We start from the raw sequence: 115,343 nt of genomic DNA, 5'->3' as shown, positions 1-115,343 counted from the left end.
TCCCGATAGAGCGGAACAAACAGTCTGCTCCGATCCATGTCGAGGATATAGCGTAAATACTGACTGAGCATAGACAACAGATGCGCCGCCTTTTCGCCATCCGTGTAGCAGAACGATACGACACTGCTCAGTGCATTGTACAGAAAATGCGGCTTGATTTGCGCTTGCAGAAAAGCCTGCTCATTGCGAATCGCCTCGCGAATCGAAGTCTTCATGGCGAGCAAGGTTTGGATCCTGGCGATCAATGTCTCGCTATCAAACGGCTTGGTTACATAGTCATTGGCTCCCGCCCTGTAACCAAGAGCAATATCATGTGGCGTGTCTTTAACCGTCGCAAACAGAATCGGCAACTCGATAATGGAATAGTGAGTGCGCAGCATGCGGCACAGCTCAATTCCGGAAACTCCCGGCATCATCACATCCAAAATCACCAAATCGACTTTGGAACCATGATTCATTTTGGTCATGGCTTCTTTGGCCGAGAATGCCGTAATCACATTATATTTATGTTTTTTTAACATCTGCAGCAGGGTGTGTATATTGGAAGCCTCATCGTCAACGATCATAATCGTTTGATCGTACTCGTGCAGCAGGTCCAGTGATGAATCTGAAGAAACAACCCGCTGTTGATGCGCATCAGCCGCTGCTAGCTCACGACTAGCCTGTGTCATGCTGGCTTTCGGCAAGCCAAACATCATCCGCGTTCCTTGTCCGATCACCGACCAATCTACACGAATGTCACCACCCATTTGCTCGACAAGCTTACGGCTGATAAACAAGCCTACCCCCATGCCTGTATAGCCATCTTGTGGCAATGGGGCATCTACTTGCTCGAAATACTCAAAAATGGTCTGGTGCTGATGACTCGCTATCCCTGTTCCCGTGTCCTCTACATAGATGACTACACCCGCGTCCGTAACGCTCGACTTTACTTGAATATAGCCCTCTTCTGTATGCTTGATGGCATTTTGCACGAGATTGTACATGATTTGACGCAAGCGGTTCTCATCCGCATAGACGCATACGTCTGCTTCTACGAGATTATCCAGACGCACATCTTTTCCCAATAGCTCGAATTGCAAAACATCAAAAACGAATTGCGTCACCACGCGTACATCTACAACCGTCAGATTCAGCCGCAGCTCCCCATGCTTGAGCCTGGTCACGTCAATCAAGTCGTGTATCAGCATCGACAGCTTGATCGACGTGTCCTTGACCAGCCACAGATTTTGCTTTTGCTTGGCAGAAAGCGTATTTTCCTCGTCATCCAGCAAATGTGAGGTGATGTTCAAAATACCATGCAGCGGCGTCTTCATTTCATGCGAGGTATTCGTCAAAAACTCATCCTTGAGCTGATTCGATATAGCGAGCTGATGCGAGAGTGTTTCCGTTTTCTCATAGGCTGTAGTGAAACGTACGGCTAACAGAATGTTGTACAAGGTAATAAACGCAATAAAGCACATTTTTCCGATCAAATCGGTAGGAACGATATTTTCCGAATACAAGATTCCGTCCGTTAAAAAGATAAGCAAGGCTCCACTGGCACTAACAAATAGCATGACTTCTTTTCGTTTGGACGGATCTTTTTGACGGTCTTGATTCAGGAGATAGATCATTCGCCCAATAATATACAAAAAGAGAATCTCTAAATAAATCAGAAACAAATATTCATACTCGCTATGAACCGGATACGGCAATACGATGATTCCGAGTAGATAGATGGCCAAGGGAGCCATGACTTGCTTTATTCTTTTGACGCTCATGACCCTGCGATCCATGAAGTAGAACATACCCGTCATCACAATAGCACTCAAATAAACGCTGAAGTCCTGCATCTTGTATGCAATCTCAAACGGAATCATCGGCAAAAAACGGAGCAGCACCTTTTCCCCGTAAATAAGCTGCCCGACCATGATGATGAGCAGATAGAGGCCGCTTAGCAAATACGCTTTTTCCTTCATGCGCAGGAAGTAAAAATTGAGATGGTAAATCCCCAAAATAAGGAGCACGATCACCGCACCAATATCCGTACCGAGCTGTATTCCGCTCAGCATGGAGATATCACTATGCAATCCAAACTGAATCGAATTGATGATTCCACCCGTGATATACATATAGTTGGCTACTTGAATAATGATCTCCACTTCACGCGTATCGGTATGAAAATAGGTACTGTACGGGGTGTTTCCTGGCTGATGCAGCTGGGGGCTGGCAGCAGGGCTCCCACTCGCTCCCTCTAATCGACCATTGATGTATAACAAATGCGACATGCGAACATTCCGCATTTTGATGCCGTATATGGCATCCGTGTTCTCCACCATTACTTTTAGCCGATACGTTCCAAAACCCTTTCTGGACATCCCACCTGCTTCCTGCTTTCCTTTCCACGTCCCAGGCACGGTCAAATAGGTGACATCCGCACGTCTTCCCTGTTGAAAATCAGCGGGGGTAAGCAGCTGTCCCTCATAAAACTCCCACTGTCCATCAAGACTAACCAATCCTTTTTTGTGGAAATCCCAATCCGATAGGTCCAGTACCCCCCGCTCCGCTGGTGGCGTGTCCTTCACAGGTATGGTTTGATTATAGATGCCGTAAAAGGTCAAGATCGAGACCAAAAAGAGCAAGCAGATTCCGAGAATTTTTAGGTATTTCCACGTTTTAATAGAGAATCACCATCCCACCAAACACGAGTCCATTCATGCTATCATTTCACACTCACAAAAAACTCACAAGATGCCTTCTATCCGTCTTATTTGCAAGACTTCCAAGCATCACAAACAATCCTACTTGATGCCCTTTTATGAGTGACATTTTGTGTTACCATATATCAGGTGTAACGTTCTTTTGACATTTTCCGTCATCTATTACGGTATCAGATTCTTTTTGAATGGAGAGACATATGGGGGCAACATCTAATTCGGTGAAAGTAGACGTCAACGCCAAATCTAAAGCGGCACAACCGATCGTCCTACTGTTAATTCGCCAACTCCGTCCACATCAATGGACCAAAAATCTGCTTGTTTTTGCCGCATTGCTATTTTCTCTTCACAAGGTCAGCCCTGGCTTGATCGTTGAATCGACGGTGGCCTTCCTGCTCTTTTGCTTTGTGTCAGGCTGTGTCTACATCTTGAATGATTTTGTCGATATCAAAAACGATCGCAATCATCCCGAAAAGCGTCTTCGCCCGATGGCATCAGGAGCCTTACCTCCTTTGTTGGCCCTCGGCTTTGGTGCGGTGCTTTTAACCGGATCGCTCTTTTCGGCCTTTTACTTCGATCATCTATTTGGTATCGTTCTCACCATTTACTTTCTGATTAACATCGCCTATTCACTGAAGCTCAAGCACGTAGTCATTCTCGATGTCATGATCATCTCTGCCGGATTTGTGTTGCGTGCCATTGGTGGCAGCTTGATGATCCAAACGCCCTTTACCCCGTGGTTTCTGCTCTGCACTATGCTTCTCGCGCTCTTTCTCGCGATCAGCAAAAGACGTCATGAGCTTCACCTGCTGCAAACGGAAAAAGGAACGCATCGTAAGGTCTTGGACAGCTATTCGTCCGAATTGTTGAATCAACTCAATACCATTGTCACCTCAGCAACCATCATTAGCTATTCGTTGTTTACCTTTACCTCGGGCCGTACCATTCAGCTGATGTGGACTATCCCCTTTGTGATCTTCGGGATTTTCCGCTATCTCTATTTAATTACGATTACCGACAAAGGGGGCAGCCCTGAAAAAGTATTGATTCAGGACAAGCCGATTCTCATTACCGTACTGCTTTATGTCATCACGGTGGCCGGGATTATTTACGCTTTTGAAACATAATTGCACAGATAGGTTGTGGATCCAGCTATGCCATCACTCGTCCTTATCATCATCTCCGTGATCCTCAGTGCATGCGGACAAATCGCCATGAAGATGGGCGCATCCTCACTGGGTGGAAAAAATGAGATGCTGTTGATGAAATTCCTGCATTACTTTACGAACCTGCCGATTATGGCGGGCCTCGCGCTTTACGGACTTTCTGCGTTTATCTGGATCGCGGCGCTGGAAAAAGTGCAGCTATCCTACGCGTATCCAATGGCGGCGTTAGGGTATGTCCTCGTAGCTGGGCTCTCGTTTCTCATTTTTCATGAGCCGATCTCCCTCATGCGAATGGCTGGTCTGGCGATTATCGTAGTTGGTGTCGTCGTCATTGCACAGTCGTAATACCCTCTAAAGGAGTTTTTCCATGTTATATGCATTAGCGCCGTTTATTGGCTGGTTCGTGTCAGGCGTCATCAAGTTTTTGATTCATTATCTGCGCTTTGGAAAAGAAGCCAGGAAAATGGTCGGCAATGGCGGCTTTCCCAGCACACATACAACCGTTATGGTCACGACCGTTTTTCTGATTGGATTGCAGGAAGGATTTACTCACCCGATTTTCGGGCTTGGAGTAGCCGTCACGTTTATTATTATCATCGATGCAACTGGTTTGCGCAGGGCAGTGGGCAAGCATGCTGCGGTGCTGAATCAGCTTGCGGAAAAACGCTCGGATGGGGCAGCAGCAAAGCCGCTTCGCGAAAGCATGGGACATACACGGTGGGAAATTGCAGGAGGACTGGTTCTCGGCATCCTGCTCGCAACACTACTGCATCTTGCTTCTCAGCTTGTCCCCGGAATACTTGGCTCGTAGACAGGAGATCAGGCAAATGAATAGCCGTACAGGTACGTACTCGTTTTTGATCGGGATGACCTTGCTATTGTTTACGGCAGGCATCGTGCTTAGCACGTCGATCTTGTTTTTACTTGGCATCTGGGTATCCGTCATTAGCTTTTGGCTGTCCGCAGTCGCTGCACTTTCTTGCCTGGCTGGCGGATTGCTGTTTTTCGTTTCTTCTCATCGGTTGAAGTGGTTTGGTTTACTTCTGGTCGGCTTGGCTGTGATTGTCGGGAGCAGTTGGTATATAAGCGCCAATACGTTTGATCTCTCCTTTGATGGACAGACGTATCATCAGGAAGCCATAATTCTGTTAAAGGAAGGCTGGAATCCCGTTCATGACAGCCCACTTGCTTCGCGCAGCTCCAAGCCTGTTGAACAGATGGATCACAAGGAGGTTTTGACTGCCTTTCATCTCTGGATCAATCATTACGCCAAAGGTCCGTGGATGCTCGATGCGGTCATGTACAAAGTAACCAATCAGATTGAAACAGGGAAAATGTTTAATTCTCTGTTGCTTGCAGCTTCTTTTTTTCTGAGCCTGGCAGCCATGCTGACTGCCTTTCCGGTAAAAAAGGGGAGAGCTTGTCTCCTTTCTTTCCTGGCCGCTTTCAACCCGGTTGTAGTCACGCAAGCAACCTCCTATTATATTGACGGTCAGCTCGGATCGCTTATCCTCATCATTTGTGCGCTTGGCTATTTGTTATTCAGGGAGTATCGGGGCTGGGTTTTGCTGACGTTTTGTGCATCGCTCATGCTGCTTGCCCAAATCAAGTTCACAGCCCTGGTGTACGCCGTTTTGCTCGGATGCGGGCTGCTGGTTCTCTTCTTTTTCTACGATTCTCAAAGAAAATGGAAGAGTCTGCTCGGGTGGCTCTCTGTTAGCTTGTTCATTACAGTCTTGATCGTCGGGTTTAATCCATACGTCACCAATACGCTTTCAAAAGGGCATCCTTTTTATCCGTTGTCGGGGAAAGGTGCGGTCGATATTATGACCTCAAACAGCCCTCATAACTTCAAGGAAATCAATGCACTGCAAAAGCTGGGGACGTCGCTGCTTAGCAAGTCCGAGAACATCGCAACACCAAACGACACGAGCTTCAAATGGCCGTTTACCGTTACCCTTGATGAGCTACAGGTGTTTTCCGCACCAGATGTACGCATTGCCGGGATGGGTCCGCTTTTTGGTGGAGCATTAATAATCGGCTGCTTGATTCTATTGCTGTTGCTCGCCTCTGATAGAGTGAAAGCAAAGCCCTTCTTGATCGTCAGTGCGCTTTTGCTGCTTACTGTACTCATCAATCCGGAAAGCTGGTGGGCACGCTATGTTCCGCAGCTGTGGCTCATCCCACTCCTGCTCGCGACTGCCGGATGGGAAGCGGACAAGCGGGTAACCCGCTATGCAAGTACAGCGATGGTTGTGATCCTGACGGTGAATATGCTGCTAGTAGGCATCACGCATAATGCTGGGCAAGTCTCCACCAACAACTATGCGAAGCAGCAGCTTCAGGAGATCAAGAATAGCAATAAGACGCTGATCATTGATTTTCATCACTTCAGTGCGATCCGCATCAGGCTGCAGGAGGCCGGAATTCCGTATGTGGAGCAAAAGATTGAGGACAAGAATGCAAAGGGGATTGTGGCTTCACGAGCTGTCTATCTCTTGAAATAATCATGCAAAACGCCCCTTCCGAGCATTCAGAAGGGGCGTTGCTTATTGTCGACTATTCGTGTGGAAACAGTGGAAGCTCCTGCAAATACAGGATGTCGGTACGCTGGGCTGCATCGCCCTCAGCCAGGATAGCCGCTCTCGCAACTACATTGCCGCCCGCCTGCACGACCAGATCCTCGATTGCTTGCAGCGATTTTCCTGTACTGATTACGTCATCGATGATCGCAACTCGCTTGCCTGCGATCTCTCTGGCATCTGCTCCATCGAGGCAAAGAATTTGCTTCTTTTGTGTGGTAATGGACTCTACTTCATTAATCAGCGGCGTGTCCATATAGGGCTTGGTGCTTTTTCGTGCGACATAATACTTTTTCATCTGAAGGACGCGAGAAACTTCGAAAATGAGCGGAATGCCTTTTGCTTCCGCAGTAATCAGCACATCTACCTCTGGCAGCTTTTCAGCCAGCAGCGGGGCAGCAGCTGTTATCAGCTCTGTGTCTCCCAGAATGACGAAACTGGCGATGCTCAAATGGTCTGCAATCGGCATAATCGGCAGTTCACGTGTAACTCCTGCCACCTCTAGTGTATACGTCTTTTCCATGGTGCTCCCTCCTGTTTTCATCCTTACATTCCAAAGATGCTAATCAACACTCTCATCAGCAAGCCTGCCAGCATTCCGAAGAACGGATCGGAAATTGCAGTCACTACCATCGTCATACCGCCAACCAGCCCAGATGAAGGATCTCCTGAGGTCAAGGCAGCCGTAGCGTTTCCTGGAACCGTTACGATCGCTCCGAGTACAAACAAAAATCCGGAAATTGATTCACTCGGAATATAACGTCCGATCTTTGGCAGCAAGCCAGCAAACAGGATTGCTGCCATCAATACCATCATCAGTACACCTGAGGCAACCGGGTTTGGCGCACCAGATGTAGCGGAAATAATCGCCTCTACCGGGGCACCCCCGAACAGAGCTGACACCATATCCGCCACGCTGCTAATTACACTAAGCGTATCGATGTTTACATCCGATTTTGCAATCTCGCCGTTAATTTGACCAAAAGCGATATTGGCACCGATATTCAAGCAGACCATCGCCATCGCTCCACGCAAAATAGCCGGAGAAAACGTCAGCTTTTGCAACACGAGGCGATCGTTCGCTAGGGGCTTGATGGCACTGTCTTGCTTCAGCACAATCGCAACGAGACTGGAAAGCAGTACGGATACGGTAACGGTATACACCAAATCCTTGGTCATGAAATACGTAATCAAGCCTGTAGCCATCGAGGTAGCACCGACTGGCATATTGTTGCGGGCCATGTCCCAGGACACACGAGCCAGCATGATCCCTACACCCGCCATCATCCCGTTCGTAATAACAGGACCAATGAAGTCTACGATTTTTTCCAAAAAGCCGAACAGACCGATAATGGTCATAATAATGCCGCCAACAAAAATCATCGAAAGTCTTTCTCTCATGCTTTTGCCAATCGTTCCCGCCAAGGCAATCGTCTCAGCCTGATACGAAACGACAGCCACGGAGCCAGTGATCGCATTACCTGCCGCACCAATGAGGAAAGCCAAGGCAGTAGGTACAGATGCAAAACCCAAAGATAGCGCGAGCAGACCTTGCGGCAGGCCGTTTAATACGACGCTGAGTGCCGCAATGATGTCTTTCCATTCCATGTTTGTCTTCTCCTTTTGTTCAAAAACTCGAATATAAACGATCATTTTTCACAAGTGTTAAATTAACACAAAACACGATCTTTTTCAAATGGTAATTTAATATTGTTCGTGTTTTATTGAGTGTGCATTATTCTTTTATACCTGCGCCTAATTTACTTCACCATAATTCGAACATTACTATGTACAACCAACACAAAAAAAGAGGACGACGCTTTTTCTGCGTGTCCTCTGATTCTTTTTCTGAGACTTATTCGTTGACATAATCCAGGACACCTTGTCCCAGATCCCCGAGTCTCCATAAAGCGATCTTATCGTATCCAGACTTTCTCGCAACACCAATCCATTGTGACAAGGTGACCTCATCTGCATACCAGACAGTGTGCGTGACCCCGTCCTTGTCCACATATTGAAAAGAGAGACTGCCACTTGCTTCATCACGCTTTGGAGGCTCCAGACCGCTTTGAGCGAGCTGTATGGCCTGCTTTTCTGTAACCGAAGTCACTTTACCCGATTCTGACCAGTCAAACCCGCCAAGCGCCAATGCAATCATGTTTTTGCCCGGGACCTTTTTTAAGCGATTCGCCAGCTTTTCGATAAAGGCATGATCAGCTTTTGGTCCTGGTCCCGTTTTGGTGCCGTACAAATTATAAGCCATCATGACATATGTTGGGCCCTCTGGCAGCGAAATCTCCTCAATTGGCGTACGCGGCTCCAGGACAACGCGCAATGTTTTGCCCGCCGCATGCAGCTTGTAGTACAGCTCCCGATAAAACACGATGACATTGTACCAGTCTTTGCGATCAATCTTTTCATAATCGATCTCGACACCATGAAAATTATTTGAAATGACCGCATCCATAATTTCTTTGATATGCTTCTCACGGCTTTCATCCGTTGCCAGCAGTCTCGAGACGATTCCAGGGTCCTTTTGTACCTCGGTTCCGTCTTTATTGATACGGTCGTTTACAATCGTCAAATCGACTTTGACAAAGCTGCCCTGCTTGGAAATATCATGGATCACCGGCAGTGCCTGTCGAAATTGATCGGTAAAAAGCAGCTTGTCCGATTCATCGAAATAGGCTGCAAACGCCTGAACGCTGGACAAGCCATCTGTCATGCTGTTGAAGTCCGCTGTCGCTTCCTGCCACTGCCAGTCCACGACCCACGCGGTCAGCTCAAGGTTTTTCTTTTGTTCCGCTGCGTCCACTTTTTTCAAGCTATTTGGGTCATCTCCATTCTGAAAATACCACGCGACCATTCCACCGAAGATCAGTAGCATTGCTGTCAGGATCACACCACGCCTACCTACCAGATTCGTTTTTGACACCTGGAACTAATCTCCTTTGCTGCTTTATTTAGAAGGTGTCGATCACCCAATCGATAGAAGCATCAATCGCATTCTCCACTCCCGCCACTACAGCCTGGAATCCAGCGTAAATATTCGTGAACAATACCGTTTCTTCAGCTTCCTTGGCTCCCGGTGAAGCTATCTTTACATCCGTAAAGACGCCATCGTAAATATCGTCTTTTTTGTTCACTTTGCTGTGTTCAGCTTCCAACGCGACGCCGCCTTCTATCGTACTGTCGATCTTCTGGTCGTCAAGCAGCACATCCTTATCAACCATTACACGCAAGGAGTCCCCTTTTACAGCGATCTCCAGCTGTCGTGTGTTTTGAATATTGATCGGATACTCTTCCATTTTTGGAGCACCAGATTCACCTTGCTCCCTCGTGTAGACCGACGCCCGATCAAAAGACAAGTCCAACGGGTTCCATTGCACGTCGCTTAATTTAGTCGTGAACAATTCCTTTACTTCACCCTTTGGCTGCTTTTGCTCTACGGTCAGCTTATTATCATGCAGAACAATCCGAATAAAGCTGTCCTTGAGCCGATCGTAACGAACATAAATGGTCTGCTTGCCAATCACATTCCCTTCCAGCTTGGCCGAAATGTTCAAATCACCGTGTCCGGCACTATTTTTTAAATATAACATGCCAGCAGCACCAGGAGGTGAGGTTAATGCAATTTTGTTTTCGATAAATTGCGCTGTTCCACTATATCGATCCCATTGTCTCGCGTACTCTTCATCACCACGTACGAACTTCATCTTTTGACCGGTATCATGCTGGATTCTCATCAATAAATGGTTCGTATACCAAAACGGAGCTGGCTGCAGCCTCGTCAGATCGTACAGATTACTTTTGCTGTCATTGTAAGCATTACCTTCCCGATTAAAATGCATGTTGAACAGCTCTTTGATGTTCACATCATTTGCATCGGAAACCAAACGATTCATCCCGTCATACAACGTATTGGCATGCATGATCATATAGACACCTGGTACGAAGCCAAGCTGATTGGAGTAGATGTCTTTGATTTGCTTGTAGTCGGTATGAATCCGCTCTTCCATCTGGTTTCTGTCTTCAATCGGAATCATGTTGTGATCCCGGATAAAATCCATCAAGTAGTGATTGTAATAACCGACCTTTGTTTTATTCGACAGCTCGCCCTCATCCTTGACCCCGATAAAACGCCCTTCGTTATCAAAGACGTTAATGTAAGTCAGACGATAACCATTCGTTCCCATTTCCCAGAAGCCGGATTTCATCATTTTCAGCATATCCTTGGGCTGGAGGAACTTATTTTCGCTGTTTCCCATCTTGTTAGCATAGGAAAGAATCGTTGCTTTGTAGTTGTATTTCTCCAGTGCAGGCTGGGCAAACAAGCTCGAATCGTTGCGTCCATCCTCAAAGGATAAGAATAAGGCCTTGTCAGGTAGCGGCTTCTTGTTCTTGTAAAAATCGATGATATCCTGTTGGGAAATCGTAACGTAGCCCTGATCGTAGAGTGCTTGAAGCTGCTCATCCAAATCCTTTTTGGCGATTAATTTTGGCGTTCCTGAACGCCCTACACCAAAGTACGAGAGGGCAATAAACCCCTTCTCATTGTTCCAGCTCGCTTGAACCGGTTCATCGTATTTCACAGCATTAAAAATAATGGTGTATAGCATGATACCCAAGGCTAGCAAGATCGCGGTTTGCGTAATCGTTCTGATGATTTTCCTGCGATCTTTCTTACGATAGTCAAGGGCAGTATTTTGTTTCTTCTTCATAACTCCTGCCACCCTCACTCCCTGTGTCTTCCATTCCCTTTGCGAAGTACGAAACTAAAAAGGTAAGCTGATCCCTTTTTTCTTTTGCTTACGCGCTTCTTTTTTCAGTCTTGCTTCGACATCCTGTGGTGTTTCGCGTGTCCCCCACGTCGATTTCCAGAAGGTTACCCAAGCGACAGGCATCTGCCAGAGCAAAACAAACTCATAGAAGACACAGAAGACGATTCCGAATAGCCATAGCTTGCTCTTGCGGAAAAACAAATGCGCCAGGCTCATCAGCAGCGCCATCAACAACAGCCCCATCAAAAAGGTGCCCGGGAAAATATGATGGACGAGTGGTACGTAGCCCAGGTTGTAAAGAACAACGATAGGTGCAGCGATCGGTACAATCAGTCCAATGTAGAAGAAAAGGGCCATGAAAGGTTCTTTACGCCAAATGAACGCGCCCGCGCGTAGTGATTCCCGTAACCAGGAGCGCTTCCAACGCATCTGCTGCTTCAAAAATACACCCATATCAGAGGGAACAATCGTGGAGCAAATAGCAGAATCCTGATAGCCTGTACGATGGGTTTTCAAAATATAGTTCGTCATGCTTCGGTCGTCCCCGAAGGTAGCTGGTTGTCCGAGAAACTTTTGGTTTAACCACGCTTCTGAGTGCTCGAGAATGAGCTCTTTCCGATAACAGGATAATGGTCCAGACAAACAGGTTACGCTATCAAACCACGATTCCGCTGCCTTCATGATCCGGAAGGCAATGTAGTAACGAACGGTTTGCAGCTTGGTAATCGTATTGGTGAATTTGTTTTCTACGTCAGTACGCCCAGCTACCCCGCCCATACGCGGGTCTTGGAACGGCTGTACCAGATTTCGGATCGCAGTCGGCTCCAAAAAGCTGTCTGAGTCAACGAATACAACGAGATCATGCTTCGCCATTTCCACACCTTTTACCAGCGCGACCCGTTTCCCACCGTTTTCAGGCAGTACATGCATTTTCACCCGTTCTTTGGTCATATAGCGTCCTGCCTCGCTGTGAATCATCGCAATGACTTTTTCGATCTGTTCTACAGACTTATCCGTAGATCGGTCATCGACCACGATAACCTCCAGCTTGTCGATCGGGTAGTTCTGGTTCACACAGCTCAAGATCGTCCGGTGAATCCACTCTTCTTCATTGAAGCAGGGGATAATAATACTCACACCGGGCGTATAATCTGGATGAACGGGCACGTCCCGGTACAAAGCTCCGAATAAGTAGCGCGTCAGCAAAAAAGCAGCCGCAATCAGACTGTATAAGTACAAATAAATATTGTATTTGAAATAAATAATGCTCTCGGCGCGCATGAGCATAACGAAAAGCGCGGCTACGAACAGCGAAGCACTCGCCATATAAATCGCGTAGCCCCACCGCTTTCTCTGAAAATAGTCAGTAAGCGGCTTGGAAAATTCAAAAGCCACCATCGTTTTTTCCTGCCCGTCCTGCTCGCGGGTGAAAATGCGTACCACCTTCGCATCGAGCTTGACGGACGATTCAAAACCCTCCGGCATTGTACCGGGCGGGATATCGCATTGAATATTGAGGATACTGTCAACTTGCAGGCCTTTTACGGGAACTACCAGCTCAACGAGCAGACCCGACGAGGAAATATCGACTGCTTTTGCCTTGATCCCGTTCTTTGCCGATTGTCTTCTTGGTACCAGAATCACCTCAAAATCGGCCATATAACGCAGACTAAGCAAGCGCAGCCGATTTATGTACTCGGGATCTTCCTGATCACCGTTCTGTACGTCCTCTTTTACGCCCCTGCGATCGACCTGGACGCGAATATTCTCCGGGTCAGGTACATTTGAGAGGATACGCCGATCTGCTCTGGAAACCGTCAGGATCTCTACAATTTTCTTTTTCTTCTTCTTCATCACTGTCGCTCTCTCCAATCGATTTATTACAAGCTCCAGTAATAAAAACCGTTGTTCTCAAACTCTTTTTTCTTGTAGATCCCTTTGATGTCGATCATCACTTTTGTTTGCTTCTCCCCGAACCATTTTTGGAAATCGGCGATCTTCATTTCGGCAAAGGGAGCATGGGGAACCGCGACGACCACGATATCCAGATTATGAAGAGATGACATGTCTGTAAGCTCGATGCCATACTCAGCGTAAGCTTCCTTCGGGTCCACCAAAGGATCGACAACAAGCGGAACAATGCCGTAATCGTTTAGCTCTTCGATAATATCCGTTACCTTTGTATTTCGTATGTCACTGCAATTTTCCTTGTAGGTTAATCCCAAAAGACCAATTCTTACTTTCGGAACATCCAGCTTCAGACGGACGAGCAGCTTGATAATTTGTTGTGCCACATAGACGCCCATCCCGTCGTTAATATGTCGTCCCGCCAAAATGATCTTGGAATGATAGCCACTGTCCTCTGCCTTATAGGTTAAGTAGTAGGGATCGATGCCAATGCAATGGCCACCTACCAGGCCCGGTGTAAAAGGAAGAAAATTCCATTTCGTCCCAGCGGCCTCAAGCACAGCTTTCGTTTCGATGCCCATTTGGTGAAACAGCATCGACAGCTCATTCATGAAGGCAATATTAATATCACGCTGGGCGTTCTCGATCACTTTTGCAGCCTCGGCAACCTTGATGCTATCGGCTTTGTACACACCGGCTATAATCGCCAGCTCGTATACTCTGGCAATCGTCTCAAGTGCCTCCTGATCAATCCCGGACACGATCTTGACGATGTTTTCCAAACGGTTGACCTTGTCACCTGGATTAATTCTCTCGGGGGAGTAGCCTACCTTAAAATCGTCCGGGCAACGCAGTCCAGACTCGGCTTCCAAAATGGGGATGCATATATCCTCCGTTACACCTGGATACACCGTTGATTCGAAAACAACGACTGCTCCTTTTTTGAGCTGTCTACCTACTATTCTTGTGGCGCTTTTCACAAAGTGGAGATCCGGTACATTCCCGCTTTTCACAGGGGTTGGAACCGCGACGATAAAAAAGCTCGCTTCGCCAAGTCGGGTTTCATCAGCAGTAAACTCTACCGTGGACCCATTTGCCAGATCGTCCTCACCCACATCCTCACTCAAAAACTTTCCGCTTTGATAAGCCTCTATCTTTTTTTGATTCACATCGAAGCCAATCACATCTGCCCGTTTCGATAATGCTGCTGCTATGGGTAGCCCCACGTATCCAAGACCTACGACCGCAATCTTCTCCTGCCTGTCCACAATGGCTTCGAATAAATCCATAAGGTTTTCCTCGCTTCGTCTTATAAAATAATTAACCAAACATATCTGTCATTCTCACAAAGGTGTAGCCTTTGCTTCTAAGCTTATCGATGACAGTCGGGAGCGCCTCCACTGTGTGGATATCGTCTAGCAGATGCAGCAGTATCACGCTTCCGTTTTTCGTCTGCTCCATGATGGCCGCCACGATATCATCCGCACTGTTGCTCTTCACGAAATCGGAAGGTGTCACATCATAGATCGCAACGGTGTGGTAACCGGTCGCTGCTACTGCCCGCAAAGTACGTTCGTCGAATTCACCTGTCGGCGGGCGGAAATACATCGTAGGCTTTTCTTGAATGGCTTCTCTAATGACTCGATGGGCTTTCACAATTTCTTCCTGAAGCTGCTCTGGCGTAATCTTTGTATTCACCTGATGGGAATATGTATGATTGCCAACATCGTGGCCGCCCTCGGCAATCGCTCGTGCCAGATTGGGATTTCGCTCTACACCATCGGCTCGCAAAAAGAACGAGGCTTTTACGCCTTTTTGCTCCAAAATATCGAGGATTTTTGTAACCGCCGCGTCCGTTCCCCAATCGTCAAAAGATAACGCCACTTCTTTTTTGTTCGTTTCTTTTCGATAGATCAACCTGTAGGCAGCGTCATCCATTTTTGCATTGATCTTGGCAGCATCGTATCCTGGAATGGCTTCCAATGGCTTACGCTCGCCGCCCTGCTCAATCAATTGATGCAAGGAAACGAATTTGTACCCGACATCAGCTGCGGCTTCAGCGATGAGTGGAATATCCCCCACCAGCTGTTTGTTTTCTTCCGTATCGATGGCAATAATCCCACCGCGATTGATGTATTTTCGCAAGTAGTGTCGCTTTTCTTCGTCTGTCTCCTTCTGCCAATTGTGCAAAAATAAACTGTACGAAATCACAGCTGCTTGTCCATTTTGAGCGGTTGCCAGACGAATATCGTCATTGTAATCACCCAGCTTGGTCCTGACATACCGTGGCACCACACCTGTTTCCTTCTTGATGACTTGATTTGCCAATTCGATTTCCGAATACAGCTTTTCATACGACAGTCTGGTCAAATCAACCCGACTCAGCGTATTGTTTTCAATTTCGTGCCCTCTGGATAAAATCGTTCTGGCAATATCAGGCTCCTCCGCTACACGCATACCCGGCAGAAAAAAAGTTGACTGAATATGATACCGATCGAGCTCATCCAGGAGTTTCAACATGGTTTCTTTGTCGCCCATGCCGTTAAAGGTGAGCGCGAGCTGCCTTTTTGTCGTATACACGAGCGATACTTCCTTGCTCATTTCCCCTTCGTAGCGAACCATTTTTTGGGCAGGGGCTGAGTTGTCATCGTTCTTCTGCGGGGTGTCACTTCTCCCAAATGGAGCGCACCCTGCCAGCAAAGCCAACATACATACCAGCCAGATTCCGTTCATAAAGAAGCCTTTTTTCCTAGCTGCTGCATTGCATTCTGTCATCTTTTTGCTCCTTCTTTCCGTAACCCTAAACCTACTTGTCTATTGATTAGCATAAGAAGAGAAAGTCGTAGAAACAACAACCAGAATAAGGGATATCCATATCTAGTCGCGTCACATAACACTCTCTATTTTACGATAAGGAAATATACCATTTCTGAACAAAGCAATCCTGTAAATAGGACGAACGTCTCAAAACATCGTTTCCTGGTTAATTGTGGGAATACAAAAAGACGAGCCCCTAGGACTCGTCAATAAATGGCTATAGCTTGATTGCGATTAATTTCAGTTCTGTTAATTCCTCTACTGCATATTTGATGCCTTCACGTCCAAAGCCGCTATCTTTTACTCCACCATATGGCATGTTATCTACGCGGAAGGTCGGAATATCATTGATCATCACGCCGCCCACTTCCAGCTCCTCAGCTGCGCGCATGGCTGCATGAATATCACTCGTATAGATCCCTGCCTGTAAGCCAAAACGGGAATCATTGACGGCTTCGATTGCCTCATCGATAGTCGCAAATGGCGTCACGACTACGATCGGACCAAATACTTCCTGGCAAGAGCAAGAAACATGCGCCCCAACATTGGTCAGGATGGTAGGTGCATAGAGACGATCCGTTACAGCTCTGCCCCCCGTGACAACATGTGCCCCGGCATCGACAGCTTCCTGTACCCAAGCACCCATCCGCTCGTGATCCTTCGAAGAGATGAGAGAGGACATATCCGTTTCCTCTTGCAGTGGATCACCCAGCACCATTTTCTCCGTTGCCGCCTTGAATTTATCGAGGAACTCCTCATACTTGCTTTGATGAATATAGACGCGTTGGAGCGAGATGCATACCTGACCGCTAAAGGAAAATGCCCCCATCACGCAGCGGTCAATCAGCGCCTGCGTAATTTCTACATTGTGATCGATGATGACAGCCGAGTTGGAGCCAAGCTCCAGAGTCACGCGCTTGAGTCCAGCCTTGTTTTTCATCGCGATGCCGACTGCAGGGCTACCTGTAAAGGTAATCGCTGCGATGCGACTGTCGCCGACGAGCTTTTCACCCACAACCGCGCCTTTTCCAGGCAAAATGTTGAGGGCGCCTGCCGGCAACCCAGCTTCGGCAAAAATGTCCGCCAATATCAGCGAGCTGAGCGGCGTCTGACTAGCTGGCTTTAAAACGACTGTATTCCCCGCCGCAATCGCAGGTCCCACTTTATGTGCAACGAGATTGAACGGGAAGTTAAACGGAGTGATTGCTCCAACGACACCGATTGGCTTGCGAACTGTAAAGGCCAGACGTCCTTCGCCACCCGGAGCTGCATCAAGTGGGACGGTTTCCCCGTGAATACGCTTGGCTTCCTCCGCAGCGAATTTGTATGTTTGGATTGTACGCGCGATTTCTCCACGCCCCGTACGCAGCGGCTTTGCAGCTTCCTGCGCGAGAATGACCGCCAGCTCCTCTTTGCGTGCTTCCATGATGGCGACTGCCTTTTCCAAGATCAGTGCCCGCTGGCTGGCTGGCATCTTCGCCATCGCTTTACTCGCTGCTTTCGCCGCCTCGATTGCTTCATCTACATCGCTTTCGTCCGCTTGAGCAATCTCCGCCAGCAGCTCACCTGAAAAGGGGGAGTAGAGAGGTGCATATTCTTTTGCTTCTTTCCATTGTCCATTGATGTAGAGATGCTTTTTCATAGTGACCTCCCGCGCAAATTAGTTCGTTACGTATTGGCTTTTCAGCACATCCGTCATAATATCGAGCGCTTCCTCCAGCTGCTCGTCAGTAATAACCAGTGGAGAGAGGAAACGAAGTACGTTGCTGTGAACGCCAGCAGAAAGTACGATAACACCGGACTCGTAGCAGCCTTTTGTCAGACCAGCCACCAGCTCTTTTGCAGGTGCTTTTGTTTCTGGATCGACAAATTCTACTGCGCACATCGCACCCAGACCACGTACATCTGCGATCACAGGGAAATCTTTTTGCAGCGCGGAAAAATGCTGTTTAATGGTGTCGCCAATGTATTGCGCTCTGGCAGCGAGGTTTTCACGCTCCATTTTTTCGATAACAGCGAGTGCCGCTACGCAGCCAAGCGGACTTCCTCCATAGGTACCACCGATTTCACCTGCATTTGGAGCATCCATGATTTCAGCGCGACCTGTAACAGCAGAGATTGGCAGACCAGCTGCAATCGATTTGGACATGGTGATGATGTCTGGTTCGATGCCAAATTGTGTCGTAGCAAACATCGTGCCCGTACGGCAGAAGCCGGTTTGAATCTCGTCTGCGATGAACAAGATGCCGTTCTTTTTGCAAATTTCATAGACAGCTTGCACAAAGGAGACAGGTGGTACGATGAATCCGCCCTCGCCCTGGATTGGCTCCATGATAACCGCAGCTACTTCTTCAGGTGCTACTTCTGTCAGCAGGAAGTCTTCGAATTGACGAATGCAGAATTGCGCGTACTCATCATCCGTCATAGAAGCTGGCTTGTTCATTGGATACGGGAACTGTGCTTTATACGTTGCCGGAGCAAATGGACCCATCTGGAATTTGTACGGCTTTACTTTGGAGGTGAGCGACATGCCGAGCAGTGTACGTCCATGGAAGCCACGGCTAAAGGAGATGATTCCTGGGCGACCTGTATATTTACGGGCAATTTTCACCGCATTTTCTACTGCTTCCGCACCGCTGTTTGCCAGCATTGTTTTCTTTTCAAAGCTGCCCGGGGTGATTTGTGCCAGCTTTTCTGCCAGTGCTACATATGGCTCATACATGCCTACGTGGAAGCATGGGTGAATATACTTGTCGAGCTGTTCTTTGAGTGCATCTACCACTTCTTTTGGACAGTGGCCTGCGTTCAGCGTACCGATCGCCCCAGCGAAATCAATGTAGGTATTGCCATCCACATCGTTCACCAGTGCACCTGAAGCGGTTTCTACAAAGATCGGCGTATTGTTGCCAACACCCTTTGGAACGTATTGCTTTCTTTTTTCAATCAGCGCCGCTCCTTTTGGACCAGGTACACCTGCAGCTACATTTACGAATTTACGCTGTTTGGACATATCGTATCTCTCCTTCTATAAATGAATGGTTTATTGTAAGAGTTATGCCTTCAGCTACGTAAATATAGCAATACCCGTGCCAACTGAAAAAGCCTGATTTTATTTGCTTTTCAGGATACTGTTTTGCCCTAAAAATTCAAAAATGAATCAAAAGCACAGGAAACCTCGATTCATTTTTGAATTAAATATTACTTTTTGAATTAAATAGACCTGACCTGATATTTTTGCAGCTTCCTCACGACCGATGGCTGACTGATCCCTAAAAGCTGTGCCATTTCGGCGGTAGTCCGACAGCGCTCTGCCGCATAACGCATCCATTTTTCCTCGACCTGCTCCAGCGCTTCCTTCAATGATATCGAAGCGATTCCCGGCTCCAGCATCGCTTGCTCTTCCCCTGCTACACTGATTTCGACCGGCAGCTGCTGTGTTGTAATGATATCCTCGTCAGCCGTTACAACCATCCGCTCCAACACATTTTCCAGCTCCCTCACATTTCCTGGCCAGGAATAGTGCATCAAAGCATGTGTTGCCGGGGGATCTAACCGTTTATCCATCCCGTACCGCTCGTTAAGTGTGCGTATGACGAGCTTGATCAGGGCAGCGGTATCCTCTGGTCTGTTGCGAAGCGCTGGCACCTGAATGGGTACGACATTCAAGCGAAAATACAGGTCCTGTCTGAACTTGCCTTCCTTCACCATCTTCTCCAGATCGCGATTGGTGGCAGCAATCAGGCGAAAATCAACATCGCGATACTGCATACTGCCCACTCGCTGCAGCCGTTTTTCCTGAATGACCTTTAAAAGCTTTGCTTGCAGCGGCAGTGGCAGCTCTCCCAGCTCGTCTAAGAGAAGTGTCCCTTGATTCGCCAGCTCGATAATGCCGGGCTTTCCGTTTTTCCCTGCTCCCGTAAAAGACCCCGCTTCATAGCCAAACAGCTCTGACTCCAGCAAGCCCTCGGGGATCGAGCCACAGTTTATCTCTACGAACTGACCGCCCGCACGTCGACTATGGCGGTGTATTTCTTTGGCGATGACGTTTTTTCCGACTCCGGACTCCCCCAGAATCAACACCGTGGAATCGACCACCGCAACCTTTTTGATCAATCTCTCAATGACTTGCATCGGCTGACTGACAGCTACGAAGCCCTCGTTGTTTTTTTCCCGCAGCTCCTCGATCTCGGTTTCAAATTGCTTTAGCTGTTCCGTCAAGCTTTCATAACGATGCTTCAGCTCCATAATCTCGGTCAAATCATGCGAATAGCTAATGACCGAATGCAGGGAGCCGTCATCGTTCCATACGGGATAGGCCGTCACCATCAGCTTTTTCCCGCCGGGGATGTCCTGCATCGTCGTTTGTGGTGTCCTCGCCTCGATTACTTTACGTGTCACAGAGGGAGAGAATATCTTTTCTTTTTCGAGCTGTATGACGTTTCTGCCCAGTAGCTGCTCTTTTTCCAAACCGTACATCTCGTAGCAGGAATCACCGACCAGCTGAATATACCCTTCTCCATCGGTAATCAATAGGTGGTCGCGAGAGGTGTCGATGATCCCTTCCAATACACGGCTCATCCATTTATCCTGGCTCTCATTGCTCTTCATCCTGCTGCCTCCCTCCTGCGTCAAGGATCGTGCTTCGGGCTACCTATCTAAAAAAGGGACACATAACTGCTTGTGTATCCCCATCGCTTCTATGAACATATTTTCTTCATTATAGGAGAATCGCCCAACACCGACAACCAGTAGACTACGTATGTGATCAAACGTCATTTCTAATGTAACGAAAACGAAAACAATTCATGTCATTTTGAAAAAATAACCAACTCATCCGAAGCGATTAGGTAAAATAGCCAATAGGATCACCATCGACACCGATGAAAGGATGGTTGAATGAGTATATCTGTCGGAGACATTTACTGCGTTTTTGTAGAACAAATGCAAAAGTATGCTGCCTGCCAGGTCACCTCCATACCGGATGCAGCTTCCAAAAAATCACAGTCATTGATCAGCATTGTCGAGCTGGACTGGGCAGGAGAGACGCTGCCGGATGAAGCCGAGCTGCGTCAGATGAAGCCCCTCTATTGCGATTTCTTTTTCTGGAACAACAAACTGGATCACATTTATGTAGAAGCGACGATCCCGAAAGGCTATATATGGATCGGAAATCTGCCCCCGCTCATTACGGAGAAGTCCAAGTCATACGGCACCTGGCACGTCGGAGGTAGCTTTTACCGCCAATGGCAGTGGAATCAAATCCCCGCAGACAAACGCCAGCAATTTAAAGAAGCTGCAAAGGACGATACACTCGTTCAGATTGGCGGCGAGACGATCCGCCGATCCACTATCGTGATCCACCAGCAGACCATGCGCCAAATCCATGATCTCTCTGAGCTTGCCAAGCTTCCATGCCTGACCAGAATTCACACCGCCGAGGCATCTGATCCTCTCATCGCGTATATCCGCAGCAACCCATTTGTGAATGAGCTGCATTTGGACAATCCATCGAGGCGGTCCCTCGACCTGCGCGATACGAATCTGAAGCGACTCCATCTCAATGCTGAAGGCGTAGAATCGATTACGCTTAATAAAGAACTGAACCAGCTTTCCTTATGGGGCGAACTATCTCCCAACCTGCACATTGGAGCAGAGGAGGCGGGACGCTGGCTCACTGTCACTTTTGTGGATTCGCCACCACTTCACTGCGGCCTGGAACAGCTCGGAGCATTGAGTCTTCATAAAGTAACACACGTAGATCTGCTGCCCATCGTTCAAAGCTACCCTGGTCTCCGGGAGCTGCGCCTATCGGGAAAACCAGGCACGATTGCCAATATGAACAGTACCTCACAGCTTGCACAGCTTCGCCTTTTTAGTACACAAGACATCTTTGGCTTCTCTCCTGATGAGTTCCCCAATCCCGACCAGCTCCCGCACCTGACTGCTCTCTGGATGGACAGCTTGCCAGTCGAAGCGGCGAAGTCAATCAAGACACGGTACAAAAAAGAAACGGTCAAAGGACTCAATATGTCCACTTACGAAGCCGCGCAAACAGGACTGGTTAGCCAGTAATCTTGAAAATCCTTTCCGGGACTGGGATGGACGCGAAAATATTTCCGCTGCGACTTACAAAAAAGCCATGGCGTTGTACAAAAAGATGCTCACAGAATTCTCCGTCATCGAACAGGAAGTCAGCGTTACGTGGACGAATGAAAAACTACATGAAGCACTCAGCCTGTTGGTCAAAGAGTTCACGGAGACCTTTAACAAGCTGGACAAGCGAACCGGTTTTATTGAAACGGTCGAACGGGAAGAAATTTATGTCGTGCTAGACGAGCTGCTGGAGCCTGTCAATGAGAAAGCGGCTGAGGTAGGTCTTGAAGTTGACGTGAAAAGACTGTTTGCAGTCTTTAATGAACTGCGAGATTTTTAAAGGAACAAAGGATACGCTAGCCCGTCCCATCCCTCTCTCAGGTGACGGGTTTTTTCAAGCACCACGTACTCATACAACGCTGCCCAGCAACATTTACCGTTTTAATCGGCTCAAACAGCGTACCTTTGAGTGCCGCCGTAGTCTCCAGCATCATTTCTTCGTCCATTAGAAAACGGGTACTTCCGTCCGGCAGCAAGTATCTTTGATTGCCTAGCGGCTTGATCCTATCTTCTATACCAATCGATGAAGCCAAACGAATAAACATCATTCCACCTGGTGCCAGAACCCGCCACAGCTCCTCGATCATTTGCAGAAAATGTGCCTTGTCCTCGGCAAAATGCAAGACCGCGTTGCTGATAACAAAGTCAAAGCTCTCCGCGGCAAAGCTCATGCGCTCAACCGCCTCTACACGCGCCTGCTCATCGGACCACCCTGGCGCAAGCGTCGCTCCAAGGTTCCGAACCGCATGTATCGCGTCCTCCGAGCGATCTACCGCGAACACCGTATAACCATTGCGCAAAAAATAGACCAGGTTGCGCCCGCTGCCACAGCCGGCATCAAGAATGCGCATATCCTGCGTAATACGTCCCTTTACCAACTGATCAAGCAAGTAGATATCGATATGGCCAAACTGCTCAGCGAGATTCATGCTTCATCCCTGCCTTTGTTTTTTTCTCATTCTAACATGCTATACTAGTGGCATTTAGCGTCTACCTGCTAGAAAGGGGGATCATCCATATGTTTGCCCTAAACAACCTAGACAGTCTCCTGGAGTTATTCTTCGATGGCGTCATTATCACCGACAAGGACGGAATGATTGTCAAAGTAAACAAGGCCTATCTGAAAATAGCAGGAAAAACAGCAGATGAGCTGATCGGCAAGGATATACGCAGTACAGTCGGAATCAGGCTTCATTCCAACGAATCCAGCACGATGCGGGTACTTGAGGAAAAGCGCCCGGTAACGATCATGCAACGCTCCACATCTGATTCAGGGTACAAAGAGTATATGACTACCGGGATGCCTATGTTTAATGAGCAAAACGAAATCGAGTTCGTCGTGAATTGCGTCCGTGACATGACAGAGCTGAATGAACTGAAGCAGCATTTGAGCCGTGCCGAGCAGATGAATCAGAATTATCTGGAAGAGATCAAAAATTTGAAGCAGCAGCAGGAGCATGAAAACGGGCTGGTCATCTACAGTAAAGCCATGCTGCATGTAAAAGAAGCTGCGACCAAGGTCGCCTCCGTAAACTCTCCTGTGATGCTGCGTGGCGAATCTGGAGTCGGCAAGGAAGTAATCGCCAAGTACATCCACCACCGAAGCAAGCGGGCAAAGGGAGCTTTTATCAAGGTGAATTGTGGAGCCATCCCTGCCTCCTTGATGGAAAGCGAGTTTTTTGGTTATGAGACGGGAGCGTTCACCGGAGCGAACAAAGAGGGGAAGCCAGGCTTTTTTGAGCTTGCCGATAAGGGCACACTTTTTCTGGACGAGATCGGGGACATGCCTCTGGATTTGCAGGTAAAATTGCTGCGTGTTTTGGAGGAGCAAGAGTTTCGCAGGGTCGGCGGCGTCAAAACAATCCGTTCCGATGTCCGCATTATCGCTGCAACCAATCAGGATTTAGAGGAAATGGTCGAGCAAAAGACTTTCCGCAAAGACTTGTACTACCGGCTCCAGGTTTATCCGATCCTGATTCCTCCGCTGCGTGAACGAAAAGAAGAGATTCCATTTTTCATCGAGCATTTTCTGCAACGCTACCAGGAAAAGAATGCGATCCAAATTCAAATCGCCCAGGAAGCCATTCATGTGCTTTGTCAGTACGACTGGCCGGGCAACATCCGGGAATTGATCAATGTCATGGAACGAATGGCGATTTCCTGTTCCAACGGTGAAATATTGCCCGATCATTTGCCCAGAGAGCTGTTTGGCAATCTCGGCAGAATCATTCCCAAGACGTTTGCTGAAGAAGTTGAGCTGTTCGAGTTTCAAGGGATGAAACGAGCTCTCGCCTTGCATAAATCAACGCGAAAAGCTGCGCGCGCCCTGCAAATGAGCCAGCCTACCTTTGTACGAAAAATGAAGCAATATGAAGTCAAATATACAAACGATCCAAAAATGGATCACAAAAACATGCAGTGATTTATATTTGGATCGTTTTTTCCCAATGCCAATGGTGAAGTCACCTCTGTGACGGTATTTTCACTGTTGGCATTCTTTTTGCTTTAAGGGCTTTGTGAGGCAAGCAAAAAAACATAAAGGAGGGCTGATGATGAATCGGATTCATGTTTTGGGACTTATTCCTTTTATCGGGATGCTTGGGGGGATGCCTTTTGCCAATAAAGCGACCCCTTATGTGCTTGGGATGCCATTTTTACTGTTTTGGATTGTACTGTGGGTCGTTCTGACATCAGTCGTGATGGCCATCATCAATGCAATTGATCCGGCGAATCAGAAGGAGGACATCTGATGAATATTTCAATGCTAATTACGTTTGCCTTTCTGGTTGTCGCCATCCTGCTGGCCGTTCGCGCTAGTCTTGGCAAGAAAATGAGTTTGGAGCAATGGGCTGTTGGCGGTCGCGGTTTTGGAACCGTTTTCGTGTTCCTTTTGCTCGCTGGGGAATTTTTTACGACGTTCACCTTTTTAGGTGGGAGCGGGATGATCTATCAGGTCGGCTCCCCTGCTTATTACGTGCTCGCGTACATGACCTTGGCCTATGTATTTTCCTACTATCTGCTGCCTCCGATCTGGCGGTATGCCAAAGAGCATTCGATTGTCTCAATCTCTGACTTTTTCCGCAGCAAATATCAGAGCTCGTCGCTCGGTATGCTGGTTTCTGTCGTTGGGATCATCGCTTCCGTTCCGGTCGTGGTTCTGCAATTGAAAGGGCTGGGAATCATCGTTTCAGAAACCTCCTACGGGATGATCTCACCGATCCTTGCTGTTTGGATTGGAACCATCGCTGTGACTGTATATGTGATGATTTCCGGGATTCATGGCGCTGTCTGGACGGCTGTAATCAAGGATATTTCGATCGTGCTTGTCGTCGTTTTCCTTGGTTTGTATTTGCCTTATCACTACTACGGTGGCTTCCAGCCGATGTTTGAAGCCGTACAAGCTGCCAAACCCGCTCACCTGACCCTCCCGGAAAAAGGACAGAGCCTTAGCTGGGTCATTTCGACAGTGCTTTTGACAGCGGTTGGCTTCTACATGCAGCCCGGTTTGTTCGCAGCGGCGCTGTCAGCCAAAAGTGAAAAAGTATTCCGTCGCAATACCATCGTGATGCCGCTCTACACCTTGCTGCTGATCTTCGTCTTTTTTGTCGGGTATACCGCGATCCTGCAGGTTCCCGGCTTGCAAGGAGCAGATGGCGACTTGGCCTTGCTGCGCCTCTCGATCCAAACCTTTGATCCATGGTTCATTGGGGTGATCGGCGGAGTTGGACTCCTGACGGCATTGGTTCCGACATCGGTCATTTTGCTCACGATCGGGACACTGTTTGCGACAAACATTTACAAGCCGCTCACCAAAACGACCAATGAGGTTCGTGTGGCCAAAGTAGCGAAACTGACTGTGCCTGTCGTGGCATTCATCGCCCTTTATTTTGTCATCAACGGCGGAAACGCGTTGTATGCTCTACTATTGATGTCGTTTAGCCTGATTACCCAGCTGTTCCCGGCTCTTCTACTCAGCCTCCTTCCGAAAAATCGGATCAACAAATACGGAGCCTCCTGGGGAATTATTGTCGGCGTTTCCACCGTCGTGTATTTGACTATCACCAAGACGACGCTCGCTACCTTGTTCCCTGATCTCCCGCAAGTCGTAAAGGATTTTAATACCGGCTTTATCGCACTCATTTTGAACATAGTAGTCGCAATGCTTGTCACGATGGCAACAAATAAAACTCTGGTTCAAAAAGAGTCGATCACCACCCAGCATGGCTAAACCATACAGTGAAACATGGAGGTTATCAGCATGTCATTTCCACACTTTCGTATCAGCGGTACTGCTTTTGAGCGCGGACAGCAATTAGGCAGGCTCGCCAAACAACAGATCATTCACAACATCGAAACGTACAAGGTTCTTTTCTGGGAAATGGCCAAAGTGAAATGGGACGCAGCACGCGCTCATTCTGCCCAGTATATCTCCTGGATTGAGCGCTACGATGCCGAAATATTGGAGGAAATCAGAGGCATCAGCCATGGAGCCGAGCTCGACCTGCTTGATCTGATCGTGCTCAATGCCCGCAGTGAAATTATTACGAATCTGGCAGGCAAGGACGTCCCTGCAGATGGCTGCACCAGTATGGCGGCTGTTCCAGAGATCACGACCGGTCAAGAGATGCTGCTCGGTCAAAACTGGGACTGGAACAATCGGATCAAGCCGGGAATGATTGTGCTCGAAATCGATCAGGCTCCCCGCCCCACGATCTTGATGGTAACAGAGGCAGGAATTGTCGGCAAAATCGGCATGAACAGTGCGGGGGTCGGTGTTTGCCTGAACTTCCTCGGGACAACCGAGCGCCAGATGGGGGTACCGATTCATATTGTGCTTCGCGGCATTCTCAACAGTCACACACTGCCACAAGCAATCGGACAAGTCGCCCGCCTCACTCGCGGTACCTCTGCCAACTATTTGATCGCCCATAAAGAAGGCGAGGTCGTAGATGTAGAGACAACCCCGAGCAACTACGACGTGCTCTATCCGGACAACGGCTGGCTCGTCCATGCGAATCATTTTATCGGACCGCGCAGTATCTTGATCGAGGATACCGCCAGAATCATGTCTCCTGACAGTCACTTGCGCCAAGGGCGTGCGAGCAAGCTGCTAGCCCGTTATGGGAATGGCGTGGATACAACGGCATTCAAGCATATCTTTTCCGATCACGGCGCATATCCGGACGGCATTTGCAGACATGGAGAAACGCAGCCTGTAGACCTCGGTCGCCCAATGATTTCCAGCACGGTGTTCTCCATCGTCATGAATTTGTCAGAGGGAACATTTGAACTCTCTGGCGGTCAGCCTTGTACGGAGGCATATGCGAAATACGGATTTTCGGCAGTAGAATAGCAGATGCTACTCGCACGCTAGTTTGATACTTTTCCCCTCAGTGAAGGTACTCCCTCAGCTGAGGGCTTTTTGTATTTTTGTAAGAACATGGTTGACAACTAACGATTACGACTGTAATCTTAAAAACATCAACGACTACAACTGTAATCGTCAATCAAAGGAGGTATATCATTTTGGACGAGCTCCCGCGCATCTCGGATTCCGAGTGGGAAATCATGAAGGTCTTTTGGGCAAAGTCACCCGCTACGGCCGCTGATGTCATCCATGCTTTGCGAGACAACAAGAGCTGGAAAGACAAAACGATCAAAACATTGATCAGCCGCTTGCTGCAAAAAGGGATTCTTACCTACGAGCAAGTCAATCGCGTCTATTTCTATACCCCCACGATCAGCGAAGAGGAATGTAAACGGACAGAACGTGAGTCCTTTTTGCAACGCGTGTACGGTGGGGCTCTTAAGCCAATGCTCGTGCACTTTTTACAGGAGGAAAAGCTTTCCTCCCAGGAGATTGCAGAGCTAAAGAAAATCCTGACAGACAAGGAGAAGTAATGTGATAGAGACACTCCATCATTTTCTCACGCATTCTTTTTCCTGGGCGCTTACCAATTCACTGCAGGCCAGTATCCTCGTCATCCTCATTTTGCTGTGTAAGCTTGCTGGCAAAAAGCATCTAACCGCGAGATGGCACTATGCAGTCTGGTCTCTACTGATCATGAAATTGGCTATTCCATGGTCGCCAGATAGCTCCATCAGCTTGTATAATTGGCTGCCTTCCTTTCGCTTGGGGGCCGATCAGGAAACAGCCTCCCCTTATCAGATGACGGGCTACACAGAAGCGACAGGAGCAGCTTTCCATAGCGAGTCAGCTCTCCCACTGGATGCTGTCCAGTCAACGGACACCATCATCTCCTGGTTCAGCGTGCTTTCTGTCATTTGGCTTGTTGGGGTGATCGCGCTCCTGACAAAAACGATTCACACCATGTACAAAGTAAGCTCCACGCTAGAGAAAGAGCCGCTCGTGTGTAATCCTCATGTTCTTCTCATTTTTGCTCGCTGCAAGGAGCAGATGGGCATTACTGAAAAGCTGCCTTTACAGAGGAGCAAGCTCGTGTCGAGTCCCACCCTGGCAGGAATCTGGCGGCCGTGCATTTTGCTGCCGGATCGACTCATCGATACATTGGACGAGCAAGAGCTACGCCATATTTTCCTCCACGAATTATCTCATTGGAAAAGACACGACATCACAGTAAACAGCCTGATGAGCTTTTTGCTTATCCTCAACTGGTTCAACCCGCTGCTCTGGTATGCGGCATCCCGTATGCGCCGGGATCAGGAAATTGCCTGTGACGCTTTGGCCCTTACCTACATGAAAGAGGCAGAGGTACAAAAATACGGGTTTACCATGATTAAGCTGCTGGAGCAATGCAGCGGGCAAAGGACTACTGCGCTCACTGCCAGCTTTTCCAGCTCACGAAACCATTTGAAAAGGAGAATCGAAATGATTAGCAACTTTAAAAAGAAAGCATACACGTGGACCGCTTCCGGGATCATCGTTGTTTTGGCGCTTGGTGTATTCACCTTGACTGATGCCAAGCAGGTCTTCGGCAAACAGCCAGCCTTTATCGCACCAGTAGAGGGAACGATCAACAGCTCCCCGAAAGCGAAAGGGATTATGATCATCAATGCCCTGAACACCCCTGTTCATGCAGCCGCGGCTGGCACCGTCATCGCTGCAGATTACGATAGAAAAGCAGGCAATCAGGTCATCGTGTCACATGACGGCGGCTATCAGAGCGTATATTCTCATTTGGAAAAACTGGAGGTCGCTCCAGGTGCCACTGTATCACAGGGACAGATTATCGGCTTGTTGGGAAGTACCGGGCAGAGCACTGGCCCCCACCTCTATTTTGAATTGCTAAAAGATGGTACGGCTGTCGATCCTCTAGCAGTGTTAGCAGACACAGCCGCAAGCAATTAGCTTTTTAAATACTCTTTTTGCAAGCAGAAAAAGGACAGCCCATGCTCCGGCTGTCCTTTTTACATACAACGATCCCGTTCCTTCTGTTCACGAAATACCTAATGCCTTTAGCTTTCGATACAAGGTTCGAATGCCTATCCCAAGCTCACTAGCCACCTCCATCTTCCCCTTCAAATCCGAACCATGTCTCTGCAAAGATGCACGAATGGCATCCGCCTGTACATCCGCTATGCGTTCCCTGATAGCTGATCCACTGGAGGCACTGACCGTTCCTGACAGTAACCGCGGTGGCAAGCTGTCTGGGGTAATCGTGGTTCCCGTCTCCATATTCATCGCGTACTCGATGACATTCTCCAGCTCCCTCACATTACCCGGCCAATGGTAAGAGGCCAATATCTCCATCGTTTTCGGAGCGATACCAGCAAAGGTTCGCCCTGTTTTTTCTCTGCATGTTTGCAAATACGACAAAGCAAGCAGCTCGATATCTTCCTTTCGCTCGGCAAGTGCTGGGACATGGATCGGAATGACATTCAATCGGTAAAACAGATCCGCCCGAAAAGCTTTCTGCTCGATCAGCTCCTCCAGATTTTGATTAGTCGCAGCGATGATCCGGACGTTGATCGGGATTGAGCGAGTACCGCCAACCCGTTCGATCACCATATCCTGCAACACCCGTAACAGCTTTGCTTGTAAGGGTAGAGGCATATCCCCCATCTCGTCCAGGAAAAGCGTACCGTTGTTGGCCATTTCAAAACGTCCCGGCTTGCCCCCCTTTTTTGCTCCCGTAAACGCGCCCTCCTCATGCCCAAACAATTCACTCTCGAACAAGCTCTCCGGAATGCTTGCACAGTTAATCGCAACAAACGGATAGTAAGCACGGGTACTGGCTTCGTGGATCGCTTTCGCCAGATGTCCCTTGCCGGTTCCCGTTGCACCCGTAATGAGTACGGTAGAGCTGCTGTTTTTTATTCGCCCGGCCTTTTCCTTTAGCTGCCTGATAGCGTGGCTCTTGCCTACAATCTGTTCCAGGCTTCCCTTTGACTGCTTCGTCTGCCGCATAGAGGTCGCTAGCCATTCACTGGTAACACGCAGCGCACCTCCAATGAACTGATCATTAACCATAATCGGTGTCGCTTCTACCGGTGCATTCAGTTTATCAATCAGACAGTTCGCGACAGGCATGGACTGCGTGGACAGAGAGGACAACGATGGCATAAACATCTGGGAGATATCTGCTGGCAGCAGGTCTTTTTGTGCTAAAAGTGAACGGGCACTTGCATTGGCGTGTACGACATTGCCGCTTCGATCAAAGGTGAGGTAGGCATCTGATACAGTATCGAGCACTCCTTCCAGCAGCTGGTCGTATGGATGGTACGGCTCGAGCTTCCCTGTCTGGGTTTGAATGATTGTCGTAATCATTCCGCTCACTTTGGTCAAAATTTGCTGATATTTTTCGGTATGCTTCGAGAGACGATGTTGCCCTTCCTTTGTAAACGATGTAAGCGAGACAACGCCAATAGCATGATTCGCTACCTTTATGGAAGAAAGCAGCTCCACTTTGGCTGGACAGCTTTCCAGGAACCTGCATCCAACGCACATCTCCATGGAGCCTGGTTTATCAACCAGAAAATCTCCCCGTGACAAGACGAACTCGATAGACGGGATATGTACGTTTTCCCCTTTCTGCTTCAGATACCGCTCCGTGCTCACCACTAATAAGCCACGCTCGTTGATCACAGCAGCATCCACGTTCAGTATATCCGAGATGCCCGTGATGACTTTTTCGATAGCTGGCTTGCATCGTTCCAACGAGACCATGGAAACCCATCCTTTCCGCATCGTTCCTTTAGAGTTTATTAAATATTTTGACATCTGACAAACATTTTGCCAATGCTGTCAATGATTTTCGAAAAAGTGGCTACTGGCTTGCCAAAACAGACAAACACTTTGACAAAATTGGCAATAACTGCGCGATTCCTTCTCCAAAAAGGGACCTATAAAACTGCGATTTAGTTGCATGATCACGTAATCCAACAGCTTCCGGGCGAGATGTGAATGCTTTGGCACAGGGCTTGCATTCATAAAAAAGCAAAGCAGCACCATCACAAAAAGATTCATTTCACGAAGGGAATGATCCTACTTGCTACATACCAATGACCTGTTCAAATTAGAAGGAAAGGTAGCTTTAATCACAGGTGGCGCTTCTGGAATCGGATTTGCGACAGCAAAGCGATTGGCCGAATTTGGCGCAAACGTCATGCTGCTTGATATTAACGAGGAGCTTGGTGAAACAGCTGCTCGCCGTATACAAGATCTAGGTGGTGCCGCACGATTTTTCAAATGTAATGTCGTATCACAGGAAGAATGCCGCCAAGTGACGGAAGCCATCGAGGAAGCCTACGGCCGTATCGATATCCTGTTTAATAACGCGGGCGTCATTCGCCGCAAAACGGTGGTAGAGCTGGAAGAGCAGGATTGGGACCTGGTGATAAACGTGTCCCTGAAAGGTGCGTACAACCTCTCCAAATATGTGATTCCCATCATGACTAAGTCGGGTGGCGGCAGCATTATCAATACAGGCTCTGGCTGGGGAATCAAAGGCGGCGACAAAGCAGCAGCTTACTGTGCAGCAAAAGCCGGTGTTGTCAATCTGACACGTGCCATGGCAATCGATCACGGCCCTGAAAATATTCGTGTTAACTGCGTCTCGCCTGGCGATACGGATACACCACTATTGCGTGAGGAAGCCCGTCAACTAAACAAAGAGGAAAGCGCGTTCCTCGTGTCATCCGCACAGGGTCGTCCCTTGGAGCGTCTTGGTACGCCGCAGGACATCGCCAATGCCGTTCTGTTCTTTGCCAGTGACCTGTCCGCTTGGGTAACCGGTTCCGTTCTAGTCGTTGATGGCGGAGGACTGGCCTAGCATTTCCCAATGATTTTTATGTCTGAATTTTTCGAATAAATAACAGGTGGAGGGTACGAAAAGATGAGTGTAAAACGTTTTGCACACCCCTATATTCCCAATTCTGCTCCCGAAGTAAAGGAACAAATGCTGCGTGAAATCGGCTTTTCCAGCATCGAGGATATTTTTGCGGATATTCCCCAAGAGCTGCGCCTGCAAGAGAAGATGAACATTCCGCCGGCACTCACCGAATATGAGCTGGATCGCCACGTAAACTCGCTCATGAACAAAAATCAAACGACCAAAGAAAATATCAGCTTCCTCGGTGCTGGCTGCTGGCCACACTTCATTCCTGTCGTATGTGATGAGATCAATTCACGAGCGGAATTTTTGACAGCCTATGCAGGGGAGCCATACGAGGATAAGGGCCGTTTCCAGGCACTGTTTGAATACCAGAGCTTGGTTGCAGAGCTCGTAGACATGGATGTGGTAAATGTTCCGACATTTGACTGGGCACAGGCAGCATCCACCGCACTACGCATGGCCGCTCGCATCAACAAGCGCACCGAGCTGCTCATTCCCAAAAACATTAACCCTGACAAGCTTTTGATTATCAAAAACTATATGTCTCCCGATCTAACCGTTACGCTGGTTGATTTTGAAAACGAAACAGGCGCTCTGGACCTTGGTGATCTGAAAGCCAAGCTCAGTGCCAACACAGCTGCCGTCTACTTTGAAAACCCGACGTTCCTCGGATCCGTGGAAGCAAATGGTCAGCGAATCGCTGATCTGGCCCATGCTGCTGGCGCCATTTGTGTTGTTGGTGTAGATCCCATCTCGCTCGGCGTCATGGAAGCACCGGCTAATTACGGAGCGGATATCGTTTGCGGCGATTTGCAGCCTCTAGGCGTGCACATGCATTATGGCGGGGGACAATCCGGCTTTATCGCTACACATGATGACCCTATCTACGTCATGGAATATCCGTCCCGTCTCTTCGGAATTGCACCGACCGTCGTCGAAGGGGAATATGGCTTCGGGGATGTGGCTTACGACCGCACCTCCTTTGCCAAACGAGAGAACGGCAAGGAATCCGTCGGCACGCAAACGGCGCTGTGGGGCATAACCGCAGGCGTTTACCTCGCTACGATGGGACCAGATGGCATGGAAGAAGTAGGGCAAGGCATTATGCAGCGCTCCCAATATGCAGCGAAACAGCTTTCAACTATTCCAGGAGTCGCTATCAAATTCTCTGCTCCATTTTTCAAAGAGTTTGTCGTCGACTTTACGCAAACAGGCAAAACGGTAAAAGAAATCAATGCAGCTCTGCTTGCCCAAGGCATCTTCGGAGGAGTCGATTTGACCGGACACTTCCCTGAGCTGGGACAATGCGCACTGTATTGCGTAACCGAAGTGCACACCCAAGAGGACATCGACAAGCTAACAGAAGCCATCCAGAGTGTCATGCAAGTTAGGAAAACCTCTATCGATGCTTCTTCAATGAGGAGCGACCGCGTTTAGCGGAAAGTTTTACCGAAGTTATGCCGGATGCGGACGCTGAGGCACCTTGTCATGCGCTCCAAAATTTATAAGCGTCTCGCTTATAAATTCTTATACGTTCAAAAAGTGTAAACACCACAAATCAGCGAAGGAGACGATCGACGAGATGAAACGGATACCAAGAGACCATAAAGTAAGACGCTTCCATCAAGCAAAATGGGATGAGCCCGTCATTTTTGAGCTAAGCCAGCCCGGCGAACGCGGTGTAGAAGTACCGCCCGTAGAACGTGAAATCACTGCTATCGTAGGCGATGGTGTATCGCAATTACCAGATGGGCTGCGTCGCAAAAAGCGCCCGAATCTCCCTCAAATCAGTCAGTTTCGTGTCATTCGCCACTACTCTCGCCTCTCGCAGGAGGTGCTGGGCGCAGATTTCAACGTGGAGATGGGGCAAGGCACCTGCACGATGAAATACTCCCCGAAAATCAACGAGCGCTTTGCCCGCTCGCCGAAAATGGCAGAGCTACATCCGCTGCAGGATGAATCCACTGTACAAGGCATGCTGGAAATGACTTACAAGCTCGATCTATTCCTGCGCGAAATATCAGGCATGGACAAATTTTCGTTTCAACCGGGCAGTGGCACACAAGCTTTGTTCACCCAAGCCTCCATCGTCCGCAAATATCATGAAGCACGTGGCGAAGGAGCGCAGCGCAACGAATTCATCACTACCCACTTTTCCCATCCGTCCCAAGCAGCGACAGCCGCGGTCAAAGGGTTCAAGATCATTTATGTACCTGTGGACGAAAACGGCTACCCTGACCTGGAAGCATTAAAAGGACTCGTATCGGAGCGAACAGCCGCCTTTGCCGTTGCGAATCCCGAGGATACCGGCATCTACAATTCCCGGATCAAGGAGTTTACGGATGTGGTGCACGCTGCGGGCGGACTTTGCTGCTACGATCAGGCGAATGCCAACGGACTTTTAGGTATTACACGTGCACTGGAAGCGGGCTTTGACATGTGCTTCTTTAACCTCCACAAAACCTTCTCCATTCCGCATGCCTGCGGAGGTCCAGCGACTGGTGCCATCGGGGTTACAAAAGCATTGGAAGAGTACCTCCCTAGTCCATTGGTCGACTTTGATGGAGACAAGTACTTCTACCGCCGCGAGCTGAAAAACTCCATCGGCAAGGTGCGGAGCTTTTACGGGGTTCCACCAGCAGTCCTGCGTGCATACGCGTGGATTCGTGCGCTGGGCGCAGAGGGCCTTACAGAAGTTGCCCAGATCGCGTGCCTCAACAACAATTATTTGTATCATAAAATCTTGCAAATTCGCGGAGCAAGCGCCCCGTATATACAAGGCCGCCGTCTCGAGCAGGTGCGCTACAGCTGGCAGCAGCTAAAAGACGAAACCGGGGTCAACACATACGATGTTCAGCGCCGCATGAGCGATTTTGCGCACCACTACTGGACCAGTCATCACCCTTATGTTATTCCCGAGCCGTTCACGCTGGAGCCGACCGAGTCGTACTCCAAAGCGGAGCTGGACGAATACATTGCGGCTCTCACGCACATTTCGGAGGAAGCATACCAAACGCCCGAAATCGTAAAAACAGCCCCACACAACAGCACAGGCCACCGCGTCGAAGAGTCGGTACTCGATGATCCCGAGCAGTGGGCTATCACCTGGAGAGCCTACCTGAAAAAAACTGCGATGAATGAGTAGCACTGGCACAAGTGATTCGAGAAGAGGGCACGCAAAAGCCCTCTCCTCTTTCATACGCAGCACAGGCAAACCAAGCAAGGCGTTTATTATTCCATATCTGTCTGGGGGATTCTCGTATGAAAAAACAAAGATTGTTTCCTGTTGCACTGCTGGTAGGCTCGCTCGTGCTCTCACTTCTAGCTGGCTGCGGGTCGAATGCAGCTCCGTCAACAAATAGCAATACACTACAAACAACGCCAGCTGATGCAAGCGCTTCCACAAATGCCGGTTCCACGCCTGCGCAGCCTGCTGCTGAAGAGAAAATGAAGCTCGTACATGAAGGAAAGCTGACGTTTGCGATGAGCGGCTTGCTAAAACCGCTCAACTACAAGGACGAAAATAATGTACTGACCGGATTCGATGTAGAAATCGGCAATGAGATAGCCAAACGCATCGGCCTTGCAGCAAACCCGGTAACAAATCCATGGGAGACCATCCTCCAAGGGCTGAAAGGAAACAAGTACGATGCCATCATCGGCAGTATGACCCATACCGAAGAACGAGCCAAGCAGGTAGACTTCACCGAGCCCTACTACATCTCCGGCGGCCAAATTTTCATCGCTGAATCAAACGACACGATCAAATCCAGAGATGACTTAAAAGGTCAAATCATCGGCGTCGTACAAGCAAGCACGCACAAAGAAGTGGCGGAAACATTGACCGACAAGGAAAAAGTAAAAGGCTACCCAACAGATATTTACGCCTTGCAGGATCTGGTTCCAGGACGTGTCGCTGCTGTCATCACGGACCGCGTCGTTGGTACTTCCGCGATTAAAAACCAAGGGCTGAAAATCAAGCCCATCGACGAGGTATTAAACAAAGAGAACATCGCTATTGCCGTGACCAAAGACAATCCTGTTTTGACCAAAAAAATCAATGAAGCCATCAAATCCATGATCGACGACGGCACGTATGAGCAAATCAGCATGAAATGGTTTGGTGCAAACCTGTTGAAGTAACACGTTTGTTATAGCTGGTGCGCCGGGATTTCTGGCGCACCTTCCATACTTGCTACGGGGGTATGTCAACGATGGATTTTTTCACGAATATCACGGACATTATCATGCATCACGGAAAAGCATTTCTTGAGGCGGCCTGGGTCACCGTTTCTCTGACGGCTGTTTCTCTCGTCATGGCATCCGTCATTGGACTTGTCTTTGCCTTTTTCAAAGTATCCGGCGTATTTATTTTACAAAAACTGGCAGATGCATATATTTTCGTCGTACGAGGCATGCCACTGATCGTGCAGCTCATGTTCCTCTATTACGGCATTTCCAGTGTCATCGTACTCTCTGACTTTACTGCGGGAGCTCTCGCGCTAGGCATCCACTCTGGAGCTTATATTGCGGAAATCTTTCGGGGAGCAATCCAGTCGATTGATCGCGGTCAGATGGAAGCGGCGCGTTCCCTCGGAATGCCTTATGGCTTGGCGATGCGGCGAATTGTCCTGCCGCAGGCGTTCAAGTGTGCAATCCCGCCTTTGGGCAACCAATTTATCATCGGCTTGAAGGATTCTTCACTCGTTGCCTACATCGCCGTGACCGAGCTGTTTAACCGGGCACTGTCCGCCCAAGCAGACAACTTCATGCCCTTTGAAACGTATTTTGTCGTCGGGCTTTACTATCTGGCGCTCGTCGCTATTTTCTCGTTTATTTTGAATCGATTGGAAAAGCGGCTCGATACAAGCAAAACTCCCCTCCCTCCTCGCAAGCATAAAGAGGTGGCAGCATGATCAAGGTACGTAATCTTGCAAAGTCATTCGGTAGTCTGCAGGTGTTAAAAAACATCTCGCTGGAGATTAAAAAATCAGAAGTAGTGGTACTGATCGGGGCAAGCGGCTCAGGAAAAAGCACGCTGCTGCGCTGCCTGAACTTCCTCGAAATGAAGGACTCAGGTGAAATCGAGATCAACAATCAAGTGATTGATGTGAAACACACGGATCTGAACAAGGTGCGCGAACACGTAGGGATGGTATTTCAGCATTTTAATCTATTTCCCCATATGACTGTTCTGGAAAATGTAATCGAAGCCCCGGTCCATGTAAAAAGAAAAACGAAGGCCGAAGCAACAGAAAAAGCCATGCAGCTGTTGGCCCGTGTAGGGCTCACGGACAAAGCGCATGTCTACCCGGAGCAGCTCTCTGGTGGACAGAAGCAACGGGTGGCGATTGCACGAGCTCTCGCACTCGAACCAGACGTCATGCTGTTTGACGAGCCTACCTCTGCTCTCGATCCTGAGCTTGTGGGAGAGGTGCTGGCGACGATGAAGGATTTGGCGCGTGAAGGTATGACGATGGTCGTCGTTACGCATGAGATGGGCTTTGCTCGCGAAGTAGCGGACCGCGTCATCATGCTCGCTGACGGAGAAATGGTAGAAGCTGCCCATCCAAGCGTTCTCTTTTCCAACCCGCAGCACGATCGGACAAGACGATTCCTCCAACAAATCCTATAAACCAAACGAGGTGGATACTATGCTACAAAGCCGTGACGCAATCATAAAACTAACCGATGACCTGGTTGAAATAGAAAGCGTGGTCAACACGAAGGGTGAAATCGTTGTCGCTACTCATCTTTACGAGCATCTGAAATCATTCCCTTACTTTCAGCAAAATCCCGACCAATTGATCATTTCGCGAACCGTAAATGACGAGATAGAACGCTACAACGTGCTTGCGTTTGTCAAAGGCACCAAGCAGCCTAGCAGTAAAACCGTCATTTTAATGGGCCACACTGATACAGTGGGCATCGACGATTACAACCACTTAAAGGACAAAGCGTGCTACCCTGCTTCTCTCATGGAAGCGCTGAAAGAAGAACCGCTGCCTGAGCTGGTCAAACAGCAGCTAGAGTCTGGTGACTGGCATTTCGGTCGCGGTGTGCTCGATATGAAAAGCGGCGTAGCCAGCCACGTCTTTTTGTTGCAATACTATTCCGAGCATCCGGAAGAGCTGGCGGGAAACTTGCTACTTCTGGCCGAGTGCGACGAGGAGGACAGCTCGCACGGCGTACTTTCTTCCCTGAAGGATCTGAAAAAATGGCGGGAGGAGCACGGCTTCGAGTACATTGCGCTCATTAACTCTGACTTCGTCGCTCCGCGTTACGATGGGGACCCGAATCGCTATATTTACAAAGGTACCGTAGGCAAGCTGCTGCCATCCTTTTATATCACCGGCTACGAAACACATGCAGGCTCTGCCTTTGAGGGTCTCGATCCCAACTTTATTGCTGCTGAGCTGACACGACAAATCAGCTACAATCCTGATCTGTGTGACGAAGCGTATGGGGAGACCCCTGTTCCGCCCGTTTCCTTGAAGCAGACCGATTTCAAACCGACCTACACAATCCAAACGGCACTGTCTGCCTACGTTTACTACAATTTTTTCATTCATACCTGGTCGCCGAAGCAGGTTCTCGGCATGTTAAAGGAACAAGCCGAGATCGCTTTTGAAAACGCCCTGACGCTGCTGCGTGACCGTCATCGCCGCTTTTGCGAAAAGAGCGGTCAAGCCTGGACTCCGCTCCCTTGGAAGACACGCGTTTTGATTTACGAGGACATGAAAAAAGAGCTGGTTGCAGAGCACGGCGATGCCTTCCTCTCACACATGAGGCAGTTCAAAGAGCAGCTTTTGCAAGACAAGAGTCTGGATGTACGGATGTTCTCAGCGCGCGTCGTTGAAGAAGAAGTCAAGTGGACGAAAGACAGAAACCCGGCCATTATACTGTTCTATTCCTCGCTTTATTCGCCTCGCATAGAGCTCGTTGGCAAGGATGAGCGGGAGCAAAACCTGATTACTGCACTGGAGGAGGCAGTGGAAGCAGTCCAGCCACACTACCCGCATCCGATCGTAACCCGCAATTTCTTCCCATATGTCTGTGACATGAGCTGTGTAGCCTTGTCTGATGATGAGGAGGGCATTCTGGCCATCGAAGAAAACAATCCGAGCTGGGGTAGCAAGCATTATGTAGACTATCGGGATATCCGTGATATCAACGTACCCTGCATCAACATCGGACCCTACGGATACGATGCGCATAACCGCTTTGAACGAATGGAGATTGCTTATTCTACAGAGGTCGTTCCCTCTGTGACCGACGAAATCATCAAGCGACTGTTGAAATAGAGCAAAAGCGCCAGTACCTTACCTTTCAGGTGCTGGCCTGCTTTTTCGTTCTTTATCAATCGAATAGGCGGTTGGCACAGGGTACATATTATAGCCGTTATCCATTACACAGGAGGTCTCTCAAATGACAAATGAACGCGCGAAAGAGATTGCCACTTCCCCTGTCATGGCAAATGTAACGTGCAACGGCTTGCCCATCTATATTCAGCATGTGGACGAAGCTACGGATATGGCGAGAATCTATCCAATCGGTGAACCCGAAAACGAACAAGATGTGCCTGTAAACAGCTTGAAGGAGCATCATTGATTGCCATAGGAATGAAAAAGGCATGGACTCGATATCCATGCCTTTTCCCGCTTATGGGCGCTCGCTACTGCAAGCGATTAAAACTGGTTTGGAAATTGCTTGATAATCCCCTCAGTCAAAACATCTGCCAGCGTAATGATATGGTCCTCGCCTTTATCAAAAGCTGCGATATCCCCATCCCAATCCTTTTTCGCCCGTGCCTGAATCATTTCTGTAAGCAATTCCAGATGCGTATGCAGCAGATCTTTCAATTCCTGTTCTGTCCAATTCGGATTTGCACTGCTCAAAAATTTAGCGATATCATCAGCATTTTTGTGCCACTCGGCATTGTATTTCTTGAGATCGGCTTGCCTGTTCTTTTTCGTAGCTTCTACAATTTTCCCTGCAATGCTAATCTGTTCCTTTAATAGGGCAGTCAGCTTATTACTCGCTTCCTCACCATAATACGGCTTGAAAATGTTTCCAATATCCTCTTGATTTTTCATTAACCTGGCGAGCACCTTGTCCTGATCCTTCAGCCCTGCCAAAGCACTTACAATATAAGCTCTTGTCCAAATCACATGATCGAGCCAAGCTCTTCGCATATCACCTTGGAGCTTGATTTCCTTTGGCTTTATGCCTTGTTGCTGCTGGGGCGGATCCCCGCTCCCTTCTTTTGCTTGCACAGAAAGTGGCGAGCCAAGCAAGGCCAGACACAATACGATCAATATGGACTTCATAAACTTTCCTGTCATTGTATCCTTCTCCTTTCATATTAGATCCCGTTGTTATTTTGGACAATTTTGCTTGTTTCATTCTTGACCGTCGTTTCGAACAAATTGACACGGAAATGGACGTTCCTTATAGTTGTCTTATCAACAGTTGCAGGAATCGACTTTAAACAAGAGAGGTCATTTCATGAAATTAAACGAGTATATTGGCGTGATTGTGAAACGAACCGATTTAAAGCTGAACAACTATTATCAAAAAGTAGTAAAGCCCTACAATATCACCATTGATCAATGGATGGTTCTCGTCGTCTTGTGGGAGGAAGAGGGGCTGTCGCAAAATGAGCTAGCAGAGCGTACCTACAAAGATAAAACAAATATCGCGCGTATGCTTTTCACCATGGAAGAAAGAGGGCTTATCCATCGCGTGACGGACCCAAATGATCGTCGTTCTTTGCATGTTTATTTGACGGAAAAAGGACGCCTTTTAAAAGATGAACTCCTTCCTCCATCCATTGAAGCCTACCAGAAGACGATTGCTGGTCTGACAGAAGAAGAAGTCATCCAGTTTCGAAAAACATTGAATATCATTTATGAGAACGTCAAAAATTTATAAAATGAAACCATTGTGCGGGAGCATTTTTTCTGTATAATTAGTTGCTATAGCAACAGTGTATTTAGCAACTATATTTTTTTGCCTTATTAGTTGCTATAGCAACTGTATAAAGTACAACTTTTTTCGCAAAGGAGTGTTATTGATGAACAAGGAATCGATTTGGGGCGCCAATTTTCGCGCTTTGACAATCGGGATCGTTCTGGTCGTAACTGCCACTGCTTTCGAAGGATTGGCCGTTACCACCATCGCCCCCGGCCTCTCTAAAGAATTACAGGGAGCGAATCTTTATGGCTGGATCTTTAGTGCCTATTTGTTAGCCCAGCTTATTGGTACTGTCATCACAGGACAACTGGTCGATAAAAAAGGGCCAGCTCAGCCTTTTATTACGATGATTCTGCTTTTTGCCGTCGGGATTGTGGTCGCCGCTATCGCACCTAACATGCCTATTTTGCTCATTGGGCGCATTTTGCAAGGATTCGGTGCTGGGGCTTTGATCAATTGTGTGTATACGATCATTACCCTGCGTTACCCCGATTCCCTACGTCCACAAATCCTTGCCGTCTTTTCCAGTGCTTATATTCTTCCAGGACTTTTCGGACCTTATATTGCTGGTTTAATTGCCGAACAATTGTCTTGGCGTTATGTTTTCTGGTTGATTCTCCCTTTCGTTATTCTCTCAGCGATTTTAACCACGCCTTCATTCAAGGGCATGAAGGCAGCAGGAGGAGCAGGGAGCAGCCGCAATCTATTTCTTCCTTTTTTTCTGGCTTTGGGAACAGGCGTCTTCCTGTTTGGGCTTGGCGAAATCCCTACTTTCTATGGAATTTTCTTATCTATTGCGGGCTTATTCATCTTGGGCTTTCCGCTTTATAAGCTGATGCCACAGGGAACGCTCGTCGCACGTGCAGGCCTGCCCGCAATCATCGCTTCTCGTGGTCTGTTCGTTGCCGCCTATTATGGTACACAAACGTACCTGGTTCTTGGTCTGACATCTGTTTTAGGGCTGTCTGCTGACAAAGCTGGTCTCGCAGTCGCCTCCGCAGCAATCAGCTGGTCGGTAGCAGCCAATGTCCAGGCAAAGCGGGATACAGCAGATCTTGGAGCAGGTCGAAAAAAGCGCGTAGTGACTGGTCTTTCCATCATGATGATCGGTGTTGCCCTCTCTGCACCGCTGGCATTCATTCCAAACACGCTTATGAGCGTGACACTTGCCATTATCAGTCAGATCATCATGGGCTTCGGGATCGGTTTGGCGCACCCGACAAGTGGCGCCATTGCATTTTCCCTTGCCAAGCCGGGTGAGGAAGGGAAGGTTTCGGCAGAAATTTCGGTTGCAGATACCTTCACCCCAGCGATTGGCATTGGACTTGGCGGTGCGATTATCACAGTCATGACTACCCTCGGCTTTTCGCAGTCGTTCAGCATTACGATTGCTTTGCTGCTTCAGGTTTTAACCGTACTTCTCGGTCTGGCAGCAGCCACGAGACTCCCTTCACAGTCACTGCTGAAAACAGAAGAAAGGACACCATAAACTGGTGTCCTTTTCATTTGCAAAATTATCGCGTCCCGCTTCGATACTGCTCGGGTGTTGCCCCGACCTGCTTCGCGAATATTCGAAAAAATTGACTCGGACTGGAAAACCCTAGCGCGAAGCTGATATCTGTTACCGTTGCGGAAGAGCGCTGTAGCAGCTCCTTCGCCTTTCCGATCCGTAGCTGAAGCACATACTGGTAAGGGGTTTGTCCTGTGGCAGACTTGAAGGAACGAATAAAGTGAAACCTGCTTTGTCGAGCCAGAGCAGCCAACAAATCGACGCTTAGCTCCTCTGTAAAGTGAGCATGGATATACTCCAAAACGCGTGACAAATGAGTATCTGTGCCAGTCTTTAGCCGCGGAGCAATTTCGCTTGCTCCACTCCCTGACAGCAGTCGTTGTAAATGAGCAAGAACCTGCAGCTCTAATTCTTCTTCCGCCAGCTTTTCCGAATGGTCCAGGGCAAGCATACCTGTGATCCAGTGGCGAAAAAGCATGGTCCATGCTACCGGATCGAATTGCTGCCGAAGTGCCGGGTCGAATCCCTTTTCGCGCTCCTGATCATACATGCAGCCATCCTTCACACGAATGATAATCACACCTGCATCAGGACCGATATGAAAGGAATGCCTGTCTCGCGGATGCAGAATCAAGCCCTCGCCTGCCGGGAGCTTCACTGCTTTGCTTTCATGGGTAAAAAAACACGTCCCTTGAACAGGAATGGTTACCTGAAACTGATCGTCATGTACATGGGGCGTATTTTCAAACGTACTCTCGATTTTGTGCAATTCCAGTTGTGGCAGGATTATTTTCATGTACATCGGCATTCACCCAGCCCCATTATAGCAAAAATTGCTCAGCATCTACGCACATTTTAAGACGACTTCTCTATGCCCCTTCCTTTAGCATGAATGAAAAATAGATAGAGAAGGAAGTGGAGAGATTGTCACAGAGTCCTGCTACAGACACCACGAAAAATACTTCGTTGGTCATCCTGCTCGGTGTGAGTGTGGCGCATTTGCTAAATGATGCCATGCAGTCCGTCGTGCCGGCCGTTTTTCCCCTATTTCAGCAAAAAATGCAGCTCAGCTTTGTGGAGATCGGCTGGGTCGCCTTTACGCTGAATATTACCGCGTCGATATTGCAGCCACTCATTGGATACTACACAGACCGCCGTCCGATGCCGTTGCTTTTGCCGATGGGCATGCTGTTCACACTTCTCGGCATGTTAGGCTTGGCCCTTTCGCCTTCACTCTTATATCTTTTGTTGTCAGCAGCCTTGATTGGGGTCGGCTCGTCCGTTCTGCATCCCGAGTCTTCACGTGTCGCCCATATGGCGATGAAGCACCGCAGAGGCCTCGCCCAGTCCGTCTTTCAAGTTGGCGGAAACACAGGTCAGGCTCTGGCTCCGCTCATGGTCGCGTTCATTATTAGTCCACAGGGACAGCTAGGCTTTCTCTGGTTTATCCTGCTCGCTGTCATCGGCATCGTTCTGCAATCGTTTATTAGTCAATGGTATCGCCGTCATGCTCGTCCAAAAAATACACCTCGTCCACAAGCGCAAACGACAGCTCTGCACGAGAATCGGTTCAGTAAAGGCTTTATTGTGTATGTCATGGGGATTCTTGTACTCATGCTATTTTCCAAATTCGTTTATTTGGCCAGCATGACCGGCTACTACTCCTTTTACTACATGGACAAATTTCAGCTTCCCCTGGAAAATGCTCAAATGTGCCTCTTTGCCCTGCAATTCGCAGGTATGCTCGGTACCTTTTTGGGCGGACCACTGGCTGACCGATTGGGTCGTCAAAAAATCATTTGGTTTTCGATTCTTGGAACAGCGCCATTCTCTCTGCTTCTGCCCTATACAGGTCCAATTGGGTCCATCCTCGTCTGCATAGCAATCGGGCTCATCCTGATGTCCGGCTTTTCGGTAATCATCGTCTATGCACAGGAGATGCTACCGGGACACGTCGGCACAGTCGCTGGTTTGTTCTTTGGTCTATCGTTTGGGCTTGCCGGACTCGGTTCAGTCGTCATGGGGCAACTAATGGATAGCTATGGCATCGAAACGATGGTTCAGGTATGCGCTTATTTACCATTACTCGGGCTTTTCGCTCTGCTGCTGCCCAAGGACTCTGTCATCATGGGCAAGCCTACACGTACAATCGGAGTAGAAGCCAAAGCATAGGAGAGAGTCCGTTTACTTTCTATTCGTTTCTTTCCCCTTGATTTTGTTTCGCGATATAATGCTCACCCAGTTCAATCATTTGCTCTAAAATCGGAGCAATCCTTTTGCCAAACTCAGTTAGCGCATACTCCACTTTTGGGGGAGAGGAGGGATATACCGTACGAGAGACGATATCACTCTCCTCCAGCTCCCTAAGCTGTGTGGTTAAAACATGCCTCGATACCTCGGGAATCAACCGATGCAGTTCTCCGAAGCGTCTCGTTTGCTGAAGCAGCTCATAAATAATCCGCGGCTTCCATTTGCCGCTAATCATCGACAGACCAACATCAACAGGACAACCGAATTTCCCATCCTGGTACGGCATCTTTTCCTCCATCATGGTCAGTTTTTTATGACTAGGTCATTTCATTGTGCGTACTTCCCACTATACACGCCCTCCGAGTAAGCTGGAACTACAATTCTTATGCAGAAAAGAGGGTATTTGCATGTCACGATCCAATCAAGCCACTCCCGTCCTGAATCCGCAAGACATGAATGCAGCCTTCGCAGCAGCATTCAATTCCGGGCAAATCGCCAACCTCCTGGCTCTCTATGAACCAGACGCGGTTCTCATGGATCACGCTGGCAACGAAATGCGTGGAACAGAAGCCATCCGCAAAGCGCTTGAACAATTACTGCAAATCAAAGGCACCATGATTTCGACAAACGTTTATTGTGTGTTGCAGGGTGATCTTGCCTTATTGCGTGCTCATTTTGTGATTGATACGACAGCTCCTGACGGCAGCACAACACAATTGGTGGGACATACGTCCGAGATCGTCAGAAAACAGCTTGATGGCAGCTGGCTCTATGTTATTGATCATCCGTTTGGAGCTGATCTGCTACATCATGCAGGGTAAGAAAAACCTCTATCGAGGCTTACCCAAGGAGGAGCGACCGCGTTTAACGGCCCCTTGTCCCTTTACTACCTCCCAGTTTCCATTCACCGTAGCCTCTACCACCTTTTTCTCCAAAATATAGGTAGCGAGCAGCTCTGATACGTCTATAGCGATTTCCTTGACCACGGGTTTATTTTGAAACATGGTGTAATTGCCTCCGCCACCTGCACGGTAGTTGTTCATCACCACGTCGTACTCCGCTTCCATATCCAAAGGCACTCCGTTTTGCGTCAATGTCACCACGCGCGCTCCAATCGGCTTGGCCACATTGATCTGATACTCGATGCCTTCCCACATGTCATAGTTGTAGTGCTGCGGCTTCGGCAAAAGAAATGCAGGACTGACAACGATCTCACCTGTCTCGTCCAGAGCGAAGTATTCTGCTCCCTGCTCCAGCGCAGCCCGAATGTCTTTTCCCTTTACCCGTATCACGACAAGTGTATTCGGATACATATAGTTGCTCACAATGTCGCGCATGGTCACGTCTTCTAGAAATCCGGCAGACGTATTGTCAAACAGCGCCGTGCTTGATATAGGAGCACCGGAGATGTCCATTTGTACACGATTGATAAATTCTATAAAGGCATGGTCTTTTAATCGTACGGCCATCGGTTCAGTGATTCGCATATCCCCTGAGAACCTGCCGATTGGCTGATCGAGCCAGCCCTGCGTACGCTCTTCATATGGTGAGGCCATTTCCAAAATAGACGTGTCTGCTTCTACTCCCTCCACAGAAAGCAATTGCGCCTCGCATGCTAAAACCTCCCAGCCTGTAGCACACTGCTGTAGCGAGAGCTCTACTTTTCCAAGCGCCCTGCCTTCATTTCCTGGCTGCACGACACAAACTCCGTTTATCGTCGATACGAGCATCCGATGCTGGTGACCGGTTAAGAGCACATCGATGCCTGGCACCTCGCTGCATAGCTCATAGCCTTGATTCTCTTTCGTCAATGCTTCGGTCGCCTTCCCTGTTTCCGGGTCTCTTTCCAGCCCTCCGTGATAGGAGACGATGACGAGATCTACCTTCTCTTCCTCTCGTAAAATGCGAACCCACTTGCGAGCCGTCTCAACCGGATCGAGGAACCGGATGCCCGCGATATTTTCTGGCTGCTCCCAATTCGGGATGTAGGGTGTTGTCAAGCCAAGCACGCCTACTGTAAGCCCACTCTCATATGTTTTCACCAGGTACGGCTGTCCGAAAAACGGTTCCCCATCCTCATTGGTCAAATTCGCGCAGAGCCACGGAAAACGACTTTCTCCGATCGCTTTATACAAAAAAGGAAGACCGTAATTAAATTCGTGATTGCCGATGATAGCAGCATCGTAGGCAAGCTCATTTAAACATAGAATCATGGGATTAAAATCCGTAGGATGCAAGCGTGCATGATGGTAGGCCAGTGGCGTTCCCTGAATCAAATCCCCGTTATCGATAACCAGCAGCTGATCTGCCTCCTCACGCTGCGCTTTGATCAATGTAGCTATCTTGGCAAACCCCACATCTTTTGGCTCGTTTGTTGCGTATGAAATAGGATAAATACTCCCATGTAAATCACTTGTTTGCAAGATCGTCAACGTACGCTTGGCAAAAGCCGTTCCCATACGATTCACTCCTACCTCATCGGATTGTTTCAAAGAGTCATCTCTATCATAGCGAATTCATACTCCAAGCGAACAATATTCACACGATATTAACAGTAGCTTGACAATGGTTTGTTATATTTTTACATGATTCATCTATTTCAAACGAATCATCTTCGGAGGGAAGAAGACTATGTTTAAAAAGGTAGCAACAATGGGTATGGCACTTGTTATGGCCGCAGGCTTGGCTGGATGTGGGACAAGCTCTAGCACTGCATCCGGAACAAGCTATGTACCTACTGAATTGAAGGTCCAATTCGTGCCGTCCCAAAACGCGGAGACACTGGAAGCAAAAGCGAAACCTTTGGAGAAACTGCTGGGAGACAAGCTCGGTATTCCTGTAAAAGTCTCGGTTTCTACCAGCTACAGCACAATCATTGAAGCAATGGCATCCAAGCAAGTAGATATCGGTTTCTTGCCTCCAAATGCGTACGTACTGGCTCATGACGTGAAGGGTGCAGCCGATCTTCTCCTGCAAGCACAGCGTTTTGGTGTAGAAGAAGGAACAGGCAAGCCAACCAAGGATCTGGTCGATTTCTACCGTGCCATGATCGTCGTTAAAAAAGATTCTCCAATCCAATCCTTGGCTGACTTGAAAGGCAAGAAAATCGCTTGGCAAGACGTTACCTCCTCAGCAGGCTTCGTATTCCCGGCGGCTGAGCTGAGTAAAGCAGGCGTAGATCCTGAGAAAGACGTACAAGCGATCACCATCAAAGGGCACGACAAAGGTATTCTCGCTGTATTGAACGGTGAAGTAGATGCAGCAGCTGTGTTTGAGGATGCGCGTAACACTGTGAAAAAAGACAAGCCAGACGTATTTGACGTAACTCGCGTCCTGCACTACACCGCGCCAATTCCAAACGACACGGTGGCTGTACGTCCTGACATGTCTCCAGAGTGGAGAAAGAAAATTCAAGATGCATTCATCGATATCGCAAAAGACCCAGAAGGCGGAAAAGTTATCGACGAAATCTATACGCATAAAGGCTATGTAGTAGGAAAAGACGAAAACTTCGCGCCAGTACGTGACTATGCAAAAGCAGTCGGACAAGAAATTAAATAACAACGTAAAAGACCGTCAGCGCCTTTTGGCAGCGACGGTCTTTTGTTTGGAATCAACTTCGTTTTGTAAGCTCACACAATTCTTTTACGAATATAGCCAGAGAGTATGTCAATCAGGGTCACTGTAACAATGATGCCAAGCAGAATGATTCCGACCCGGTCCCACGAACGTGCTTCCAGCGCAAAAATAAGCGGCGTACCGATCCCGCCCGCTCCGATCATACCCAAAATGGAGGCGGAACGTACATTGATCTCGATACGGAACAAAATCAGGGAGTAAAAATGAGGCAGCACCTGCGGAATGACCGCATACCAGATCGTTTGCAGACGGTTTGCCCCGCATGCTGTCAGCGCCTCTGAAGGTCCCATGTCCAGGTTTTCAATCGACTCCGAATATAATTTACCCAGCATCCCGATGGAATGCAAGCCCAAAGCCAGAACCCCTGCGAACGATCCCGGACCGACTGCCTTAATAAAGATGATCGCCATAACAATTTCGGGGAAAACGCGAATGAAGCTCAGAAAAATTTTACCCGATCCATGAATCGATTTATGCTTGCTCATGTTGGACGCAGCCCAAAAGGCAAATGGAACACAAAGTATTGCTGAAATGAATGTGCCCAAAATCGCAATCGCCAGCGTATCGAGAAGCCCTCTGAGCAAATCCTCACCTTCTGGCAAATACACATAACCCCAATCAGGATGAATCATCCCGCGTAAGATCGATTGTGAAATCTCACCTGCGGTTGGCTGAATTCCGTTAAACTCCAGCCCGGAAAATGCCCATACATAGACCAAGATGAGCAAAACTGTAATGAGTCCACTCCGTATCCGTACCTGTATACGATTATTCTGTTTCATAGCATTCTCTCCCGGATTCTGGAACTGACAAAATCAATAATCAGAACAATCGCCAGTGTGGCAAGAATAATGATCGAAGCTCGGTCGTAGCGCAGTTGATTCAGGGATCGGTCCAAAAACAGTCCGATTCCTCCCGCACCTACGAGCCCAAGGACGGCAGCCGCCCTGATGTTTACTTCAAACGTATACAGAAAAAACGTAATGTAATGAGCAATGATTTGCGGGGTAATCCCAAAGTGTATCCACTGAAGCTTATTCGCCCCCACCGCAGTCATCGCTTCCAGAGGCCCACGATCGATGGCTTCGATGGCTTCATACGTCAATTTGGAGATCAACGCAAAGGAAAAGAAAGTGATCGCTAGCACCCCGGCAAATGGACCGAGTCCAAAAATAGCGACAAAAATACCGGCAAACAATAGCTCAGGCACAGTCCGAATCAGGTTCATAACAAACCGTGATACCGTGTGGAGCAGCTTGGACGAAAATACGTTATTCGCCGCAAAAAACGCCAACGGAATCGCCATGATCCCACCAATCGTCGTACCGACAATCGCCATTTGAACTGTCTGCAACATCGGTTTCCAGATCACATCCAGATAGGACCAGTCAGGTGGAAACATTTCTGCAAGCAATTTGCCCATCTCGCCTGTTCCTGTCACCAGCAAAAGCAACGAAGCATCCGTCTGATAAGAGCTGCCAATGAGCAGAGCGAGCAAGAGAAGCACATTGAGGTACCATTTCATTTTCGATGGGGGCCGTAGCTCTGTTTGATTCATAGGTTACTCACCTCTAAATCGTGGTTGTCGGCAGCTCGCAGCGATCGCCCATAAATACCCATGAACGTTTCATCCGTCGCCTCCTGTACGGTACCATCAAATACAATTTCGCCTGCCCTCATTCCGATGATCCTGGTCGCGTATTCTCTCGCCAAATCAATATCATGCAGATTGACCACGGTAGTAATCCCCAGCTCCTGGTTGATTCGCTTCAAATCATCCATCACTTGCTTGGTCGTGAGCGGATCGAGTGAGGCTACAGGCTCATCGGCTAAAATGATTTTTGCTTCCTGTGCCAATGCCCGCGCGATAGACACCCGCTGCTGCTGCCCGCCAGATAGTTGGTCAGCGCGCGTGTAGGCCTTTTCTTTAATATTCACCCGCTCCAATGCTTGTAGCGCCAGCTGTACGTCCTTCTCCGGAAACATCCCCAAGAGAGTGCGCAGCGTGGAATGATAAGCAACTCTTCCAGACAACACATTGCGTAATACCGTCGATCGTTTGACCAGATTAAAGCTTTGAAAAATCATTCCGATATCTCTTCGCATCATGCGCAGCTTCTCGCCTTTTGCCGTAGTGATTGATTTACCGTCAATCAGAATTTCTCCGCTTGTAATCTCATGCAGTCTGTTAATAGAACGGAGCAGCGTGGATTTGCCGGCACCGGACAGTCCTACGATGACTAAAAATTCACCCTTGTGAATGGATAAATCAATATTTTTCAACCCTGCTACTCCATTTGGATATGTTTTGCATACTTGCTTAAATTCGATCATGGAGGTCTCACCTTCTCAATTCGAGTAATAACTGTAATTAATTTCGGGAGTATCTTACATAAACCTCCATAAAACGCTATTCTTAACATGAACCACATCTTATTCATACGACGTTTACAATCCTCACAAAAAGCCAATATTTACGCTGTGATTTCGGGACAACACAAAAAAACAAGAGCCCGGGAAAGCAGACTCTTGTTACAATTAATTCCATTTATTTCAATTGATAGTCGTATTTTTCAAGTACCCATTTGGGCAGCTCCATACGCATCGTCATTAACGGATCGACTACTTGGCAAATTCGCAAATCCCCGATCAACGAGAGCAGCATCCCCGCTTCGTCGCTTGGCATACCGACCTCTTCTACCAAAAAGCGGTGCATATGAACCGTCGCCATTTTCCCTGCCTCTTCCAATGTAAGAGCGGACGCAATCGTCATCACATGCTCGCCTTCTGCCAGCATAGGCAATGGCAAGCTCTTGCCTTTTATCACTTCAACATTTACAGTGACCTCGCCTGGAATCTCTAATCCGCAAACCACAATCTCTCCATCCGCCATGACCGCATGCAAATCTCCCATAGACAGCAGGGCGCCCGGGACATTTACTGGCAAATACAGCACGGAGCCCTTCACGATTCGTTTGCAATCCATGTTGCCACCATGATCTCCAGGGGTTCCGGTAGAGATTGCTTCCGTCGCAGGAGCAGTTCCAATAACGCCAATCATCGGCTTGACATCGATTTGTATCTTGTCATTAAACAAGGCTTTGCCGTCTCGGATCGGAATTACTTTTGTCCTTTCTTCGGCAATAAATTCCCCAAGTATGCCCTCTTTTGGTGCAACAGTCATGACCCCTTGATCGGCAATTTGGATATCGACGATTTCCACACGCAGGATATCCCCTGGCTCGGCGTCCTCGACATACAATGGACCGGTAGCCGGGTTAATCAAATCCCAGCCAATCAAACTAAACAGGTGCTCCTCGCTCGTAATCTGGTTGCTAAAGCAATCACATGTTTCAAAAACGACGCGGTTTCCAGAGTGAATTCGTGCTACTGGCGCATGATGAGGAGACATGCTGAGGACAGCTTGTTCCTTTGGAATTTTCATAGCTTCATCTCTCCTAAAGAAAGGAATTCCTCTACCTGAACCGATTATAGTAATACTTTTTAGAAAAATCAATTAACGTTGTGTTTCTTTTGTTTTCTCTTGATTGTTGATCAGCTTGCATAGCTCAGCGATCCCTTCTTCCAATTTTTCTGACGGAATCGCACCGAAGCCTATTCGCAAATAGCGAGAGCCTGATAAGTCAATGAAGCAGTTTGATCCAGGTAAAAACGAGATGCGTTCTCGTTCTGCCTCGATAACTAACGCATCTGTATCGATGGTCGTTTGCAGCCAAAAATTCGGACCTGCTTGAGGCGCTACCCACTGGACGCTGCCAGCTGCGTACTTTTGCAAAAGTCGCTGGACGCTCTCTCGCTTCCTTGTCATATGAATGCGGACGGAATCGTAATAGTCAGGAAGAGAGATTCCTCGCAAAAGGTGCAGAAAGCTTCGTTGGTTAAAGAGCGGCGTGGATAAATCAGCAATCGCTTTGACACCTGCCAGTCTGGAATAAATATCGCCTTTCGCTGCAAGACAGCCCAGCCGCAATCCGGGTGCGAGTGTTTTGCTAAAGCCTTTTAAAAATATGACGTGACCGTTCTGATCCAACCTGTACATACTCGGTGGAATCTGTCTTTCATAATGAATTTCTGACCATGGATCATCCTCGACAATCAGGCAATGAAAGCTCTCCGCTAAATCTAGCAGCCTTCTCCTCGTCTCCATGTCCATGATGCTGCCCGTAGGATTTTGTCCTGTCGGGACGACGTATACCACTTTGGGAGCTTGTTCGTCAAACAAACGCGTTAACAAATCCATCCGTATCCCCTGATGATCACTCGGGATCGGGACGATACGGGCACCTCGTGAACGAAACGAGTCAAGCGCCGCAGGATATGTAGGAGACTCTACTAAAACCACATCGCCTGCTCCGATAAAGGTGCGGGCGACTAGGTCAATCCCCTGCTGACAACCGGTAGTAATCATGATCTCGGATGCTCGAACATCACTGCCATTTGATTGAAAATACGAAGACAATGTCTCACGCAAATCCTCATCGCCAAGCGGAGAAGAATATCCTGCAAACGAACGTGGATCATGGGAAGCCCGCTCAGTGGCCTGTCGAAGGGCGTTCATCGGCAGCAGCTCCTCCGATAAGGTAGCGGCATGAAAGGGATATTTCGCGACACCTGATCGCTTTGTATGCTGTCCAAACATCGATCTGCCACTATAGTCGACGACCTCCGCTTGCCATGCGTAATCAGGAGTAGCGTTTGATGGCCCTGCCTGATTTGATGTTGTAATAAATGTGCCTTTGCCATGCTGCGTCACGGTAAACCCTTTTTGTTCCAATATCCTGTATGCCTTGATCACCGTTACGACACTCACCCCGATTTCTTTGGCTAGCTGGCGGACCGAGTGTAACGGCTCTCCTTCCTTATACATACCGGAACCGATTCTCTCCATGATCGTCTGCGCAATCTGATCAGAAATAGATTGCTTACTCGTGCGACTGATAGGAATATGCATGCTTCCCCTCCTTTTACCCAACTGTTTTAGTCGGAGGTGTACTGTTATAGCGATCGTCTGGTTTACTAATACAAAACTACAATACCGGAAGAAGGAGTGGAATCTGTATGGTGAAAAAAATGGAGACCGATCACCAGAATATAAAAGTCATTCTGGACCAGGTTGTACAGGAAGCAGAACGATTTTTTGCAAACATCGACTCTCATCCGTCGGCTGTTTCCCCAACGCCAATTATGCCTGCAGGCTTGCCCACTGAAGGGTACGGAGCCATGGGAGCACTAGAACAATTCCAAGCGAGCTACGCCAAACAAGTAAGCGGCAGTGCTGGACCTCGCTATTTAGGATTCGTGACAGGTGGTGCTACACCTGCTTCTGTAGCTGGCGATTGGCTGGTGAGTGTATACGATCAAAATCTGTCAGGGATAGAGGATTCGGCTGCCGGACAAGTGGAATTAGAAGCGATTGCCATGCTTCGCGAGCTGTTCCATCTTCCCGAGGAATTTAGCGGGGCGTTCGTTAGCGGAGCAACCATGGCCAATTTCGTCGGACTTGCACAAGCTCGGCAATGGGTAGCCCATCAGCTAGGTATCAATATTGCGCAACAAGGCTTGTATCATCTGCCGCCAATCAAAATCGTCAGCGGCGCTCCACACTCCAGTGTTTACAAATCGCTGTCCATGCTCGGGATGGGACGCGAGAGCATGCAGCTTATTCCTTGTCTCGACAACCGGGAAGCTATCGATATTGCGCTGCTTCGCGCATTTTTGGAGGAAAATAAAGCGACGCCTTGTGTGGTAGTGGCGAATGCAGGAACGGTAAATTCCGTCGATTACGATGATCTGCAAGCGATCGGGCAGTTAAAGCAGGAGTACTCATTTTGGTTCCATGTGGACGCAGCATTCGGTGGCTTTGCAGCTTGCTCTCCCACTTACAATCATCTTACTTCCGGTATCGATCAGGCAGATTCGATTACCATCGACGCGCACAAATGGTTGAATGTCCCGTACGACTCCGCCATGCAGTTTACGCGGCATAAATCATTGCAAGTAGAGGTTTTTCAGAACCATGCAGCTTATTTAGGGAATGCCATCGACCATCCTGAATTTGCGCATCTGACCCCAGAGAACTCCAGACGTTTCCGTGCTCTGCCCGCTTGGTTTACGTTAAAAGCTTATGGACATCAAGGCTATCAACAAATCGTTGAGGAAAATGTAGCGATGGCACGGCTTTTGGCTCAGAAAATCGAGCAAGAAGACAAGTTTGAGCTAGTGGCGCCGACACGCCTCAATGTGGTCTGCTTTACGCTCAAGCAGCAAGACCAGGTCATTACGTTTGATGATATCAAGCTTTATCTCGATCGCTTGAAGCAGGAAGGCCATGTATTTATGACTCCTACGATCTACAAAGGAAAACCCGCCATTCGAGCCGCGTTCAGCAATTGGCGCACGACCCGGGACGATGTGGACATCATATGGCACTCACTGTGCAAAGTACGACGTGATATGGATTGTTAAGCTGAGAAAAAAGAAAAAGCCGCTAGTAGTTGTGTGTACATGACTACTAACGGCTTGGTTTGGTTTTGCTTCGGGCTTTTGATTTTTTGAATGGTTACTTCTTGTAAACCAATTGTCCACCCATATAGGTTTCTTCGACTGTAATCTGATCGATCGTCTCAGGAGTGATCGCCAAAATATCCTGATCGAGCACGATAAAGTCTGCGTGGTAGCCAGGCTTGAGTTGTCCAACTTCCGGGATTCTGGTGATTTCCGGTTACCCCATGATTCATTTCTTGTTCTTTTCCCTATTTGTGGAATTGGTCCAAAACCGTAAAAAAGTCCTTTAAAAACTGATGGAACAGCTTCTCTGTCGGCAGCAGTTGACGCTCTGTTGGAATGATGACACCAACTGTACGCGTCACTCTAGGCTCGATCACAGGCACCTTTACTGTAGAGCGCGGTATGCTGTCTACGAGCGTAATTTCCGGAATCAGCGTCACTCCCAAACCGGCTGCTACCAACCCTTTGATCGCATCAATATCGTCTCCCTCAAAAGACACCTTGGGATAAAAACCGAGCTGCTGACAGGCATTCACGACGATTTCCCGCAAAACGTATCCTTCAGGAAACAAAATAAAGGATTCATTGCGCAGCTGCGCCAATTCCAGAGCCGGACGATCCGCAAGAGGGTGGCTATTGGGGAGTAGCGCTACGATATGCTCCAAAAATAAAATATCTCCCTTGATCCGCTTCTCATCTTTGGGCAGCGGTCCAAGCAGTGCCATATTGATATCGCCTTTTTTGACGGCATCAATCAAATAGTGGTACGAGCCTTGCTTGAGTAAAAAATTCACAGACGGATACAGATTGCGAAACGCCGAGATCGCTGTCGGCAGGGTATACGAAGCCAGACTACTCGGAAAGCCAATGCGGATCGTCCCTTTATTCGGGTCCAGACACTCCTCGATTTCCCGCTTCGCATTATCGATTACTGTCATCGCTTGTTGAATATGCTCCAGAAACATGCTGCCGATTGGCGTTAATTTTACGTTTCGTCCTTCGCGGATAAATAAATCCACGCCCAGCTCCTGTTCCAGATTCACGATTTGGCGACTCACCGCAGACTGCGCTACGTGCAAAGCGACTGCAGCCTCCGTTACGTGTTCTCGCTTGGCAACTTCAATGAAGTATTGAATTTGTCGCAATTCCACGGCTGTCACATCCTTTTTTCCATTCATCTAATTCCGGCATGATTCTGATCTAATTTTCATATTGTTTCGATTAATTTTCAATAATAAAATACATCCATGAAAGCAAAATAGTCCGACATAACGTCATTTTTGACTGTATATACAGATGTAGATGAAGGGGAGAGTGGAGAAAGTGAGCAAATTGGCTACTGTACAAGAGGTCGATCAAGACAGACTACAAGCGGCAAAGGATTATGTGCACGACGTATATGAAGCTGTAAAAAAACGCAATCCAGGTGAATATGAATTCCATCAGGCAGCCAAAGAAATTTTTGATTCTCTCGTGCCAGTGTTTGCAAAGCAGCCGAAGTACATGGAGCACGGAATTTTGGAAAGCATCTCCGAGCCGGAGCGTATGATTACGTTTCGCGTGCCATGGGTCGATGATCAAGGGAAGGTAAGAGTCAACCGCGGCTTCCGTGTACAGTTTAACAGTGCCATCGGTCCTTACAAAGGCGGCATTCGCTTTCATCCTTCTGTGAATGGCAGCATCATCAAGTTTTTAGGCTTTGAGCAAATTTTTAAAAACTCTCTCACTGGCCAGCCTATCGGCGGCGGAAAGGGCGGCTCTGATTTCGATCCAAAAGGAAAATCTGACGGCGAAATCATGCGCTTTACCCAGAGCTTCCTCACCGAGCTCTACCGATATATCGGACCTGATGCTGATGTACCTGCTGGTGATATTGGGGTAGGGGCTCGCGAGGTAGGATTCATGTTTGGGCAGTACAAACGAATTCGCGGTGGATTTGAGGCAGGAGTATTCACTGGAAAAGGGCTCGGTTACGGCGGCAGCCTGGGAAGAACAGAAGCAACGGGCTATGGTACTGTGTATTTCGTTGAAGAGATGCTCAAGGACAAAGGCCTCAGCTTCAAAGGAAGCACAGTAGTCGTATCTGGTTCAGGAAATGTATCCATCTACGCGATAGAAAAAGCAATCCAGCTGGGCGCAAGCGTGGTAGCATGCAGCGATTCCAACGGTTATATTTTCGATAAAAACGGCATTAACCTCGAAACCGTGAAGCGCATTAAAGAAGTGGAGCGCAAGCGAATTTCCGAATATGTCAAGGAGCATCCACATGCGGAATATCACACCGGATGCGCTGGAATTTGGACGGTTCCCTGTGATATCGCGCTCCCATGTGCGACGCAAAATGAAATCAATGTGGATTCGGCTAAAATCCTGATCGCCAATGGTGTCAAAGCAGTAGGAGAAGGGGCAAACATGCCGTCCACGCTGGAAGCGATTGATTTGTTCCTCGCAAACGACGTTCTGTTTGGTCCGGGAAAAGCAGCCAATGCGGGGGGCGTATCCGTATCTGCACTGGAAATGTCCCAAAACAGCATGAGACTGTCATGGTCATTTGAAGAGGTAGATGCGAAATTGCATGAAATCATGGAAAAGATTTATCGAAACAGCGTAAAGGCTGCAGCGGAATATGGTCACCCCGGAAATCTGGTAGTAGGGGCCAATATCGCAGGCTTTATCAAAGTAGCCGATGCCATGATCGCTCAAGGTGTTGTGTAAGCACATAAAAAGGATCGAAGCGGACTATCTCTAAAAAGGTAGTTCGCTTTTTTTCGTGTACAGCTTCAGCACAGGTGTGGGCATCCTACTTTCCGTAAAAGCACGCATCACCGCTAAAAATGGACACGCGAGGAAAAAAACCACCTGCAGAAGGTGGTTTTTCTTGCTAGCAAGAGGGGACATCGCTGTACTCCCACTCAGGCAATGATCTTCGTTTTCTTCGCATTCTCCGTCGACTTTTTGATCAATCCGCTTAGTGGACGCTTCAGCGCAAGTGCCACAAACAGGCTTATTCCGATAAACCCAACCAGGAAAAGGATATCGCGAAGCGCCGTTTCCCAGAAAATACCTCCTACGGCTTCACGGAGCAAGCTAATCGCATACGTAAACGGCATAAATGGATTGAGCGCTTGGAAAAAGGGCGCGGTCATACTGATCGGGAACGTACCGCCCGAGCTGGAAAACTGAAACACCATAAAAATGATCGCGATCCCTTTTCCGACATTGCCGAATACGGACAAAAGGGTATAGGTGATCGTGACGAAAACCATACTCACCAGCATGGCGAATAGGACGAAAGGTAATTTATCCGCGACATAGGCGTCCAGAATGTAAAAATCACCGAGTGTGACGCATAGTGCCTGCAAAAGTCCGATCGTCATAAAGGTACCCAAGCGGCCCAAATAAAGCTGATAAGGCTTGTAGCGTCCATCTGGATTATCTGCGTCAGGCTTCAGCAGGGAAATTAGCAACGTAGCGCCAACCCATAAGGATAAAACACCATAAAACGGTGACATCGCAGAACCGTAGTTCGGGATCGGATATTTGCGATTTTCCTTGATTTGTACTGGGCTTGCGAGAAACTCACTCTCTTTCTTAATATCACCGCGCAGCAGCTTGGCTAGATCAGCGAAGTTGTTGTTCGCTTCAACCTCTCTCAGCTTGTCTGCTGCCTGCCCAATCGCTTTTTCCAGAGTAGGCAGATCGTCGCGGACAAGTCCTGCTACCTTATGAACCCCGGTCTCCACCTCCGGGAGCTTGTTGCGCACAAAATCTGCGAGCTTGGTGAGCTCCTGTTCTGCCCCCGGCAAGTCATTCTTGATAAACGCTGCGGCTTCATCGAGCTTTTTCCCGATTCCCGGGAGGTTCTCCCGCAGGAATGGCGCTGCGACTTTGATTGCTTTTTCAAAAGCATCTGCCTTGCTTTGCAGCGATTGCGCCAGTTCATGGACATCGGAACGTATTCGCGGCAGCTCCTGCTCAATCCGCTTTAATTCCGCAAGTCCGAACTCCAGGCCACTTTTTGTATCAGCAAGAATCGCTTCGATATCCGGGAGTCGTTCGAGCAGCTTTTTTAGGTTCGCGGACGCATCACCCGTCAGCTGCTTCATTTTCTCAATTCCTTCCTCGATTCGAGGAACGATCTCACTGTCATAACGCGAGAGAATATCTTGGATTCCCGTGCTCGTTTCCTTGGAGAGCTGATTCAATGCCTCCACCAAATCCTTGGCAGGTGTCTTGCCCGCTGCCAAAGCATCTGCAATCGCGCCGAGAATATCGATTTGCCGCGTCACTTTTTGCTGGATCGCTTTCAGACGCTCCAATTGATTGGTGAGCGGCTGTCCCGGAATATAGCTGTTTAATCGGTCAAGCAGGGACGAGGTGCGCGCAAGCACCTTCTCTACGCCTACAAGTCTGTCCTTCACTGCATTTACTTCGTCCGCAGTTGGCAAATGAGACAGATTGATTTGCAGCAGTCGGTCGGTGAGCGTAGTGACGGCATCCGCTGCTTGCTGCGCCAGCACCAGATTTTGCTTGAGCACAGGAGCGATCGTCTCGAACGCCCCATCATGTGTCGTCAAAAAGTCGTTCACCTGATCCGCAACGGCTGTACCCTTTTCCGCCAGATCAGCGATTTTGGGCAAAGCATTTTGAGCAGCAGAAACAATTTCAATTGCCTGACTCGCTTTCTCCGTTCCGAGAGTGATGGCATTTGCGACCTTGTCGAAGTTTTGATCCAGCTCTTGAACGCGCGCAACCGCTTGATGAATCACGGGCAGCTTGTCCTCAAGTGAGGTAATGACAGTAGCAGCCTCACTGATGCGCGGCCAGTTTTCCTGAATGCGGAGCACATGCTCTGCCGCCCGATTTATCTCAGGAATCCTTTTCTCCACTTCAATGATGATCTGTGCCTTGTCATGAATAGCGGGGAGCTTTTTTTCCAGCTCCAAAACCTTCTGTCCTGCTGCTCGTATTTCTGGGAGTCTTTTCTCCAGTGTAAAAATGCCGTTTTCGATTTTGCGAATGGTCGGCAGCTGTTCCTCGATCTGAATCCCGATCTCTGTAAGCTTTGTCAAAAGTGCCGTGCTTACTGCTTCCGTAAAATTCTCGTTGATTTGCTTCGTAATCGCAGATACTCCCGATGAAGTGATTTTCGGGGCAACTGCGTTCACTTTTTCGTTTACGGTGTAGATGACCTCAGGTCGTTCCAGATTCCCGTTAATAATGCCTGTAATTTTTGAGGAAAAGTTTGACGGAATCAGGATGCTGGCATAATAATCGCCCCTGTCGACGCCACGCTCTGCCTGCTCCTTGGTCACGAACGTCCAGCCCAGCTTTTCGTTCGTACGCAAGCTTTTTATCAGCTCGTCACCGATATTAATTTGCTTGTCTGCGACTATCGTTCCCTGATCCTCGCTCGTAACAGCCACTTTCACGCCTTGTGTATTGGCATACGGGTCCCAAACCGATTTAATATTGACCCAGTCATATAAGCAAGGAAGAAGAATAATCGCGATGATCAAAAAGATGCCCGTCGGGACTTTGAAAATGTTAAGCCAATCTGTTTTGTAAATCTGCCATATTGAACGCATGAATGTACCACCTGATAAATAGGAATGGTTAACGCCTGACACTCACATGACAGTTTACCATATTAGGAAATTAGCTGGAAGGAAACTGCTACTAGTAGGATGAGCGGATCGAGGTTTTTTTATGATCGCAATCCACGATTAGAAGTTCGTTAATGCCCACTTGTTGCAATAGTAGTTGATTTGAACCTGAAGCCACTCCAGCGCGTCTTCCTCCTGATCGAAAACAGCTTTTGGACACCCATACGATACGGTAGTGCTTGGAGATGCTTTCGTTCGATAGGCTAGCTGCTGTTCCTTTTGATTCGAGGTGACGACCGCCAGCCCCAAGCAATACATACTCATCGCTGTTTTATTTTCCCGTAGCCAGCTCATGAGCACATCCCTGGATTCACGCATCGCGTTTTTATCTCCCCAGGAAACTTCTTTTACAAGCAAGAGTCCGAATCGCTGTTGTTTTTTCAATACATCCTCAAGCTTTCTCGTCAATACGTGGACATTTGTATAGGAAGAAGAGGAACGGACTTTGTAAATGGGTTGTCCCTCCATTGGAATAAGCTTCACCTTTCATCTTCCTTTCCCCGGCGTTTTCTTGCCTCGATAGCATAATGGAAATTACCAAACCTCTATTTTGTCACTTAGCTCAATCGGAACCGCTTTTTCCGGCTTAGGAGCAAAGAAGCCCATGGAGAGAATACCGGCAATCCGTTCATTTTCCTGAATCCCCGCCAGCTTCATAAATTCAGTCCAGCCACTGTAGTCACCCAAATTCCACGTCATACCCAATCCATGTGCCCAGCTGAGCATCTGGATATTTTGAATCAGGCAGCATACCGCAGCAAAATCCTCCGATGCGATGTGCTCGTCATTACTCGTTTTAGCGGTCACGATCAAGCAAAGCGGTGCTTGGATGATCGTATTCACAAGTCGTGGGTGCTGCTTCCAATCAATGCTGGCAACCAGCTTCTGCTTGCCGTCTCCTTCTGCGTAAATAAAGCGCCACGGCTCCCGAAATCGGTGATTCGGTGCCCATATGGCATCATCGAGGATACTCATGATGATAGGTCTTGGTACAGGCTCATCTGTAAATTCTCGGATCGCACGTGTCTCTCGGAATAAAGAAATCATCTTCATCAAGCTCCTTTCCTGCTGTTCCTTTATAAGAATGAGATTTTCTTGATTACAGGTGTACGTTGCTTGGTTTTTGGCACCCGCTCGTAGTTGCCCATGAACATGATCGTGACAATACGTTCTCCCTGCCTTAATCCCATGTCTGTGGCAAATGACTGCTTTTGCATATACGGTTCTGTATTCCAGACAAGTCCAATCCCACAGTCCCATGCGAGCAAGGCGAAGCTCTGGAGCATCGCGCATATCGACGCATAGTCTCGATCACACTTTTCCTCGCTCTCCGCCATTTCCTGCACGACAACGAGAAAAGCAGGGATGCTGATAATTCTCTCTGCCATCATCTGCCCGACCTTGCTTGGTAGCCATTTGTACAGCTTGTGTTCGGCATAAACATTCATGATGAGCGAAACTGCTTTTTCCTTCGCCTCTCGACTGGCGATGTATACGAAGCGGCATGGGAGCTCTCCCTTTTCATTAAAAACGGATTGCGCCGCCGCTTGGAGCCGCTCAATGACAATTTCTTGTGATAGCGGGTGCTCAGCGAAGCTGCGAATCGTCCTGCGTTCCCGTATCAATTGCGACATATGTGTAGGCCAGCTCTCTTTTTCGCCCATAGCGCGTTGATCTGCCATGCTGCTTACCCTCTTTCCAATAAAAATGGATGCCATATATGCTCCTGTTATCATTGATAATAATTATCACTCATGTTTTCTGCTACCTGCTAAGGGAATTCTTTTACCTGTAGAAGTAGACATTTCGTGCTTTAGCATAAAAAAAGATCCCCGAAGACCGGAGATCACTGCGAAAAGGATTTGACCCTTTTTAAATATTCACTCGGATTGCAGCCATACTGCTTCCGAAAAGCCACGGTAAAATTACTCACATTGCTGTACCCAACCAGTACAGCTGCCTCACTGACATTGACCCCTTCCCTTTCCAGGAGCCAAGCAGCCTTTTCCATCCGCCTTCTTCTGATTAACCCAAAGATCGTCGTGTCAAATAGCTGCCGGAAGCCGTTCTTTAGCTTGTATTCGTTCAATCCAACCATCTTCGCGAGCGTTTTAATCGAATAGGGCTCATCAATGTGACGTAGCACGATTTCTTTCGCCTGCTTCAATTTTTCTACGTCACCTGCTGGCAAAGAAGGGTCAACGGATGTGTATAACAGATCATTTTCTTGAAAAAAGAGGTTGATTAACTCCATAGCCTTCGCTTCGAAATAGATTTTTTTCAACGCCCCCTTATAGGGACAATGCAGAATGTCATACACGCATTTTTTAATCATAGGTGACAGCTGATAAGACTGGATCAGCCCTTTTTTCATCTGCAATATATGTTGAATCGCTTGTTTATCCACTTCCCGATCAAAATAATGAAGTAGATTTTCAGGTGACATGCGAATTTCTACAAGCTGGCAGCGTGTGTTCGCTTTTGTTTCGAGACACACTTCCATATCTCGAAAATAGCAAACATTGCTCATCGGCTCCACAATCGTTACTTTCCGGTCATGAAAGTGGCATACGGCTTCCCCACTTAAAAAATAATTCAGTTCAAAAATTCCGGAAGTCTCCTCAATACGTGCCGATAGATTTTGTGACAGCTCGACATCGGAGATGATGATCTCCATCCCTGTTCGTATTTGCATCCGCTCGATCGTGCCAGTCCCTAGCACTTTGGGAAGCTGGATGCGTTGCTCATCCTCTATGCGTTCATGAAGCGTGACATGGCTTAGAATACTGCCTATATCTTTACTGTAGCTGTGTATATCATCCAAAGTAAAATGGTTCATCTCGCTCATCCCCTTCACTGGTATGAAGAACGGTTACCTATCATTTAGCATACCTATACTCTCCCTCAAGTTACGCGCGTTTTCATTACTTTAACAGCAGGAACAATTTGGATTGAAAAACCGTTTATGCTATAATTTGGGATAAATAACACTAATGTTGCCCCCTTCCCTAAAAATATTAAAAGGAGTTAATGATAATGATTAAATCCTATAAACCAATGTTGTTACTATATTTACTGCTATTTTCCGTTAGTTTTTTAGTTATAGGTTGTAGTGATACTCAAACCCAAAAGGAACACAGTCAGATTCATGAACAGCAAGATCGGGATAAGGAACTAACACAATCCAAGGATAAACTTGCCATAGACGAAAATCCAATTCCTGATGAAAATTCAAAAGATCTAGATCAAATAGCAATAGGACAATCAGCTGCTCAAGTGCAAGATATGTTCGGGAAAAAATACGAGCTTTTAAACGATGCAGATACAAATACAGTTATTTGGAGATTCGATTTTACCCAGAATACTGATTATAAATTTCCGAGGGAGAAGACATTACAAAATATGAATGTAGATGTTGTTGATCTTGACGGTTTAAAAAAAGGAGTTATTGATTCCCAACTATTCATAAAATTTGATGATGAGGATATGGTTAGTTCATTTAGTTACTATTATAAGGGGAGCGATAATAATATTAAAGTAAGACATATGTTTGAAGATGGTACTATTAAGGAAGAAAGAATTTAAAAAATGAGGCCCTAGAGATTTATTTTCTAGGGCCTCACCCTTTCCAAGGCATTATTATGGCAATACTACTCTGGAATGAAAAATTGCGAAATTAAAGGAATATTGTATATATATGTAATATGGTATATAATGCAAAATGTTGGTATATTTTGGTGGTGTTTGATGGAATTTACAAATTTTAAAACATGCCTTTTCTTCTAACGACCTTCACTTTATGTACTTAAGCAAGATTTGTTGAGAAGTGTCGATCCAGATGTCACTTACCCTGGTGCAAGTGCTAAAGCAAAACCAGGAAATCATGAAGTTATTTCCAAGGAGGTTTTAAAATGTTAAAAAAATCATCTAGTTTGTTGATATTTTCTCTAGCACTATTTGCTATATCTTCAGCTGCCTATGCCGGCTATAGCACGGTGACTTCTACGGCATCGCTTACTTTTCAAAATAATGTTTCATATTACAAGGTTTTAGGTAAAGGTACAGCAAAGGCTAGTGGCACCGGAAAAGGTCAATATATTCACATAACAGCTACATTAGAAAAGAATGGTGACATTGAAGATATGGATATCGATGACACTACATCCTCTACTTTTTCGCTTAATGTATCTAGTGGGAAAGAAGGCGATCCCGCAACTTGGTATGTACATTCAGATTCTCTTCTTACAAGCGGTCCTAATTTAACTGGCTATGTAGATACTCACAGTGATGAAGTTACAAAAAAACATCCAGGGATATAATAAAAATAGAAAGGGTGAAATATTATGAAGAAAAAATTTACTGTAATCTTTTCATTGGCTTTAATCGGTGCGTCATGCTTTATGATATCAGATATTCATGCTGATCAAGTTGCGTTTGACGCACCTCGAACATTAGAAGAGAAAGAATGGAGTGCGTACGCTGAGAGTGAAGTAAAAGACTACCTTACAGCTTCTTATAACGATGTTTTCAAAACATTTGGACTTGAAATTGATGAATATAGTTATTATGAGAGGGCCAAGTTTATCGATTCTCTTGACGAGAAAGACCGTGGAAATTTAGGTGGGATAGTTTCTTATACACTTGCTGAGAGCAAAATTTTAAAAGTGGGTGACACTCGACCAGGATTTTTTATTAAACCAGGAAAAGAAGATGAAATACTAGTAGTGTTTAAGTCTAAGAATGGGGATAATCATCTTTGTATTTTTGGTAAAGATTTAGAAACTGGTAATTGGAAATTGACGGATAATAAGGTTGAAGAAGGTAAAGTGCAAGAAAAAGTAGAACTCAAATCATTAAAACAATTTACTGTAGAAAAGCTAAACGCAAAATAATTTAAATTTTTGTATTACCATTCCCTCTGATTTTCAGTGAAATGATGCCAAGTCATTTAGATTGGTTGTTTCATTGATGTTCGGAGGGAATTTATTTTGATAAGAAAGCATCTATTTCGTCCAAAAGCAGTGCATTCCTTTGTTGCGTGCACGATTCTAAGGCCGGTAATAGTTTCTACAAAATCACTGGATTCCGTATCATAATCAACTTCAAAATAGTATTCCAATACAGATTCGTTCACTTGAGCTACATTTTGGCAGTGGTCGCATATAAACTGCCTTAAGGGGATTAAGCTGTTTCCCGCTTTCTCTCTTTCGATCTCACCACGAATTTTATTTTGTATTTCGATTCGTTCTGATTCATCTAAAAACGAAATAAAGTCATGAAGTGCCCCTTAATGGAATTCCTCACCCATTTCCTGAGTTTTGAGATAAGTAACATTACCGTACATGTGAGATTTATTGGGCAATGTAACATGCAGGCGGACCCGATAAAGTACATTATCGGTATCCTCGAAGTTTGATTGTTCCATTAGTGGCGTTATTACTACCTCTTCATATCGCATATTTTCCCCACCTATCCTCCATGATCGTGCCTCAGTATGCGATGAAAATCGAGGTAATTCAGTACTTTTTATAAAGGAAACAAATAGCCCCCGCTTCTCTTAACGACGAACGGGGGTTTAACGTGAAAGGATGGATTTAACGTCCTCTTCTTCTTCAATACTTTTGAGAAATATGTCGACAATTTCAGGATCAAACTGTGTTCCTTTATTTTTCCTGATTTGGTTGATCGCATGAGTTAGATTTGATTTATCGCGGTATACGCGATTGGAGGTCATCGCATCGAAGGAATCGGCTATTGCCAGAATACGGGCAATCAGGGGGATTTCCTTCCCCCTGAGCCCATGTGGATATCCTTTGCCATCAAAGCGTTCATGATGGAACAAAATCGCATCCAGGACACCGTTCTTTTTAAAAAAGGTAATATGCTTCACCATCTCATATCCAATTACGGGATGCTGTTTGATGAGATCATACTCTTCTTCCGTTAATCTGGTTGGCTTCATCAGAACGGACTCTGGAATCCCGATCTTTCCGATATCATGCAGGAGGCCGCCCAAGTGAATTTGCCCACATATTCTGGTAGGCAGTCCCATCTGTATGGCAATGTGCTGCGCATACCTGGCTACATTTTCAGAATGCAAGGCAGTATACTTATCTCTGGCGTCTAACGACTTGGCCAGGGTGAGTGTCAAATTGAGCGTGTTTTCTTTCTCCCGCTTATAATATTTAATCGCACTGGAAATCGATAGAATCGCCAAAAAATGAGTTAGCCCCTGAAAGACGATGACATTGGCATGCGGAAAACGAAAGGGCGCATACATGTAATAAAACCAGGTAAGCAAGCCGACAATCACGATTTGCAAGACAATCGTTCTCCAAAAAACAATCCCGGCCACAATAATATTTATGAGATACAAGCCCAGTAAATCTTTATCTGGATACACATATCCATCAACCCACACGGTTCCTATCAAGAAAACAAAATAGAGAATCACGAGTGGGGGATCACACACGAAACATAGCTTCCTTGTTCTTTTTTTCGATAATGGAACCATCATGCACCTTGTTTTTTAGACGTTGTAAGAAAACCTCTGTCGTGGCTTTCTTGCGGTACTAAACCTTGAATTTACCCACTACATGCTGTAAATCTTCGGCCATTTTGGTTAATGACGAAGCAGAAGATGAGATTTCCTCCATAGCAGCCAGCTGCTCCTCGGCAGAAGCTGATACGTTTTGCGATTCTGTCGCTACGACCTTTGAGCCCTCGGATATTTCTTCGATGGCATGCACGATTTGTTCTGTGCTCGCAGTTATTTGCTGGGAGGCTTCTGATATTTCCTGTACCTGTCCTGAAACGGCATCAATGTCGCTCTTGATTTGCTCAAATAATTGTCCGGCAGCATGAACGACCTGAATTCCGCTATCGACCTCTTTCATCCCCATTTCCATCGACGCTACTACCTTATGTGTATGGTTTTTGATGGTGGATACCAGATTCGCAATTTTCTCCGCAGAATGCGTTGATTGCTCTGCCAGCTTCCGCACCTCATCAGCAACAACGGCAAACCCTCTGCCTTGCTCTCCTGCTCGCGCTGCTTCGATCGCTGCGTTCAAAGCCAAAAGATTCGTTTGTGCAGAGATGGCAGTGATAGCCTCTACGATTTGTTCGATTTCTTTTGAATGCTCTTCCATTTCTGTTACCGATATCGCCAAATGATTCATCGTCTCGTGGATCGAATCCATTTGCTTCACAGTTGTTTGGATCGCCTTGTTTCCTTCCAGTGCCTTTTGCGAGGTTTGGACAGATAATGCGGAGGTATACTGCGCACTTGATGCAATTTGCTCTACACCGGAGGACATTTCGTTAATTGCGATCACACTTTCGCCCACGCTGCGTGCCTGCATCTCGGTATTCGTCGTCACTTCCTGAATCGTCATCGTGATCGTCTCCGATGCCTGTGTCGACTGTCCCGCACTCGCTGTCAATTCTTCAGAGGACATCGTGACATGCTCAGAGCTGATACTAATTTGCCGAACCAAGTCCCGCAGATTATCCACCATACGGTTAAAGGAGGCAGCCAGGCTACCGATCTCATCTTGATTTTTGAAGCGTAGCTCTTCCGCTGTTAAATCTCCTTGGGCGATTCGCTCTGCCGCAAGGGATATTGCCACAATCGGTCTCGATATCATCCGTGAGCCAAAATAACCAATCAAAATCGCCAAGACAATCGCGCCAATACTGAGCATGATCACATTCGCAATCGCCGTATCAACTATCTCAGTGTTGCGGCTACTGGCTTCATTCATGGATTGAAGCTGATAGGCGGTCAGCTTTTCTGTCTGTGGGTCCAGCTTTCTTCCATAGGGCAAAACTTCCCGCATATAATAGCTCTTTATTTCTTCCGCAGGCTGATTGTTCTGCACCATCGCAATCAGTGGCTCGTACTTTTGCTTGTATTCCTGATTCATCGCCTGTAATTCATGTAAACCATCCTGGAATTCCTGGATCCGGGAGACTAATAAGGTTTCATTGATCAGAGTCATGACCGTTCCATAGGAAGTCTGCAAATCATTCAAAAACTCCTGCTCACCTGTCAATAAATAACCTCGTAGTCTGCTATTCTCCTTGGCAGCTTCTGCTTGGATCTTTTGAATATTCGACAGAATGACGACTCGTCTTTCAATCAAATCCGTTTCCGCTTCATCGATCCTTTGAAGGTAGTACGTGGAAATCCCACTCGTAATCACCATCAAAATCGCTATGAACAGAAATGCTCCGATTAATTTTTTTCCGATCGTCAATTTCACAATGACCACCTCGCTTTTTGTTAAATAAATTGTGAAAATCAGGAAAAATTGCAACAAAAAAAGAACCCCTTTCCAACTAAAAGGAGTTCTAAACAGATCAAAAAAATCTCGCGTCTGTCGTCGGCAACTGGCTGGCATCATGCATATGATCTGCATCTTAGCCCCTATAGCTTTGCGTCTCCACTTTTCAGTGGGTTTGCCCTTTCGAATGGAAAGTAAACGTATGGAATTAATGACGCAGTTAATAACGATCCCAAATAAGCAAAGAGTCCTACAAATCTGACAAAAAAATCCGGGTTCGTTGGGAATCATACCCAATATCAACCATCATTTTAGTAGGATAGACCTAAAAAGTCAACATTTGTCATACATCCAATACAAAAGTTTGAATTGAGTAATAAGATGATAAATTTCAAAACAAGGGAATAAATGTAAATTTATAGTCAGTGAGGAGCACAGTGGAGAAATAACGAGGAGGTTAAAAACGCGGGAGCACCTTCGCTACCCGCGTCTTTGATAAATTAGCTGCTAACTTGAACACACTCTTGGCTGTTTTTAATGAAGTCGACGAATAGCTGGAACAGTTTGAGCTGCTCCTGCTCCGTTTCGAACATCATTTCCGGATGCCATTGGACAGCGACTAAAAACGGATACTGTTTGTGAACAATCGCTTCGATAATGCCATCCTCTGATATCGCCGCTGCTTCCAAACCATCTCCCAGCTTATCAATCATCTGGTGGTGAAAACTGTTAACAGCCAGTTCTTCTTTTCCAAAACACGGATACAGCATGTGCTCCTCGGACAGCTTCACCTTGTGGGCGATATTCGATTTTGGCGCGAAAAACCCTGCATGATTAATTTCGGTAGGATAGCCTCGTTCAATATCTTGTACCAATGTTCCCCCAAAATAAACATTTAGCAGCTGCAAGCCACGGCATATCCCGAATAACGGCAGGTTTCTTTTCACAGCCTTGTCGAGCAGCTTCAGCTCAAACTTGTCACGGGCAGGATCAATATGCCCCAATCCTTTTTTATACGGCTGTCCATATAGACTTGGACTCACATCGCTTCCACCGATGAACATCAGACCATCCAGTCGATCCAACAAGGAATCGATGTATTCATCTTCGTCAATGAGCGGAATCGGCACTGGAATTCCACCTGCCCGATGAATACTGAGCGGATCATCAATCGCTGACGTGAAATGATCCTGAGCTACGATAAAGCGATGCTTGTTTTCTTCAAAGGCATTGATGTAGTAGGTTGTACAACCGATTAAAGGCTTTGTCACAATCCATTTCTCCTTCATCTGCTGATCTTATGTGAACGATTCTAGGGAAAAAATATAGAGGAAATATCAAAAGATTATGTGATGTATCCCTCATTTATCCTTGTACGCTGTCACTGCGCTTTTCTCTTCGTAAAACAATCTGACCTCTTCGTCAATCTGCCCGATTTTCAAATATCTCGCTTTGTCATCCTGCAACAGCTTTTTAAACGGATGGCTCAGAATCAATAAGAAAAGATATTGATAAACGTTGGCAAAGCGCAAAAAGCCTTCAAATATTTGAGTACCCATTATCAACCGATCTCTTTTATTTGTTTCAGCAGCTCGGAAACTACCTCGGCTATGTTTTGATTGTGTGCTTGTACGTTTTCAAAGACAGGCACAGCATCTCGCAGCAGCTGATAGCTGTAATAATAATAGCTGGTAAAAGGGTGCTCGGCATACCCAGGCGGCTCTTCGTCCTCCCAAAGCAGCTCGTCCTCCTCTTCATCCTCTGGCCATAAAAATTCATCATTCAGCAGTGATGTCATCTGGGCAACAGGCTCCCATTCCTCTACATCTCTGCCACTCAATGCATCGGTAACACACAAATAACAGTTGATTTCTTCCGGCATCACGTCTTCTGGCTGCTTTGTCTTTAGGTCGCGCAGCATAAACAGCAATACCCACGGCGTTACTTGCCAAAGCGTGCTTTGATGCTCAATCAGGTTGGCGATCTCCTCGAAATTCCCCTGATCCATCAATAGTGGCAGCTCGCTCCCCCTGCCATAGGCGGTCGTCAGTCTCTGCCACGGAACCTCGCTTCTTTTGATCTCTTCTAGCATAGGATTACTCACGATCCTCTCCCCTTTTTACGATTCTTCCATGCCTGTATCATAACATTTAATGGAAGGAAAATATTGCAGCATGGGACCCAAATAAATGGTCAGGCAATTATGAACTGATCAAACTTTTCAACTCGTTACCGCTCATGTAGAATAGCCCTAACGGGAAAAGGGGGCGGACAACCTGTGAATGACCAAGACTGGTCCTTACTAGAAGCAATCTACGATGAAAAGAACCTGACGCGAGCAGCTGAAAAGCTGTTCATTTCCCAACCAGCATTAACCTATCGGATTCAGCAAATTGAAATCGAATTCGGAGTCAAAGTGATTTATCGCACCAACAAGAAAATCAGCTTCACTCCAGAAGGCGAATACTTGGTGAAATACGCAAAGAAGATGCTTCTGGAAAAAAGAAAAGCAAAGGATCATGTCCTGAGCATGAGCAATGATGTGCAGGGTTCACTGCGGATCGGTTGTTCGAGCAATTTTGCCTTATATAAGCTGCCTTCTCTGATCAAGCAGTTTCTCGTTTTGTATCCAAAGGTTGAAATCAATGTAAATACGGGCTGGAGCTCCGAAGTAGTGAAATTACTGCAAAATGAAGATGTTCATGTGGGGATTGTCACTGGCGATTACAAATGGCTGGAGGAGAAATCTCTCATCACGGAGGAGCCTTTGTGCATCATCTCCAAACAAGAAATCAGGATAGACGAGCTGCCACGGCTTCCGCGGATCAATTATTTACCGGCCAAAAGTCGTTTGAATCCGACCAATCCGTTAATCACCAAGACAATTGATAATTGGTGGCTGGACCGTTTTAGTGACCCGCCTCTGATCATTATGAATGTAGATAAAGTCGAAACCTGCAAAGAAATGGTCACCAACGGACTGGGCTACTCGATCGTACCTCGTGGGTCCATAACCGATCGTGATGATTTTTACGCCATCGATTTGCACTATCAAAACGGCGAAGCACTGCTCCGAAAAACATGGATGCTTTATCGTCAATCATCGCTGGCGCTCTCTACAGTCGAGCGCTTCGTTACGTATATAAACACTCAGCACTGTCAAAAGACCGAGTAGCCTATTGATCAGGCCCACTCGGTCTTTTTTTTGGAAGCAAAAGCTAATAGAGATGGCACGCTACATAGTGCCCGTTTATATTCTTCCATTCCGGCCTTTTTGTACGGCAAATGTCCATACACTCGGCGCAGCGAGGATGGAAGGTGCAGCCCTGAGGCGGATTAGCCGGGCTCGGCACATCTCCCTGAAGGACGATACGCTCTCTTTTTGCTAACGGGTCTGGCACAGGAACTGCGGATAGAAGTGCTCTCGTATACGGATGCAAGGGAGATTCATATATCTCGTTTTTATCAGCCAGCTCCACCATCCGGCCCAAATACATGACGCCAACACGGTCACTGATATGCTTCACGACACTTAAATCGTGAGCGATAAACAGGTAGGTAAGTCCAAATTGCCCCTGTAAATCTTGCAGCAGATTGATGACCTGCGACTGAATAGACACATCGAGAGCAGAGACAGGTTCGTCTGCTACAATCAGCTTTGGTTCCAGAGCAAGTGCACGGGCAATCCCGATCCGCTGCCTCTGACCGCCGCTAAATTCGTGAGGATGCCGCTTGGCGTGATAACTATTGAGCCCCACGACATGCAGCAGCTCATGGACTCGCTTGTCTTTTTCCTTGCCGGAGTACAGTCCGTGAATCTCGATCGGCTCCGCGATAATTTGACCAACAGTCAGTCTCGGGTCCAGAGAGGCATACGGGTCCTGAAACACCATTTGCATGCTTTTGCGTAATTTGCGCAGCTGGCTATGACGCATGCCCACCAAGTTTTTCCCCTCGTAAATGACCTCTCCCTCTGTAGGCTGCAGCAGCTGCAAAATGGTCCTTCCTGTTGTCGACTTCCCGCATCCGCTCTCGCCAACAAGCCCGAGTGTCTCCCCTTTATAGATGGTAAAATCCAGTCCATCTACTGCTTTTACATGGTTCACGACTCGCTTTAAGAGCCCTTTTCTGATCGGATAGTATTTTTTCAAATTCCTGATTTCGATAAGAGGTGATTTCGCCATCACTGATCCTCCTTTGCCCCGTAGAGCCAGCACCTGCAGGAATGTCCTTCTTCGACTTTTATCAGCTCTGGAACGCCTTCCCTGCAAATGTCTGTAGCGTATTCACAGCGCGGAGCAAACGTACAGCCTTTGCGCAAGGTTCCCGGTATCGGCACACTTCCTTTGATGGAGTAAAGACGCTTCTCAGCTCCATCCAGGCGAGGAATTGATTTCATCAAGCCTTGTGTATAGGGATGCTTCGGATTGGTAAAAAGGGTAACCACATCGGCTTCCTCCACTACTTTCCCCGCATACATGACAACGACTCGATCACACATCTCCGCTACCACCCCTAAATCATGCGTGATCATCATAATCGCCGTGTTGTGTTGTTCCTTTAATTCTCTCATCAAATCCAGAATCTGTGCCTGGATCGTGACATCCAGTGCAGTGGTAGGCTCATCTGCAATCAACAGCTTTGGATTGCAAGACATCGCCATGGCGATCATCACACGCTGTCTCATTCCGCCAGACAACTGATGCGGATACTCGTCCACAATCTGCTCAGCGCGCGGAATGCCGACCAGCTTCAGCATCTCAATCGTTCTTTGTTTGGCTTGCTGCTTGTTGTATTGCATATGGATTTGTACGGCTTCACCGATCTGCTGCCCGATCGTGAAAACCGGATTCAGCGAGGTCATCGGCTCCTGAAAGATCATCGCCATCTCGTTGCCACGTACTTTGCGAATTTCTTCATCGGAGAGAGCGAGAAGATCTCGTCCCTGAAACGTAATCGAGCCGTCGACGACTTTTCCGGGAGTCAGTCTCATCGTCGTCAATGAGGTAACACTTTTGCCACAGCCCGATTCACCTACAATGCCGACCGTCTCCCCCTCATAGACAGTGATATCTACCCCGTCCACGGCTGGCACTACACCCTCATCCGTTTGGAAATACGTTTTCAATCCTTTGATCTCAAGTAATGTCGGTTTCAATGCTGTCCCTCCCCCTGTACAGATGCAAACATATTTACAGCTTCATCTTGGGGTCGAGCGCATCGCGTAATCCGTCCCCCAGCATGTTGAATCCCAAAACCAGGAACATAATCGCCAGTCCTGGCATGGTGCTTACATGGGGAGCGACCCTCAAATATTCTCTTCCTGTACTGAGCATGGCGCCCCATTCTGGCGTCGGTGGCTGTGCGCCCATTCCGAGAAAGCTCAAGCCTGCAGCCGTGATGATAGCAGTGGCGATACGCATCGTAGACAAAACGATTATCGGCGCGATACTGTTTGGAATCACGTGCTTGATAATGATGTGAAAGTGACTGCCGCCCATTGCTTTTACGGCTTCGATATACTCCTTGTCCTTGATAGCTATGACCGAGCTTCGGGACAGCCGGGCAAAGGTCGGCACTGAAAAAATACCAATTGCAATCATGACGTTGACCATGCCGGGTCCGAGCACGCTGACAATCGCCAGCGCCAGCAAGAAGCTGGGAAACGCCATAAAAATATCCATAATTCTCATAATCATCGAATCAGCAAGTCCGCCGAAATAACCGGAGATTGTACCGAGGGCAACCCCGATTACGACCGCGATCAGTACCCCGACAAATCCGGTCATCAACGATATTTGTGTTCCATGTATAATTCGCGAAAAAATATCCCGCCCAAATTCGTCCGTACCAAAAGGATGACTCCAGCTCGGCCCCTCCAGCATGATCTCCATGTTTTGCTCGATGGGATCATACGGAGCAATCCATTTTGCCAGCACCGCGACGACCAAACAGAGAATCACCATCCAAAATCCGAACAACGCACGCTTGTTTTTCTTGAACCGACCTAGCATCAGCTTCCACTGTGACCGGCTGGCATAGGTCTGTTCCGCCTTGCTCTCATCCTGCTGCAGTGCCAAATCTATCTGACTCATGATGTGCTCCCCTCTAATCGTATTTCACGCGCGGATCGACCAAGCCATAACAGAGATCCACAATCAGATTGATGATGACAAAAATGGCCGCGACGAACAAAATGCTTCCTTGGATGGAGGGATAGTCCCGAAATTGGATTGATTGAATAATGAAGCGCCCCAATCCGTTAATGGAAAACACCGTTTCGGTCAAAACGGCTCCACCCAGTAGCGTCCCAAATTCCAGTCCAATAATCGTAATGATCGGGATCATGGCATTTTTGAGGGTGTGCTTGTAAATTACGAGCTTTTCTCTTACACCCTTTGCCCTCGCTGTTCGTACAAAATCCTGATTGATGACTTCCAGCATGCTGGATCGCGTCAGCCGGGCGAGGATCGCAGAAGAAGACAACCCCAAAGCTATGGCAGGCAGAATAAAATGGCGGAAGCCGTCATTTCCCCCTGATGGGAGCAGATTCAAATAGTAGGCAAAGAGCAAAATAAGCATGAGACCGAGCCAAAATACTGGCAAGGAAATACCGAAAAGCGAGATCATCATGGTCGCATTATCAATCAGACTGTTTGGTCTTGTAGCGGAAAAGATACCGGCAAAAAGACCAATCACGACCATGACTACAATCGCCATAACGGTCAAAGTGATGGTCGAAGGAAAGCGTCCCAATATCTCATCGAGAACAGGGCGCTCAGAACGCAGTGATGTACCCAAGTCTCCCTGAAGCAGATGGGACACATATTTCCCGTACTGTACGTACAAGGGCTGGTCCAGTCCCAGGCTTTCTCTTACCACAGCCACTTCTTCGGCAGACGCTTCTGGTCCCGCGATCATACGGGCAGGGTCGCCAGGAACTGCGTGAATCATCAAAAATGTGAGAATAGAGACTCCAATCAGAGTCGGTATCATTTGCAGCAACCGCTTTACTACATAACTGAACAACTGGATGCCTCCTCATCTAAGAGGAAGAGGATGGTTATCCATCCCCCGCCTCATCCATTCGTTATTTTTTTACAGCCTCACGCAAAATCAGTCGTTCTGTATTGGAGCCATAGACGCCCTCTACATTTTTGCGAACCCCGATGAATTGGTTCATTTCCACCAGGAAAATCCACGGTGCCTCTTCTTTAATGATTTTCAGAGCCTCAGCATAGATTTTTTTGCGTTCTTCTTCATTCGTGGTTTTCATGCCTTTGTCCACTAAGCTATCCAGCTCAGCATTGGCGAACAACGTTCTGTTATTGGTTCCATCCGAAGAGAAGTTCGGCCGCAATCCCCAGTCAGCATCGTTCGTCGGAACAGCCCAGCTCAACAAGAAGAGGTCATAGCCTGATTTTGGATCGTCGATCGCATCCTGGTACGCGCCCCATTCCCATTTACGGAACTCAACTTGAAATCCAACCGCTTGCAAATTCGCCTGAACAAACTCGGACAGCTGGCGATCCATCAAATAACGACCTTCTGGTGTCCATAGCTTGATCGTTGTACCAGGCTTGACTCCTGCTTCGGCGAGTAGCTGCTTCGCTTTTTCCGGATTGTACTCATACGTTCCTACTGGTGAGAAGCCCCAGGTGAGTTCGGAAATGGCAGCTTGCGTCGGTTTGGCATTTCCCATCATGATTTTTTTGACGATGGTTTCCTTGTCCACCGCGTAGTTCAGCGCTTGGCGTACTTTCACATTGTCAAACGGAGCCTTTTGCGTATTCATCCCCATGTAAAGATTGCGATTGCTCGGGTACATGTTAACAGCTACTTGATCACTATTTTTCAACCGCTCAATATCGGTTGCAGGCACTGGAAGAATAACATCTGCCTCACCTGTTTCCAGCATGAGCGTACGTGCAGCATTTTCCACGACCGGCTTGATTGTAATCGATTTCAATTTTGGCTTTTCGCCCCAATAATCCGGGTTGGCTTCCAGCACCAGCTTTTCACCGGAAATCCACTCTTTGAACTTGTATGGACCTGAGCCGACAGGAGCTTTGCTGACTCCCTTTCCTTTTTCTGCTGCATTCTTCGGACTGTGAATACCGCCATTCGGGTGAGCCAGTGTCGCGAGAATCGGAGCATACGGAAACTTCAGGTGAAACGTCACCTTATACTCACTATCCATGGACACGTTGTCGATGAAGTCCGCGAAAAGAGAGCGTCTTTTCAGTTTATTGTTCTTATCTAAAATTCGATCGAAGCTTGCTTTGACCGCCTCTGCATTTACTGGCGTACCGTCCTGGAATTTGGCGCCCTCGACCAGCGTAAACGTCCATGCTTTGCCGTCTTCTGATGAGCTCCATTCCTTTGCAAGCTCAGGAACGATTTTCATATCCTTGTCAAAGGTAACGAGCTTGTCGAAAATCAGCTCAGTCGCATGTAGCGAAATACCATCAGATGCATCCTGCGGGTCCAAGCTGATTGGTTCTGACCCGAGAGCTACCACTAGATCCTTGGGTCCTTCCGCAGCGCCTCCCTCTCCTCCAGATGCATTGTTTCCACAAGCAGAAAGAACGACCATGAGTGAAGCAAGCATGAATGAAATCAGTTTTTTCAAACAAATCTCCCCCTGTTTGATTTCTCTAAGGCAGCCTGCTGCCTTTTGCCACCAAAAACTCTTTTTGAATTTCCTTGAGAACATCCGGCTTAGTAATCAGATCATAGCTGGTTGCGGCAATCGCTTTTGCTGCTGCAATAATCGCTGCATGACCGTCTTCGCTTTTTCCTGCCTCAACCCAGTCACGTGTATGATTGGAGACGCCGAATGGGACAAAAGAAACGCGCAAGCATGCCCCAGGCACACGATGGGTAACGGTACTAAAATCAGTGGAGCCAGTACTTTGACGCGGCGGTGTAATTTCTCTGGCCCCCGCCAAACGGGCATTCTCCAGCAGCAAATCATTCAGGCGCTGTACATTCAGTTTGTTGTCCAATGCCTTTCCTTCGTGAATCGTCAGCTTCGCTCCAACTGCCAGTGCTGCTCCCCGGGCAACGTTATACACCCGCTCTACAACGGTATCCAGATAGGCGCGATCAGCAGCTCTGATGAGAAATTTCGCTTCAGCACGCTCTGGAACAATGTTGGGGGCCGTTCCGCCATCGGTAATTATACCATGTATTTTTACGTCAGACCGAACATGCTCCCGCAAGTATTCAATCCCATTAAAAGTCAGAAGAACGGCATCCAAAGCACTTATTCCTTGCTCTGGGGCCACCGCCGCATGGGAAGCCTTTCCTTCAAAAACAAACTCCACCGAGTTGATCGCCAGCGACTTTCCATCTACTGTCGTGCGGTCTCCGCCGTGCATCATCAAGGCGACATCCAGGCAGTCAAACAACCCTGCTTCTGCCATCGGAACCTTCCCGCTCGTCGTTTCTTCCGCTGGGGTCCCGTATACGATAATCCTTGCAGGCAACTCACCCAGATTGTTGCGCAGAGCGATTGCCGCACCCGTAATAGATGAAGCTTGCAGATTATGGCCGCAGCCATGTCCCAGTCCTTCCAAGGCATCGTATTCACATAAGAGGCCAATCACAGGACCGCCTTGTTTGTTTTGATAGGTAGCCGTAAAAGCTGTCGGCAGACCCGCTACTTCTTTTTCAACCTGAAACCCATGATCCGCTAGTGTGCTGGTTAGCAGCTCGACTGCCTTAAACTCTTGATGCCCAAGCTCAGGATTATCATGAATGTAATCATTCACCTGAATAATCAGGTCCCGCAAATCCTCGACAGTGCTGTAAATACTCTCTTTTGTCTGAATCACAATGTACCTCCATCCATTTCATCACCGCTATCTAAATCGTGACAACGTTTTCAAACTCACTGGTGAACGGCTCTCTTTTGGCCATGCAGTATGGACCTCATCACTTCAGCTCGTTTTTCTTTGCGCTATGTTCAAACTACTACGATTTCTTATAGACAGTAAAATAGAACGGCTTTATGATGGTCTTCAAAAAATTCTATGATTCACGTCACTGAACGTAAAAAAGCCAGATCAACATACTCGTCGTCTGGCTTTACTCCCTGATTTAACTGGCGATCCTTTGGAAATAACGATAGATTTTCTCTAGCTTTTCCGCGTGCTTTCCGTTTGGATTCTCCATATTTCCAAACTCGAAAAACTTCACTTTTTTCATCCCCACGTATTGAAATACGGCTCTTTTCATCAGTATTTTGTGCGCGTTATTCAGGAAAAACAAAGGATAATGTGTCGGCCCCATCATGGAAGAAATGCACACGACCGATTTCCCTTTCAAAAGACCTTCTGGCAGCAGTCCGCCTTTGTCCCTGTAGGCAAAATTGGCTGCAAACATTTGGTCGATATACCCCATAAGCATCGCGGGTGGTCTGCCCCACCATATCGGGTACACAAACACAAGCTTATCCGCCCACGTGATTTGGTTCCGATACTTCTCCAGCGCGGGATCACGGTGCATATCTCTTCTTCGTTTTTCTTCATTAAATACGAGCAGAGGATTAAAGCCTTCTTCGTACAAATCTAGTACCTGTAATTCCTCGATAGCAGGATTTTCCTTACTCCCCTTGATCACCTTTTCCAAAAAGGAATAGCTGAGACTCTTGTGATTCGGATGGGTGTAAATAACCAGCAGCTTCACGATGCACACCTCTTTATTTATCATTTGATAACTAAATCATACCACCTTGCTCTTTAATTATCAAATGATAATTGTTATTTGATAATTTGTTTGTTATCTTGGCAGTAAGAGGTGTTCAATGTGAACCAAAACGATGTATTTTTTAAATTTGTCGCATTCACAGCTTCCCTGCATCGTGTTACGCACGAGTTAACCAGAGAAGCCAGGCCAGACTCGATCACTCCTGTGCAGTACAGCATCCTTGAGCATCTGGCGGTCAGTCAGCCTGTTACTCCCAGCCAGCTCAGTGACTGTCTGCATATTTCCATGCCCAATACGAGCCGTGAGCTGAGAAAACTGGCAGAAAATCAGCTTATCGAAAAGGTCGAGGATCACGTAGATCGGCGAAAGCACTACATCCGTCTTTCCAAGGAAGGGCAGCATGTGATGGATGAAGCTTTTGCCGGAATTAAAGCCCGGTTTTTCAATCTGATCGAACATGCCTCCCCCGAAGATGTCGAGGAAATGAAGTGCGCACTCGATGTTCTCCAGAAGCATCTGTTTCAGTAGCTCCTTACATTTCCCCCAATCATTAGAGCAAACCCCAACCTTTTGATAAATCTTGTAAAATTTTCACAACCCTATCCAATTAAATGGTAAAATACAGAGCGTATGAACTTTATAATACTTTATTAAAAGGTTGGAGGTTTCTTCATGTCGTCACTCATTCAAAAGCAAGGCCTTACATCAGAAGAATTACAGATGCTTAATTCAGAAATGATGAAAAAGCACAAATCAACAGGTATCACCTGGCTCCTATGGTTCTTCACGGGCGGAGTTGGTGGTCACCGCTTTTATCTGGGCCGGACAGGCACAGCTGTAGCGATGCTGCTTACGCTTGGCGGTTTGGGTATCTGGTCGTTCATTGACCTGTTTTTGATTAACAGCATGGTGAAAGAGACAAACGAAAAAATCGAGAATGATATCATTGCTGAAATTCGCCTGTTAAAAAATGCGAAAAAGAACTCTGCAGCAGCTCTGTAATCAAGTGTGGTGTCTGCGATGAATTCGAATCTAAAGATGGATCTTACTCTGGAAGAATTGGCGATTCTCGAATCAGAAATGATTAAAAAGAGAAAAAACAAAGAGGCGGCTTGGGGATTGTGGGCTGGTTTGAGCTTCTTTGGAGCTCATCGCTTTTATACAGAGAACTATGGTTATGCTTCGGCTATGCTGTTGACTAGCGTCTTTCCGATTATTTTGCTATTTATTATTCCAAACATTAATCTTGGGGACTCCTTTACCAGACTGCTTTTGAGTATTTTTTTCATTCTGTTAGCAGGTTCCGTAATCTGGTCCTGGATTGATGCGTTTTTCTTAAACAAACGAATGGATGAGCTAAATGACCAAATCGAGCGCAGCATCCTAGACAATATTAAAGAACAGCGAAAACTGAGAGCAAGATAATAGTTGAGAAAAGCCACTCCAGATAGAGGAGTGGCTTTTTTTCCATTTGAATCACATTATATCTTTTTCACAAACTCTGATTTTAATTTCATCGCACCAAATCCATCGATCTTGCAGTCTATGTCGTGATCTCCATCAACCAAACGGATATTTTTGACCCTCGTTCCGATTTTAATGACTGATGAGGACCCTTTCACTTTCAAATCCTTGATTACGGATACGGTGTCACCATCGCTCAGGATGTTACCATTGGCATCTTTTACGATCTTTTCGTCACCGCTATGCTCCTGATCTGCTTGTAGATTCCACTCATGACCACACTCTGGACAAACCAGCATGTTCTCTTGCTCGTACGTATATTCCGACTGACATGCTGGACAGTTTGGCAATTTCGACATGATTTTTTATACCTCCATCCGATATAGCTTATTTTAACATACAAGATTACTTTTACAATTTTAACAGCTTGCACCATCCCTGCTTGCCTCTATCTCTAGCAAAAAACGGACCTCCCTCGTAGACATCTTCAGTCTACAGAGGAGTGGTCCGTTTTACGTTCATCATTTCTATGATTGTTTGCGCTGCAGCATAAACCGGAGAAAACGACTGATCAACGGATGCACCACGGAGACATGCCCTTCTCCTTCGAACAGTTCAAAGGCGAGCCGCATTCCGTGTCCATCGTAAGACTTCAACAACGTGTAGACTTGTTCGGCATTTTCGACCATGAGCTGCTTTTCCTCAGAACCAACGGCAATCATGAGCTCTGCATCAATCTCGCCTCGTTGCATACGTTCTCCCAGCTCAGGCATACGCGCTAGCAAGCTTTTGTCATTCCACCAGACAGAAGGGCTTCCAGCAATATAGCTGTGAAAGGCTCCGGGCCTTGTAAAAAGCACATGCAACGCAAACCACCCGCCGAGTGAATGCCCAAACAATGCCTGTCTGCTCCGATCAATCGTGTATCTACGCTCGATTTCGGGTTTCAATTCTTCTTCAATAAAGGTAAGAAACTCATCGGCACCGCCAGTTTCAGGCCATGGGGAGCCATCTGGTCGCTTCCGCATAACAGCAGGGTCTGCCAGCTCGGTATAATCGTAGAATCGTCGATCACTCACGATCGGTTCATCAGAGTCATACCCGATGCCGACGATGACTGCCGGCTCAATCCCGAGTGGGTGGCGAGACTGCAGCCGCATCGCTTCAGCAATGGAATGAAAGGAAGCATTGCCATCTAATGAATAAATAATAGGGTATCCTGCTGATGGAGCCTCCGTCGTTGGCACGTAAACGAAGAGTCGATAATCTCGTCCTGAACGTGTGGAACGCAGATCAAAATAGTGTGTGCCCGGAATGAAAGGCCGATTTGGCTGCTCCTCGCCTTTTGCAAGCAGCTTCTTCCCTTCGAACAGCCATTTCAACGCATTGGGTAAGCGCTCTGCCATAAATACCGCATCATGTGTGCCGCCATCCACAAGCTCAAAGCATAGCTGCCCTGCCGGAAACCCTTTTTGCAGCCATAAATCACGCACCTCTACGGTATTGCGAACCATCTGTCTCTGGGCATTGCGCTTATAAATACCCTCACAGCTTCCAACGGACATGTACAGCCACTGCTCTTTAGAGGGAGCAGACTGCTCGCGTAAGAAGTCCAGGACTCCTTCATACCAAAAGGAAGCGGAAAGCATACCGATTTTTCCAAACGTGTCTGGACGCCAATAGCTGGCAAACATGGACACCAAGCCGCCAAATGATCCTCCGAGAATAGCCGTATTCGCCCGGTCCGTTTTGGTACGGTAAGTAGCGTCGATATGAGGCTTAATGACATCCGCTACACAATCGACGTAAATCCGTCCCCTCCCGCCAAAGGGTGGATAGCTTGTGAGCAGTGGTGCAGCAGGCCATGGCGTATACTCATCGTTTCGGTTATGGGGCTCAATCCCGACGAGAATCAGCTCCGGGATTTGACCTTCGCGAAACAGCATCTCGATCTGGTTACTATTATGGTCAAACTGCTCTCCCCCGTCCTGTACATAAGCGACAGGGTACGTAACATCCGATTCATGATAGGAAGGCGGTACATAGACGATCAGATGCCATCCAGCAAGCTCAATCGATTGGTATCGGTTCATATGCTCTCTCCCTTTTCACGGTGGGTTTCTCTCTTTACCGATCCATTCGCCTCTTTTTTCATCGAATCGATTCACCCTCTCTCGTTTTTGATAACGGTTATCATTATCAATAACAAGTATAGCAAAACCCGTATGCCTTAGATAGCTGTCCCGTCTCGTTTTTGTCACACCCGACGAAGGGTGCCATATAAAGGGAAAGCAGTGGCAGCCATAGACGCAAAAATAGAGTCTTGGGCCACCACTGCTATGGTTTCTAACCTACGAGACGAGATTCCTCAAAGCTTTTTCATATAGTTTTTCTGATCCTTCGTAAAAAGATAGCCGCTCTTTTCATAGAGTCTGTGGGCCTGAATTCGACTTGGGTGGGACAACAGCTTCATCCCGGAAAATCCATTGCTTCGTCCCCACTGCTCGAGATGCGCCAACAGCATGCTGCCAACGCCCTGTTTTCGATACGCTTCTTTCACAACAAATCCGAGGACATTCACAACCGACTCCGAAAAAAGCAATTCATATGGGCTTCCGTGTATGTATCCGATCAGCTCGTCATTTTGCTCACAAACAAAGATCCGGTCTTTTGTGTTCTTAGTGATCATCTCAATCCTTTGTTTGACCTGCTCTTCTGTAAACACATGGAGTGCCGGGTTAAAGTCCAGGTTTAACAAATAGATACCCGGATAATCAGATACGCGAATCTCCCTCACGATTCTTTCTTCCATTCGTGAACACCTCCATCCGCTTTTTCACCGTAAATTCGTGAACAGGCAGGGGTCGTCGTCCATCACAATCCGATCACCCGGCGTGCAGGAAAGAATATTTTTGTAGCCCTGAGCAACGAGCTTTGCTTGCAATCGATCTGTCTTCTCTTTTGGCGAATGAACGAGCAGCGTCGTCTTTGGCTTTAGCTGATCGAGCATCCTTGCTACTTCCGAGAGACCTTGGTGGATTTTGTATCGGTGGCGGGTTACCTGCACACCAGGCTTCTCCTCTGCTAACAAGCGAGCAGCGCAAGTCCCTGGATAGACGTGACCCGTCAAAATGATGGCATTTTCTGGATTGCTCTGAAAAGCTTCCAGTAAATTGGCTGCGTCTCTCGATTGCAGCATCGGGTCTGCCGTCAGGATGATCGTTTTGTCTGACCGAATACTTTTTTGCCTGATTTGCTCCTGACTAAGCACCTGTACTCGGCTGCTCCACATCTCTTTATAAGGTGCTACACTCTCTGCCTTTAGCCAAAGCTCTTCGCCGAACAAGGCCTGGAATCCTTGCTCCAGTCGCTCATCACAGACGATTTGTGTATGGGGATATGCTTCTGCCAATATATCGATCAATTCATGCCCCCTGCCAAACCTCGGCACTGGCAGCCATACATGTCCACCACGCTCCAGTGCTCTCCCGCAGGTGGCAACGAACTCTTTTATCAGCTGCTCCTGCCCTGTTTCATCATCGGCGTAGGCTGCATCCATGATCGCAAATTGAAGGTCGTGCACATACTCTGGGCTGGGCAAATCCGCAACAAGCAGCTTGGAGTCCGGACTGTAGTCGCCTGAGTAAAAAAGCGTCTTGTCCTCATGCTTGATCAAAAGCCAAATCGAACCTGCCAAATGTCCGCTCGGACCCCAGCACGCCTCAAGCCCTGACTCAACTGTAAACCATTGTCCAGGTGCTGCCATGTCCTCTACGAATCGGTAGCGCACTTGCTCCATATGTTCCTTTGTATAAGGCAGCTCGTACCCAGCGTCCTGCACATATCTTTGCCAGCTAGCAAAATAGTTGTCGAGCTGCTGTGCAGTGGAGCGCGTCGTCCAAACTACCCCTGTATACCCATCACGATACAACAGTGGTATCGCCATGGAGTGATCTTCATGCGCATGGGACAAAAAAACGCAGCTCAGCTTGCGAGCCTTGGCAGCATCCAGCAGTGGATACATCTCCTCATGTCCCTTTTTCACACCACAATCCAGCAGTACAGCTCGCTGTTCAAACTGGACGTAATAACATGAGCGGCCATGCTCGCCTGCGCCGCCCCAAACCTCAACCTGAAACATTCCATCACGTCCTGTCAGCGCCTCGATAGTTCATCACAGCCAGCACAATCGTTGTAAGCCCAACGGAAATGACAGCCATTGCCATCCCAAGTGAAACCTCGCCCTGCTCAAACTGCGCGTAAATATACGTTGCCGAAACCTTCATCGACGGCGGTAAAATAAGTAAGGATGCGACCAATTCACGAATCGAGATCGTAAACGTCATCATCCAGCCTGCCAGCATACTCGGTACGAGCAGCGGCAGTATGACTCTACGAAACGTATACCAAGGGGTCCCGCCAAATACACGTCCCGCATTGGTCAACGAAGCATCGATTTGTTGATAGCCGGATTTTACGTACTGCACCGTGTACGGCAAGAAAAGGACCACATACGTGAGCACGACCATCCCGTACGTATTGTAGATTTTGATTGGCATCCACGGTGCGTTCCATAACAAAATCAGCCCGACCACCGTGACAATTCCGGGAACTGTATTCGGCAACAGACTGAACACATCCGTCACCTTTTCAGAAGCACGATTCGTGTGTTTGATTTGCATCGCCAAAAAAGTTCCGATAACCACTGAGACTGTGGCAGTAATCAAGGCAAGTCCGAGACTGTTTACCAATGCTTCCATGCCTGGAGATCCCCATGTGAGCAGCTTTCCATAGTGCTCTAGCGTAAAATTTCCCCAGCTCAGGCCATCCCCTCGCAGCTTTTGCAGTGACGCAACCACGATCGAGAAATACGGGATGCCAATAGAGGTCGCCAGCAAAAAGACGATATAACCCCATGCCGCAGCCAATCCCCAGCCTTTGAGTTGAATGATTTTCAGCTTGGAGCCTTTCCCGCCCAGCGTCTGATAGTCATAACGGCGCGAGATCAAATTCTGCACATACCAAAACACAAGGCAGGTAGCCAATAATACGGAAGCGAGCGCTGTCGCTTTGCTGAAATCGATCGGCCAGCTGGACGTAAATCGGTGAATTTCACTCGTTAAGACGTGATAGCCGATCTTGCGTCCAAAAGTAGCTGGCGTACCAAACTCCGCAATCGTTTTAACAAAGACGAGCAATGCACCCATCGCATAACTGCCGAGCAGCAGCGGGACGATGATTTTGCGGAAACGGTAGACAAACCCGCCCCCGTACACAGCACCGGCTTCCTCGTAACCTGCCCCGATGCGACGCAGTGAATTACGCAAAATCAAATACAGGAACGGGAACAAATGCAGACTCATAATCGTAACCATTCCGAACAAGGAGAAAAAGTACGGCGTCCACTCTTCCGTCTGTGGGAGCATCTGCTCCAAAAAGCCACGGCGCTGCATAAACAGCATCCAGCCCATCGCTCCAATATACGGCGGTGTCATAAACGGAATAATCAGCACGACATCCAGCCATTTATGCTTGGCCAAGCTCGTTTTTGCTGTTAAAAAAGCCATCGGCAGCGCCAATAAAGAAGCGCCACCTACAACCCAAAAGCCGAGAAGAATCGAATTCGTCAGCACCACGTTTAGCTCGGAATCGAGTATCACCTGAAGCGGTGCCAGCAGATTCAGCTGGTCATTCGGAGTGACACTCTCCAGCAAAATAAAAAGCAGGGGCACGACGACAAGCAATGTCATCAGCACAAGTGCCAGCGTCACACCCCACGACAGGTTTTTTCTAGTAGAAGTCTTCATAATAACTCCCGTGTTTTATTTATAAATCCCCAAAAACTCAGAAGTGATCGCAGGACCTTTTTCTGTCATCCAGTTCCAGTCGTATTTCAGCAGCTTGATGTCTTTCACTTGGCTACGGCTTTCATGTGCGGGGATATCCGCACGACCAGGCAGCAGGTAGTTGGCTGCAACGACCTTTTGTGCCTCATCGGAGAGCAAGTAGTCCATAAACAGCTTTGCATTCTCCAGGTTTTTCGCATCCTTCATGATCATAGCCGGGCGCGGGTTAATTACGGTACCGCTTTCTGGGTACATGATGTTGATATGCTCGCCTTTTGCCATCGCTTCGTATGCCATGTAATCAACGCCAGCCATCACAACGCTTTTTGCACCTGTAATGACAGGGTCAAGCGCTTCCTTGTTGGCACCAGCCATTGCTACGTTGTTTGCTTTCAACGATTTGAACAGGGTCCAGCCGCCATCCCCATTCTCATTCAAATATCCGGAGATAAAATCAAGTGCAGATCCCGACAAGGACGGGTCTGGAATATTGACTACGCCTTTCCATTCCGGCTTAGCCAAATCTGCCCATTCAACAGGCGGTTTGCTAACCAGCTTTGTATTGTAGGTGATGCCCAGAGCAGATGCGCTGTAGCCAAACAAATGCTTTTCCTTGTCCACCCATGTGTCATAGAGCTTGCCCGCATTCTGCGCACCCTCGTAGCTTTGGGTCAGTCCCTGTTCCTTGAGCGCGAGTCCAGATGGCCAGGACGCGAGGATTACCACGTCAGCAACCGGGTTGCTTTTCTCTGCTTCCAGACGGGCAAGGATTTTACCTGTAGTGCCATCGAATTGCTCAACCTTCACACCTGTTTTAGCTTCAAAGTCTTCCTTGATCTTGGCAGCCATCTTACCTGGGCCAGCCACATAAACGGTCAGTTTGTCCGATTTCGGTTTTGCTGCTTCCGTAGTAGGAGCCGGTGCCGGTGCTGTCTGTGTAGTGGTTTGCGCTTCCTTTGGTGCATTACTGCTTGTGGTGCTGCCGGTTGTGCTGCTTCCACATGCTGTTACGAGTAGAGCAAGGCTCATCGTCATGGTCATCAGTACGGACTTACTTACACGACCCATCTTTTTTGAAGCTTTCATACGTTTACTTCCTCCTTTATTGGTTGAATCGAATGAATTTCATTTGATGACGCATATACAATGACGTGATCTCCTGCTCGCAATCGTTGGTCATGGTAAGCGACCCAGACGGTCCCATCCGCATGCTCTAGCGTGATTTCATACCGATCTCCCAAGTAGCTCACACGCTTTACCTCAGTCGACCAGCTCAAATCTCCCGGGCGACCTGTCCAGCGCAGTCTCTCCGGCCGAATCATCAGCTCATCTGGCTCAATCCAGTTGGATTTCCCTACAAATCTTGCTACGAATGGCTCAGTCGGACGATGATAGATCGTTTCTGGCGCTCCTTTTTGCAGCACCTTGCCCGCTTGCATGACCAAAATAAGGTCTGACATCGACATCGCTTCCAGCTGATCGTGCGTAACATAGATTGCGGTAAGTCCCCGTGATTGCACCAGATGCAATAGCTCTGCCCGCATCTCATCTCGCAACAGGGCATCTAGTGCGCTTAGTGGCTCGTCAAACAAAATCAGCTTCGGCTCCACCGCAATCGCTCTGGCGAAGGCAACCCGCTGCTGCTGCCCACCAGAGAGCTGACTGGGATAACGCTGCTCCAACCCTTGCAGACGCACAGCCTCAATCGCGTCCATGACTCGCTCCCGCATCCCGCTTGTTTGCTTTGCCGCTTTCAATCCAAAGGCGACATTTTCGTATACAGTCAAATGCGGCCAAAGCGCGAAGTCTTGAAACACCATGCCCAGCCCACGTTTATGGACGGGCTTGAACACCCCTTTCTCTGAGGAAAAAACGCACTCGTCGTCGAGCCAGATTTCACCGCTATCTGGCGTTTCCAATCCGGCAATCATTCTCAGCAAGGTAGTCTTGCCACATCCGGACGGACCGAGCAATGTCGTAAATTCCCCTGATCGAATATGCAGATCAAGTGGCTGGAGCGCTTGCATGGCTCCAAAGGACTTGGTTAGTTGCTTTACGATTAGATCCATACCTGCAATCCTTCCTGTTTACGAATCTACTATGAGTGTAAGATAGAAGTTTTTTGCTATTGTTAACCTTTCGTCTCATCATCGTTAAATTTTCTATTATGATCTATTTGTTCTCATAGATTTTCTCTATAATAGGGGCGAAAAGCAGGAGGAACTACGAAGATACGTGCGAGGAGAGAGCTCCCATGAATATCACGAAGCTGGAAATCGTTATGCTTCTATCGAAATATAAAAAGGTGTCTACTGTCGCTGAAGTGATGGGAATCAAGCAGCCTACGGTGACCTTTCATATGAAAAGTCTGGAGGAAAACTACGGAGTACGCTTGTTTGAGCAGCGCGGAGGTGTGATTTTACTGACGGAGGCTGGTAAAGCCCTCCTGCATTATGCTTCCAAAATCACCGCTCTGTCGCAGGAAACGGAACGCGTGCTGCTGGAATATCGAGAGGCCCGACGAGGAACGATTACCATCGGGGCGAGCTATGTGCCGGGAACGTACATGCTGCCACAGGTGATTAGCCAATTCAGCCGCGAATATCCCGGTGTATCCGTCAAGCTGATGATCAAACCCGCTCCAGTCATTCAACAGCTGCTCCTGGATCACCAAATTGATCTCGGATTTATTTCCTCCCAGCCGTTCGATGACCCCAAGCTGCACATTCAACCTCTGAGTGACGACGAGCTGGTGATTGTTTACTCCGCGAACCATCGTTTTGCTACCATGGGCAGCATTGATGTCATCGATATTGCCCAGGAGCCCTTCATTTTTCACGGCACGAATTCAACAACGAGTCAAATGACAACCAAGTGGGCGTCTGCTCACAATCTGAAGCTGCATTACTGCATGGAGCTGGATTCACTGGAGTCGATAAAACGGGCGCTAATGATCGGAAATAGCATCTCGTTCCTATCCAGGCAGGCGGTAACAGAAGAAGTGAACAATCACATACTCGCATGTGCCCCTCTTCCGCCGCCGGAGCAAGAACGCTACATTTATGCCTGTTACCACAAGGAACGCTGGCTGTCCAAAGGGTTGCAGCAGTATTTGCAGATGGTGCAGGCGAATGTGTGACGTGAAAAAAACCCAAAGCTTGTTCGAAGCCTTGGGGTGTTGCCATGTCACGCGTATTTGTTATTCATCAAACTTGAACTTGGCGAGCGCATCCTTCAGCGCCGAGTTCAAACCGTCGTTTTCATCCTTATCCTGTCCCTTTAAGTACTTGGCGACTTCTTTTTTAGAAACCTTGCTGCCCTTTTCCTTGTCCCGTCGCTGCTGGAAGGTGCTGAGCTTCTCCCTGTGCCCACATACACAGACAAAGGTTTGTCCTTCCCCCTCACCGCGCAGCTCCAGTCTTTTGTGGCACTGCGGACATCTGGCGTTGGTCTGCTTGGCGACGCCTTTGCGGTAGCCACATTCCCGGTCTTGGCAAACGAGCATTTTGCCCCGCTTTCCGTTTACCTCCAGCAAAAACTTGTTGCACTCCGGACATCTGCTTCTGGTCAGATTGTCATGTCTGAATGATTTGTCGCTGTTCTTGATCTCATTCACTACTGCCTTGGCGTACGTTTTCATTTCTCCAATGAAGGCCTGCTTGTTCAAGCTTCCTTTTGCAATAGCACCCAGCTTTTGTTCCCACTGCGCCGTCAAGGTTGGCGACTGCATTTCGTCTGGAACCAGCTCCAATAGCTGCTTTCCTTTTGCAGTGACGAAAATATGCTTGCCCCGCTTTTCGAACAGGAAGCTGTTAAACAGCTTCTCGATGACATCCGCACGGGTCGCAACCGTACCGAGTCCGCCCGTTTCGCCAATAGTTTTGATCAGCTCTTTGCTTTCTCCCGCCATGTATTTCGCCGGATTTTCCATCGCTGACAAAAGACCTGCCTCTGTAAAAGGCTCCGGTGGCTTCGTCTCGCCTTTAGTTTGGGAAACAGCGGTGATGGGCAGACGATCTCCTTTTGCAATCGCTGGCAAAAGCTGCTCAGCTACGCCATCCTTTGCATCCTCGTCCTCCACATCGTGATCGTACGCTTCCTTCCAGCCTTGGACGAGGACCGTTTTGCCTTTTGCAAGGAACAGCTCACTTCCGAGCTTCACGTGAATGGTCGTCTGCTCGTACTCAAAAGGAGGCAGCAGAACAGCCAGGAAACGCTTCACGACAAGGTCAAAAATCTTTCGTTCCCGATCATTCAGATCACCCAGAAAAACAGATTGCTCTGTCGGAATGATCGCATGGTGATCGGATACCTTGCTATCGTCCACGAACGATTTGTTCCCTTTGATTGGCGCTCGCAGCAGCTTGGCGGCTATGGGCGCGTATGGTTTCATCTGCACTGCCTTGATTCGCTCTGGCAATGTCTCCACGAGGTCGGCAGAAAGATAGCGCGAGTCTGTCCTCGGGTACGTCACTACCTTGTGATGCTCATACAAGCCTTGCATAATCGATAGCGTTTCTTTTGCGGAATAGCCAAATATTTTGTTGGCATCCCGTTGGAGCTCCGTCAAATCGTAGAGCTGCGGGGCAAACGTTTTTTTATGAGCCTTATTCACTTCAATGACCTCCGAGGTTCTTACGTGTTGAAGTGACGTCAGCAGCTGATCCGCCTTGTCTTTGGTAAACGTTCTGAAGTCCTTGGTTTGCTGATCCTGCCATTGGAGCTTGATTTGCCCTTGGGCCACTGCGGACAGACCGTAAAACGGCTTTGGCGTAAAGCGGCGGATTTCTTCTTCTCTTTGCGCAACGATCGCCAATGTCGGTGTCTGCACACGACCGCAGGATAATTGAGCATTATGCTTAACCGTGAGCGCACGTGTCGCATTAATGCCAACCAGCCAATCTGCCTCAGCACGGGCAGCAGCGGAGGCGTACAGATTTTCATAAGCCTTGCCGTCTTTTAGATTGCGGAAGCCTTCCTTGATTGCCTTATCCGTTACCGACGAAATCCAGAGACGCTTGATCGGCTTATTTACATGTACCAGGTCAATAATCCAACGAGCAACCAGCTCGCCCTCACGACCAGCATCTGTCGCAATCACGATTTCATTTACATCATTTCGTCTCATTTGCTGTTTCACCGTATGGAACTGCTTGTTGCTCTCCTTGATGACCACCAGCTTCAACGGGGACGGCATAATCGGCAAATCCTCGATTTTCCATGTGCTGAATTGCTGACCATAGACTTCCGGATCGGCTAGCGTGACGAGATGGCCCAGCGCCCATGTAACAATATATTTATCTCCTTCAAAAAATCCGTTTCCTTTTTTGTGACACTGCAATACTTTCGCGATATCTCGCCCGACGGAAGGCTTTTCCGCCAGTACAAGTGTTTTACTCATTTAAGACACCCTTTCAAAACCTTCTGCAAATCACTCCTTCTATTTTAAACAAAAAAATGACCAGCCGCTAATCAGCCCGTCATTTTTTGTGCATTATTCATACCGCAGTGCCTCAATTGGATTCAGTCTGGCTGCTTTGCTTGCCGGGTATAGTCCAAAGAAGATACCGATCGCACTGGAAAAGCCAAATGCAATGAGGATGCTATCCCACGTAACCAGTGGCGGTACATCGACGTATTGCGACGCGATGGAGGCAGTGCCGATCCCACATAGTATTCCGAGCGTGCCGCCGATCAGACAGACAATGACAGATTCGATCAAAAACTGCAGCAAAATGTCCCTGTAACGTGCCCCTAAAGCCTTGCGAATGCCGATTTCTCTGGTCCGCTCCGTAACGGATACAAGCATGATATTCATGACCCCGATTCCACCGACAAGCAGTGCAATCCCGGCAGCAACACTAAAGGTCGTCGTCAGTGTCCCGGAAAAGCTATCGAAGCCCATTAAGGAATCCTCGATACTTTCGATCTGGTAATAATTTTCGCGCCCATGGATGCGGTTTAAATATTGGATCGTCTGGTCCTTTGCTGCCTGAATTGTCGCTTTGGATGATGCTTTCACCGACATGCTTGAAATATACTTCGTTCCGTTCACGTTTTGCATATAGGTAATGGGTATGTACGCTGTCATAGCTCCCCCTTGATCAAGCGAGAGCTTATCTTCCTTGACCACTCCGATGACGATTGCTGCAGCCATATTAAACGTAACCCGTTTGCCTATCGGATCTTCATTCCCAAACAGCCCCTGCGCCAATTCCTGATCCAAAACGATAACGCGCTTGGCCTCTCTGACTTCCTGCCTGGTAAAAAATCTGCCTTTGACAAGGGTTAGATTCGGTTTAATTTTGAGCAAATCTCCATTTATACCTTGTACTCTTGCATTCTGTTCCTTTTTCGACCCGTGAATCGTTCCGTAAATGGAGAAAAACGGCACAGCTGCATCGATATAAGGCGAACGCTGCGGGAGTGCGTCCGCATCCTCAACGGTTAAATCAGTGGTTGTACTTCCCAATCTGGGGTCCCAGTTGTAATACACACTAAAAGTCGTCGCTCCCATTTTCTCCAGTTGATCGATGTAGGCCTGCTGACTGCCATTGCCGAGTGTCATGACAGCGATGACAGACGTAATTCCGATGATAATCCCAGACATCGTCAGGCTGGCACGGAGCTTGTTGGCGCCAATGCCGTCGAGGGCAGAGCGAAGGCTCTCCAGTAGATTCATGTCAGAATCACCTCTTCGGAGGCTGTTGCAAACAAACGGTCTTCTACTTGCTCGTCTTTGATGATGCAGCCATCTTTAAACGTGATGACCCGCTCAGCGTGCTGGGCAATATCTGCTTCATGCGTGACCAGCAGAATCGTTACCCCTTGTGCATGCAATTCCTGAAAAATCGTCATAACCTCCGTACTTGAACGACTATCCAGATTACCCGTTGGCTCATCCGCCAGTACAATAGAAGGCTGGTTGACCAATGCTCTGGCAATAGCGACCCGTTGCCTTTGACCGCCAGAAAGCTGTGACGGTTTATGCCCCATACGCTGCCCCAGCCCAACCCGTTGCAAGGCAGCAGTCGCTCTTTTTTTCCTTTCAGTGATCCCTACTCCGGCATACAGCATCGGGATCTCGACATTTCGCAGAGAAGTGGCGCGTGGCAACAGGTTAAAGGACTGGAACACAAAGCCGATTTTTTGATTGCGCACGCCCGCGAGCTCCTTGTCTTTTAAGCGGGTGACTTCAATGCCATCCAAGATATAAGAGCCCGAGGTTGGCCGATCCAGACAGCCCAGCATGTTCATAAAAGTTGATTTTCCTGACCCGGACGGACCGACAATTGCTACGAATTCGCCTTTGGACACGTGGACATTGATATTTTTCAGTGCAAACAATTCTACTTCATCTGTTTTGTATTGCTTGGTTAACCCCTCAATGTGCAGCATAGGTATCCTCCCCTCCTCCCTGATCTCAAGCGGACGGTCCCTGGAAGACAGGTACATTTTCCTGCAAAGATTCTGGCGGATTGGCTATCAACTCTTCGGTTCCATCCAGGCCGCTTTTGATTTGGACAGAGAGTTCATTTTCGATGCCTGTCGTCACGTTTTTCTTCTTTGCCCTGCCATTTTCCGCGATCCAGACGAATGTCGAGCCATCCTGATCGGTCATGACACACTCGCTTGGTACCTGCACGGCGTTGGCTTCTTTTTGCAAAACGATGTCTACATCAACATGAAAGCCAGGCTTCAAGTATTCGTTGGTTGTGACTAGATCGACGATAACTGTAACCCGAGTCTTTTCACCTTCTGACCCTTGGGTTGTTACCGCTATCGGTGAGATCCGTGACACCTTGCCACCCAGCTGTTCACCCCCCAATGAAATACCTGTCATAACCGCTTCCTGACCTATTTTTATTTTTCGCAGATCGGATTCGCCTACCTCAGCTTCTACAATCAAGCTGTTGGTATCGCCAATCGTGAGAATTTCCTCGCCCTTGCTCAGGACCTTCCCTCTTTTCACCTTGGTGGAAAGCACAGTTCCGTCGATTGGAGAGACGATACTGCTTTGGACACGCTGTTTTTCATACTTGGCTTTTTCCAGATTCAGCTTCTGTATCTGCGCTTCATACGATTGGATTTCCGCCTTGTCTGGTCCTTTTTGCTTCAACAAGAGGTTTTGCTTGGTGACCTTTACCTTTGATTCTGCAGTCAGCAGCTTTTGCTTCGCCTGCTCTACATCCAGCTGCGTGGACACTCCTGAAGTAAACAGTGATTGTGTACGCTCAAAATGCTGTTGTGCCGTCTGATGATCGCGCTCATCTTGTGCCAGTTCCTCCTGAAGCTTGGTGATTTCCTCTGGCTCCACACTTTTAGACAATCTGGCAATATTGGCCTCTAGAATTGCGATTTGCGCTTCAACATCCATGATTTGATTGCTCACGTCCGACGTATCAATGCTGCCGATGACCTGTCCTTTACTGACTTTGTCACCTTCTTGGATGGAATAATTGCGTAGATCACCAGAGCCACTCGCAAACAAGGTGTGCTCATTGCTTACTTTGACGATTCCGGATGTGAGAATCGTGCTTTCCATATCTGCCGTTACTGCCGCTGTCAGCATGACTGGAACCCCTTGGCGAAGTGCATCGCCTGATTGCAACACATAGCCACCACCAAGACCGATTGCCAGCACCCCTGCACTGAGCACGATCCACCAGTGCTTTTTCATCATAAATTCCTCCCTACCCGAATCAAAAAGGCAACGTTTTTCATCATGGATATACGGTCACAATGACCCCTTCCCGATTGTCTCCGGAAATCACATATTTGCGATTTGTCGGTACCTGGATCATGGCGTCCTGCGCAACCGGGTAATAGAAAATGCGATAGCTCTCACCCTGGGCAGTCACTGTTGTCTCCTTTATCTCTTTCAAGTAATCGAGATACTCCTCCAGCGTAAAGTGCTTCTCCTGTATAATCGCGCTGTGTGGCAAGCCGAGATAGCGATAGTGCCAAGGCTCGTACTGAATGCCCGTAATCGCCACCTTATCTTCGGGATAGCGCAAAATAAATCCGTATTTCCACGCGTTTTTCTTCAGCCACTTGCCTTCTGGCGCCTGCTCCATCTTCATTTGTGTGGATCCGATGTCCAGAGACAAACCGAGATTATGCTCGCTATAGCCTTCTGGCAAAGCATAGTCGGACCCCATTTTTTCATAGAGCCTTCTTTGCTCATCAAAACCTCGATAGCCGCTATTTATCATAAAATGGTTCACATGATCCGCATTTGCTGCCTGAACCATCTCCAAAAAGGACTCCGCTACTTTCTCTGACAATTCAATGCTACCGTCAATCAGCGCATAACCATCGATCAAGTAATCATGCCTGGACAAATTGACTACATCGGATGCTACTCCCTCTTGATGAACGGGATAGTCTTTGTTGACCAATAATAAATTCCCTTGGTAGACCTGGTCTTTTTCAACACTGATTGTTTTATAGTCCAGAGCTGATCCTGCTTGCTCTTGATTGCTTCCCTCTTGCTGTTTCTGTCCTCCCCATACGATTGGCTCCACGACCTTATAACCGACCACCAAAAGTACGATGAAAAACAAACAACCCCACTTTTTCATTGCAGTTTCCTCCCTAGCTCGTCACTTAAACAGGGTAGGATAAACTTTTAAAAGAAAAAGTGGGGTAAACATAAAGTTTTTCTAAAATCAGTAACTGTTCTGGCCGCTGTATCTCCTCTGTTACGCGGATTCTATTGGCAATCGCACTTCAAAAAGCGTTCGGATTACATCACTTTGGGCAGATACCGTTCCTTGATGCTGCTCTACAATATTTTTGGCGATAAACAGCCCAAGTCCGGTGCTTCCTCCCTGATGCGTGCGTGCCTGATCGCCCGTATAAAACATTTCAAACAGATGAGGCAGCTCTTTTTCCGGGATCTGGTTGCCGTAATTGATAACCTGAACAACGACCTCGTCGCCTTCCCGAAAGCCGTTGATATCGACAAACCTACCATCCTGCCCGTATCGAATCGCATTGGTCAGGAAATTCTCGAATACGCGTGCCAACAGCTCGCCATCTCCACGAATAAACAATTGGGGGGTCACATTCAGTCTTGTTTCCAGATGATTTTTTTCAAAAGCAGGGTACAGCTCTTCGTTTAACTGGACAAGCAATTCACCAAGGTCAATGATTTCCCGTTCAATCGTAATCATGCCGTAGTTCATCCGGGTGATTTCGAACAGCTCATCGATCAGCTTTTCCAAACGCTGCGACTTGGTATACGCAATCGTCGCGTAATGTCTGGTTTGTTCTGCCGTCATCTGCTCATCCTGCAAAATCAGATCTAAATACCCGATCACCGAAGTCAGTGGTGTACGCAAATCATGCGCCAAATTCAAAATAAGCTGATCCTTGCTGCTCTCTGCAAAATCTCCTCTTTGGACTGCTTGCTGCAATTTTTGGCTTGCCAGATTCACGTCCTTGGCAATATCCCCAAACTCATCATCGGCAGATATTTCTACGCTTTTGGTGAAATCTCCATTTGCCAGATGATGAATCCCTGTTGAAATCTCTTGAAAATAGGTTGCGTACCGTTTGGTGAAAAGAAAGAAAAACAAGATGGCCAGAGGGATAAAAAAGAGCAAGAAGAAATTGATATCCCCAAATTCTCGGATGAAATAGCGGAAGGGTCGGAGCGGGTTTTCAAACCTCACTTGTGTCCGGTAGTAAAACTGAAGAACTTTATAGAGCGAGTAAGTGATGATGCCCGAAAAAAGCATGCTAAGCCCGAGGAGCGCGATCATTTTAAAGCGAAAGCTTCGTATGAGTTTAGCCATTGAACGAATACCCCACGCCCCAAACGGTCTTAATGACTTTGTTTTTGGCTTTTTCCTCGCCAAGCTTTTTGCGCAGGGTTCGAATATGCACCATGACGGTATTGCAGCCCTCATAGTACGCCTCGCCCCAGACATTCTCAAAAATGTTTTCTGCGCTAAAGACCTTCTTCGGATAGCTTGCCAGCAAATACAAAATATCAAATTCTTTTGGTGTCAGCTCGATCGTTTCTCCGTACATGGTGACGATGCGCTGGTCAGGATAAATCGCGAGTCCGCCTGCCTCCAGTACCTTATTATCGACTGCTGCCAGTTGATTGAGCTGGGTGTAGCGACGTAGCTGAGCATTGACGCGAGCCATCAATTCCAACGGGTTGAACGGCTTCGTCATATAATCGTCTGCCCCCATGACCAGTCCCGAGATTTTATCCAAATCGGATGCTTTGGCGCTTAAAAAGATGATTGGCATATTGTGCTGGGCGCGGATGAGTTGGGTCGCTTCATATCCAGTCAGATTTGGCATCATGATGTCTAGTATCGCTAGATCAATCGAATGGGTTTGAACTGCTTGCACCGCTGCTTTTCCATCAGATGCGATGATCGTGTTGTAGCCTTCTTTTTTGACATGCAAGGCAATCAGTTCGGCAATCTCCGCCTCATCGTCTGCGATTAGTATGGTGATGGGTTTCATTGCTTGATTTAGCCTCCCTGTAGATCGATTGGATTTTGATATAGTCCCTAAAACAATAATCCTTCTCTCTCAAGTGTGTAAAGTGTTTGTCTAGTAGCATACAAAAAAGACGTGACCAGAGCAATCAATCAAGCTCCGGCACACGTCTTTTCCTTTCTGCCTACAAAAACCCAACAAATATCCCTGCCAAAATAACGGAAACAATCGTAACAGTGATAAACCCGCCCACCAGCATCGGCGGCAGCATATGGCTGGTCAGCATTTCTCTCTCTTTTTCATCCTCAGTCAATGACTTAATTACTTCATCCGTAATGATATAGTCAGCCGGGAATCCGTACAAAGCGGTCAATGATACAGCAAACGCCATTTCCTTGCTCGTTTTTAACAGTTTTCCTGCGACCAGGGAGAACAGATACATCCCGATGACACCTAAAACGATACAACCGATAAGCGGATAAATAATCTCAAGCATCATAGCCGGTGTCGCCTGCTTCAATCCGTCAAAAATGAAAAGCATTAACGCCATGAGGGCAAACCCGAAACCATTCGCTCTTTGTAGAACCTGCTTTTCCAAAAACCCGATGCTTTTGGCAATAACCCCGAACAATAAGCAGAGAACGAACGGGCTGACGGTCACGAGTGGCGCCAGTAGGGTAGAGACCAAATAGGCCAAATAAGCGACCAGAGCCAGTCTGAAAAATTTAAAGAAATCCGTGTTGTACTTCGCTGGCATGTTTTTAAACAAGGTAGGACCAGACTCTGTAGCCTCAGCCGTAGCAGCAATTTCCGGGCTTGCTGACGTCAGCTGTTGGCTGCGATATTGCTGCAGCAGTCTCTTCCCTTCCTTTTTTAGCATAATCGATGTGATCGGATATCCTGCGAAGCCTTGCATCACGTAAATGACGATGGCAAATACGGATAGCGAGATCAGTCCAGCTTCTTTGGCTCCCTCTGACATGATCAGTGCAGACACTACACCTCCAACCAGCGGCGGGATGGCAACCACAATGGTTTCATAACCGAATAGAAATGTTCCGACACCAAATAAAATAGCGATAATTCCCAAAATACCTGATAGAGCAATAATAATAGTCTTCCACTGTCTTTTTAATTCCTGAGTAGATAAGAGCGTACCCATATTCGTAATCAACAAGTACATCATCATTGTCGCGACAACAGGCGGTACCCCTGACACCGCTACAATATCTTTCGGGAAAAACGTCCAATACCCAAAGAGAAACAAGACTGCACAGACAAAGATAGAAGGCACCCAGGCCTTGGTCCGAACCGCTACCCAATCCCCGATATATAAAATACCAACAAGAATGACTAAAGCAAGCATCTGAGACATACGTATCACTTTCTTTCTTCAATAGGCTGTTTTCGTAAAATGTAGGCCCTGCTCTCCAGTCTTTAAAGCATCCTACCAGAGAGCAAGCACCTTTACTCATGATGGAAAGCCACTGTTTATTTGTTTTCCGCCAAATAGGTTAATGTAGCCAGTCCTAATGTTTTCGCGGCAATTAACATACCTTTTTCATCAATATTGAACTTCGGATGATGGTGAGGATAGACGGCATTCAATTCCGGGTTCTGTGCACCCGTAAAGAAGAAAGCTCCCTTCACGTGCTGCAAATAGTAAGCGAAGTCTTCCCCGCCCATTTGCGGCTCGCACTCGTTGACAGCTGTTACACCGGGTACAGTCTCAGCGAGCTTAGCCACAAAATCCATCTCTTCTTTCGGATTGACGGTCGCCGGATAGCCTTTGATATATTCGAACTCGTACTCTACATCACCAGCCAAGCATGTTCCTTTGATAATTCGCTCGATTTCCTGCTCCACCTCAGCACGGGTGGTTTCCTTGAAGGTTCTCACCGTACCCGAAAGCTTCGCTGTATCAGCGATGACATTTGGCGCGTTTTTCGCTTCAAAAGAACCGATAGAGAGAACAGCGGAATCGAGCGGATCGACTCTACGGGAAACAATTTGCTGCAAATTGCCGACGAGCTGCGCTCCGATTACGACACTGTCCTTTGTCTTGTGCGGCTGTGCACCGTGTCCGCCACGCCCTTGAATTTTCACGTGGAAGAAGTCGGCAGCTGCCATGACTGGACCGGGACGGTATTCAATCGTTCCAACAGGGCCTGTGGACCAAATATGCTGACCAAAAATGACATCGACACCCTCTAAGCAGCCGTCTTCGATCATTGCAATGGCTCCGCCTGGCAGCATTTCCTCTGCGTGCTGGTGAATGAATACCACGTTTCCTTCGATTTCGTCCTTCATGCTATTCAGCACTTTTGCCAAAACGAGAAGCGTTGCCGTATGGCTGTCATGTCCGCAAGCGTGCATGACGCCGTCTACAACAGACTTAAACGGGACATCGGTTTCTTCCTGAATCGGCAGTGCATCAAAATCGGCGCGCAGGGCAACGGTTTTTCCCGGTTTTCCGCCACGCAGCGTAGCGACGACACCGCCTCCCCCTACACCTGTGCGAACCTCATGCCCAAGTCTCTCATGGTATTCTGCAATGTATTTAGGCGTTTTCACTTCCTGAAAGGAGAGCTCCGGGTGCTGATGCAAATAACGTCGCACTTCAACCATTTCGCTGTACGCTTGGTCCAATAATTCATAGAGCTTTTCCATACCAGCCATCTCCCTTTTAAAAACAAATAATATTCAAACAATTCAGATTAAAAAAAGAACAGCTTTCCGATTCCACTACCAGCCGCAGCTTTTTCCAATACTTCGATAGATACTTCAACGTAGCTATACGTGCTTGTCTATGCGGAATATCATAAACTATCTGACAATAACACCTCAATGTACGATCGCACAATAATTCACCCATTTTATTGTATACTAGTCTTATTCGGGGGTGTCTTTATGCTGCAAACTCAACCGCTTTACTCCTATCTGAATAAAAAAATGAAGGAAATTCCTTTTCAGCTTTTCTATTCCGAGCATTCAAATCATAAATTTCAACTTCTTTATACAAATAGCAAAATGAAACTACTGGATGAGCTGCTCCCCACTAAACGGGTGGACGATCAAATCCAGGTGCAATCCGATACAGAAAAGACGCAGATTTCCTTCTTTTATGAGGATGACGGTCAAGCTCTTCTCCGACTTTTCCGTCCTCATGTGGATCTTGCCCAAGATGAGCTTGAGACCATGTACGTCCTATTTTCCTCTTTAGGGATGGAAAACAAAATGAAAACAAAAGACGCTGAGCTGGCAAGCATGATAGAAAGCATCCGCTCCATCACCTCTTCGCTTGAGCCTCAGGACGTTTTGAACAAGATTATTACCCAGGCTCTCAGCGTTATCCATGCTGCTGATGCCGGATATTTGCAGCTGTTCGATGAAACAACAGAAGAGCTAACATCTCGGGCAGCTGTTGGATTTAATTCCAAGCTCGACGAGACAAGAGTCAAAAGCGGGGAATCCATCACCGGAAAAGTGTTTCGGGACAGTAGCCCGGTTATTTATTATTCGCGTGACGAAATATATGCGGCGATGGCTGATCTCTCCGCGGAAAATTTCCGCCATATTCTGGCTGCAAGCGACAGCTCCAAATTAAGGTCGCTTATCTCCGTCCCCCTTTTGCTGGAGAACAAAGCAATTGGTGTTATGACTGTCCAGCAATATGACGCAGAAGGGAAATTGAGTGAGGATGACTTGCATTTGTTAGAGGGCTTTGCCGCTCAAGCCGCGATTGCGATCCACAATGCCAAGCTTTATCAAGAAGCAAATGAACGACTGGAGGAAATCTCTGAATTAACGAAGCAACTAGAGGAGACGAACAGGCTTCTTTTGAGAAGAGCAGAAATCCATGAGACCTTAACGCAGTTTTCCCTGCAAAACAAGAGCATCACGTTCATGATTCAGGAATTAAACCGCATGATCAACCGGGAGATTTTCTTTTTCGACAACCTGGATGCAGCTTTTTTTCCGAAACATGCCTTGCGCTCGCTTTGTGTCAGTCATGATGAAATCTCCCGCATTCTGCATACGAAGAAAAAGCCCTTTTCTATCCATATTGTCGATCGAAATCAAAAGGAGGTCCATCATTACGTATACCCGCTCATTTCGGATAGCGTTTCGCTCGGATGCTTCCTGATCCCTCTCGTTACACCGATTTCCCCCCATGATCAGATGACCATCGAGCAAGCGAGCAATGTCCTCGCACTGGAGATGACAAAACGGAAAACCCAAGAGGAGGTCTACTACAAAAAAACACAGGAGTTATTTACTGACCTGCTGCAATACAAGGACCCGCGCTTGCTGGAGGAAGCAGGAGAATCGCTTGGTTTACAACCCGCTTCCTTTTTCTCTGTGCTACTCGTGGAAGTCGTCTCCTATACCGATTTACAAGCTTTGGAGGCGGTCATTCATCGTTTAATCTCCAGCATCAAACGACGAATTCCGAAAAAAGGCACCCTGATCTTTGGCTTTCATAATAAGGTGACGATCCTCTTTTCGACCAACGCTTCCCACGAAATGAACAAGGTTATCTCAGCGCTGCATTCACACCTGCTGGAATGGGGAGATCGGGAAGAGACACCGCTCCATGCTGGTCTAAGCACCTCCTATGAAGGCTTTCATTCGATCGCCAAGTGCTATGACGAGGCAAGCAAATCGCTCTCTTTTATGATCAATCGCAAAAAGACAGGAATCATGACCTATAAAAAAATTGGGGTCAACCGCTTGTTTTTGACGCAGCCCTTTTCGGAAATCGAGAGCTTCGCAGAGGATATTTTGTCGCCACTGCGCTCCGAAAAAGCCCAAAACAACGATTTGGAAAAGACGCTCTTCACGTATGTAAAATCGAACAAATCGATTAACGAAACTGCCGAAAAGCTGCATATTCATAAAAACACGTTGTATCATCGGTTAAAAAAGATCGAGGAATTGCTGCAGCTGGAATTCCACAACCCGGATGACTTTTTGCAGATTTTGTTGGCTTGTCATTTACATGAAACGGTGTAACGAGAAGAAAGCAACTGACTTAATGTCTCGTTGCTTTCTTCCTTTTTTAGGGGCTTTCATTCTCTGGTTTCCTCTCTTGCGCGACTTTGACTTTCTCGCGTATCGCATCCATAACATCATAAATAAGCTGCATACACGCAGGTGTCGGCCAATCGCCACGATGATGGCAGCCCCGCTCCTCCATCAGCAGAAATGCCCGTAAATCCCATAGCGAGCAGTCGGTTAAATCACCGTCCGCTTCGTTTTTTTGCTCAATCCGGTCTGACGCCTCAAAGCATTCCTCAAAAGAATCGAACTCGTCGAATGTCATGGCAAATGTGACAATACTCCCCCACCCGGCCATCTCTCCTGGCAAGTCGTCCTCGGTTAGCTCCGCGCAGGCAATATCGCGATATTCATCATGCACTTCCACAATATCAAGCTCTGGTACAGGCTGATCGCTCTCGACCATGCTTCGCAAATGCTCCGTCACACGCCGGAAGATCTCCTGTCCCCCGTCTATGCTTAAAGGGACTATCTGGCGAGCCTCCAGCCGCGTCTTGTCAAACTCTGCCTCTCCAACTGAAAAAGGTCTTATCGCATATGCATAAATAACCTCGTCTGCCCATTCACTCATTTTGTAAAGATACAGATCGTCCGTGCAAAACGATTGAGGATAACGCTTCTCCTGCCAAAATCCCGCAAGCAGGCTTTCCACTTTTGCGTCTACTTCAAGGGCATTTGCACAATCGCGAATCAATAACCGGCTATGCCCTTCTCCCGACGTTTTGCTGAACGCAATCGCCCCGTTTCGGACATCACCAAGGTTTGTATAGTGCACAATGATTTTATCTGGGCTCTCAACAGCTTTGTACAAATAAATCGGAGTTTTCACGACCATCAGCCTCGTCAATCCAATTCTGCGCGGGAGAATAAATCTCGGATGAGAGCATCGTCCTCACACGCATCCTTAAATTCGATCGCAAACTGCTTTAAAGCCTCCCGGTCTTTCGAGTAAGCGCAGAACATGCTTCCTTCTGGATCAAAACGCACGACATCGACCAGATCAGGCAGTCGCTCCTGTAGAAAAACGGCTGCCAGCGAGCCCCAATCGTAACCGTTGCCTTCAAATCCTTCCTCCGCTCTTGTTTCAAAAACTTCATTCTTATACGTACCCACATTCAAAATGACTGACGTACTGCCACTCTCATGCTCAATCCATATAAACGGCTTTAGTTTTTCTTCCATGTCCATGGACACCTCCAACTGATTTTCTAAAGGTTTTTTATTCTTACGCTACAACTACTCTTTCATTTGAAATGTGAATGCGACCTGTCCTGACATAATCGCCTGCCCTGATGTAAAGTTGGCGTAATATTCTCCTGGCGTCAAAGGTTGCTGAGTTGTGATCACCCATGTGGTCTGGGCAGGAATTTTCACGATACTTCCCGGGATTACCGTTCCAGACGGAGTAGCATTGGTTACTGTAAAAATGACGTGACGACTGCCCTCATTTTTCACCCATATCGTGCCATATTCATTTCCTTCACTCTTCTTGATGAGATGCGTCTGCGAGGTATTCGCCAATATGGCATCTACCTTTTCAGGAAATGCATGACTGTCGTTTTCTATGCGTTCAAAAATCAAGTCGCCTCGGCGAAGCGTAGTACCAACCTCCCCTTCAAGAATCATAGACTCATCCGGCAAATAGGCTCCTGCTTTACTGGCAGACGCTTTTGGACTGGCATCCGTTTGTAAAAGTGCGTGCTGGCTTCCACTATAAGCAAAAGCCGTACTGATGTAGGCAACGGAAAGCAAAGCGCACATCGTAAGGACTAGGGCTGATTTTTTTCTTTTCACAGGCTTATTTCCCCAAATCATTTGAATTCTCCTCTCCATATATTTTCGTGTATTGCTGAAAGCTGAGTATATCCCGCCTTTTTGCTGAGCAGCGTTCCACAGGACGCTCAACAGTAACTGGCCGTATCTTTTTCGCTCACCCTCGTCCATAGATTGGACAATCTTCTCGTCACAGGACAGCTCACAATAGCGATCAATATCGCGTCTCGCCAAGTAGGCAAGCGGATTAAACCAATGTAGAGCGTTCGTCACGATGAACAGGCATTTTAGCAGAGTATCATGCCGCTTATAGTGGGTCATCTCATGCAGAAAAATCTGGTGATACTGCTCTCCAGAAAAATCCATAGCCGCTGGTAAGACAATGCGCGGCTTGCCGATCCCATAAAGAAATGGAGTACGGCAGTAGGGCGATAAATAGACCGGGATTTCTTTTTTTATGCCCAGCTTTTGTTGGCATATTGCCAGCTCGTTTAGGATAATCGGATCTTCTGCCTGCTCGCATAACCAGGAAATGCGGCGGTGAAACGCAATATTTTGAAACAGGATGACTAGAAGAAAGATCACGGTTCCTGCCACAAGCGTGTAAGGAATGAGTTCAATGAGGAGCATGCTAGAAAAGCTGGATTCATGAGTGACAGCAAAGCTGTCGGCTTTCCAATCTGGTGAATCTGTAATGGACAGGACCTTATTTAGGGTTGGACTTTCAGTGAAACGACTTGAAGCAGCCTTCAGGAGATCATGATCCCAGCAGCTGTATAGCATGTAAAACGGAATAAGGTAAAAGGCATAGATCAGGACATTCACATAATAAAGCCACGTAGCTGTAAAATGCTTCTGATTAAACCGGATGCATAACCTGAGAACCAGGTACAATAATGCCGCAACGATAGACATAAGGAGTAAGGGAACGTATATTTGGAGAATCATTTTTCGGCCTGTGCTCTCAGCTTGTTCATCAATTCCTCGATATCTTCCTTGGTTAAATCCTCACTGTCACAAAGCGCGCTGATTAAGCCTGATACCGATCCCCGATGGACCTCTTTTACAAACCGCTTCGTTTCCAGCTTCTGATAATCCGCTTCCGAAATACGAGGCTCATAGAAATTGGCCTTTCCACTACGAACCGCCTTTATCATTTCCTTTTCCATGAGCCGAGCTAAAAAGGTGATGACGGTATTCTGCTTCCATGCCTTGTCTTCTGGTAGTATGGTAAGAATCTCAGCTGTTGTAATAGGACGTCCAACTGCCCAGATGATGTCCATGATCTGTTTTTCCGCTTCTGACATTCGTTGCAATTTTGTCATGGGAACCTCCATACATTGATCTACAAGATGTAGTTATATATAAAACTACATCTTGTAGGTTAAAATGTCAACTTGACTACCCGGTTCCCGGATCACAGTTAATTTTCTAGAACAAAAGCCTCATCTCTTCGCAGACTGGGCAATAAATTCCCCAAAACTGATTTGCTGCCTTTCATAATCGGCACCGATTCCCGTCAGCTCGTCCTCGATCCTAGCAGCACCTTGGTCAATTCCTTTAAAGATCAACAAAGGCACAGCATCCAAATACGCTTTTGCTTGCGAATAATCACAAGAGAACATTTTTTTGATGAACAGCAATGTTTTTATCTTATCGCTGCCAGCGCCAGTGAGAAAAATGTTGTAGTAATCATATTCTACCTCATCGTATTCCAGCAGCTCCTCGCCCCCTCGAGGTTGCAATACGCTGTGCAGAAACTCACCAGATTGTCATAGGCAACGGAAAAATCCCAGGAGCCTGTTCCATGCTCGGCTGTATAAATGACCGTATCCTCTCTGGAGAGATCGATACAATAAGGATCGCCTTCATCAGAAGCAATGACCAGATAGTCGCTTGGCCATTCCGTAATGACTTCATCGGTAACTGGATTGTAATTGTACCCGCATTGACCCTCCAGAAGATCCTTTGCCCCGTAAATATCCAGATTGATATATTCGTCGGTGTTCCAGCTAACTGACTCGGGAACATACTGCTTCAAAAAGTACAGATAATCCGCAGGCAGACGCCATTTTTCTGAAACGCTTTGTATCGCCTGCTCCTCTGCTTCGGTGATCAGCTGCATCGGGTACTTCGCGTAAAAGTCAGGGTCCTGTTCACGCATCGCCTGTAAAATGCCTTGCATCTTCTCGATCACAGCATCGATTTCTTTCGCATGCTTCTCCACTACAACACCACCTGAATTTTATTCATCCTCTGCTCAAGAGGGATACCTTTCGCACCCTTTTGACAAAAGCCATTGCTCGATAGCGGCAAACGCCTGCTGCTCGTCCTGCTCATACTTGATTGCCACCTCTTGCCCGTTGGCATAGTTAAACCTTACATAGCCGCCGAAATGTCTATAGAACATGCGGCACGTATATTCGTTTTCAATGGAAAGATCAGGCGGAAGCGAGACTCGGCACATTCCTGCCAGCTCCTGCAGCGACAATTGATCCTGTCCCGGCGGCAAACGCAAAAAAACATGCTTCCCAGAGTCTGTCCATGGTTCAAAATAAACAGCTTCTTGCTGGCTGGTTCGATACACCTGATGATAAATTTCATCCAGCACCCAAGCGAACAACTCTTCATCATTCTGCTCCCGCTCCTGTAGCAAAATAGCCCTCACATACTCCTCATGCCGAGGCAGCCAAAGCAGCTGGGCCGTCGGAGGATGCACTGCGAGAAAATCACCGTCCACCGTTGCACCTATAGCGACACATTGTCCAATCTGTTCCTGGGTAATCGGGCTGTCTGCGTCATGCTCCCATAAATCGTACTCGGCAAAAGGCTTCAGCACCTCTGTGTCTGGTAAATGGACATTCATCCACCCTCTGTAATTTCCTTCCCCGAATCGTTGCAAAAATAAAAGGTAGCCAGGTGGATAAGCCGTAACCTCCTCCTGTGCAAGCTTTTTGTTTTGGTCATCGGATAACGCCTTTGGCTGTGACACCATGTACATGATAACTCCTCCTGTTTCATCCTGGGAGATTGACTATAGAGGCAATGAAAATCTCTTTAGTCATTCCACAATTTCAAAAATATTCCTTTGAATCTGAAAAAAGTCCTGAAAAAATGGTACTTGTGACCCAATAATCTTTTCTGAAAGCAAAATAAAAAGCGCCCGGATTACCGGACGCCACTTATTTATGACCTGCTTTTGATGATGATTTTAGGGGGCTGTTTAGTTAACGAGGGCCGGTTCGCTTTTTAAGCCAAGCACCTTTGCCGTTGTAGCATGAATTTCTTCCAGAAGCTCTGGGTTCTCCAGTAAAGATAAACCATGAGAAGGAATCATTTCTTTTATTTTCGGCTCCCATGCATTGATATGCTGCGGGAAGCATTTTTTCATAACCTCAAGCATGACAGAAACGGCTGTAGAAGCACCAGGGGAAGCACCAAGCAGAGCTGCAATCGAGCCATCAGCAGCTGTAATGACTTCCGTACCAAATTGAAGTGTTCCTTTGCCGCCAGCCTCTGTATCCTTGATTACCTGTACACGTTGACCCGCTACGACTAAATCCCAATCCTCGCTTTTTGCGTTCGGGATAAACTCACGCAGCTCTTCCATGCGCTGTTCCTTCGATAACATAACTTGCTGGATCAAGTATTTGGTCAGAGACATTTCTTTTGCACCAGCTGCTAGCATCGTTAAAACATTGTTTGGTTTTACCGAAGTAACCAAGTCGAGCATGGAGCCTGTTTTTAAGAACTTTGGTGAAAAGCCTGCAAATGGGCCAAACAGCAACGACTTTTTATGATCGATATAGCGTGTGTCAAGATGCGGAACGGACATTGGCGGAGCGCCAACCTTCGCTTTTCCGTATACTTTTGCATGATGCTGCTCAACAACTTCCTGATTATTACATACCATGAAGATACCACTTACAGGGAATCCGCCGATATGCTTTCCTTCAGGAATACCCGATTTTTGCAGCAAGTGCAAGCTACCGCCTCCGCCTCCGATGAAGACGAATTTGGCCGAATGGCGTTCGATGCTTCCGTTATTGAGATTTTTCACTTTCAATTGCCAAGAACCGTCGCCATTACGGTTTATATTCTCAACACTGTGCTCGTAGTTAATTTCAACATCTTTACTTTGCAAGTGCTCAAACAGCATACGAGTCAAAGCACCAAAGTTAACGTCCGTACCAGAGTCGATTTTTGTTGCTGCAATCGGCTCATTCGAGATACGGTCTTTCATAACGAGCGGAAGCCATTCCATCAGTTTCTCTGGATCATCCGAGAACTCCATACCTTGGAACAGTGGATTGTTCGTCATCGCTTCGAAACGCTTTTTCAAAAACGATACATCATTCTCCCCTTGCACCAAGCTCATGTGCGGCAATGGCATAATAAAATCATGCGGGTTACTGATCAGCTTGTTGTTCACAAGGTAAGACCAAAACTGCATGGAAACCTGAAACTGCTCATTAATTTTAATGGCTTTGCTAATGTCTACAGACCCGTCTTTCTTTTCGGTCGTGTAGTTCAGCTCACAGAGTGCAGCATGCCCCGTTCCCGCATTGTTCCACTCGTTAGAGCTTTCCTCTCCCGCTTTGGAGAGTTTTTCGAACACTGTAATTTTCCAGTCTGGCATTAATTCCTTCAATAGTGACCCTAGAGTCGCACTCATGATGCCGGCACCAATTAAGATAACGTCTGTTTGCATTTGTCTGTTACTCATTTTTACCGTCCTAACTCGCTGGTATTTGGAGAAAAGATGCAGGCGGCTCCTGATCTGGCCCCGTTGCAAGTCAGGGTGCTACCTAGTACACACCTTTTCTGGAATAATTACAACCTGTGTATAGTGTAACACTTTTGTCTTTGGAATAAAATATTTGCTATATATTGATAGTTATGTGCTATCTCAAAGCAGACAAATGAGAGGCATGAAATTTTCAAGCTGTATAGAGGAAAAACCAAGCCCGAATAGCCCAAAAAACGTTTAGAAATCAAGGCTTATCCCCTTTTCCATGCAGAAATTTTATCTCTCCTTACCGTTTCCAATTTCCCATTTTTGATTCCTGATTTGCTCTCCACTGGTATAAATTAATCACGAAAAATAATTTACATTTCGGTGTCATTTTTCGTTTTTCATTCGCCGATATATCCCTGATAACGTTCCGAGTCTTTTGACTCTATAAATCACCCCAGCAAACCCTTACAATTAAAGGAAATCAGATGATAAATTGGGAGGATTGCTCGTTGAATCAGGCTGTAGAAGCTTTTCTGCATGATGTGTGGAAGGAAGTCACTGTAATTTACTCAAAAGAGAGTCAAAGAATACATGAACTGAAAAAGCAAAGCCGATTACAGGCAGGAATCAAGGATTATCTTCGTGTGGCTTGGAGAAAAGGCAAGCTTAACTGGGCAAACGGTGCGATTCATATCGATATTTACGAGCCCTTCTCCTGGAGTGACAGCTCCTATAAAATCAGCGCCGGTCCTTATATCTCAGAATTGACGGACAAACAGCTTACCGAAGAATTCTTTCCCGCCTTGTGTCAGCTTGTAGAGAACTTGTTCCGCTCGGATGAGCTCGGTCCCCGCTTTTTTGATTACCGATTTGAAGTTGTGTTTGAATTCGAACGAAAACAGTCTGTGATAAGTCTGCAACGCCAGCTCCTACATGAACCAAAGCTTGCTGAGCTGCAAAAGTCACTGGAGCATTTTATTCAAACAAAGATTGTTCCTGATCCACCTGTTCTCCCGGATGAAACAGACATGTTTTTCTTCGCATATCTCTTGATCAATCCGGACGTGATGAAACAGACAGAGGAAGAGATTGCGCCATTGATCCGTCGTCTCTCCGACAAGCTCCATCAGAACCCAAAACGGAAAGCGGAGTGGATCGGGCATTACACCTCGGCTTTCAAAAACTGGGCAGAGGAATCCTTTCTGCCGCAGCATTTTGATCGCGCAGGAGACTTTGGGCACGATTGGACAGTCAAGGAGCAGTCTGAGCGTGGCAATGTTGATACCGAGGAAATGAATTTCTTCCTTTATGTGGCTTCGCAGATCGGGGGCACCCAGCCGGATACTCGACAAAAGTATCTAGAGCTCGCCGCCCAGTTAGGCTCAAAGCGTGCAGTGGACTATCTGAAGGTGGGCAGCGGGAAGTTTGCAAGTAAATATCGGGGAGAGCTTGTGGAATGCAGCAATAATGATGTGATGCAGGCGATTGAAATCAAGATCGTCTCTGAAGAAGAAAAAGCATACGAAGAAGCATTGGATTATCTCATTCACCTGCTGCGGGACGGCTTTCCCAAAGAATACAAGCTGAAGCTGAAAAGCAGCCAAAAGCATCTTTTGCCTATGAAGCAATTGGCGAAATCGAAACTGCATCAGTTTTTTGCAAATGCACTCACCTATCCGTCCCTGTTCCCGAAGCTTGCGGAATATGCGGATACGGCTATGGAAGAGTTTGCATGGTATGGTGATGTAGAGCCAGGAGAGAAATCAGTGATGCCGGGCACCTATGCCGTGTTTGGCCTCGGCTTGTACAGCGAATCGTATTTTCCTTTGGTCCGCCGTTATATGGAGCTGGTTGATTCGGAGCATCAATTGGTGCAGGACAGCTACGCGGAGGCATTTGTCGAGGCTCATGGCTTAAAGGTGGAGCATATGCCAACGCTCGTGTCCATTTTGCTGGGTGGTAACGAGGAAGGCAAACGGGTTAAAAATATTACCATCGACAGTCCTGAGCTGGCTGATGCGCTTGTGCAGGCTTTAAATGACAAAGACAGCTATGAACGCGAGCTGGTGTTATACCGGATATTCGGGAGCCCGGACAAGCTTGCGAAAGCAGCCAAACAGGCACAGCCGCCGCTAAAAGAAGGGCTTGCCCAATTACAGGCGCTTTTGGGATAAGAAGCGTTCTCTTGATTTAAGTCAATGAAAGTCATACTCCTCCTCATTAAAATGGAATTCATCCAGTTCCATTGAGGAGGATATTTTATGGCTACACTATCTGAGCGAAAGTCTGCGGTCATTGCAGGAACTTCCATCATCATTATGGCACTCGCTGCCTTTTTCTCCTATGGCTTTGTCCATGAAAGCCTTGTGGTGACAGGGGATGCTAGCACCACCTATACCAACATCACCACTTCAATCAGTCTTTTCAAAGGCGAGATTTTTGGGTGGCTCATCATCCTGATCAGTGACATCATCGTCGCATGGGCTCTTTATATCTTCTTGAAGCCAATCAATAAAAGCCTGTCCCTGCTCGCTGCATGGCTTCGTCTCATCTATTCGACGATATTGGGAATTGCCATACTGAGTTTGATCGTTGTGCTTCTGCTCGCGACAGATTCAACCGGTTTATCCGTGATCAAAATCGAACAAGTTCAGTCGTTCATGCTCCTGTTTCTCCAGGCATTTGAAGCGATCTGGTCGATTGGTTTGATTGTTTTTGGTGCCCATCTATTGATGATCGGGTATGTGGCTCTTCAATCTAGCAGTATACCGAAAGTGATCAGTATTTTATTGCTCCTTGCTTCTATCGGCTATATCATCATTCACCTGAGCAAAACGTTTTTCACGCAATATGATAGCCTGATTGCCATACTGAATCTCGTATTCATGTTGCCAATGGTTGCCGGAGAATTAGGCTTCGGGATATGGCTGCTGGTCAAAGGAGGAAAGCTCCCCAAGCGTGCATGATCCGTTTCATCATTCAGTCGTATTGATCCGCTTTTTGATGCGACTTAAAGACTCGGGCGTAATTCCAAGATAGCTCGCCAATTGATGCTGTGGTACACGATTGACCAGACTCGGTCTTTTTCGCAATAGCGCTTTATAACGTTCTTCGGGCGTGGAAGCGATAAATGAAGTCCATTCATCCTGGATCTCGCCCAGGCTTTCCTCTACCATCTTGCGCACCATGGTTTCCAACTGGGAGTGCTTGTGAAACATGTCCGGTTCATCGTTCAAATCGCCAACGACCAATACACAGTCTTCCAGACAAGCGAAGGTGTAGGGAGACGTCTTATTTTGTTGATGACGATTGTGAATCGAGACGCCTTGCTCTTCCGTGAAGAAATTGGAGGTAACCTCATTACCCGCTTCATCAATCGCGTACTGCCTTACGCATCCCTTCAAAACGAAGTAGCATTTTGCCGGAACCTCTCCTTGTCTGAGGAGCACGGTTCCCTTTTTATATTCCTCTATCAGGATTTCATCGACGATTGCCTGCTGCTGTTCTTCTGTAAGAGATGTGTATTGGCGCAGATACTTGAACAAGATACTTTTCATATTCATCAGCCCTTTATTTAATCTGCCGCCAAAATCACAAGCCCACTCAGGATTAAGTCCGCTCGATCAAAAGAAGATCTTCGCCCATGGAAGAAATCTTCGGAGGACATCTACTCAACTTCCCTTATCTCATATTGCCAATAATGCTGCTTCTGGAATCCTGCATCTTCTTGATGAAGTTCGACATAGTGTCGAAGGCTTCGTTTCGTTTATTACTCAGACTTTGCAAACGAAGCATGTCCATTTGTTGCGAATTCGATGAAGCATCGATTTGATTTCTTATTTGCGACTCCAACGCATCGAGCTCTTCTTTGTTTTCTGGCAGCTTTGTGTTAAGCCCAGCACCTTCCATTGCCTTTTTCAAGGCTTCTTTCTGCTCTTCATTCATACCCTGATCGTTATGGGCATCTGCCTGTAACTCACGAAGCTTGGACTGAGCATCATTTAATTTAGCTATTTGCTCGTTCTTATCCTGCACGGCTTTAATTTGATCCTGTAGCTGCTTTTCCAGCAGTTTTGCGCGTTCTCCTTGAACAGCCATCATAGCCGTTTCCATATCCATAGTGTTTACATTAATCGTCTCTACCCCGCCCGCATTACCTGATGATACGATTGAATTCTGTGTTGCACCTTTTCCTATTGCATGATTGACCGTATGATAGAACGAATCGTTATACATAAGGGCCGAACCGAAAAGTACACCTACAATAAATACACCGCCAACAGATACGATCTTTTTCTTCATGCTCATTCGCCGCCAACTTCCTCTCGTCCTGCTTTTAGCAGTTTGCTTTTTCTATTCATAGTTTATTACTTTTGCGGCTTCATTTCTGTAACTTGAATTACATCTTGTAAAAATAAAAGGAGCATGCGGTAGCAGCTCCTTGATACGTCTCAGCTTTGTTATGTTACCTATTTTCTGTAATTTCCCAGTTTAGTCCGGCAGATGTATCTGTCAATTATCATAACGCTTCTATTCCGATTGTAATCTAGTTAGGGTTATGCTCATTTTCTTGCGCTAGATTTAAATTGAAAAAACATAACCGATGAACATACCAAAATGTAAACTATCCAAAATGGCTGGTCGTAAATATATGACTTGGGTGACATCGGATATGGAGCCGGTATGTCTATACGTAAGATGTTGTAGATAACTGAAAATGGAATAAAACTAATGAGCCATATATTGAGCAACCAAAAATTTCTCTTTGCTGTTGTCTTCGTTTCTTTTGAAGAAACATACATTCCTACTGTAAAAACGATAAGACCAAGTGCTAAAAAGATAAACCCTATTACAGTTGCGATTGTATGCTGTTTTTCATACCAAATAAAGCAAGCTAAAATTACACCAAAAAAATGAAGTGCTGTAGCTACCACCGTAAAAATATGAGCATTGATATCTCTTTTTTGATTGCCTTCATTTTCGGTACCTTTGCCTTTAAGAAG

Annotated in this window: 106 protein-coding genes and 1 riboswitch (2 of these 107 only partly in view); of the genes, 38 read left to right on the top strand and 68 right to left on the bottom strand. The window is 47.4% G+C overall.

Going from position 1 to position 115,343, the window contains the following annotated elements; translation table 11 throughout:
* On the bottom strand, nt 1–2,624 hold the 5' portion of the coding sequence (locus ADS79_RS22565; protein ID WP_307725591.1) for a hybrid sensor histidine kinase/response regulator. The gene continues 460 nt to the left of window position 1, outside the view; only the first 2,624 of its 3,084 coding nucleotides appear in the window; its start codon is at nt 2,622–2,624; the stop codon falls past the left edge of the window.
* Between the two features lie 275 nt (nt 2,625–2,899).
* Here ADS79_RS22565 and ADS79_RS22560 point away from each other — a divergent pair, with 275 nt between their 5' ends.
* From ADS79_RS22560 to ADS79_RS22545, 4 genes are read left to right on the top strand one after another with little or no spacing between them, the layout of a single operon-like run.
* A complete protein-coding gene (locus tag ADS79_RS22560; protein WP_049740594.1) occupies nt 2,900–3,826 on the top strand; it encodes a decaprenyl-phosphate phosphoribosyltransferase in 927 nt (308 codons plus the stop codon).
* Nucleotides 3,827–3,853: 27 nt separating this feature from the next.
* Nucleotides 3,854–4,210, top strand: a complete 357-nt coding sequence (locus tag ADS79_RS22555) for an SMR family transporter (RefSeq protein ID WP_049740593.1) — start codon at nt 3,854–3,856, stop codon at nt 4,208–4,210.
* A 22-nt stretch (nt 4,211–4,232) separates the two neighbouring features.
* On the top strand, nt 4,233–4,676 hold the full coding sequence (locus ADS79_RS22550; RefSeq protein ID WP_049740592.1) for a divergent PAP2 family protein: 444 nt from the start codon (nt 4,233–4,235) through the stop codon (nt 4,674–4,676).
* A gap of 16 nt (nt 4,677–4,692) precedes the next feature.
* Nucleotides 4,693–6,372, top strand: coding sequence for a hypothetical protein (locus ADS79_RS22545; protein WP_049740591.1), 1,680 nt, complete (start codon nt 4,693–4,695; stop codon nt 6,370–6,372).
* A gap of 52 nt (nt 6,373–6,424) precedes the next feature.
* On the opposite strand, the gene ADS79_RS22540 is transcribed toward ADS79_RS22545, so the two are convergent.
* The 10 genes from ADS79_RS22540 to ADS79_RS22495 all read right to left on the bottom strand — a co-directional run bounded on the left by ADS79_RS22540 (nt 6,425) and on the right by ADS79_RS22495 (nt 20,561).
* Complete coding sequence (locus ADS79_RS22540) at nt 6,425–6,970, bottom strand: phosphoribosyltransferase family protein (protein ID WP_049740590.1); 546 nt, start codon at nt 6,968–6,970, stop codon at nt 6,425–6,427.
* Between the two features lie 23 nt (nt 6,971–6,993).
* Nucleotides 6,994–8,055 carry a SulP family inorganic anion transporter gene (locus ADS79_RS22535; protein WP_049740589.1) on the bottom strand — a complete coding sequence of 354 codons (1,062 nt, stop codon included), beginning with the start codon at nt 8,053–8,055 and terminating at the stop codon, nt 6,994–6,996.
* A gap of 247 nt (nt 8,056–8,302) precedes the next feature.
* Entirely contained in the window at nt 8,303–9,382 is a 1,080-nt protein-coding gene (locus ADS79_RS22530) for a glycosyl hydrolase family 18 protein (RefSeq protein WP_236700060.1), read from the bottom strand.
* Nucleotides 9,383–9,410: 28 nt separating this feature from the next.
* Entirely contained in the window at nt 9,411–11,168 is a 1,758-nt protein-coding gene (locus ADS79_RS22525; RefSeq protein ID WP_049740588.1) for a polysaccharide deacetylase family protein, read from the bottom strand.
* A 54-nt stretch (nt 11,169–11,222) separates the two neighbouring features.
* Entirely contained in the window at nt 11,223–13,082 is a 1,860-nt protein-coding gene (locus tag ADS79_RS22520; RefSeq protein WP_049741111.1) for a glycosyltransferase family 2 protein, read from the bottom strand.
* A gap of 26 nt (nt 13,083–13,108) precedes the next feature.
* A complete protein-coding gene (locus ADS79_RS22515; RefSeq protein ID WP_049740587.1) occupies nt 13,109–14,425 on the bottom strand; it encodes a nucleotide sugar dehydrogenase in 1,317 nt (438 codons plus the stop codon).
* Nucleotides 14,426–14,456: 31 nt separating this feature from the next.
* Complete coding sequence (locus ADS79_RS22510) at nt 14,457–15,911, bottom strand: polysaccharide deacetylase family protein (protein ID WP_049740586.1); 1,455 nt, start codon at nt 15,909–15,911, stop codon at nt 14,457–14,459.
* A 259-nt stretch (nt 15,912–16,170) separates the two neighbouring features.
* Nucleotides 16,171–17,595, bottom strand: coding sequence for an aldehyde dehydrogenase family protein (locus tag ADS79_RS22505; protein ID WP_049740585.1), 1,425 nt, complete (start codon nt 17,593–17,595; stop codon nt 16,171–16,173).
* Nucleotides 17,596–17,613: 18 nt separating this feature from the next.
* Entirely contained in the window at nt 17,614–18,963 is a 1,350-nt protein-coding gene (gene gabT / locus ADS79_RS22500) for a 4-aminobutyrate--2-oxoglutarate transaminase (protein ID WP_049740584.1), read from the bottom strand.
* Nucleotides 18,964–19,163: 200 nt separating this feature from the next.
* Complete coding sequence (locus tag ADS79_RS22495; protein WP_049740583.1) at nt 19,164–20,561, bottom strand: sigma-54 interaction domain-containing protein; 1,398 nt, start codon at nt 20,559–20,561, stop codon at nt 19,164–19,166.
* A 288-nt stretch (nt 20,562–20,849) separates the two neighbouring features.
* Here ADS79_RS22495 and ADS79_RS22490 point away from each other — a divergent pair, with 288 nt between their 5' ends.
* Both ADS79_RS22490 and ADS79_RS36260 read left to right on the top strand, forming a co-directional pair.
* Complete coding sequence (locus ADS79_RS22490) at nt 20,850–22,025, top strand: hypothetical protein (protein ID WP_236700059.1); 1,176 nt, start codon at nt 20,850–20,852, stop codon at nt 22,023–22,025.
* A gap of 73 nt (nt 22,026–22,098) precedes the next feature.
* A complete protein-coding gene (locus tag ADS79_RS36260; RefSeq protein WP_236700058.1) occupies nt 22,099–22,386 on the top strand; it encodes a hypothetical protein in 288 nt (95 codons plus the stop codon).
* A 37-nt stretch (nt 22,387–22,423) separates the two neighbouring features.
* On the opposite strand, the gene ADS79_RS22485 is transcribed toward ADS79_RS36260, so the two are convergent.
* Entirely contained in the window at nt 22,424–23,035 is a 612-nt protein-coding gene (locus ADS79_RS22485; RefSeq protein ID WP_049740582.1) for a class I SAM-dependent methyltransferase, read from the bottom strand.
* 89 nt (nt 23,036–23,124) lie between these two features.
* Here ADS79_RS22485 and ADS79_RS22480 point away from each other — a divergent pair, with 89 nt between their 5' ends.
* From ADS79_RS22480 to ADS79_RS22455, 6 genes are all read left to right on the top strand, one after another.
* Nucleotides 23,125–24,528: a sigma-54 interaction domain-containing protein gene (locus ADS79_RS22480; protein ID WP_049740581.1), complete on the top strand. Its 1,404-nt coding sequence runs from the start codon at nt 23,125–23,127 to the stop codon at nt 24,526–24,528.
* A 130-nt stretch (nt 24,529–24,658) separates the two neighbouring features.
* Nucleotides 24,659–24,856: a DUF3311 domain-containing protein gene (locus ADS79_RS22475; protein WP_049740580.1), complete on the top strand. Its 198-nt coding sequence runs from the start codon at nt 24,659–24,661 to the stop codon at nt 24,854–24,856.
* Nucleotides 24,856–26,334, top strand: coding sequence for a sodium:solute symporter family protein (locus ADS79_RS22470; protein ID WP_049740579.1), 1,479 nt, complete (start codon nt 24,856–24,858; stop codon nt 26,332–26,334). The genes ADS79_RS22475 and ADS79_RS22470 overlap by 1 nt, the downstream gene beginning before the upstream one ends.
* A gap of 30 nt (nt 26,335–26,364) precedes the next feature.
* Nucleotides 26,365–27,459 (top strand): C45 family autoproteolytic acyltransferase/hydrolase, encoded by a 1,095-nt coding sequence (locus ADS79_RS22465; protein WP_049740578.1) that lies wholly within the window; start codon nt 26,365–26,367, stop codon nt 27,457–27,459.
* Between the two features lie 173 nt (nt 27,460–27,632).
* Nucleotides 27,633–28,007 carry a BlaI/MecI/CopY family transcriptional regulator gene (locus ADS79_RS22460; RefSeq protein ID WP_049740577.1) on the top strand — a complete coding sequence of 125 codons (375 nt, stop codon included), beginning with the start codon at nt 27,633–27,635 and terminating at the stop codon, nt 28,005–28,007.
* Between the two features lies 1 nt (nt 28,008).
* Complete coding sequence (locus tag ADS79_RS22455) at nt 28,009–29,436, top strand: M56 family metallopeptidase (protein WP_141260849.1); 1,428 nt, start codon at nt 28,009–28,011, stop codon at nt 29,434–29,436.
* Nucleotides 29,437–29,523: 87 nt separating this feature from the next.
* Here ADS79_RS22455 and ADS79_RS22450 read toward each other — a convergent pair whose 3' ends face one another.
* The gene (locus ADS79_RS22450; RefSeq protein ID WP_049740576.1) at nt 29,524–31,254 is read right to left on the bottom strand and encodes a sigma-54 interaction domain-containing protein; all 1,731 of its coding nucleotides are present in this window, start codon (nt 31,252–31,254) and stop codon (nt 29,524–29,526) included.
* A gap of 322 nt (nt 31,255–31,576) precedes the next feature.
* Here ADS79_RS22450 and ADS79_RS22445 point away from each other — a divergent pair, with 322 nt between their 5' ends.
* The 8 genes from ADS79_RS22445 (at nt 31,577) to ADS79_RS22410 (ending at nt 40,033) form a co-directional block, all read left to right on the top strand.
* The gene (locus ADS79_RS22445; RefSeq protein WP_049740575.1) at nt 31,577–32,359 is read left to right on the top strand and encodes an SDR family NAD(P)-dependent oxidoreductase; all 783 of its coding nucleotides are present in this window, start codon (nt 31,577–31,579) and stop codon (nt 32,357–32,359) included.
* 63 nt (nt 32,360–32,422) lie between these two features.
* Complete coding sequence (gcvPA, locus tag ADS79_RS22440; protein WP_049740574.1) at nt 32,423–33,859, top strand: aminomethyl-transferring glycine dehydrogenase subunit GcvPA; 1,437 nt, start codon at nt 32,423–32,425, stop codon at nt 33,857–33,859.
* 145 nt (nt 33,860–34,004) lie between these two features.
* Nucleotides 34,005–35,567, top strand: a complete 1,563-nt coding sequence (gene gcvPB, locus ADS79_RS22435; RefSeq protein WP_049740573.1) for an aminomethyl-transferring glycine dehydrogenase subunit GcvPB — start codon at nt 34,005–34,007, stop codon at nt 35,565–35,567.
* A 116-nt stretch (nt 35,568–35,683) separates the two neighbouring features.
* Nucleotides 35,684–36,565 carry an ABC transporter substrate-binding protein gene (locus tag ADS79_RS22430; protein WP_049740572.1) on the top strand — a complete coding sequence of 294 codons (882 nt, stop codon included), beginning with the start codon at nt 35,684–35,686 and terminating at the stop codon, nt 36,563–36,565.
* Between the two features lie 71 nt (nt 36,566–36,636).
* Nucleotides 36,637–37,338 carry an amino acid ABC transporter permease gene (locus tag ADS79_RS22425; protein WP_049740571.1) on the top strand — a complete coding sequence of 234 codons (702 nt, stop codon included), beginning with the start codon at nt 36,637–36,639 and terminating at the stop codon, nt 37,336–37,338.
* On the top strand, nt 37,335–38,057 hold the full coding sequence (locus ADS79_RS22420) for an amino acid ABC transporter ATP-binding protein (protein ID WP_049740570.1): 723 nt from the start codon (nt 37,335–37,337) through the stop codon (nt 38,055–38,057). Before ADS79_RS22425 ends, ADS79_RS22420 begins: the two co-directional genes overlap by 4 nt.
* Nucleotides 38,058–38,076: 19 nt before the next feature.
* On the top strand, nt 38,077–39,726 hold the full coding sequence (locus tag ADS79_RS22415; protein ID WP_049740569.1) for a M20/M25/M40 family metallo-hydrolase: 1,650 nt from the start codon (nt 38,077–38,079) through the stop codon (nt 39,724–39,726).
* Between the two features lie 124 nt (nt 39,727–39,850).
* Nucleotides 39,851–40,033, top strand: coding sequence for a small acid-soluble spore protein H (locus ADS79_RS22410; RefSeq protein WP_049740568.1), 183 nt, complete (start codon nt 39,851–39,853; stop codon nt 40,031–40,033).
* A gap of 77 nt (nt 40,034–40,110) precedes the next feature.
* Here the strand turns inward: ADS79_RS22410 and ADS79_RS22405 are convergent, their stop codons facing one another.
* The gene (locus ADS79_RS22405; protein WP_049740567.1) at nt 40,111–40,767 is read right to left on the bottom strand and encodes a hypothetical protein; all 657 of its coding nucleotides are present in this window, start codon (nt 40,765–40,767) and stop codon (nt 40,111–40,113) included.
* A 163-nt stretch (nt 40,768–40,930) separates the two neighbouring features.
* Between ADS79_RS22405 and ADS79_RS22400 the strand changes: the two genes are divergently transcribed.
* A complete protein-coding gene (locus ADS79_RS22400; protein WP_049740566.1) occupies nt 40,931–41,356 on the top strand; it encodes a MarR family winged helix-turn-helix transcriptional regulator in 426 nt (141 codons plus the stop codon).
* Nucleotides 41,357–41,498: 142 nt separating this feature from the next.
* A complete protein-coding gene (locus ADS79_RS22395; RefSeq protein ID WP_049740565.1) occupies nt 41,499–42,887 on the top strand; it encodes an MFS transporter in 1,389 nt (462 codons plus the stop codon).
* A gap of 25 nt (nt 42,888–42,912) precedes the next feature.
* Here the strand turns inward: ADS79_RS22395 and ADS79_RS22390 are convergent, their stop codons facing one another.
* Entirely contained in the window at nt 42,913–43,710 is a 798-nt protein-coding gene (locus tag ADS79_RS22390; RefSeq protein ID WP_161807314.1) for an AraC family transcriptional regulator, read from the bottom strand.
* A gap of 122 nt (nt 43,711–43,832) precedes the next feature.
* Between ADS79_RS22390 and ADS79_RS22385 the strand changes: the two genes are divergently transcribed.
* Complete coding sequence (locus ADS79_RS22385) at nt 43,833–45,080, top strand: MFS transporter (RefSeq protein ID WP_049740563.1); 1,248 nt, start codon at nt 43,833–43,835, stop codon at nt 45,078–45,080.
* A 19-nt stretch (nt 45,081–45,099) separates the two neighbouring features.
* On the opposite strand, the gene ADS79_RS22380 is transcribed toward ADS79_RS22385, so the two are convergent.
* Nucleotides 45,100–45,444, bottom strand: a complete 345-nt coding sequence (locus ADS79_RS22380; RefSeq protein ID WP_049740562.1) for a winged helix-turn-helix transcriptional regulator — start codon at nt 45,442–45,444, stop codon at nt 45,100–45,102.
* A 121-nt stretch (nt 45,445–45,565) separates the two neighbouring features.
* Between ADS79_RS22380 and ADS79_RS22375 the strand changes: the two genes are divergently transcribed.
* Nucleotides 45,566–45,979 carry a YybH family protein gene (locus ADS79_RS22375; protein WP_049740561.1) on the top strand — a complete coding sequence of 138 codons (414 nt, stop codon included), beginning with the start codon at nt 45,566–45,568 and terminating at the stop codon, nt 45,977–45,979.
* Nucleotides 45,980–45,988: 9 nt separating this feature from the next.
* Here ADS79_RS22375 and ADS79_RS22370 read toward each other — a convergent pair whose 3' ends face one another.
* Nucleotides 45,989–47,617, bottom strand: coding sequence for a bifunctional metallophosphatase/5'-nucleotidase (locus tag ADS79_RS22370; protein ID WP_049740560.1), 1,629 nt, complete (start codon nt 47,615–47,617; stop codon nt 45,989–45,991).
* Between the two features lie 172 nt (nt 47,618–47,789).
* On the opposite strand from ADS79_RS22370, the gene ADS79_RS22365 reads away from it, so the two are divergent.
* A complete protein-coding gene (locus tag ADS79_RS22365) occupies nt 47,790–48,719 on the top strand; it encodes a phosphate/phosphite/phosphonate ABC transporter substrate-binding protein (protein ID WP_049740559.1) in 930 nt (309 codons plus the stop codon).
* A gap of 71 nt (nt 48,720–48,790) precedes the next feature.
* On the opposite strand, the gene phnE (ADS79_RS22360) is transcribed toward ADS79_RS22365, so the two are convergent.
* The 5 genes from phnE (ADS79_RS22360) to ADS79_RS22340 all read right to left on the bottom strand — a co-directional run bounded on the left by phnE (ADS79_RS22360) (nt 48,791) and on the right by ADS79_RS22340 (nt 53,769).
* Complete coding sequence (phnE, locus tag ADS79_RS22360; RefSeq protein WP_049740558.1) at nt 48,791–49,579, bottom strand: phosphonate ABC transporter, permease protein PhnE; 789 nt, start codon at nt 49,577–49,579, stop codon at nt 48,791–48,793.
* On the bottom strand, nt 49,576–50,355 hold the full coding sequence (phnE, locus tag ADS79_RS22355; RefSeq protein WP_049740557.1) for a phosphonate ABC transporter, permease protein PhnE: 780 nt from the start codon (nt 50,353–50,355) through the stop codon (nt 49,576–49,578). The genes phnE (ADS79_RS22360) and phnE (ADS79_RS22355) overlap by 4 nt, the downstream gene beginning before the upstream one ends.
* Complete coding sequence (gene phnC / locus ADS79_RS22350) at nt 50,352–51,131, bottom strand: phosphonate ABC transporter ATP-binding protein (protein ID WP_049740556.1); 780 nt, start codon at nt 51,129–51,131, stop codon at nt 50,352–50,354. Before phnC ends, phnE (ADS79_RS22355) begins: the two co-directional genes overlap by 4 nt.
* A gap of 214 nt (nt 51,132–51,345) precedes the next feature.
* The gene (locus tag ADS79_RS22345) at nt 51,346–52,242 is read right to left on the bottom strand and encodes an acetamidase/formamidase family protein (protein ID WP_049740555.1); all 897 of its coding nucleotides are present in this window, start codon (nt 52,240–52,242) and stop codon (nt 51,346–51,348) included.
* A 72-nt stretch (nt 52,243–52,314) separates the two neighbouring features.
* A complete protein-coding gene (locus ADS79_RS22340) occupies nt 52,315–53,769 on the bottom strand; it encodes an aminotransferase-like domain-containing protein (protein ID WP_049740554.1) in 1,455 nt (484 codons plus the stop codon).
* A 107-nt stretch (nt 53,770–53,876) separates the two neighbouring features.
* On the opposite strand from ADS79_RS22340, the gene ADS79_RS22335 reads away from it, so the two are divergent.
* Complete coding sequence (locus ADS79_RS22335; RefSeq protein WP_049740553.1) at nt 53,877–55,283, top strand: pyridoxal phosphate-dependent decarboxylase family protein; 1,407 nt, start codon at nt 53,877–53,879, stop codon at nt 55,281–55,283.
* 94 nt (nt 55,284–55,377) lie between these two features.
* Here the strand turns inward: ADS79_RS22335 and ADS79_RS36255 are convergent, their stop codons facing one another.
* A complete protein-coding gene (locus tag ADS79_RS36255) occupies nt 55,378–55,524 on the bottom strand; it encodes an amidohydrolase family protein (protein WP_255323316.1) in 147 nt (48 codons plus the stop codon).
* A gap of 46 nt (nt 55,525–55,570) precedes the next feature.
* Nucleotides 55,571–56,476: a glutamate biosynthesis transcriptional regulator GltC gene (gltC, locus tag ADS79_RS22330; RefSeq protein WP_049740552.1), complete on the bottom strand. Its 906-nt coding sequence runs from the start codon at nt 56,474–56,476 to the stop codon at nt 55,571–55,573.
* A 181-nt stretch (nt 56,477–56,657) separates the two neighbouring features.
* Between gltC and gdhA the strand changes: the two genes are divergently transcribed.
* Complete coding sequence (gdhA, locus tag ADS79_RS22325; RefSeq protein ID WP_049741109.1) at nt 56,658–58,040, top strand: NADP-specific glutamate dehydrogenase; 1,383 nt, start codon at nt 56,658–56,660, stop codon at nt 58,038–58,040.
* 197 nt (nt 58,041–58,237) lie between these two features.
* Here gdhA and ADS79_RS22320 read toward each other — a convergent pair whose 3' ends face one another.
* From ADS79_RS22320 to ADS79_RS22300, 5 genes are all read right to left on the bottom strand, one after another.
* Entirely contained in the window at nt 58,238–60,913 is a 2,676-nt protein-coding gene (locus ADS79_RS22320; RefSeq protein WP_049740551.1) for a YhgE/Pip domain-containing protein, read from the bottom strand.
* 138 nt (nt 60,914–61,051) lie between these two features.
* Nucleotides 61,052–61,474: a hypothetical protein gene (locus ADS79_RS22315; RefSeq protein ID WP_049740550.1), complete on the bottom strand. Its 423-nt coding sequence runs from the start codon at nt 61,472–61,474 to the stop codon at nt 61,052–61,054.
* Nucleotides 61,475–61,525: 51 nt separating this feature from the next.
* On the bottom strand, nt 61,526–62,038 hold the full coding sequence (locus ADS79_RS22310) for a nitroreductase family protein (RefSeq protein WP_161807313.1): 513 nt from the start codon (nt 62,036–62,038) through the stop codon (nt 61,526–61,528).
* Between the two features lie 29 nt (nt 62,039–62,067).
* Nucleotides 62,068–62,673: a nitroreductase family protein gene (locus tag ADS79_RS22305; RefSeq protein WP_049740548.1), complete on the bottom strand. Its 606-nt coding sequence runs from the start codon at nt 62,671–62,673 to the stop codon at nt 62,068–62,070.
* A 164-nt stretch (nt 62,674–62,837) separates the two neighbouring features.
* Nucleotides 62,838–63,830, bottom strand: a complete 993-nt coding sequence (locus ADS79_RS22300; protein ID WP_049740547.1) for a helix-turn-helix transcriptional regulator — start codon at nt 63,828–63,830, stop codon at nt 62,838–62,840.
* A 197-nt stretch (nt 63,831–64,027) separates the two neighbouring features.
* Between ADS79_RS22300 and ADS79_RS22295 the strand changes: the two genes are divergently transcribed.
* From ADS79_RS22295 to ADS79_RS22285, 3 genes are all read left to right on the top strand, one after another.
* Complete coding sequence (locus tag ADS79_RS22295; protein WP_049740546.1) at nt 64,028–64,576, top strand: hypothetical protein; 549 nt, start codon at nt 64,028–64,030, stop codon at nt 64,574–64,576.
* Nucleotides 64,577–64,902: 326 nt separating this feature from the next.
* Entirely contained in the window at nt 64,903–65,310 is a 408-nt protein-coding gene (locus ADS79_RS22290) for a hypothetical protein (RefSeq protein ID WP_049740545.1), read from the top strand.
* A 24-nt stretch (nt 65,311–65,334) separates the two neighbouring features.
* Complete coding sequence (locus tag ADS79_RS22285) at nt 65,335–65,883, top strand: hypothetical protein (protein ID WP_049740544.1); 549 nt, start codon at nt 65,335–65,337, stop codon at nt 65,881–65,883.
* A gap of 683 nt (nt 65,884–66,566) precedes the next feature.
* Here the strand turns inward: ADS79_RS22285 and ADS79_RS22280 are convergent.
* The 5 genes from ADS79_RS22280 to ADS79_RS22260 form a co-directional block, all read right to left on the bottom strand.
* Nucleotides 66,567–67,463, bottom strand: a complete 897-nt coding sequence (locus tag ADS79_RS22280; RefSeq protein WP_049740543.1) for an HD-GYP domain-containing protein — start codon at nt 67,461–67,463, stop codon at nt 66,567–66,569.
* Nucleotides 67,464–67,563: 100 nt separating this feature from the next.
* Nucleotides 67,564–69,258 (bottom strand): methyl-accepting chemotaxis protein, encoded by a 1,695-nt coding sequence (locus ADS79_RS22275; RefSeq protein WP_049741108.1) that lies wholly within the window; start codon nt 69,256–69,258, stop codon nt 67,564–67,566.
* 119 nt (nt 69,259–69,377) lie between these two features.
* A riboswitch (cyclic di-GMP riboswitch) is annotated at nt 69,378–69,469 on the bottom strand.
* Nucleotides 69,470–69,779: 310 nt separating this feature from the next.
* Entirely contained in the window at nt 69,780–70,550 is a 771-nt protein-coding gene (locus tag ADS79_RS22270; protein ID WP_049740542.1) for a gamma-glutamyl-gamma-aminobutyrate hydrolase family protein, read from the bottom strand.
* 90 nt (nt 70,551–70,640) lie between these two features.
* Complete coding sequence (locus ADS79_RS22265) at nt 70,641–70,838, bottom strand: hypothetical protein (RefSeq protein WP_049740541.1); 198 nt, start codon at nt 70,836–70,838, stop codon at nt 70,641–70,643.
* Between the two features lie 2 nt (nt 70,839–70,840).
* Nucleotides 70,841–71,383, bottom strand: a complete 543-nt coding sequence (locus tag ADS79_RS22260) for a hypothetical protein (protein ID WP_236700056.1) — start codon at nt 71,381–71,383, stop codon at nt 70,841–70,843.
* A 174-nt stretch (nt 71,384–71,557) separates the two neighbouring features.
* Between ADS79_RS22260 and ADS79_RS22255 the strand changes: the two genes are divergently transcribed.
* Nucleotides 71,558–72,454 carry a LysR family transcriptional regulator gene (locus ADS79_RS22255; protein WP_049740540.1) on the top strand — a complete coding sequence of 299 codons (897 nt, stop codon included), beginning with the start codon at nt 71,558–71,560 and terminating at the stop codon, nt 72,452–72,454.
* 43 nt (nt 72,455–72,497) lie between these two features.
* Here the strand turns inward: ADS79_RS22255 and ADS79_RS22250 are convergent, their stop codons facing one another.
* The 7 genes from ADS79_RS22250 to ADS79_RS22220 all read right to left on the bottom strand — a co-directional run bounded on the left by ADS79_RS22250 (nt 72,498) and on the right by ADS79_RS22220 (nt 79,971).
* Nucleotides 72,498–73,463, bottom strand: coding sequence for an ABC transporter ATP-binding protein (locus tag ADS79_RS22250; RefSeq protein ID WP_049740539.1), 966 nt, complete (start codon nt 73,461–73,463; stop codon nt 72,498–72,500).
* Nucleotides 73,463–74,437 carry an ABC transporter ATP-binding protein gene (locus ADS79_RS22245; protein ID WP_049740538.1) on the bottom strand — a complete coding sequence of 325 codons (975 nt, stop codon included), beginning with the start codon at nt 74,435–74,437 and terminating at the stop codon, nt 73,463–73,465. Before ADS79_RS22245 ends, ADS79_RS22250 begins: the two co-directional genes overlap by 1 nt.
* 34 nt (nt 74,438–74,471) lie before the next feature.
* The gene (gene nikC, locus ADS79_RS22240; protein ID WP_049741106.1) at nt 74,472–75,365 is read right to left on the bottom strand and encodes a nickel transporter permease; all 894 of its coding nucleotides are present in this window, start codon (nt 75,363–75,365) and stop codon (nt 74,472–74,474) included.
* Nucleotides 75,366–75,387: 22 nt separating this feature from the next.
* On the bottom strand, nt 75,388–76,308 hold the full coding sequence (nikB, locus tag ADS79_RS22235) for a nickel ABC transporter permease (protein ID WP_049740537.1): 921 nt from the start codon (nt 76,306–76,308) through the stop codon (nt 75,388–75,390).
* A 61-nt stretch (nt 76,309–76,369) separates the two neighbouring features.
* Nucleotides 76,370–77,911 carry a glutathione ABC transporter substrate-binding protein gene (locus ADS79_RS22230; RefSeq protein WP_049740536.1) on the bottom strand — a complete coding sequence of 514 codons (1,542 nt, stop codon included), beginning with the start codon at nt 77,909–77,911 and terminating at the stop codon, nt 76,370–76,372.
* 25 nt (nt 77,912–77,936) lie between these two features.
* A complete protein-coding gene (locus ADS79_RS22225) occupies nt 77,937–79,118 on the bottom strand; it encodes a M20 family metallopeptidase (protein ID WP_236700055.1) in 1,182 nt (393 codons plus the stop codon).
* 265 nt (nt 79,119–79,383) lie between these two features.
* Nucleotides 79,384–79,971: an NAD(P)H-dependent oxidoreductase gene (locus ADS79_RS22220; protein WP_049740535.1), complete on the bottom strand. Its 588-nt coding sequence runs from the start codon at nt 79,969–79,971 to the stop codon at nt 79,384–79,386.
* Between the two features lie 120 nt (nt 79,972–80,091).
* On the opposite strand from ADS79_RS22220, the gene ADS79_RS22215 reads away from it, so the two are divergent.
* The 3 genes from ADS79_RS22215 to ADS79_RS22205 all read left to right on the top strand — a co-directional run bounded on the left by ADS79_RS22215 (nt 80,092) and on the right by ADS79_RS22205 (nt 81,417).
* Complete coding sequence (locus tag ADS79_RS22215; RefSeq protein ID WP_049740534.1) at nt 80,092–80,520, top strand: MarR family winged helix-turn-helix transcriptional regulator; 429 nt, start codon at nt 80,092–80,094, stop codon at nt 80,518–80,520.
* A gap of 144 nt (nt 80,521–80,664) precedes the next feature.
* On the top strand, nt 80,665–80,994 hold the full coding sequence (locus ADS79_RS22210; RefSeq protein WP_049740533.1) for a TM2 domain-containing protein: 330 nt from the start codon (nt 80,665–80,667) through the stop codon (nt 80,992–80,994).
* Nucleotides 80,995–81,012: 18 nt separating this feature from the next.
* Nucleotides 81,013–81,417 (top strand): TM2 domain-containing protein, encoded by a 405-nt coding sequence (locus ADS79_RS22205; protein WP_049740532.1) that lies wholly within the window; start codon nt 81,013–81,015, stop codon nt 81,415–81,417.
* Between the two features lie 56 nt (nt 81,418–81,473).
* On the opposite strand, the gene ADS79_RS22200 is transcribed toward ADS79_RS22205, so the two are convergent.
* The 7 genes from ADS79_RS22200 to ADS79_RS22170 all read right to left on the bottom strand — a co-directional run bounded on the left by ADS79_RS22200 (nt 81,474) and on the right by ADS79_RS22170 (nt 89,371).
* Nucleotides 81,474–81,815 carry a zinc ribbon domain-containing protein YjdM gene (locus ADS79_RS22200; RefSeq protein ID WP_049740531.1) on the bottom strand — a complete coding sequence of 114 codons (342 nt, stop codon included), beginning with the start codon at nt 81,813–81,815 and terminating at the stop codon, nt 81,474–81,476.
* A gap of 168 nt (nt 81,816–81,983) precedes the next feature.
* Nucleotides 81,984–83,549, bottom strand: a complete 1,566-nt coding sequence (locus tag ADS79_RS22195) for an alpha/beta hydrolase (protein WP_049740530.1) — start codon at nt 83,547–83,549, stop codon at nt 81,984–81,986.
* A gap of 275 nt (nt 83,550–83,824) precedes the next feature.
* Nucleotides 83,825–84,268 carry a GNAT family N-acetyltransferase gene (locus tag ADS79_RS22190; protein ID WP_049740529.1) on the bottom strand — a complete coding sequence of 148 codons (444 nt, stop codon included), beginning with the start codon at nt 84,266–84,268 and terminating at the stop codon, nt 83,825–83,827.
* A gap of 24 nt (nt 84,269–84,292) precedes the next feature.
* Complete coding sequence (locus ADS79_RS22185) at nt 84,293–85,597, bottom strand: MBL fold metallo-hydrolase (protein WP_049740528.1); 1,305 nt, start codon at nt 85,595–85,597, stop codon at nt 84,293–84,295.
* Between the two features lie 4 nt (nt 85,598–85,601).
* A complete protein-coding gene (locus ADS79_RS22180; RefSeq protein WP_049740527.1) occupies nt 85,602–87,263 on the bottom strand; it encodes an ABC transporter permease in 1,662 nt (553 codons plus the stop codon).
* Nucleotides 87,264–87,278: 15 nt separating this feature from the next.
* Nucleotides 87,279–88,388, bottom strand: a complete 1,110-nt coding sequence (locus tag ADS79_RS22175; protein ID WP_049740526.1) for an ABC transporter substrate-binding protein — start codon at nt 88,386–88,388, stop codon at nt 87,279–87,281.
* Complete coding sequence (locus tag ADS79_RS22170) at nt 88,385–89,371, bottom strand: ABC transporter ATP-binding protein (protein WP_049740525.1); 987 nt, start codon at nt 89,369–89,371, stop codon at nt 88,385–88,387. Before ADS79_RS22170 ends, ADS79_RS22175 begins: the two co-directional genes overlap by 4 nt.
* Before the next feature lie 185 nt (nt 89,372–89,556).
* Here ADS79_RS22170 and ADS79_RS22165 point away from each other — a divergent pair, with 185 nt between their 5' ends.
* Entirely contained in the window at nt 89,557–90,441 is an 885-nt protein-coding gene (locus ADS79_RS22165; protein WP_049740524.1) for a LysR family transcriptional regulator, read from the top strand.
* Between the two features lie 60 nt (nt 90,442–90,501).
* On the opposite strand, the gene ADS79_RS22160 is transcribed toward ADS79_RS22165, so the two are convergent.
* The 9 genes from ADS79_RS22160 to ADS79_RS22120 form a co-directional block, all read right to left on the bottom strand.
* On the bottom strand, nt 90,502–92,703 hold the full coding sequence (locus tag ADS79_RS22160; RefSeq protein ID WP_049740523.1) for a DNA topoisomerase III: 2,202 nt from the start codon (nt 92,701–92,703) through the stop codon (nt 90,502–90,504).
* Between the two features lie 93 nt (nt 92,704–92,796).
* Nucleotides 92,797–93,984: an ABC transporter permease gene (locus tag ADS79_RS22155; RefSeq protein ID WP_049740522.1), complete on the bottom strand. Its 1,188-nt coding sequence runs from the start codon at nt 93,982–93,984 to the stop codon at nt 92,797–92,799.
* Complete coding sequence (locus ADS79_RS22150) at nt 93,981–94,700, bottom strand: ABC transporter ATP-binding protein (protein WP_049740521.1); 720 nt, start codon at nt 94,698–94,700, stop codon at nt 93,981–93,983. Before ADS79_RS22150 ends, ADS79_RS22155 begins: the two co-directional genes overlap by 4 nt.
* Before the next feature lie 25 nt (nt 94,701–94,725).
* Nucleotides 94,726–95,982 (bottom strand): efflux RND transporter periplasmic adaptor subunit, encoded by a 1,257-nt coding sequence (locus tag ADS79_RS22145; RefSeq protein ID WP_049740520.1) that lies wholly within the window; start codon nt 95,980–95,982, stop codon nt 94,726–94,728.
* A gap of 43 nt (nt 95,983–96,025) precedes the next feature.
* On the bottom strand, nt 96,026–96,886 hold the full coding sequence (locus ADS79_RS22140) for a M15 family metallopeptidase (protein ID WP_049740519.1): 861 nt from the start codon (nt 96,884–96,886) through the stop codon (nt 96,026–96,028).
* 120 nt (nt 96,887–97,006) lie between these two features.
* The gene (locus ADS79_RS22135) at nt 97,007–98,104 is read right to left on the bottom strand and encodes a sensor histidine kinase (RefSeq protein ID WP_049740518.1); all 1,098 of its coding nucleotides are present in this window, start codon (nt 98,102–98,104) and stop codon (nt 97,007–97,009) included.
* A complete protein-coding gene (locus tag ADS79_RS22130) occupies nt 98,097–98,792 on the bottom strand; it encodes a response regulator transcription factor (RefSeq protein ID WP_049740517.1) in 696 nt (231 codons plus the stop codon). The genes ADS79_RS22135 and ADS79_RS22130 overlap by 8 nt, the downstream gene beginning before the upstream one ends.
* A gap of 160 nt (nt 98,793–98,952) precedes the next feature.
* Nucleotides 98,953–100,143 carry a hypothetical protein gene (locus tag ADS79_RS22125; RefSeq protein ID WP_049740516.1) on the bottom strand — a complete coding sequence of 397 codons (1,191 nt, stop codon included), beginning with the start codon at nt 100,141–100,143 and terminating at the stop codon, nt 98,953–98,955.
* 116 nt (nt 100,144–100,259) lie between these two features.
* A complete protein-coding gene (locus tag ADS79_RS22120) occupies nt 100,260–101,438 on the bottom strand; it encodes a M20 family metallopeptidase (protein ID WP_049740515.1) in 1,179 nt (392 codons plus the stop codon).
* Nucleotides 101,439–101,678: 240 nt separating this feature from the next.
* On the opposite strand from ADS79_RS22120, the gene ADS79_RS22115 reads away from it, so the two are divergent.
* Entirely contained in the window at nt 101,679–103,784 is a 2,106-nt protein-coding gene (locus ADS79_RS22115; protein ID WP_049740514.1) for a helix-turn-helix domain-containing protein, read from the top strand.
* Nucleotides 103,785–103,830: 46 nt separating this feature from the next.
* Here the strand turns inward: ADS79_RS22115 and ADS79_RS22110 are convergent, their stop codons facing one another.
* The 8 genes from ADS79_RS22110 to ADS79_RS22080 form a co-directional block, all read right to left on the bottom strand.
* Nucleotides 103,831–104,658: a hypothetical protein gene (locus ADS79_RS22110; RefSeq protein WP_049740513.1), complete on the bottom strand. Its 828-nt coding sequence runs from the start codon at nt 104,656–104,658 to the stop codon at nt 103,831–103,833.
* A 14-nt stretch (nt 104,659–104,672) separates the two neighbouring features.
* Nucleotides 104,673–105,011 carry an immunity 51 family protein gene (locus ADS79_RS22105; RefSeq protein ID WP_236700054.1) on the bottom strand — a complete coding sequence of 113 codons (339 nt, stop codon included), beginning with the start codon at nt 105,009–105,011 and terminating at the stop codon, nt 104,673–104,675.
* A gap of 54 nt (nt 105,012–105,065) precedes the next feature.
* A complete protein-coding gene (locus ADS79_RS22100) occupies nt 105,066–106,517 on the bottom strand; it encodes a M56 family metallopeptidase (RefSeq protein WP_236700086.1) in 1,452 nt (483 codons plus the stop codon).
* Nucleotides 106,518–106,546: 29 nt separating this feature from the next.
* Nucleotides 106,547–106,927, bottom strand: a complete 381-nt coding sequence (locus ADS79_RS22095; RefSeq protein WP_049740510.1) for a BlaI/MecI/CopY family transcriptional regulator — start codon at nt 106,925–106,927, stop codon at nt 106,547–106,549.
* Between the two features lie 120 nt (nt 106,928–107,047).
* A complete protein-coding gene (locus ADS79_RS36250; protein WP_236700053.1) occupies nt 107,048–107,347 on the bottom strand; it encodes a calponin homology domain-containing protein in 300 nt (99 codons plus the stop codon).
* Complete coding sequence (locus ADS79_RS22090) at nt 107,302–107,829, bottom strand: SMI1/KNR4 family protein (RefSeq protein ID WP_236700052.1); 528 nt, start codon at nt 107,827–107,829, stop codon at nt 107,302–107,304. Before ADS79_RS22090 ends, ADS79_RS36250 begins: the two co-directional genes overlap by 46 nt.
* A gap of 33 nt (nt 107,830–107,862) precedes the next feature.
* A complete protein-coding gene (locus ADS79_RS22085; protein ID WP_049740509.1) occupies nt 107,863–108,603 on the bottom strand; it encodes a hypothetical protein in 741 nt (246 codons plus the stop codon).
* Between the two features lie 222 nt (nt 108,604–108,825).
* A complete protein-coding gene (locus ADS79_RS22080; RefSeq protein ID WP_255323315.1) occupies nt 108,826–110,370 on the bottom strand; it encodes a malate:quinone oxidoreductase in 1,545 nt (514 codons plus the stop codon).
* Between the two features lie 479 nt (nt 110,371–110,849).
* Here ADS79_RS22080 and ADS79_RS22075 point away from each other — a divergent pair, with 479 nt between their 5' ends.
* Together ADS79_RS22075 and ADS79_RS22070 are read left to right on the top strand one after the other, a co-directional pair.
* Nucleotides 110,850–112,514 carry a DUF6138 family protein gene (locus tag ADS79_RS22075; protein ID WP_049740507.1) on the top strand — a complete coding sequence of 555 codons (1,665 nt, stop codon included), beginning with the start codon at nt 110,850–110,852 and terminating at the stop codon, nt 112,512–112,514.
* Nucleotides 112,515–112,601: 87 nt separating this feature from the next.
* Complete coding sequence (locus ADS79_RS22070; protein WP_049740506.1) at nt 112,602–113,306, top strand: DUF4386 domain-containing protein; 705 nt, start codon at nt 112,602–112,604, stop codon at nt 113,304–113,306.
* A gap of 9 nt (nt 113,307–113,315) precedes the next feature.
* Here ADS79_RS22070 and ADS79_RS22065 read toward each other — a convergent pair whose 3' ends face one another.
* The 3 genes from ADS79_RS22065 to ADS79_RS22055 all read right to left on the bottom strand — a co-directional run.
* Nucleotides 113,316–113,897 (bottom strand): Crp/Fnr family transcriptional regulator, encoded by a 582-nt coding sequence (locus tag ADS79_RS22065; protein ID WP_049740505.1) that lies wholly within the window; start codon nt 113,895–113,897, stop codon nt 113,316–113,318.
* A gap of 124 nt (nt 113,898–114,021) precedes the next feature.
* Nucleotides 114,022–114,648, bottom strand: coding sequence for a hypothetical protein (locus ADS79_RS22060; protein ID WP_049740504.1), 627 nt, complete (start codon nt 114,646–114,648; stop codon nt 114,022–114,024).
* 254 nt (nt 114,649–114,902) lie between these two features.
* Nucleotides 114,903–115,343, bottom strand: partial view of a helix-turn-helix domain-containing protein gene (locus tag ADS79_RS22055; protein WP_049740503.1) — the 3' portion only. The gene runs 180 nt beyond the window's last position; 441 of the gene's 621 nt are visible here — the last part of the coding sequence; its start codon lies off the right edge, out of view; it ends in the stop codon at nt 114,903–114,905.

Source organism: Brevibacillus reuszeri (assembly GCF_001187725.1).
GTDB classification, from domain to species: domain Bacteria; phylum Bacillota; class Bacilli; order Brevibacillales; family Brevibacillaceae; genus Brevibacillus; species Brevibacillus reuszeri.
This window is presented reverse-complemented; position numbering and strand designations above follow the sequence as displayed.

Bases quoted from the DNA above. Each gene is read 5' to 3' on its own strand.
- ADS79_RS22250 (WP_049740539.1), bottom strand. From the start codon at position 73,463: ATGGCGAAATCACCTCTTATCGAAATCAGGAATTTGAAAAAATACTAT.
- ADS79_RS22430 (WP_049740572.1), top strand. From the start codon at position 35,684: ATGAAAAAACAAAGATTGTTTCCTGTTGCACTGCTGGTAGGCTCGCTC.
- gabT (WP_049740584.1), bottom strand. From the start codon at position 18,963: ATGTCCAAACAGCGTAAATTCGTAAATGTAGCTGCAGGTGTACCTGGT.
- ADS79_RS22085 (WP_049740509.1), bottom strand. From the start codon at position 108,603: ATGTACATGGTGTCACAGCCAAAGGCGTTATCCGATGACCAAAACAAA.
- ADS79_RS22510 (WP_049740586.1), bottom strand. From the start codon at position 15,911: ATGACAGAATGCAATGCAGCAGCTAGGAAAAAAGGCTTCTTTATGAAC.
- ADS79_RS22165 (WP_049740524.1), top strand. From the start codon at position 89,557: ATGAATATCACGAAGCTGGAAATCGTTATGCTTCTATCGAAATATAAA.
- ADS79_RS22395 (WP_049740565.1), top strand. From the start codon at position 41,499: ATGAACAAGGAATCGATTTGGGGCGCCAATTTTCGCGCTTTGACAATC.
- ADS79_RS22150 (WP_049740521.1), bottom strand. From the start codon at position 94,700: ATGCTGCACATTGAGGGGTTAACCAAGCAATACAAAACAGATGAAGTA.
- ADS79_RS22545 (WP_049740591.1), top strand. From the start codon at position 4,693: ATGAATAGCCGTACAGGTACGTACTCGTTTTTGATCGGGATGACCTTG.
- ADS79_RS22115 (WP_049740514.1), top strand. From the start codon at position 101,679: ATGCTGCAAACTCAACCGCTTTACTCCTATCTGAATAAAAAAATGAAG.
- ADS79_RS22185 (WP_049740528.1), bottom strand. From the start codon at position 85,597: ATGTTTCAGGTTGAGGTTTGGGGCGGCGCAGGCGAGCATGGCCGCTCA.
- ADS79_RS22415 (WP_049740569.1), top strand. From the start codon at position 38,077: ATGCTACAAAGCCGTGACGCAATCATAAAACTAACCGATGACCTGGTT.
- ADS79_RS22450 (WP_049740576.1), bottom strand. From the start codon at position 31,254: ATGGTCTCGTTGGAACGATGCAAGCCAGCTATCGAAAAAGTCATCACG.
- ADS79_RS22405 (WP_049740567.1), bottom strand. From the start codon at position 40,767: ATGACAGGAAAGTTTATGAAGTCCATATTGATCGTATTGTGTCTGGCC.
- ADS79_RS22370 (WP_049740560.1), bottom strand. From the start codon at position 47,617: ATGGGAACGGCTTTTGCCAAGCGTACGTTGACGATCTTGCAAACAAGT.
- ADS79_RS22345 (WP_049740555.1), bottom strand. From the start codon at position 52,242: ATGAAAATTCCAAAGGAACAAGCTGTCCTCAGCATGTCTCCTCATCAT.
- ADS79_RS22470 (WP_049740579.1), top strand. From the start codon at position 24,856: ATGAATATTTCAATGCTAATTACGTTTGCCTTTCTGGTTGTCGCCATC.
- ADS79_RS22365 (WP_049740559.1), top strand. From the start codon at position 47,790: ATGTTTAAAAAGGTAGCAACAATGGGTATGGCACTTGTTATGGCCGCA.
- ADS79_RS22160 (WP_049740523.1), bottom strand. From the start codon at position 92,703: ATGAGTAAAACACTTGTACTGGCGGAAAAGCCTTCCGTCGGGCGAGAT.
- ADS79_RS22480 (WP_049740581.1), top strand. From the start codon at position 23,125: ATGTTTGCCCTAAACAACCTAGACAGTCTCCTGGAGTTATTCTTCGAT.
- gcvPA (WP_049740574.1), top strand. From the start codon at position 32,423: ATGAGTGTAAAACGTTTTGCACACCCCTATATTCCCAATTCTGCTCCC.
- ADS79_RS22420 (WP_049740570.1), top strand. From the start codon at position 37,335: ATGATCAAGGTACGTAATCTTGCAAAGTCATTCGGTAGTCTGCAGGTG.
- ADS79_RS22485 (WP_049740582.1), bottom strand. From the start codon at position 23,035: ATGAATCTCGCTGAGCAGTTTGGCCATATCGATATCTACTTGCTTGAT.
- ADS79_RS22290 (WP_049740545.1), top strand. From the start codon at position 64,903: ATGTTAAAAAAATCATCTAGTTTGTTGATATTTTCTCTAGCACTATTT.
- ADS79_RS22135 (WP_049740518.1), bottom strand. From the start codon at position 98,104: ATGGCTAAACTCATACGAAGCTTTCGCTTTAAAATGATCGCGCTCCTC.
- ADS79_RS22505 (WP_049740585.1), bottom strand. From the start codon at position 17,595: ATGAAAAAGCATCTCTACATCAATGGACAATGGAAAGAAGCAAAAGAA.
- ADS79_RS22535 (WP_049740589.1), bottom strand. From the start codon at position 8,055: ATGGAATGGAAAGACATCATTGCGGCACTCAGCGTCGTATTAAACGGC.
- ADS79_RS22400 (WP_049740566.1), top strand. From the start codon at position 40,931: ATGAAATTAAACGAGTATATTGGCGTGATTGTGAAACGAACCGATTTA.
- ADS79_RS22070 (WP_049740506.1), top strand. From the start codon at position 112,602: ATGGCTACACTATCTGAGCGAAAGTCTGCGGTCATTGCAGGAACTTCC.
- ADS79_RS22205 (WP_049740532.1), top strand. From the start codon at position 81,013: ATGAATTCGAATCTAAAGATGGATCTTACTCTGGAAGAATTGGCGATT.
- ADS79_RS22175 (WP_049740526.1), bottom strand. From the start codon at position 88,388: ATGAAAGCTTCAAAAAAGATGGGTCGTGTAAGTAAGTCCGTACTGATG.
- ADS79_RS22425 (WP_049740571.1), top strand. From the start codon at position 36,637: ATGGATTTTTTCACGAATATCACGGACATTATCATGCATCACGGAAAA.
- ADS79_RS22100 (WP_236700086.1), bottom strand. From the start codon at position 106,517: ATGTCTATCGTTGCGGCATTATTGTACCTGGTTCTCAGGTTATGCATC.
- ADS79_RS22265 (WP_049740541.1), bottom strand. From the start codon at position 70,838: ATGGGTACTCAAATATTTGAAGGCTTTTTGCGCTTTGCCAACGTTTAT.
- ADS79_RS22515 (WP_049740587.1), bottom strand. From the start codon at position 14,425: ATGGATTTATTCGAAGCCATTGTGGACAGGCAGGAGAAGATTGCGGTC.
- ADS79_RS22200 (WP_049740531.1), bottom strand. From the start codon at position 81,815: ATGTCGAAATTGCCAAACTGTCCAGCATGTCAGTCGGAATATACGTAC.
- ADS79_RS22340 (WP_049740554.1), bottom strand. From the start codon at position 53,769: ATGCATATTCCTATCAGTCGCACGAGTAAGCAATCTATTTCTGATCAG.
- ADS79_RS22285 (WP_049740544.1), top strand. From the start codon at position 65,335: ATGAAGAAAAAATTTACTGTAATCTTTTCATTGGCTTTAATCGGTGCG.
- ADS79_RS22560 (WP_049740594.1), top strand. From the start codon at position 2,900: ATGGGGGCAACATCTAATTCGGTGAAAGTAGACGTCAACGCCAAATCT.
- ADS79_RS22180 (WP_049740527.1), bottom strand. From the start codon at position 87,263: ATGAAGACTTCTACTAGAAAAAACCTGTCGTGGGGTGTGACGCTGGCA.
- ADS79_RS22375 (WP_049740561.1), top strand. From the start codon at position 45,566: ATGTCACGATCCAATCAAGCCACTCCCGTCCTGAATCCGCAAGACATG.
- ADS79_RS22390 (WP_161807314.1), bottom strand. From the start codon at position 43,710: ATGTACATGAAAATAATCCTGCCACAACTGGAATTGCACAAAATCGAG.
- ADS79_RS22140 (WP_049740519.1), bottom strand. From the start codon at position 96,886: ATGAAAAAGTGGGGTTGTTTGTTTTTCATCGTACTTTTGGTGGTCGGT.
- gcvPB (WP_049740573.1), top strand. From the start codon at position 34,005: ATGAAACGGATACCAAGAGACCATAAAGTAAGACGCTTCCATCAAGCA.
- ADS79_RS22145 (WP_049740520.1), bottom strand. From the start codon at position 95,982: ATGAAAAAGCACTGGTGGATCGTGCTCAGTGCAGGGGTGCTGGCAATC.
- ADS79_RS22555 (WP_049740593.1), top strand. From the start codon at position 3,854: ATGCCATCACTCGTCCTTATCATCATCTCCGTGATCCTCAGTGCATGC.
- ADS79_RS22320 (WP_049740551.1), bottom strand. From the start codon at position 60,913: ATGCGTTCAATATGGCAGATTTACAAAACAGATTGGCTTAACATTTTC.
- ADS79_RS22105 (WP_236700054.1), bottom strand. From the start codon at position 105,011: ATGGAAGAAAAACTAAAGCCGTTTATATGGATTGAGCATGAGAGTGGC.
- ADS79_RS22540 (WP_049740590.1), bottom strand. From the start codon at position 6,970: ATGGAAAAGACGTATACACTAGAGGTGGCAGGAGTTACACGTGAACTG.
- ADS79_RS22520 (WP_049741111.1), bottom strand. From the start codon at position 13,082: ATGAAGAAGAAGAAAAAGAAAATTGTAGAGATCCTGACGGTTTCCAGA.
- ADS79_RS22155 (WP_049740522.1), bottom strand. From the start codon at position 93,984: ATGAATCTACTGGAGAGCCTTCGCTCTGCCCTCGACGGCATTGGCGCC.
- ADS79_RS22120 (WP_049740515.1), bottom strand. From the start codon at position 101,438: ATGGAAAAGCTCTATGAATTATTGGACCAAGCGTACAGCGAAATGGTT.
- ADS79_RS22060 (WP_049740504.1), bottom strand. From the start codon at position 114,648: ATGAGCATGAAGAAAAAGATCGTATCTGTTGGCGGTGTATTTATTGTA.
- ADS79_RS22465 (WP_049740578.1), top strand. From the start codon at position 26,365: ATGTCATTTCCACACTTTCGTATCAGCGGTACTGCTTTTGAGCGCGGA.
- ADS79_RS22495 (WP_049740583.1), bottom strand. From the start codon at position 20,561: ATGAAGAGCAATGAGAGCCAGGATAAATGGATGAGCCGTGTATTGGAA.
- phnC (WP_049740556.1), bottom strand. From the start codon at position 51,131: ATGATCGAATTTAAGCAAGTATGCAAAACATATCCAAATGGAGTAGCA.
- ADS79_RS22130 (WP_049740517.1), bottom strand. From the start codon at position 98,792: ATGAAACCCATCACCATACTAATCGCAGACGATGAGGCGGAGATTGCC.
- ADS79_RS22210 (WP_049740533.1), top strand. From the start codon at position 80,665: ATGTCGTCACTCATTCAAAAGCAAGGCCTTACATCAGAAGAATTACAG.
- ADS79_RS22300 (WP_049740547.1), bottom strand. From the start codon at position 63,830: ATGAACCATTTTACTTTGGATGATATACACAGCTACAGTAAAGATATA.
- ADS79_RS22295 (WP_049740546.1), top strand. From the start codon at position 64,028: ATGATTAAATCCTATAAACCAATGTTGTTACTATATTTACTGCTATTT.
- ADS79_RS22195 (WP_049740530.1), bottom strand. From the start codon at position 83,549: ATGAACCGATACCAATCGATTGAGCTTGCTGGATGGCATCTGATCGTC.
- ADS79_RS22190 (WP_049740529.1), bottom strand. From the start codon at position 84,268: ATGGAAGAAAGAATCGTGAGGGAGATTCGCGTATCTGATTATCCGGGT.
- ADS79_RS22335 (WP_049740553.1), top strand. From the start codon at position 53,877: ATGGTGAAAAAAATGGAGACCGATCACCAGAATATAAAAGTCATTCTG.
- ADS79_RS22475 (WP_049740580.1), top strand. From the start codon at position 24,659: ATGAATCGGATTCATGTTTTGGGACTTATTCCTTTTATCGGGATGCTT.
- phnE (WP_049740557.1), bottom strand. From the start codon at position 50,355: ATGAATCAAACAGAGCTACGGCCCCCATCGAAAATGAAATGGTACCTC.
- ADS79_RS22490 (WP_236700059.1), top strand. From the start codon at position 20,850: ATGAGTATATCTGTCGGAGACATTTACTGCGTTTTTGTAGAACAAATG.
- ADS79_RS22380 (WP_049740562.1), bottom strand. From the start codon at position 45,444: ATGCCGTACCAGGATGGGAAATTCGGTTGTCCTGTTGATGTTGGTCTG.
- ADS79_RS22310 (WP_161807313.1), bottom strand. From the start codon at position 62,038: ATGATTTCTTTATTCCGAGAGACACGTGCGATCCGAGAATTTACAGAT.
- ADS79_RS22095 (WP_049740510.1), bottom strand. From the start codon at position 106,927: ATGACAAAATTGCAACGAATGTCAGAAGCGGAAAAACAGATCATGGAC.
- ADS79_RS22170 (WP_049740525.1), bottom strand. From the start codon at position 89,371: ATGGATCTAATCGTAAAGCAACTAACCAAGTCCTTTGGAGCCATGCAA.
- ADS79_RS22125 (WP_049740516.1), bottom strand. From the start codon at position 100,143: ATGTCTCAGATGCTTGCTTTAGTCATTCTTGTTGGTATTTTATATATC.
- ADS79_RS22550 (WP_049740592.1), top strand. From the start codon at position 4,233: ATGTTATATGCATTAGCGCCGTTTATTGGCTGGTTCGTGTCAGGCGTC.
- ADS79_RS22525 (WP_049740588.1), bottom strand. From the start codon at position 11,168: ATGAAGAAGAAACAAAATACTGCCCTTGACTATCGTAAGAAAGATCGC.
- phnE (WP_049740558.1), bottom strand. From the start codon at position 49,579: ATGAAACAGAATAATCGTATACAGGTACGGATACGGAGTGGACTCATT.
- ADS79_RS22305 (WP_049740548.1), bottom strand. From the start codon at position 62,673: ATGGCAGATCAACGCGCTATGGGCGAAAAAGAGAGCTGGCCTACACAT.
- ADS79_RS22410 (WP_049740568.1), top strand. From the start codon at position 39,851: ATGACAAATGAACGCGCGAAAGAGATTGCCACTTCCCCTGTCATGGCA.
- ADS79_RS22065 (WP_049740505.1), bottom strand. From the start codon at position 113,897: ATGAAAAGTATCTTGTTCAAGTATCTGCGCCAATACACATCTCTTACA.